Consider the following 111,026-nt stretch of genomic DNA (forward strand, 5'->3'; position numbering starts at 1 on the left):
TTCGTCGGTGGTGGTGTCCACGTAGACCGCTTCGAGCACGCCGATCTTGTGGCCCTTCGGGTCGAGGACGCTGCGGTTGCGCCACTCGCGGATATCGGCTGCATGGATCATGGCCTGCCTCCTGAGCCGTTGATCCGGGCCGCTAGGGGCCGCCCCTGCGGGCCGTCGCAGCCCGCTGAGCCCGGTAGCCCTGTGTCCTTCCAGGCTATCCGGGAACGCAGGCATCCCGATGAAGCCCTGATCACGGCGGTGATCACGGCGGTGATCACGACGGTGAACATGGCTGCCTTCTTTGGCTCTCGGTTCGCACGTTGGTCTGCTTCATTGCCGTCAATTCCCGTCGGCTCTTGAGCCTTGAGGCCGGCCGGGTGGTGTCCACGCGACGTTTGCACCACCCGGGGCGCTTGTGGTCAGTGCCTGAAAGCGTCCTTGGCCTTGTCTCCGGCCCGCTTCAGGCTTCCGGAGACCCGGTCGGTCCTGCCTTCGCGCCGCAGTCGCCGATTGCGGGTGGTCCGGCCGATGTGTTCGGTGATCCGGCCCTTGAATTCCTGTGTCTTGTGCTTGATCGTCTGTCCGACGCTCATGACTGTCCTTTGCATGTCGGCTGGAGGGGCTCCCGCGCGTGATCGCCGTACAGGCCGTCATTCCTGCGGGATGAGTTCGGGCGTGGAGTGGGTTACCTGCGACCACGGCTGTACCGGCGGCGGCCACCGCTGCGCCCGCGCTTGGCGAAGCCGACAATCCAGAGGACCAGCAGGACGGCCGCGACCCACCACAGGATCTGCATGGTGAAGCCGAACCCGAAGACCACCAGGATCAGCAGAAGGAGAAGAATCCAGAACATTGCCGGGCCTCCAGATCGCGGGGATTTCCTGATTCCGCGGGGTCCGGGCGAAGCGGGAAGGTGGAATGCTGCGGCCGAATGATCCGGAGTGGCATAGCCCTACGCCGTGCTGCCAGTCAACGCCCGGGAACCTCCCTTGTCAACGCAGTGTCGACACGGAGGGGTTCTGGGAGCTGGGCAGGGCCCGCCGTGGCGAACGGAGCCTCGGCGGGGGCTTCGGCCGGCTCGGTCGGCGGCGTCGGCAGGATGTGGTCCTCCCACCATGACAGGCCCAGCACGGTGGCGAGCAGGACGAAGGGGGCCGAAGCGGGAACGATCAGCGCGTACATGTGTACCGCCTGTTGTGGGATGCGTGCGACGCGACGGGCAGCAGATCGGTGCCCGCTTGGAGCGCATCGGGGCGCGCCGGGATCGTGTGACGATGGGCGCGTGCGGGAACCGCCTCGCTCGTGACGCGGCGGGTTCGGGCACCGATGCACAGGGTGCGCCCTCTGGGGAGCGCGTTGGCGGTGCGACGCTGCCGGGGGCAGGGGCGGCATGTCGCACGCTAGCCCTCGCCGCAGCTCCCCGACAGGTGTCAAGTAGCCATCCATGCCGGACGGGACGCGCTGACGTCGCACGGTATCCGCATCCGTTGGGCAGGACTACGCTGTGGGATGAGCCCCAGTCCCCGGTTCGATGCTGTGTCCCGCTCCCGGGGAGGCCCGCCGTGTTCGTCCTGCTCTTCATCCTCGTCATCGTCCTGTTCGGCTTCGGCTTCCTCAATTCCATCTGGTGGGTGGCCGCGGCGGTGTTGGTCTACGGCGCCACCCGCTACGGCCGCGATCGTGGCGGAGGCCGGAGCCGTAGCGGCAGTTCCGATCTCGGGGACTACCGGGACTACCAGGAGCGCCGGGATCGTCGGGAACGCTGGGACCGCCGCTACAGGCGTCAGAACCGGGCGCGCTGGCGGCGCGAGGACCGTCGGGACCACGAACACCGCAGGTGACCCGTGACGTGGCCCGGTAGCCACGGGTTCCGGGACGGCTTCAGCCAGCCCGGACGCGTCGAGATCGGCAAGACGTATACGCCATGCCACGCACAAGCCTGATCCAAGAGGAGCGGAGCGATCTGCGGGCCGAGGCCACGTGGGGGAACGCGTCGGCGGGACCGGACGTCGTCGCACTGCGCGCCGAGAACGATCAACTGCAGGAGGAAGCGATCTTCAAGCACTACGGACTGGCCTACAAGCCTGTTGCGGCGGCGAACGGCAACTGGCGCGCCGTTGACCACCTATGGACGGGATGACTGCCCTGTGAGGTACGGACCATGCACCAGGTGACCCCGCCCCGTGAAGAACAGCGGCTGTTGAGGACTGTGCCCTCAGCGGAGGACGCGGCTCTGCTGGCCGAGGTCGTGGAACTACGCGCCACGAACGAGCAGTTGAGCCGCGCGCTGGCGAGCCGTGCGGAGATCGACCAGGCGCGCGGCATGATGATGGCCCTGGCGCCGTGTTCCAGCGACCGGGCCTGGGACCTCCTGGTGGAGGTGTCGCAGCACTGCAACCTCAAGCTTCGTGACGTGGCTGCGGCTCTGGTCGCCACGACGAAGGACCGGACGCTCCCGGAACCGATTCAGCGGGAGCTGCGCCGGGCACTGCGGCGCCTCCATGCGGCGGACCGGAGATGACGGCGCACGCGCCCAGCGGACGGCACCGGAAGCTGTGAACTCAACTCTCCGGTGCCTTCGTCCAGGACGGCCGTCGGACGCGCCTGTTGTCTAGCCCGCCTCGTGGACCTCAAACACCGGTCGTGCGGTTCCTGGTCCGTTCTGCCTGATCCCTGCTTCGCTGTCGATACTTCGCTGGAAGGCATGACAGGCCCACCGGCCCTCCACGCTCTCCGCTTCACATCCCCTGTAGGCAGCCGCGGTTGCCCCTGTTTGAAAGCGGGCTGCCAGGGAACACGCCCGATGTGCTTCAGACCGGAGGCACGCCCGTGGGAGCAGCTGTCGCTGCTCCCCAGCGTGCTGCGGTCCGACGGCTCCCACGGTGAGCGACGCCACCGATCAGGGAGACACGTGCCCATGCCGTACGCACGAACTCAGAGCCCACGAAGCGCACACTCCTATGACGATGCCCCGGACACCGATGCCGCGTTCCGCCGTATCGCCGCCCTGCCGGACGGCCCGGAGAGGACCGCGCTGCGCCAGGAGGTGGTGTGCGCCTGGGCGCCGATGGCCGTACGTCTCGCCCGGCGCTTCCGTCACCGCGGCGAGTCCCTCGAAGACCTCAAGCAGGTCGCCCAACTCGGCCTGATCAAGGCGGTAACCCGCTTCGACCCGAGCCTTGGCAACGCCTTCCAGAGCTTTGCCATACCGACGATCCTGGGCGAAGTGAAACGGCACTTCCGTGACCACCTCTGGGGCGTGCACGTACCGCGACGCGTACAGGAGCTGCGCGGCAGGGTCCGCTCCGCCGGGAACGAGTGCGTTTCGCTCTACGGCCGCGAACCATCTGTCCACGAGATCGCCGCGTACGCCGGCCTCACCGAGGCGGAAGTGCGGCTGGGCGAGGGGGCGTTGGGAAGCTTCACCTCCCTGTCCCTGGATGCCGTACCCGGCCGCTCCGAGCACAGCCACCCACTGACCGACACTCTCGGTGGCACGGAGCCCGGCTTCGACCTGATCGTCAACCGTGAGGCGCTCCGCCCGCTGCTGCGGGCACTGCCCGAACGCGAACGGCAGATCCTCTACATGAGGTTCTTCTGTGAGATGACGCAGAACCGCATCGCCCTGCGGCTCGGTCTCTCGCAGATGCACGTCTCCCGTCTGATCACCCGCACCTGTGCGCGCCTGCGCGACCAGGTGATGGCCGAGGCCCACGATCGGAGGAGGGCAGTGTGACGCGACCGTGCGCAGCTTCGCGCAGGCCCAGTGGCCCGTGGCTGCGCCGATGGCTTCCGCTGCGCACGCCTGGGGAGGCTCCGGCAGGCGGCCTTCCAGCAGACGCCACCGCCGTCTGATCGAGGACGGCGCAGAGCAGTAGCGGGCCCCGGCAAGGGCGTGGGTCAGAACCCCAGACCGGCGAGGGGTTCCGAGTCGTCGATGAAGGCACGGGCCACGTCGGCCAGGCGCCGATTGTGAGAGCGGGCGTAACCACGCAGCGCGCTGAACGCCTGCTCCATGTCGACGCCCTGACGTTCGGCGAGCTTCCCCTTGGCCTGTTCGATCAGCACCCGGCTGTTCAACGCCGTCTGCAGCTGCTCGTTGAGCACCGTGCTGCGGTGGGCGGTGCGTTGTTGCAGCAGGCTGATGGTGGCGACGTCGGCCAGCGCCTGGGCGATGAGTGTGGCGGCCGGATCGAAGGGGCCGGGCGCGGCGCGGAAAAGGTTCAGGGCGCCCACGGTCTCGTCCCGCAGGCGCATGGGCAGGGCCTGGACGGCCCCGAATCCGCTGCGGTGGGCCATCGTGACGAAGCGCGGCCAGCGATCGACCTCCCGGGTCAGGTTGGGGATGATCACCGGTGCGCCGGTGCGGAAGCACTCGAGGCAAGGGCCTTCGTCGTTCTGGAGCTGGAAGAGCTCCAGCAGGCGCACCTGTTCGTCGGAGGCGGCCATGACGCGGAGTTTGCCGTCCCGGTCGGCGAGCAGCACCCCGGCGGCGCTCGCGTCGAGCATGCCGACGCAGCGGTCGGTCAGCAGGCGCAGGAAGTCGATGAGGTCGAAGTCGGCGACGAGGTTGTCGGCCAGCTCGACGAAGGTCTTGGCCAGAAGCTGTTGATCCATCGTGGGCACCCTCGATTAAGACTAGTCCCTGCCCGAAAAGGCGGGAAGTACGGCACGTTCCTCGGCCGGCACCGATACGTCAGGTTTCCTCCTCGGCCTGATCCGGCTTCGCGTCCGGGGAGAAACGAAGCCGGTGGGCCACCACGTCCGCCGCCACGTCGGCGAGCCGGCGTCCCTGCGCATAGGCGTGGGCGCGGAGCCGGACGAAGGCTTCTTCGATGCCGACTCCGAGTTGAACGGTCAGGATGCCGCTGGCCTGGTCGATCTCCGCCCGGTACGCGCCCAGGCCCTCGAAGCTGCGGTCCGGCATCGGCCCGCCGGTCGGCGCGCGCGTCTCGTCGATCCTCGCATCGAGCGGGAGCAGCGTCGCGAGATCGGCGAACGCCAGTGCGTCGGCCAGTCCTCCGTGTCCAGCACGGTCGGAACAGTGGCGTACAGCTCCAGAACTCCCGGGCTGATCGCCCCCATCCGCAGGGGGAGCGAGAACACCGCACGGGCTCCGGCTTCCGGAGCCGCGTCGGCGAACGCGGCCCAGTGATCCTGCGGTTCAGTGGTGAGCAGATCGGGTGTCAGGACGGCCGAGCCGTGTGCGAAGGCGTCCACGCAAGGCGCGGCCGCGGTGCGCACGTCCACCACACCCACCCGGGCACCTCGTCGGACCGCCTGCTCGGCCACCAGCATCCGAATGCGGGCCGACCGGCTGTCAGGCCCCACCCGAGCCACCGCCTCCCGGCATCGTGACGAGGCCCTTCAGCCTCGCCGTGGTCCGTTCCCCGAGGGGAAACACCAGCGCGCGGAACATGGTGGAGCCGGCCGGCCTCCGAAGCTGGCTTGGGCGATCGGCCTGGTCCACCAAGGTGGTACCGAGTGATGCCTGGTGGTCGGTCAGCAGCCGCTCCTGCGAACGACGGGCGAGCCCCCGGTCCCGCGGACCCGGCCGGACCATGATGTCGGCGAACGCGAGACGCCGCCGGACACCGTGAGTTGCTCGGTGCTGCGCGGCAACGGTCCTTGGAGGCCGAGCCACCAGGAGCCGTCGCCACGTGCCGGGAGTCCGAAAGCGCATCCCATCAGGCTGTCCATCCCGGCGATCACCATGGCGAACCCCGGTCGGCGCATGTCCGTGGTGAGACGGTCCAAGAAGTTCTGACGGCTGGGACGGCGGTATGGATCACCCGGCGCCGTCGCGCGGGACTCCACATACAGATCCGTCAGATCCGCACGCAGGCTGTCCACCAGCCAGCGGTTCACCCGACGCAACTGCACCGGAGCCGTAGCGGACGGCTCGCCGCCCCCCGGCTTCCGTGACTGCCCGCGCCCGAATTCGGCCTTCACCGCACATCGCCCGAGAGAACAGCCACGAGCGGGACAGACCCGTGCGGCGGGGCTGGAGCGGGCGTGGCCGGGTTGTCCCCGAGAGGAGGTGGCGGGTGGCCGAACGGAAGGCCGAGGAGCAGGAACCCGCAGTCGGCGAGGTCGAGAATCCGAGCCAGCGTCGTCGGCGGATGGTGCAGTCGTAGGGTCCCACCGACCACGGTGGTCTGTTGCGCGGCGCGGAGGAATGCGTTGAGTCCACTGCAGTCGCAGAAGGTGACGGGGGTGAGGTCGACGTCGATGGTGCGGATACCGTCTTGCAAGCACCGTTCCAGGGACACGCGCACCAACGGCGCGGATTCGAGGTCGATCTCACCGGCCAGGGTGATCAGCGCCCGTTTCCTTCGGTCATGGCGGTAGACGGTGAGCTGTGGCAAGGGCATGACGCCTCGGTTCGGAAGACCATCCGGCAGCGGGCGCGGTGGTGCCGGAGTCCCGGCTCTCTGGGCGCGCTCCCGGCAGGGTGTATTTTCGGCGGAGGCAGAGCAACGGCCGGTCCGACAGCCTGAGCAGCAGGACAGAGGACCCACCCAGTTCCCTCCAGGGATGCGCCGGGTGACAGACGAAGAGCCCGCACCCCGCAGCCATCTGTGTTCAGCAACAGCATGCCGCCGGGGTCTGGGACGTCTACAACAACAGCGTAGTCCTCGCGTCGTGTGACGGACGGTCCGAAGCGGCCCAATCCCAGGATATGGACGGTCAAAAAACGCGGTGGCACGTGCAAATCCGAGGCACCGCACGGTGGTCGAGATGGCGGGGCGCGGCATCAAAGCGGAGGTCGGTCAGAAACAGACCGTCATCGATCTCCAGGTCGTCGTGGAATACGGTGTGAGCGTCACCGACGTCGCCGCACAGGTCCGGGAGAACGTGATCGTGGCGGTGGACCGGATGAGGGGCCCTGGGCGAGGGGTGGTCCAGTTCGAGCACTGGGCCGTCGATGCTCCCGCCAGCGGCAGTCGTCGCCTGTGTGCCCAACGCTCCCCTCGCTGGCACCCTTCTCTCCAACGAACGTTGGTGATCACATGGTTGTGCGCCGGCCGGATCCGGTTCCACTTGGTGTCGTCCTCGACGCTCACCCCGAGCAGGCCGAGGAAGCAGTCCCCCTTCGCCCGTCCGCTGTACCCGACCAGCTTGCTGCACTTCCGCGATCAAACGCTGCTCCGAACGCTTGGGTCTCGGCGTGCCGCGACGCGTCGAGGAAGACGCGCAGGCCGCTGCTGTCGCAGAGGCCGACGGTGGTCAGGTCGACGTCGATGATGGTGATGCCGTCACCCAGGCACCGCTCCAGAGCGGTCCGCACCTGGGGCGCGGTGGCCGGGCCGACCTCACCGGCCAGGGTGATCAGTGCTCGCCTGCCCCGGTCGTGCCGGTCGATGTTCAGCTGCGGAAGAGTCATGACGCTCGGTTCATGGGTCCCGACCGCTCCTCGCGCGGTCCATGGCCCGGGTGTATGTTCCCGGGCGCACGCGTCGGGTACGAGCCGAGTCGACGATCGGTGTGCGAGGTCGGTGACGGAAACCGGCTGGTCACGTGTGGTGAGTGATACGGCGGCGGCGCGGCGGGAAGCGGCCACGGCCCCCGTCGCGGTGGTCCCGTCGTTCGCCGGCGGTCGGCGACTCGGACCGGTCCTGTTCCACCGGGGGCTGTGGCATGCCACGGCCGCGGCGGCCGGGCAGGGCGACGCTGTACCAGCGCACGGCGATTCTGTCGGCGTGCTGGATGTTGAGCCGGTGGATCACGTATGCCGCCGCTGCGATGAGAACCACGAAGGCGGCTGCTGTCAGGAAGGCGTTCATGGCAGCCACCTCACATGCCGACGATCAGGCGACTGGTCCCGACTGGTTCGGCGGGTCTGTTCCGGAACGGCCGCGGACACCGCGGAGGAGCCGCCTTCGTACTCCCATGCCTCGTCCGGGTCCAGTCGCTCGTCGGTCGCGGATACGCCGTGCCGGGCCTCGTCCGCGGCGATGAGCGCGCTCGCGGTCAACGGCGGGCCGTCGTAGTCGGACGCGGCGGCCATGAGCCGGGCCGCCGACTCCGCCTCGGTCTCGGGCGGGATGACCAGGAGATCCCAGCGGCCGGTGCCGTAGGAGAGCAACAGCAGTTTGTGCGGGTCGATTTCCGGGGTGAACCAGCCGACCTTGACGATGCGGCCGTCCACGGGAACCTTGCGGGGGATGACCGGCCAGTACTTCGGGTTGACGGCGATGCGGGTGATGCGGCCCCACAAAGGGTCCAGCACGTCGGTCAGTGCCGACAGTTCGCTCGACAGATCCCGGGAGCGGGGCCACCAGGCGCCGTCCAGGAGTCCGCGCGACGTGCCGTCGGTCTTCAGTGCGAGACGCGCGGCCGGGGCTGCGACGGGCTCGTGGTGCGGCAGGGTTGGATGCAAGGTCGCCGACATGATGCGGACCCGTCTCCGGGCCGTCTCTGCGGCGGCCCGGGTTTCATCGTTCGCCGAGAACGACCCGGCGTGGAAGCCGGTGTGCGAAATGCTCTCGGTAATGTCCACACTACTCCGCGCTCCGCCGCAGCGCGGACCTGCGGCGGCACTAGGACTCAAAGGCGTGTCGCCTGTCACCAACGTGCCGGGACAGCACACTTAGAGCTGGAGCAGCCGCTGGGTGATCTCCCGATACTGCCTCAGCGCGTGCCGGAGTTCGTCGGACTGTGTCTCGGGGGCCTGCTCCTGCCAGCCGGCGCGGAGGTGACGCCGCCGTTCCGCGAGGGCGTTCACGAGCTGGGCGGTGGCTTCGTCGTAGGCGCTCTCGGCTTCTTCCAGCGCCTCGCGCGGGGTGTCGGCGAAGGTGTTGAGGGCGTGCCGGAGGCGCAGGACGATCTTGTCCCGTTCGGCCGACGGGAGCAGCGGCTCCGGGCCCGGGGTGCGGCGTTCGGCGGGGCCCCGGGTTTGGCCCGCGGGCTGCTGGGCGCGTGACTGGTCGTACATCATCGAGTGCCGCTTCCGTTGCGCCTGAAGGCGTCCTTGGCCTTCCCGACGGCCTGTTTCAGGCTTCCGGAGACCCGGTCGATCCTGCCTCGGCGCTGCAGTCGCCTGTTGCGGGTGACCCGGCCGAACTCTTCCGTGATCCTGCCCTTCATCGTCTGCGCCTTGTTCCTGATCGTCCGTGCAACGGTCATGGCCGGCCTCGCTGGTGTCCGGTAGGTGGGTTCCCGCGGGGTCTGGGCGAGGCGGGAAGGAGGAATGCTTCGCCGTGTGTTCCGGAGTGGCATGGCCCTGCGCCGTGCCGCCAGTCAACGTCCGGCGACGGTCCGTGTCAACGCGTTGGCCAATCGATCCGGCCCGCCTCGTTTCGGAGCGTGCGGGAGTACGGTGGAGGAAACGAGGACTCTTCGTATGCCGGTGTCCGAGCCGGCCCCGTCCTCGCGACTCCCATCACAGGGGCAGCCCGTGACCCCGGCCGCGCCACCCGCACCGAGGCCGAGGAGCCCCGTATGTCGTTCAGTTCCACCACGTCCACGACGGCGATTCCGTCGGACACAGCCCCGCCGCCCCCGGGCTATGACGGGACGTCCCCCTTCCCGCCGGACGGCTCGGTGCCCGCGCGTGACGGCGGTGAGCGGCTGTATGTCGCCGTGACGGCGGTGATCGTCGTCCTGCCGTTCGTGGCGCTCGGCCTGGCCGGCTGGCTGCTGTGGGGGCGCCTCATCCATCCCGCCGACATCCTGCTGGCCGTCGTTCTCTACATGGTCACCGGTCTCGGCGTCACGGTCGGCTTCCACCGCGGTCTCACCCATGGCGGCTACCGGGCCGTCCGCCCCGTGCGCATCGCACTCGCGGTGGCCGGTTCGATGAGTTTCCAGGGCGACGTGATCGGCTGGGTCGCCACCCACCGCCGCCACCACGCCTTCACGGACCGGCCCGGCGACCCGCACTCCCCGTACCGCTACGGCACGCATCTGCGCGGCCAGTTGCGTGGGCTGCTGCACGCCCATGTCGGTTGGCTGTTCCGCAACGAGCGTACGTCGGCGGAGCGTTACGCCCCCGATCTGCTGGCCGACCGCGACATCCGTGCCGTCGCCCGTGCCTTCCCGATGCTGTGCGTCCTCACCCTCGCGCTGCCGTTCGCGGCGGGCTGGGCGATCGGCGGTACCTGGGTGTCCGGCGTGACCGCCCTGCTGTGGGCGGGACTCGTGCGGATCGCGCTGCTCCACCATGTCACCTGGAGCGTGAACTCGCTGTGCCACATGATCGGTGAGCGCCCGTTCCGTACCAGGCGCCATGACCGGGCCACGAACCTGTGGCCGCTGGCCCTGCTCTCCTTCGGGGAGAGCTGGCACAACCTCCACCACGCCGACCCCACCAGTGCCCGACACGGCGTCGACCGGGGCCAGATCGACCCGTCGGCCGCCGTCATCCGCCTCCTCGAACGCCTGGGCTGGGTGCACGAGGTGCGCTGGCCGACGTCGGCTCGCGTCGCCGCTCGTCGCGTCTGACGTCAACCGCTCATCCGCGTACGCCAGTTGGCAGGAGCCTTCATGACCACCGCACTGCAACCCGCGCTTCCCTACCACCCCGTCCTCCGCCTGCGCCTGGCACCCCACGGCGGTCTGCCCCGGCCCATCGACGGGGCGTGGTGGCCTCGTTCGCACGACCTGCTCGCGGAACTCCCGCGACTGCTCGCCGGGTTGCCGCGTGCGTGGGGCCACATCAGCAGCGTTACCGTCAACGGGGCGAAGTGGTCCGCGACGCCCGGCCGGATGCTCGTCTTCAACCAGGTCGTACGACTGCGCAGGACCCTGGTGGCATCCGCCCCGCACACCGTCGTCCTGCTCGCCCCCGGCCGGGGCCGCTGGGACCTGCTGGTCGTGCCGCCGGATACGACCGAGGAGGCCGCGGAACCGCTCATGGCGGCCGGCCGCACGGGTGGTCACGTCTGATCCGGCCCACCACGGACTGCCCGGCGAATCATCAGGGCACTGACGGCCAAGGCGGAGACGACAACCGTCACACCCCTACCACCAGTCGGCAGGGCCGGCCGGTGGTGGCCTCGTACGACGAGGAAGTGTCGTCGTCCTGTTCCGTCGCCATGAGGGCGGTCGCCGTCATCGGCGGGCCGGCACTCGCGCTCGCGGCGGCCATCAGCCGGGCGGCCGAGGGGGCGCTGGCCTCCGGGGGTATCACCAGGAGGTCCCAGCGGCCTGCGGTGTAGGACAGCAGCAGGATCTTGTGCGGATCCAGCTCCAAGGTGAACCAACCGACCTTCACCACATGGCCGTTGACGAAGATCTTGGGCGGGATGATCGGCCAGTAGCGAGGGTTGACGGCGATACGGGTGATCCGCCCCCACAGCGGATCCAGCACTTCGGCCAGAGTGGAGAGCTCGCTCGTCAGGTCACGTGAATGAGGCCACCAGGCGCCGTCCAGCTCGACAGGCTCTCCGGAAGGGCTCACGGATTTCAGCGCGAGGCGCGCGGTCGGGGCCCTGAAGGGCACGGCCCGTAGCGGGGGATGGTCGGTGGTCGCGGACATCGCGCGAACCTGTCTCCGGCCCCCTGCGCGTGGGCAGTGGTCCGGTGTTGTCGCTCACCGGGAACGACACCGGCATCGGGGCCGGTGTGCGAAGTGCTCCCGATGAGGTCACGCTACTCCCCAAAGAGGCCGAACGGACCGCTCGTGGACGTCGGCTCACTTCGGCCGGCGCTCGTCCTCCGAGGAGCGGCTGGTCTCCAGCCAGGACCGCGCCGGTCTTTCTGCCCGGTCATCGGCCGACCTCTTCGACCGGGTCATCCTGCAGAGCGCCCCGTGCACGGCAACCATGGGCCGACGGGACCCGGAGGACGCCTTGGCGGAGGGCGTGACGACCGCTGCCGAGATCGAGCACGAGCATGGCTTGGACGACTGGCGTACTGCGGCCTCCGGGCAGCTCGTGAATCCTTCGGCGCAGGCCCCGAGTACACGCCCCTCTATGGCGGCAAGCTGCTGCCCCGCGTCCCTCGGCAGGCGTTCGCCACCGGACAGCTCAACAAGGTCCCGGTGCTGCGGGGCATCAACCGCCATGAAGAACGGGCCAGGGTCAACGGCCTGGAGTTGGCCAAGAAGGCCGCCACCGGCGATCCGGACGCTCAGCTCGACGAGGCCGACTACCACGCCCATCCGGAGGAGGAGTTCGGCAAGGAACAGACCGCCGTCATCGCCGTCCGCTACCCCGTCAGCGCATACGACGGCTCCAGGCCCTTGCCCTTGCCCTTGCGGCGGTTCTGACCGATGCCGAGTGGGCCCGGCACACGGTCGACACCGGCCGGATGCTGTCCGGCCACGTGCTCACGTACACCTACGAATTCGCCGACAGTGAAACCCTCTGGTACTCGGATCCGGCCTACGAGAAGCCCTCCTTCAAGATGGGCGCCGCGCACACCTTCGAGCTTCCGTGCCTCTTCGAACTGGACGCCTACGAGTCCCTCACTCCGGCGCAGCAGACCTTGTCCACCAAGATGATCCGCATCTGGACGGACAACTAAGACCGATCACCGCGGAGCCTCGGATTCGCGAGCGTGTAGCAACGAGGGCCCGACTGTGAGGCCTGCCGTTCCCTTGTGATCGTCCTGGCCTGGGAGACGCTGACCAAGATCTTCTCCCGGATTCCCTCAAACGATCACCGGAGACGCAGGAGGGCCTGATCCTCGCTGAGGATCAGGCCCTTGACCTGGTACTCCTTGTTATGCGGCATGTTGGCCTCGCTCGGTCGTGTCCCGCGAAGTGTGTAGCCATCCAAACGAGCCCGGTGCGGATGGCGTGCGGTCGGTCGGCGCCTCGACCTGCGAAGCCACGGGGACTACCTGGCTACACCACGGTAGACGCGGCCCCTCCTCAGGGCGTGCTTGCTCGGAAATTGAACTTGCGTTTCATAAAGTGAGACGCAAGTACCGTGGACGGCGGTGCTGCTCAGCCAGAGCCGGAAGTGCCGCCGGACCAGGTCCGGACGGCGCAGCAACTCGGCGACGATCTCCTCCACGCCGTACAGGTCGCCGGTGTTGCGTACGTACGGGGCGAAGGCACCGCGGAGCTCCTCCTTGCCGTCGACGGTCAGACCGACCGTCGTGGCGACGATGTAACGGTCGGGTGCCAGCGCGCGGACTTTGGGCAGTTCATCCTTGATCAGGCGCCCGATCAGCGTCTTCTGGGTCGCGCGCGGCCAGTGCTTGCATTGCCCGACGGTCGTCCCGGAGGGACCGGTGTGCCGCAGATCGATGCCACGGTCCCGGCCGCGCGGGAAGATCTCCAGCGGGATACCGAGGACGTCACTGAACAGATCACGGCAGACCATCTCGAAGTCATGGTCCGTCAACCGCCCCAACTCGAAGGAGTCCATGCCGTGTTCACCCCGTGAGTACCGCCACCGGCCTCCAATCTCCCCGCAGTGGTCCAGGCGCCGGCCAGAGGATCAGGTTTTTTCTCCAGAACCTCTCAGGGGCCATGGTCGAAGGAAGCGGTCAGCCGTCGAGTAGACGCCGGAGTGCCTCCAGCGGCAGGCGGGCTTCCGGAACGGCGGCTTCGTCATCGAATCGGACGCCCTCGGCCGTCAGCCCCTCCACAGGTGTGTCCTTGCGTGTCGTCGCCGACTGCCGCAAAAACAACTGGATATGGCCACCCCCGTTTCTGACGCACCGTGATGCGCGCGGTCGTCTCCGTCTGCGGGCGTTGACCGCGTACGTCGTGTCCTGGGGTGCGGCCGTGATCGTTCAGCTTCTGATGTCTCACGCACTGTGGCCATGCCCTGGGCATGGGGGTCCGCAACCGGGATGATGAACGAGCTGGATGCGGCCATCACCCAAGGAGAGTGGCAGCTGATGAGAGCGTGCGTTGTCGGGGCCGGCCCCGGGGGAATCGTCAGCGCCAAGGTGCTGCTGGAGAACGGCTTCGACGTTACGGTCTTCGACAAGTACCAGCAGATCGGCGGGATCTGGTCAGCACAGGGCTGCTACGACGGGCTGGCCAACCAGTCCGCGCTCCGCATCTTCGAGTTCGCGGACCTGCCCAACCGCTTGAACTTCGCCAGCGCGGTGGACACGCAACGCTACCTGGAGAAGTACGCGGAGACTTTCGGTGTGCTGGACCGCGTCCGGCCCGGCACCGAGGTGATCTCCATCCGGCCAGTGGAGGGGCCTGGGCGGGTCGGCGCCTCCGGCTGGTTGGTCGACTCCCGGGCCGCAGGGGACAAGTCGGCGGAGATTCATAGCGAAACATTCGACTACGTCGTTGTCGCCAGTGGGGCTCATCATCATGCCCAGCTGCCGGAGCTGCCCGGTCGTGAGTTGTTCCGCGGGAGCGTGCTGCACTCCAACGAGGTGCGGGCCGGGACATTCGACGGCCGGCGCGTGGTCGTCGTGGGCGGCGGCAAGTCCGCATTGGACCTGATCACCCGCGCCGCTTGTGAGGCGACCTCGGCCACCCTCGTGCAGCGAAAGGTGAACTGGATGGTCCCCGAGCGGTTCCTGCTCGGTCTGGTCGGCTACAAGTGGATCCTGTTCACCCGGCTCGGTGAGGCGCTCCTGCCCCGCTACCACGATCCGGCCTGCATCCGTCCGATCGACCGCATCGACGAGCGGGTCAAGCGAGCTCTGTGGTGGCTCATCACCCGCGACATGCTGATTTCCACCGGGCTGTACCGGCTGCCAAGGCAGCTGCGGCCCGCTCACGCGCTCCCCTTCCACCTGGCCCACGCGGGAGTGATGCCACGCGGCTACGCGCGGGCCGTCCGCCGCGGCCTGATCACCCCCAAGGTCAGTGCTGTCGAGGCGTATACCGACAAGGGGCTGCGACTGGCGACAGGCGAGGAAGTGGCGGCGGATGTCATCGTGTTCGCCACGGGGCACCACAAAGTCTTCCCGTTCCTGGATTCGAGAGTGCAAGTGCACGATTCCGCCGGGCGGCTACGGCTCTACCGAGGCATCGTGCCACCCAGCGCCGACCGGCTGGGGTTCGTCGGTTTCCGGCAGGTCTTCAACAACATCATGGGCGTGGAACTCACCGCTCACTGGCTGACCTGCTATTTCCGAGCGACGCTGCGCACCACCCCGGGCGAGCAGGAGATGCGGAAGGCCATCGACGCTCGCCTGACCTGGCAAGAGCGGGTGCTGCCAGGTTCCGGCGGCTACGACTTCGGCCCCTACGACATCCACTGCGCGGACGAACTCCTGCACGACATGGGGTTGCCATCCCGCCGCGCCGGCAACCTGCTGGCCGAATACCTGCTTCCCGGCGGAGTCGCACACCGCTACGCGGGCCTGACCCGATCGAGTTCGGCGAAATGAATGCTGAGCATGAGCGGCCCGACGCTTGCGAGCCCCGCTGACCTGCCGTGGAATGCCCGCAGGTGTGAGTTGACGGCGTCTGCGCCGATTGAGTCGACTGGATTCGTTGTCAAACGCCTGGGTTGGATGTGTAGGGTCTCACCGCGTACGACATGTCGATCTTTTTCGACCTGCGGGTGTCTGGCTGTCCCACGGGTTGCCACCCAAGATCAGTCTCAAATTCATGGCATTTCTTCAGCGGCAACCGGGATACCGGTCCGCAGCCCGAGTAGTTGGCGGGCCTGCCGGCGCTCTGTTCACCCTGACCGGGCTCACCGCCCGGCTCGCTGTCCGCTGGGCCGAGGCTCATCGGCACCTCCAAGCGGCGGACGGCGGGCCCTAAACGCGGAAGGATGGCCGACATGACATTGCCTGCCCTCCCCGAGGAGTCCTTCCAGCGCGTGCTCTGCGTCGTCGCGCACCCTGACGACATGAGGTACTCCCTCAGACACCGACCTGGTCGGTCTGACGTGTCACCTGCCCGACCTGTTCGGTCTGACGGCCGGTCCCGCAAACGTTGGCTTCACGCTGGCTGAGCATCTGAGCCGAAGAGGCACGTTCGGAGAAGATGGTCACGCAGTTAGTCACTCAAACGACCAGGGGCCTGACTCGCTTTCGCGAATCAGGCCCCTGACCTGGTACTTCCCTGTCGGGGTGGCGGGATTTGAACCCACGACCTCTTCGTCCCGAACGAAGCGCGCTGCCAAGCTGCGCCACACCCCGATTGTCGCTGCTCGTCGCGGCGACGTCGTTTACTTTAGCCCACTGGTGGCTGCAGACGAAATCCGGTTTTCGCGCGGTGGCGGACGGGGTTCGGGCGGGTGTGGTCCAGGGCCACCAGGAGGATGGCCAGGGCGTAGCAGGAGAGGCCGAGGAGGAGGGCGTTGCCGAGGACCGTTTTGTAGCCGTGCAGGCCTACGTCCAGGAAGGGGTAGAGGTAGCGGCCCGGCGTGCCGGGGAGGAGTAGTTCGCCTCGGGTGAGGGTGAAGGCCAGGTAGGTGAGGGGGTAGAGCAGCCATGTGGCGGCTTGGCGCAGGTGGAGGCGGCCGGGGGTGGTCAGGAGCAGCCAGTCCAGGAGTGCCGCCGTGGGGATGGCGGTGTGGAGGACGTGGTTGGTCAGTGCGTGCCAGCCGGCCGGGGCGGTCGGCTCGGTCGGCACGGCGCCTGTCGTGGAGCCCGCTGTCGAGAACGGGGCCGTTCCGTTCGCCAGGAGCAGGTGGTAGACCAGGGCCGCGATCACGACGTAGAGGAGTGTCGCGCCTGTCAGTGCCGACGGCAGGGGGCGGCGCGCCGTCCAGGCTCGGCGGGCCGAGAAGGTGAAGACCAGCGCCAGCAGGATGGTGCTCTGGATCGTGAAGTGGCCCAGCACCTGGGTCGGGCTGCCCAGGAGCAGGTCGATCGTCACCGCCGCGGCCGCCGTCAGGGCGACCAGCAGGCGGTAGACGGCGGCCAGGGGGCGGCGTACAGGGGCCACCACCGCCGTGGCGGGGACGGGCGAGGGCAGCAGCGCGGGTGCGCGCGGGATGGCGGGCAGGTCCGGGATGTCCCTGGGTATCGGGGCGGTCATGCCCTCACGCTAAGCAGGGCGGACAAAAGGGGCGATACGGGTGGGCCGTGCGGGTTAATCGACCGTATCGTCCGGGGAGCCGGCTACTCCCGGCCCTGCTCCCGGCCCACCAACGTCAGCAGCGTTGCCTCCGGCGGGCACGCGAAGCGTACCGGCGTGTAGCGGTTCGTGCCGCAGCCCGCCGAGACGTGCAGGTATGACGTACGGCCCTCCGCCCGGTGCGTGGACAGGCCCTTCACGCGGTCCGTGTCCAGGTCGCAGTTGGTGACGAAGGCGCCGTAGAAGGGGAGGCACAGCTGGCCGCCGTGGGTGTGGCCGGCCAGGACCAGGGGGTAGCCGTCGGCCGTGAAGGCGTCCAGGACCCGGAGGTAGGGGGCGTGGACGAGAGCCATCGAGAAGTCGGCGCCCGTCGACGGGCCGCCCGCCACCTGCGCGTAGCGGTCCCGCTTGATGTGCGGGTCGTCCAGACCCGTCAGCTCGATCGAGGCGCCCTCGATCTTCAGCGTGCCCCGCGTGTTCGTCAGGTTCAGCCAGCCCGCCGCGTCGAAGCCGTCGCGCAGGTCTTCCCAGGGGTTGTGGATCGCGCCGACGACGGGCGCGTTGCCGTTCAGGCCGTGGCGGCCCTGGGCCTTCTCGAACAAGTACCGGGCGGGGTTGCGGAGTTTGGGGCCGTAGTAGTCGTTGGAGCCGAAGACGTACGCGCCCGGGAACTCCATCAGCGGGCCGAGGGCGTCCAGGACCTCCGGGATGCCCTCCGGGTCGGAGAGGTTGTCGCCCGTGTTGATCACGAGGTCGGGGCGCAGTCCGGCCAGCGAGCGCAGCCAGCGCTGTTTCTTGCGCTGGCCGCCGACCATGTGGATGTCGGAGACCTGGAGCACGCGCAGGGGCCGCATCCCGGTCGGGAGGACGGGGATCGTCACCCGGCGGAGGCGGAAGGAGCGGGCCTCGAAACCCGCCGCGTACACCAGACCGGCGGCGCCGGCCGCCGCAATGGACAGAGGTACTCCGTATCGCGCGCGCATACGTCCATCGTGTCAGACCCCGGACGTTTCCGTGCCGGGCGTCCCCTCAACACCGCCCGGACCGACGCCCCTTAAATGAGCGGGCGTCTTTGCTCCCACACCTGCGACAATCAAACCCATGACCACGCTCAAGTCGAAGCTGCAGGAAGACCTCAACGCTGCGATCAAGGAGCGCGACGAGCTCCGCTCCTCGACGCTCCGGCTGACGCTCACCGCGATCACCAAGGAGGAGGTCGCGGGGAAGGAGAAGCGCGAGCTCTCCGACGACGAGGTGCAGAAGGTGATCACCCGCGAGGCGAAGAAGCGCCGTGAGGCGGCCGAGGCCTTCGCGCAGGGCGGTCGCGCCGAGAGCGCCGAGCGGGAGAAGGCGGAGGGCGAGGTGCTCGCCGCGTACCTGCCGAAGCAGCTCAGCGACGACGAGCTGAACCGGATCGTCGCCCAGGCGGTCGAGGAGGCGAAGGCGGCCGGGGCGGAGGGGCCGCGGGCCATGGGCGCGGTCATGAAGATCGTGAACCCGAAGGTCGCGGGCCAGGCCGAGGGCGGCCGCGTCGCCGCCGCGGTCAAGAAGCTGCTCGCCGGCTGACCGACTCCGGGCACCGGGAACGCCGGGCACGGCAACTCCGGAAACCGGCCACCGGAAACTCCGGCCACTGGAAACTCCGGCCAACCGGAAACTCCGGCCACCGGAAACTCCGGCCACCGGAAACTCCGACCACCGGAGCACGGCCACCGCGAACGCCGGCCAGCGAGCACCAGCCACCGCGAACGTCGGCCATCGAGCACCGGTCACCGGAAACGCCGGTCACCGGTCACCGGAAACCCCGGCCACGGGAAACGCCGGCCACCGGCCACGGGAAACGTCGGCCACGGGAAACGCCGGCCGGCCACCGAGCACCGGCCACCGGAAACGCCGACTACCGCAAGCACCGGCCCCCGGCCACCAGAAGCACCCGCTACCAAAAGAGCAACGGCCCCTTCACCGCCGTACGAATGACATCCGTACGGCAGGAAGGGGCCGTCCCCGTTCTCAGGGCGCCGCGTCAGGTGCCTCAGCCGCGCCCGCCGTTGCCGTTGCCCCCGTTGCCCTGGCCCTGGATGAAGCCCTCCGGGATGGAGAACGTCGGGTCCGGCTCGCCGCCGCCGTTCGTGCCGCCGATGAAGCCGTCGTTGTCCTCGTCGTTCCCGTTCCCGTTCCCGTTCTCGTTGCCGTTTCCGTTCCCGTCGCCGCGGTCGCGGTCGCGGTCGGGGTCCGGGATGTTGACGAGGTTGAAGGACTCGACGTTCTTGCCCGACAGGGCGCCGGCCATGGCGTCCTTCCAGATCGGGCCCGGGACCTCACCGCCGTAGACGAGCGGGCGGTAGACGCCGCCGATGGTGATGTTCTTCATCTCGACCTGCTGGGTGGCGCTGCCGACCCAGACGGCGCCCGACATGTTCGGCGTGTAGCCGACGAACCAGGCGTTCTTGCGCTCGTCCGTCGTACCCGTCTTACCGGCGCTCTCGCGGTCGGTCAGGCCGGCCTGCCGGCCCGTACCGGAATCGACCACGCCGCGCAGGAGCGTGTTCACCGTGTCCGCGGTCTTCTCGCTCATCGCCCGCGAGCACGTCGACTTCGGCACCTCCAGCGACTTCCGCTCGTCGCCGACCTTCTGCGTGATCGACTCGATGGCGACCGGGGTGCAGTACATGCCGCGGGAGGCGAAGGCGGCGTACGCGCTCGCCATGGTCAGCGGGGAGAGGCCGATCGAGCCGAGGGCGATGGCGGGCGTCTCGGGGATCTTGTCGCCGTTGCCCTGCCGGACGTGCAGCTTGTCGGTCGTGTTGACCACGGGGCACAGGCCGATGTCGGAGATCATCTGCACGAAGTAGGTGTTGACCGACTTCGCCATGGCCTCCTTCAGCCGGTACGGGCCGACCTCCGACTCGGTCTCGTTCTCCAGCTTCTCGCCGCGCCTGTTGGTCCACGGACTGCTGTCGCACGTCTGGACCGGGCTCGGGTACTCCATGTCGTACGGCGACGAGTACTCCTGCGTCGCCGGCCGGCCCTCCTCCAGCGCGGCCGCCGCCACGAACGGCTTGAACGTCGAACCGGTCGGGAAGCCGAAGTTGGAGCCGCCCATGGCCGCGTCGACCGAGTAGTTGTACTCGGTCTCGTTCTTGCCGTAGCCGAACGGCTTCGACTGGCCCATCGCGACGATCTTGCCGGTGCCGGGCTCGACCAGGGTGGCCGCCGCGGCGACCTTGTCGTCCTGGTTGACGTGGTCCTTGAGTGACTCCTCGACCGAGTTCTGCGCCTGCGGGTCGAGTGTCGTACGGATCGTCAGGCCGCCCTGGTTCCAGATCTTCGCCCGCTCCTCGCGGGTCTTGCCGAAGACCGGGTCGCTGCGGAAGACCCGCTCGATGTACTTGCAGAAGAAGCTGGCGCCCTGGACCGCCGTGATGCAGCCGTTCTTGGGCCGGCTGATCTTCAGGCCCAGCGGCTGCTTCATCGCCTCGGCGGCCTCGGCCCGCGAGACGTCGCCGACCTCGGCCATGCGCTGCAGCACGATGTTGCGCCGCTTGGTGGCCTCCGCCTCGTCGTTGACCGGGTCGTACCGGCTGGGCGACTGGACGATGCCCGCGAGCAGCGCCGACTCCTGGAGGTTGAGGTCCTTGGCGTGCTTGGAGAAGTAGCGCTGGGCGGCGGCCTCGACGCCGTAGGCCTGCTGGCCGAAGAACGTGATGTTCAGGTAGTTCTCGAGGATCTTCTTCTTGCCGAGCTCCTCCTCGACCTGGATCGCGTACTTCAGCTCCTTGATCTTGCGGCCGATGGTCTGCTGAGTGGCCTGCGCGACCTTCGTCGGGTCGTCGCCGGCCTCCTCGACGAAGACGTTCTTCACGTACTGCTGCGTGAGCGTGGAGGCGCCCTGGGAGACGCCGCCGCTCTGCGCGTTCTTGTTGAGCGCGCGCAGGATGCCCTTCAGGTCGACCGCGCCGTGCTGGTAGAAGCGCGAGTCCTCGATCGCGACGATCGCCTTCTGCATGAACGGCGAGATGTTCTTGAGGCCGACCACCGTGCGGTCCCGTGAGTAGACCGTGGCGAGCTGGCCGCCGTCGGCGTCCAGGATCGTGGTGCGCTGGCTCAGCGGGGGTGTCTTGAGGGTGGCCGGGAGCTCGTCGAAGCTCTCCACCGATCCCTTGGCCGCGAGGCCGAGCGCACCGGCCGCGGGCAGCGCGATGCCGGCCATGACGGCTCCCGCGAGCACACTGACACCGAGGAACTTGGCGGCCTGCTGTGTTGAGGACAGGCCACCGCCCGAACGCTTCTTTGGCATAGGGGCAGCCTACGTTCTCATTCGCCGGACACGCGTACAGGCCTTGGCCTAAGCTGCTCTCAACTGTCACAGCTGTAGGGCTACGTATCAATACGTCCGGCGACCCCGAATCGTTCCGGTCGTTCCCCAACTTTTTTGATGGGCACGTGTCCGAATCCGCCTCGTGTGTCACCTGGCGCCCGTTGTGACGCTGCACAACTGTCCTGGTTTGCCGGGATAGTCATGTATGTCGCCAGCTCACTCCCCCGGGTGATCTGCCGCTTACCCATAGTCCGTTCGGGCCATTCAAGATTGGGCCCGAAGGGGGTGTTGCGCTGTGCCCACCTTCCGTAACGTCCTCAACTGGCGGCGGTGAATATGCCGCTGCCGCCGTGGGGGAGCCTCGATTCGGGAGAGGACGGCGCCGGTATGGGCTGGGTAGTCGACTGGAGTGCGCAGGCGGCCTGCCGCACTACCGATCCGGATGAACTGTTCGTTCAAGGAGCAGCGCAGAACAGGGCCAAGGCGGTGTGCACCGGATGCCCGGTGCGCACGGAGTGCCTCGCCGACGCGCTCGACAACCGCGTCGAGTTCGGCGTGTGGGGAGGGATGACGGAGCGGGAACGCCGCGCACTGCTGCGTCGGCGGCCGACCGTCACCTCGTGGCGCAGGCTGCTCGAGACCGCGCGTACGGAGTATGAGCGGGGGGCCGGCATTTTGCCTCTCGACGACGACGAGATGTACGAGAACTACGCGGCGGTGGGCTGAGGGGGTATCGCCCCTCGGCGTGGGCCGGTCCTGGCGTGCCGCCAGTCCTCGGCAAGGTCCGGGGGCGCGGTCGGCCGGCCCTCGGTGAGGTCGGGCGGCTGCGGTTCAGGCGTCCGTGTTGGACTCCGGCAGTTCCGGTTGGGCTGCCGCGAGTCGGTTTCCGATGTCCCGCAGGCCCGCGAGGTCGTGTACGTCGCCGGGCAGCGCGGCCACTTCGGCCACCGCCACTTCGGGGTGCAGCGCGGTGAAGCGGTCACGCGTGCGCTGCTCACGGGAGAGCAGCCGCATGCGCTCGGCATGCAGCCTCAGCAGGCCTGCCGTGAGTTGTTCTACGGTCCGCTCCTGTTCCGTGTCCTCCATGGCGGCGGGGGAGCCTTCGTCTTCCGCGGCGGCGGGGGAGCCTTCGTCGGGAGCGGGAGATTCAGGAGCGGGAGATCCGGAAGCGGGAGATTCTGAACTGCCGTACGGGTCGGGAGAGTTACGAAGTACTGCTTTCCCGTCCCTCTGATCCACAATGCGGGGCTCTTCAAGATTTTCCGCGGCGGCGAGCGCCCGCTCGGCCGACAGCCGGTCGGCGCCGCTGCCGTGTACCCGGTTGAGCACCAGACCGGCGAACGGCATGTCCTCGGCGGCCAGCCGCTCCACGAAGTACGCGGCCTCCCGCAGCGCGTCCCGCTCCGGCGCCGCGACCACCAGGAACGCCGTGCCGGGCGCCTGAAGCAGCTTGTACGTCGCATCCGCGCGGGTGCGGAATCCGCCGAACATCGAGTCCATCGCCGCCACGAACGTCTGTACGTCCTTCAGCAGCTGTCCGCCGAGCAGCTTGCCCAGGGCGCCGGTCATCATCGACATGCCGACGTTCAGGAACTTCATTCCCGCGCGGCCGCCGACCTTCGCCGGCGCCAGCAGGACGCGGATCAGTTTGCCGTCGAGGAACGAGCCGAGCCGCTTGGGGGCGTCCAGGAAGTCCAGCGCCGAGCGGGACGGGGGCGTGTCGACGACGATCAGGTCCCACTCGTCCCTGGCCCGCAGCTGGCCCAGCTTCTCCATCGCCATGTACTCCTGCGTGCCCGCGAAGCCCGCCGAGAGCGACTGGTAGAAGGGGTTGCCCAGGATCGCGGCCGCCCGCTCGGGGTCCGCGTGCGCCTCGACGATCTCGTCGAAGGTGCGCTTCATGTCGAGCATCATGGCGTGCAGTTCGCCGTCGCCCTCGACGCCCTTGACCCGGCGCGGGGTGTTGTCCAGTGAGTCGATGCCCATCGACTGGGCGAGCCTTCGGGCCGGGTCGATGGTGAGGACGACCACCTTGCGGCCCCGCTCGGCCGCGCGTAGGCCGAGGGCCGCGGCGGTGGTGGTTTTGCCGACTCCACCTGAGCCGCAGCAGACGATGATGCGGGTTTTCGGGTCGTCGATGAGGGGGTCGAGGTCGAGTAGGCGCGCGGGGGAGAGGTGGTGGGATTGATGGGATTGGTAGGGATGGCGGGCGTGGTCGGGTTGGGGTGCGGGGTCGTGTTTGGCCTGATTCATGACATCCCCTGTTCCCGCAACTCGGTGGCCAGTTCGTACAGACCCGCCAGGTCCATTCCCTCGGCGAGCAGCGGCAGTTCGTGCAGCGGCAGGCCGAGCTCGCTCAGGACGCCCCGCTGCTCGTGTTCCAGTGCGTACCGCTCGGCGTACTCGTCGGCCTGTGCGACGAGCGGATCCACCAGCCGCTCGGCGTGCCCGCCGCGGCGCGCTCCGCCGAGCCCGGCGGACGACAGTGCCCGGGCAACAGAGGAACGCGGCACGGTCCGTACGAGTTCCAGGTCGGCCGCGTCCAACACCTCCGGCCGCACCATGTTCACGATGATCCGTCCGACCGGCAGCCGCACCGCCCGCAACTCGGCGATCCCGTCCGCGGTCTCCTGGACGGGCATCTCCTCGAGGAGCGTCACCAGATGAACCGACGTCTCCGCCGACTTCAGCACCCGCATCACGGCCTGCGCCTGATTGTGTATCGGGCCGATCTTGGCGAGGCCCGCGACCTCGTCGTTGACGTTGAGGAAGCGGGTGATGCGGCCGGTGGGGGGTGCGTCCATGACGACGTAGTCGTAGGCGAACCGGCCCGACTTCTCCTTGCGGCGCACGGCCTCGCACGCCTTGCCGGTGAGGAGTACGTCCCTGAGGCCGGGCGCGATGGTGGTCGCGAAGTCGATCGCGCCGAGCTTCTTCAGGGCCCGGCCCGCGCCGCCCAGTTTGTAGAACATCTGGAGGTAGTCCAGAAGGGCCAGTTCGGGGTCGATGGCGAGGGCGTACACCTCCCCGCCCCCGGGAGCGACGGCGATCTTCCGCTCCTCATAAGGCAGCGCTTCCGTTTCGAAGAGCTGCGCGATGCCCTGCCTGCCCTCGACCTCGACGAGAAGCGTCCGCTTCCCCTCCGTTGCGAGGGCGAGCGCGAGGGCCGCGGCGACCGTCGTCTTGCCGGTCCCGCCCTTGCCGCTGACGACCTGGAGCCTGCTCACGTATTCGAGCGTAACCAGTCCGTGCGCGAGCTAAGCGGGAGGCTGTGGATAACGTGGCTGCGGTCGGCTGTCCGGCTGGTGCGAAGACCCGTGCGGGGCAGCGGCTAGAGTCGGCCGCATGACCAAGTGGGAATACGTCACTGTGCCGCTGCTCGTCCACGCCACGAAGCAGATTCTGGACAACTGGGGCGAGGACGGCTGGGAGCTCGTCCAGGTCGTGCCCGGGCCGAACAATCCCGAGCAGCTCGTGGCCTACCTGAAGCGGGAGAAGCAGGCGTGAGCGCGGTGGAGGCTCGGTTGGCCGAGCTGGGCCTGACGCTGCCGGAGGTCGTGCCGCCGCTTGCCGCGTACCAGCCGGCTGTGCGTTCGGGTGTCTACGTCTACACCTCCGGCCAGCTCCCCATGGTGGAGGGCAAGCTTCCGGTCACCGGCAAGGTGGGTGCGGAGGTTACGGCGGAGGAGGCCAAGGAGCTGGCGCGTACGTGTGCGCTGAACGCTCTGGCTGCCGTGAAGTCCGTCGCGGGTGACCTGGATCGCGTGGCGCGGGTGGTGAAGGTCGTCGGCTTCGTCGCCTCGGCCTCCGACTTCACCGGGCAGCCGGGTGTGGTGAACGGTGCGAGCGAGTTGCTGGGCGAGGTCCTCGGCGACAAGGGCGTGCACGCGCGGAGCGCGGTGGGCGTGGCGGTGCTGCCGCTGGATGCGCCGGTGGAGGTCGAGGTTCAGGTGGAGCTGGTGGGGGAGTAGTTCTGCGGGTGCCTCCGGCGGTTCGGCGGGGATGCCTGCGGCGGCCTGTGCGGGTTCGGTGGGGGTGCGGGTGGCGCCTTGTGTGGGGTGGTGGGTCGGGGCCGCGTCGGGGGGTGTCCGTCCTCGGAACGGCGCGGAATCGGTCAGCTGCCAGGGTGCCCGTGTTGACGCGCCAACCGCTGCGGGCGGGCATACCCGACACGTCCCCTTGCCGCCGTACGCGGCTGTCCCACCGCTTGGCTTCTTCGGTCACCTCTTGGCCGACCGAGTCGGGTGGTGGGGTGGGCACAGGCCCGGGGGTCTGGGGGTCTGGGGGCGGAGCCCCCAGTGACGCCCGCATCGATGCCGGGCACCTTGTAAGCGAACCCTTGCTGCCCCGAAACCGTCACTCTCGAACATCCGCGCACCAAGAGATAGCCTCCGCCCATGGCAAACGGGCAGTGGTACCCCCCGGAGTGGCCGGACCGCATCCGCGCCCTCGCGGACGGCACCCTCACGCCGGTGTCCCCCAAGAGAGCGGCCACCGTGATGCTCCTCAGGGACACCGACGCCGGCCCCGTCGTGCACATGCTGCGCAGACGCGCCTCCATGGCCTTCGCCGGAGGCGCGTACGCCTACCCGGGCGGCGGCGTGGACCCCCGCGACGACGACCTCCACGTCCGCTGGGCGGGCCCCACGCGTGCGTGGTGGGCGGACAGGCTCGGCGTGGACGAGACCGCGGCCCAGGCGATCGTCTGCGCGGCCGTACGTGAGACGTACGAGGAGGCAGGCGTCCTCCTCGCCGGTCCGACCCCCGACTCCGTGGTCGGCGACACCACGGGCGCGGACTGGGAGGTCGATCGTGCGGCCCTGGTCGACCGTGAGCTGTCCTTCGCGGAGTTCCTGGACCGACGCGGACTGGTGCTGCGATCGGATCTGCTGGGTGCTTGGACGCGCTGGATCACCCCCGAGTTCGAAGCCCGCCGCTACGACACGTGGTTCTTCGTGGCCGCGCTCCCCGAGGGGCAGCGCACGCGCAACGCCTCCACGGAGGCCGACCGTACGGTGTGGATCCGGCCGGAGGACGCGGCAGCCTCGTACGACAAGGGCGAGCTGCTGATGATGCCGCCCACCATCGCGACCCTGCGCCAGCTGACGTCGTACGGCACTGCCGTCGAGGCGCTCGCCGCGGCTCCCGGACGTGATCTGACGCCCGTCCTGGCGCGGGCGCGCCTGGAGGACGGCGAGATCGTGCTGTCCTGGCCGGGTCACGACGAGTTCACCAAGCACATCCCGACCGGTGGAGCCCCCGCATGACGGACGCCGCAGCCCTTCCCGGCCAGCCACGGGGCGAGGTCCTCTCGGGCCCTGCCACCCCCCGGGCCGTCAACGTCCTCGCGCCCAACGCCTCCGCGATGACCCTGGACGGGACGAACACCTGGATCCTGTCCGAGCCCGACTCCGAGGCGGCCGTGGTGGTGGACCCCGGGCCGCTGGACGAGGGCCATCTGCGCCGCGTCGTCGACACCGCCGAGCAGGCCGGCAAGCGTGTCGCCCTCACCCTGCTGACGCACGGCCACCCGGACCACGCCGAGGGCGCCGGCCGCTTCGCCGAGTTGACCGGCACGAAGGTGCGGGCCCTGGACCCGGCGCTGCGGCTGGGGGACGAAGGGCTGGGCGCCGGGAACGTGGTGCGCGTCGGGGGCCTGGAGCTGAGGGTCGTACCGACCCCGGGGCACACCGCGGACTCCCTGTGCTTCCATCTCCCGGCCGATCAGGCGGTCCTGACCGGTGACACGATCCTGGGACGCGGTACGACCGTCGTGGCGCACCCCGACGGCCGCCTCGGCGACTATCTGGACTCGCTGCGGCGGCTCAGGTCCCTCACGGTCGACGACGGAGTGCACACGGTGCTCCCGGGCCACGGGCCCGTCCTGGAGGACGCCCAGGGCGCCGTCGAGTTCTACCTCGCCCACCGCGCCCACCGGCTCGCCCAGGTCGAGACGGCCGTAGAGGACGGCTACCGGACGCCTGCCGAGGTCGTCGCACATGTGTACGCCGACGTGGACCGCTCCCTGTGGCCTGCGGCCGAGCTGTCGGTACGGGCGCAGTTGGAGTACCTGGAGGAGCACGGGCTGATCTAGGCGCGCGGTGTTTTGACGCCGTGCACGCGCGCGTACTCCTCGGCGAGCCACGGGCCGACGTCGTGGGTGGTACTCGGCGAAGGCCTCGGTCATCCCGTGCAGGTCGCCGCTCACAGGCCGGAGCGGGACTCTGGGGGCGGCAGCCCTCAGGGTGTACGGCGACACGAACGGGGCCCCGCCTCCAAGAGACGGGGCCCCGCGACGTACGGCCAAGATCAGCGTCAGCGCGACCTCTTCGCCAGCCGCTCGACGTCCAGCAGGATCACGGCCCGCGCCTCCAGGCGGAGCCACCCGCGCTGGGCGAAGTCGGCCAGGGCCTTGTTCACCGTCTCGCGGGACGCGCCGACCAGCTGGGCCAGTTCCTCCTGCGTGAGGTCGTGGACGACGTGGATGCCCTCCTCGGACTGCACGCCGAAGCGGCGGGAGAGGTCCAGGAGCGCGCGGGCCACGCGGCCGGGGACGTCGGAGAAGACCAGGTCGGACATCGCGTCGTTGGTGCGGCGCAGTCGGCGGGCGACGGCGCGCAGCAGCGCGGTGGCCACCTCGGGGCGGGCGTTCAGCCAGGGCTGGAGGTCGCCGTGGCCGAGGCCGAGCAGCTTCACCTCGGTCAGCGCGGTGGCGGTCGCGGTGCGCGGGCCCGGGTCGAAGAGCGACAGTTCGCCGATGAGTTCGCCGGGGCCGACGACGGCCAGCATGTTCTCGCGGCCGTCCGGGGACGTGCGGTGAAGCTTGACCTTGCCTTCGGTGACGACGTAGAGCCGGTCTCCGGGGTCGCCCTCGTGGAAGAGCGAGTCGCCGCGTGCGAGGGTCACCTCACTCATGGAGGCGCGGAGCTCCGCGGACTGCTCGTCGTCGAGAGCCGCGAAGAGCGGGTTGCGCCGCAGGACGTCGTCCACGAGTTCTCTCCTTGTCGACCTGCTCAGGGGATCTTGCTCCCCTACGTACCAGGGGACCGTGCTCCCCATTTTGCCGGACGGTCCAAACAGTGTGATCTGTCACAAGGATGCCGCACAGGTGTCCCGGGGTAAGCGGCAGGGGTCCAATTGGGGGCCGATCTCCAGGGTCCGGGGCGGATGTCGGTGCCGGGCTTTAGGCTGGCCGGGTGTCCAAATCGCCGGTAGAGCACAGGTCCAAGGGGGCTGGGCGGGTGGTTGTACGTCGAGATTCCGCTGTGGGCGAACAGGGCCCCGGCGGAGGCAGGAAAGCGACGAAAGGGGCGAGGAAGGCTCCCATGAAGAAGACCGCCTCGGTGAAGAAGGCGACCGTCGCGCCCAAGAAGGCCGCGGTCGGCGTCGAGAAGGCCGCCCCCGTGAAGGCCGTCGCGGTGAAGCCGCCGAAGAGCGAGTCGCGTACCGCCCTGGTTCGCCGCGCCCGCCGGATCAACCGCGAGCTCGCCGAGGTCTACCCGTACGCCCACCCGGAGCTGGACTTCGACAACCCCTTCCAGCTGATCGTCGCCACGGTCCTGTCCGCCCAGACCACCGACCTCAGGGTCAACCAGACGACGCCCGTCCTCTTCGCCAAGTACCCCACCCCCGAGGACCTGGCCGCCGCCAACCCCGAGGTGGTCGAGGAGATCCTCCGCCCCTGCGGCTTCTTCCGGGCCAAGACCCGGTCCGTCATAGGGCTCTCCAAGGCCCTGGTGGAAAACCACGGCGGCGAGGTCCCCGGCCGCCTCGAAGACCTCGTCAAGCTGCCCGGCGTCGGCCGCAAGACCGCCTTCGTCGTGCTGGGCAACGCCTTCGGGCGGCCCGGCATCACCGTGGACACGCACTTCCAGCGGCTGGTGCGGCGCTGGCAGTGGACCGAGGAGACCGACCCCGACAAGATCGAGGCCGCCGTCGGCGCGCTCTTCCCCAAGAGCGACTGGACGGACCTCTCGCACCACGTGATCTGGCACGGCCGCCGCATCTGCCACGCCCGCAAGCCCGCCTGCGGTGCCTGCCCCATCGCCCCGCTCTGCCCGGCGTACGGCGAGGGCGAGACGGATCCGGAGAAGGCGAAGAAGCTCCTCAAGTACGAGAAGGGCGGCTTCCCGGGCCAGCGCCTGAAGCCTCCGCCGGCCTATCTGGACGCGGGCGGGAAACCCGCGCCCCCGTTGGGGGCCGGATGAGCCGCTCTTGGGTCCGTCCCCAGGAACGATCTCGGGGCCGCCGGCCGTTGGATCCAGCAGAACGACGGGGGTGGCGATGACGCAGGCGAGCAACACACAGGGCGGTCCGGTGACGCTCAGCAAGGAGGGGCTGCCGGCGTGGCTGGACCCGGTGGTGCACGCCGTCGAGACGGTCGAGCCGCTGCAGCTGAGCCGTTTTCTGCCGCCGGAGGACGGGGCGGGGCGCCAGTCCGCCGTGCTCGTCCTCTTCGGTGAGGGCGAGCGCGGCCCGGAGCTGCTGCTGATGGAGCGGGCGAGCTCCCTGCGGTCGCATGCCGGGCAGCCTTCCTTCCCGGGCGGCGCGCTCGACCCGGAGGACGGCGATCCGAAGGCCGACGGACCGCTCAGGGCCGCCCTGCGCGAGGCCGAGGAGGAGACCGGGCTCGACCCGGCCGGCGTCCAGCTCTTCGGCGTGCTGCCCGCGCTGTACATCCCGGTCAGCGGGTTCGTCGTGACACCGGTGATGGGCTGGTGGCGCGCGCCGAGTCCGGTGGGGGTCGTGGATCCGAACGAGACCGCGCGGGTCTTCACCGTTCCCGTGGCGGATCTCACGAATCCCGACAATCGCGCCACGACTGTTCACCCCAGAGGTCACCGAGGTCCGGCATTTCTGGTCGAATCGGCCCTGGTGTGGGGTTTCACGGCCGGAATCATCGACCGTCTGCTCCATTTCGCAGGCTGGGAGCGGCCCTGGGACCGGGGCAAGGAGGTCCCGCTCGACTGGCACGCATGACAGGGTGATCTCCGTACTGTGTCTTCCCGGGGGCTGTGACATCAGCGGCTCCGCCGCGGGCCCCCGGACCCCACGGCCGACCTGTGGTGACCGCAAGTGATGAGGCGAGGCTTGAACCGGTGAACGTGCTGGACATCCTGTTGCTGGTCGCCGCCGTGTGGTTCGCGATCGTCGGCTATCGCCAGGGCTTCGTCGTCGGCATCCTGTCGGTGATCGGTTTCCTGGGCGGCGGTCTCGTCGCGGTATACGTGCTGCCCGTCATCTGGGACGCGCTGACCGACAACGCGGAGGTCGGCACGACCGCCGCCGTTGTCGCGGTCGTCGTCGTCATCGTCTGCGCCTCCGTCGGCCAGGCCCTGACCACCCACCTCGGCAGCAAGCTGCGCCGGTACATCACCTGGTCCCCGGCCCGCGCCCTGGACGCCACCGGCGGCGCGCTCGTCAACGTCGTGGCGATGCTGCTGGTCGCCTGGCTGATCGGCTCCGCCCTCGCGGGCACCACGCTGCCGACGCTCGGCAAGGAGGTCCGCAGCTCCAAGGTGCTGCTCGGCGTCTCCCGGGTGCTGCCCGAGCAGGCCGACACCTGGTTCGCGGACTTCTCCTCGGTCCTCGCGCAGAACGGCTTCCCGCAGGTCTTCAGCCCGTTCTCGAACGAGCCGATCACCGACGTACAGCCGCCCGACCCCGCTCTGGCGAACAGCCCCGTCGCCACGCGCGCGCAGCGTTCCATCGTCAAGGTGGTGGGGACCGCCCAGAGTTGCGGCAAGGTCCTGGAGGGCACCGGCTTCGTCTTCTCCGACCGCCGGGTCATGACCAACGCGCATGTGGTCGGCGGCGTCGACGAACCCACCGTGCAGATAGGCGGCGAGGGCAGGAAGTACGACGCGACGGTCGTCCTCTACGACTGGGAGCGCGACATCGCCGTACTCGACGTACCCGATCTGAACGCGCCCGCGCTGCAGTTCACCTCCGAGGACGCGACGGGCGGCGACGGCGCGATCGTCGCGGGCTTCCCGGAGAACGGGGCGTACGACGTGCGGGCCGCGCGCGTGCGCGGGCGCATCACGGCCAACGGCCCGGACATCTACCACCGTGGCACCGTCCGCCGCGACGTCTACTCGCTGTACGCGACCGTCCGCCAGGGCAACTCCGGCGGCCCGCTGCTGACGCCCGAAGGGAAGGTCTACGGCGTGGTCTTCGCGAAGTCCCTCGACGACGCCGAGACCGGGTACGCGCTCACCGCGGACGAGATCCAGGAGGACATCGCCCGGGGCCGCACCGCGAACCAGCAGGTGGACAGCGACAGCTGCGCGCTCTGACCGGGGGCGTCAGCCGCCTCCGTGACGCGGGGCCTCGGAAGGGGTCAGCCGCGAGGGTGACGCAGGCGTACCGAGACCCAGCGGGCCCGGCGGCGCAGAATGCGCGGAATGCCCACCCTCAGGTCCGTGCCGCCCGGCATCTGCGGGGCACCGCCTCGCTGGTGGGAGCTCAGGCCTCCGGCCGAGCGTCGATTGCGTGCTGCGTCACTGTAGTCGTGCGTCCAGCCCATACCCCGACGTCTGCCCCTGCCCCAAGGTCGATAACCGCCCCCGCGCCCCCCCAATTGGCCTATGCGCCAGGCAATTGGCCGTTCGTAGTACATGTGTTCAGGTTCGGATACCGGGCGCATCGGCGCGGTCACCGATCGGGTTCGGGGTCTTTCAGCCAGTTGACCAGTTCCGTGGAGAAGGCGACCGGATCCTCTTCGTGCGGGAAGTGGCCGAGCCCGTCGAACAGCCGCCAGCGGTACGGCGCTTCGACGTACTCGCCGGAGCCGGCCGCGCTGCGGGTGCGCATCACCGGGTCGAGCGAGCCGTGCAGGTGGAGGGTCGGCACGCGCACCGGCCGCTTCATGCGCCGGTTGAACTGGATGCCGTCCGGGCGTGCCATCGACCGGACCATCCATCGGTACGGCTCGATCGAGCAGTGCGCGGTCGACGGGATGCAGATCGCGCGGCGGTACGTCTGGACCGCCTCGTCGTCCGGCAGGCGCGGGCCGGACCAGTCCCGGATGAGGCGGGCGACGAGCGCGCCGTCGTCCGCGGTGAGCTGGCGCTCCGGGACCCAGGGGCGCTGGAACCCCCAGATGTAGGAACCCGCGCGCGTCTGCTTGACGTCCGAGAGCATCGCCGAGCGCCAGCGCCGGGGATGCGGCATCGACGCCACCGCGAGCCGCCGGACCAGCTTCGGGCGCATCGCGGCCGCCGTCCACGCCAGATAGCCGCCGAGGTCGTGGCCGACCAGCGCGGCGTCCGGCTCGCCGAGGGAGCGGATCACGCCGGTGATGTCGAGGGCGAGGTTGGCGGGGTCGTAACCGCGCGGGGTGCGGTCGCTGCCGCCGACGCCGCGCAGGTCCATGGCGACGGCCCGGAAGCCCGCGTCGGCGAGCGCGGTGAGCTGGTGCCGCCAGGTCCACCAGAACTGCGGGAAGCCGTGCAGCAGCAGCACCAGTGGCCCGTCGCCCACCTCGGCGATGTGGAAGCGCGCGCCGTTGGCGGCGACCTCCCGGTGCGTCCAGGGCCCGTCCGGTCGTACGACCGAGGCGGGTTGCGCCGAAGGGGTGGCGGGATCCGTCATGAAGATGAGCGTGCCACAGCCTCGATGGCCTTCGCGTCCGGGACCTGGTCCTCCGGTGCTGCCCGCGGGTGCGGCTTCGCCTTCTGCAGAACGCCCGCCGTCTGCTTCACCGAGGCGGCGACCTTCTGCGGACCCTTGCCCTTCTTCGCCTTCTTCGCGAAGATCACGCCGATCAGCGCGAGGACGACCGCGAGGAGGACGTTCGCCGCGAAGGACAGCAGGAAGCAGATCGCGAGGTTCCAGTCGGTCCACGTCCGGATGCCGTACGCCAGCGCGAAGTTGAGCATCGGCAGGGAGAACACCAGCACCGCGCCGGCCACCATGAACGCGCCGCCGCTCGTCGCGCCGCGCTTGACGTCCTGCCTGAGCTGCGCCTTCGCCAGCGCGATCTCGTCGTGCACCAGCGCCGACATCTCGGTCGTCGCGGAGGCGAACAGCTGGCCGATGCTGCGTTCGGCGCCGACCGGGCTGCCGTCGGGTGCGCTCATCGCGTTCTCCCTTTTCTGCTGTAGTGCCTGACTGGGGACGATCCATTTGTACCGTCCCGTCAGATCATGCCGGACGGTCGTTCTCCTCGCCTGCCCCGCCCGTCACTTCGGCAAGCGCGTGGCGTTCCGCCGCCTTCACCTCGGCGATCCGGCGGTGCTCGGCGGCCTTGCGGTCATAGATGGCCGCCATGCGCAGGTGGTACTCCGGTTCGTCCTCCTCGTAGATGTCCGGGATGCCGTCGAGGTCGTCGTCGCGCTCCTCGGCGTCGCACAGCCTGCGGTACTTGGCGTTCCGTACCTTCAGAAGGATGCTCGCGAGGACGGCTGCGATGAGGGAGCCGATGAGTACCGCGGCCTTGACCTCGTCCGACATCGTCGCGTCGCCCCCGAAGGCGAGCTCGCCGATGAGCAGCGACACGGTGAAGCCGATGCCGGCCAGTGTCGCCACCGCGAACACGTCCCCCCACTCGAGGTCGTCGCTGAGCGAGGCCCGGGTGAAACGGGCCGTGAGCCAGGTGCCGCCGAAGATGCCGAGGGCCTTGCCGACGACGAGCCCGAGTACCACGCCGAGGGTCTCCGGCCTGGTGAACACGTGGCCGAGTGCGCCGCCGGAGATCGAGACACCCGCGCTGAACAGCGCGAACAGCGGCACGGCCAGGCCCGCCGACAGCGGTCGTACAAGGTGCTCGATGTGCTCGCCGGGGGAGTGCGCCTCGCCCTCGTGGCGGTGGCAGCGCAGCATCAGGCCCATCGCGACGCCGGCGATGGTGGCGTGGACGCCGCTGTTGTACATCAGCGCCCAGATGACGAGCGCGAGCGGGAGGTACACGTACCAGCCGTGTACGCCCTTCCTCAGCAGCAGCCAGAAGACCGCCAGGCCGGCGACCGCGCCGCCGAGCGCGGCGAAGTCGATCGTGTCGGTGAAGAAGACCGCGATGATCAGGATCGCGAACAGGTCGTCCACGACGGCGAGCGTCAGCAGGAAGGCGCGCAGCGCGCTCGGCAGGGACGTGCCGATGACGGCGAGCACCGCCAGCGCGAAGGCGATGTCGGTGGCGGTGGGGACGGCCCAGCCGGCCAGGGAGCCGCCGCCGGTGACGTTGGTGAGGGTGTAGACGAGGGCCGGTACGGCCATGCCGCACACGGCCGCCACCACCGGCAGAACGGCGGCCTTGGGGTCCTTGAGGTCACCGGCGACCAGCTCGCGCTTGAGCTCGATGCCGGCGACGAAGAAGAAGATCGCCAGGAGCCCGTCGGCGGCCCAGTGCGCGACCGACAGGTCCAGGCCCAGGGCTTCGGGGCCGATGTGGAAGTGGCTGACGCTGTCGTAGCTGTCGCCCAGGGCGGGAGCGTTCGCCCAGATCAGCGCGGTGACCGCGGCGATGAGCAGCAGCACGCCGCCGACGGTCTCGGCGCGCAGCGCGTCCGCGACGAAGGTCCGCTCGGGGAGGGACAGATGTCCGAAAACCTTGCGGGGTGGGGTGGGGGTGGGCGTGGGAGTGGGGCTGGGCGCGGACACGGCGGGGACCTCCGGTCGGTGGGCAGGACTGAACGCATGCCGACCAGACTTCCCGGCGCACCTGTTTTGTTTAGCTTACCTAATATGCACGGGAGGAATCCGGTGACCCTCACGTTAGGCACGAAAGGGGCACCCGGCGCGCTGGTCACCGGGTGCCCTTCATGGCCGTACGTACTCTCAGTCCTCGCTCGGAGCCGCCGGCAGCTTCGCCTGGATGAGGTCCATGACGGTCGAGTCCGTCAGGGTCGTCACGTCACCGAGCTGGCGGTTCTCGGCGACGTCCCGCAGCAGGCGACGCATGATCTTGCCGGAGCGGGTCTTCGGCAGCTCGGCCACCGGCAGGATCCGCTTGGGCTTGGCGATCGGGCCGAGGGTGGCGCCGACGTGGTTGCGCAGGTCGGCGACGAGGCCCTCGTCCTCGGCGTTCGCCGTGCCGCGCAGGATGACGAAGGCGACGATGGCCTGGCCCGTCGTCTCGTCCGCGGCACCCACCACGGCCGCCTCGGCGACCGACGGGTGGGAGACGAGCGCCGACTCGACCTCGGTGGTGGAGATGTTGTGCCCGGACACGAGCATCACGTCGTCCACCCGGCCCAGCAGCCAGATGTCGCCGTCGTCGTCCTTCTTCGCGCCGTCGCCGGCGAAGTACTTGCCCTCGAAGCGCGACCAGTACGTGTCGAGGAACCGCTGGTCGTCGCCCCAGATGGTGCGCAGCATCGACGGCCACGGCTCGGTGAGGACCAGGTAGCCGCCACCGCCGTTGGGCACCTCGCCCGCCTCGTCGTCGACGACGGTCGCGGAGATGCCGGGCAGCGGCGTCTGCGCGGATCCCGGCTTGGTCTGCGTCACGCCCGGCAGCGGCGAGATCATCATCGCGCCGGTCTCGGTCTGCCACCAGGTGTCGACGATGGGGGTCCTGTCCGCGCCGATGTGCTTGCGGTACCAGATCCAGGCCTCGGGGTTGATGGGCTCACCCACCGACCCCAGCACGCGCAGGCTGCTGAGGTCGAACTTCGCGGGGATGTCGTCGCCCCACTTCATGAACGTACGGATGGCCGTGGGCGCGGTGTACAGGATGCTGACCTTGTACTTCTGCACGATCTCCCAGAACCGGCCCTGGTGCGGGGTGTCCGGCGTGCCCTCGTACATGACCTGGGTCGCGCCGTTCGCCAGCGGCCCGTAGACGATGTACGAGTGCCCGGTGACCCAGCCGACGTCCGCGGTGCACCAGTACACGTCGGTCTCCGGCTTGAGGTCGAAGACGGCGTGGTGGGTGTACGCGGCCTGCGTGAGGTAGCCGCCGGAGGTGTGCAGGATGCCCTTCGGCTTACCCGTCGTACCGGACGTGTACAGGATGAACAGCGGGTGCTCGGCCTCGAACGCCTCGGGCGTGTGCTCGACGGACTGCCGCTCGACGATCTCGTGCCACCACACGTCGCGGCTGTCGTTCCAGGCGACCTCCTGGCCGGTACGGCGGACCACGAGCACGTGCTCGACGTTGCCGGCGCGCTCGACCGCGTCGTCGACGGCCGGCTTGAGTGCGGACGGCTTGCCGCGCCGCCAGCCGCCGTCGGAGGTGATGACGACACGCGCGTCGGCGTCCTGGATGCGGGTCGCGAGCGCGTCCGCCGAGAAGCCGCCGAAGACGACGGAGTGCGCGGCGCCCACACGGGCGCACGCGAGCATCGCGATCGCCGTCTCGGGGATCATCGGCATGTAGACGGCGACTCGGTCGCCCTTCTGAACTCCCAGCTCCAGCAGGGCGTTCGCGGCCTTGGAGACCTCGTCCTTGAGCTCGGCGTAGGTGATGGCGCGGCCGTCGCCGGGCTCTCCCTCGAAGTGGATGGCGACCCGGTCGCCATGGCCGGCCTCGACATGCCGGTCCACGCAGTTGTACGCGACATTGAGCTCGCCGTCCTTGAACCACTTGGCGAACGGCGGGTTCGACCAGTCCAGCGTCTCGGTCGGTTCCTTGGCCCAGGTCAGTCGGCGGGCCTGCGCGGCCCAGAAGCCGAGCCTGTCAGCCTTGGCCTGTTCATACGCCTCCGCGGTGACGTTGGCGTTCGCGGCCAGGTCGGCGGGGGGCGCGAACCTGCGCTCTTCGCGCAAGAGGTTGGCCAGGCTTTCGTTGCTCACGACATCTGCCTTTCCCAGGGTGTCCGTTGTGTCCCAGGCCACAGCTCATCAGACCGGGGGTCCCGGTGACAAGGGCCGACCGAAAATTGGTTTAGACCTATTCGGGATCCTCGTCGTGCCGGTGTCTTCGGTCCCTTTCGGTCTCTTCGGTTTCTGCGGCCGGGGTCATTCGTACCCACGGACGCCGACCGGGCGGAGTTCAGTGGCTGTAACGCCTTTCACACTCCGCCGGCCCGCGGGACGCGGCCGCAGGGCTCACGCCGACAGATCCGCCGCCCGTACGTGGTCGAACACCGCGCCCCCGTCCTCCTCGGTGAGCAGGTACGCCTGTGCCTCGCCCACGTGGAAGTACATCCCGTGCAGCTCCAGCGCCCCGTCCTTGAGGGCCCGGGCGACCGACTCGTGGGCGCGCAGGTGCTCCAACTGCTGGACCACGTTGGTCAGGCAGAGCTGCTCGACCGCGTCGGCGGGTGCCCGCCGGGCCAGCCGGGCCCACGGCCGGCTCTCGTCGGCCATGCGCTCCAGGCTGGGCAGCCCGTGCCGCAGCCACCGCCTCAGCGGTGTCCTGGCGCTCCCGGGCTCGGAGCTGAGCAGTGCCTGCATGGCCCCGCACCCGGAGTGTCCGCACACCGTGATGGAGCGCACCTCCAGCACGTCCACCGCGTACTCGATCGCGGCCGCCACCGAGTCGTCCCCGCTCTCCTGGCCGGGCGGCGGGACGAGGTTGCCCACGTTGCGCACCACGAAGAGGTCACCGGGACCACTGGAGGTGATCATCGACGTGACGAGGCGGGAGTCGGCGCAGGTGAGGAAGAGCTGGGAGGGGCGCTGACCCTCGCGGGCCAGCCGGGCCAGCTCACCCCGCACGAGCGGTGCGGTGTGGCGCTGGAACGCGCTGATGCCACGCGCCAGTTGGTGTGAGCTCGGCTCACCGCCTCTCCTGGGCTCGCTCGGACGTTCCTCGTCGGCCGACCACGCCGACTGTGGGAGCTCGCACTGGTGGTTGCGCCAGGGCGTCCAGGGGCGGCAGCGGCAGCCGGCACGTCCTGGCGCGAGGTCCGCGGCCGGCTTGTTGGTCCCGCTGCCGGCGAGGCTCTCGGGCTCGGCGATCCGGATCCCGGCGCGGCGGCCGGTCACCTCGACGGAGCCGCCCTGCGCGGTGTGCGTGTTCTGCCAGTCCTGCAACGAGTCGTACGCCGCGTGGTCCATGAAGGAGCCGTCCAACTCCACGACGACGTGGGTGCCTTGGGGTACGAGGTGCAGGGCCCGGCTGAGCCGTGGCACCGCGAGGAACGTCAACTGTCCTCGGACGTGTACGTAATGGACTCCTTCCTTCTCGTCGTGCGTGATGCGGGTGCGGGCGAGGCGGTGCAGGGAGAGGGCGACGGCCACAGCGATCCCCAGCGTCACGCCTTCCAGGACGCCGAAGAAGACCACGCCGAGTGTCGTGGCGGCGTAGACCAGCACCTCTCGGTGGCGGGTCACCGTGCGGATGTGGTGCAGGGACACCATCTGGATGCCGACGGCCATCACCAGGGCGGCGAGCGAGGCGAGCGGGATGAGCTCCAGGATCGGGACCATCAGCAGCGCGGCGATCACTACGAGAACGCCGTGCAGCATCGTGGAGTTCCGGCTGATGGCACCGGCTTGCACATTCGCCGCACTGCGCACGGCCACGCCCGCGACGGGCAGTCCGCCGAGTGAGCCGGAGACGATGTTGGCGGCGCCCTGCCCGAGCAGTTCGCGGTCCAGATCGGAGCGTCGGACGCGGGCGGGCAGGCCGGGGCGGCCGGCCACGAGCTTGTCCACGGCGACCGCGCCGAGCAGCGACTGCACGCTGCACACCAGCGTGGTGGTGAGGACGGCGGCGACGAGGCCGAGCACCGGGCCCTCGGGAAGACCGGCCAGGGCGTGGCTGCTCCAGGTCGGCAGGTCGACCTTGGGCAGGGTCAGCCCGGCGAGCGAGGCGGCGGCGGTGGCCCCGGCGACGGCGACGAGCGCGGCCGGGAGCTTGCGCAGCAGGCGCCCGACCCGGCCGGGAATCCGCGGCCAGAGCAGCAGCAGGGCCAGGGTCAGCGCGCTCACCGAGACCGCCGCCGGGTGCAGGTCGGCCAATTGGGCGGGCAGTGCGCGGAGGTTGTCGGGGACGGAGCTCTGCGGGGTGCCGCCGAGGACGATGTGCAGCTGGGCGACGGCGATGGTGACGCCGATGCCCGCGAGCATGCCGTGCACGACGGCCGGGCTGACGGCGAGGGCGGAGCGGGCCACGCGCAGGCAGCCGAGGCCGAGCTGGGCGAGGCCGGCCAGGACGGTGATGGCGCAGGTCGTCCGCCAGCCGTAGCGCTGGATGAGGTCGGCGGTGACGACGGTGAGTCCGGCGGCGGGGCCGCTGACCTGGAGCGGTGAGCCGCCGAGCCGGCCGGCGACGAGGCCTCCGACGGCGGCGGCGACGAGTCCGGCCTGGAGCGGCGCGCCGGTGGCGAGGGCGATGCCGAGGGACAGCGGAAGGGCGATCAGGAAGACCGCGATCGAGGCCGACACGTCGGCGCCCGCGATGCGGAAGCGGCGGGGCCGGGTCGGCGGCGGGCTGGGGGGCTGGTGGATGCGGAGTGCTTCGGTGCGTGTGGGGACGCAGGCTGACATGTTCCCGTCTCCTCCGGGGCGCGGTCGCGGGTCGCGGCCGTGGGTCACGGCGTGCAGTGGCGGGATGGATCAACTCTAGGTAAACGAATCGTAATGCAGAGTAAAGGCTGAGCATGGATTTTCCCGGCAAATGGGTCAATTAATCACTCCGATGAGTGAACTGAACTTTTGATCGGCTTGTCGTACTAATTCCTTCTTTTGTCCTATGCGACCTTGGCGTCGCGTCACCAGAAGACGCCCTCACCGGCGTCGGGCCCGAGAGAAGGAAGAAGGTGAGCGGGATATGGCCGCCACCCAGAGGATCACCACGGGCGCCGTGGTCGCCGTGGCCTGTGCCGCGTCGCTCGCCGGTTGCGCGATCGGTGCCGACGGTTCCGGGGAAGGCGCGCCCGGCCCGCAGAAGGCCGAGCCGGCCCAGGCACCGCCCAAGAGCCCGATCCGCCTCATCGGCGACGGCTCCACCGCGTACACCGGAGCGCAGCCGCACCTGCCCACACCGGAACGCCTCGAGCCCGGCCGGCGGCCCCCGCAGTTCGTGGTGTTCTCCTGGGACGGCGCGGGCGAGGACGGCCGGAAGCTGTTCTCGCACTTCCGTAAGGTCGCCAAGGCGAACAACGCGACGATGACGTACTTCCTGAGCGGCGTGTACCTGCTGCCGGAGGACAAGCGCGACATCTACAAGCCGCCGCAGCACTCACCGGGCCGCTCGGACATCGGCTTCAACGACGAGCAGGGCATCGCCGACACCGTGAAGCAACTGCGCCTGGCCTGGCTGGAGGGCAACGAGATCGGCACCCACTTCAACGGCCACTTCTGCGGCAGCGGTGGCGGGGTCGGCGAGTGGTCGGTGAAGGAGTGGAAGAGCGAGATCGCCCAGGCCAAGCACTTCGTGAAGTTCTGGAAGACCCACACCGGCCTGCAGGAGGCCGCCCCTCTGCCCTTCGACTACGACAAGGAGCTCATCGGCGCCCGCACTCCCTGTCTGGAGGGCCGGAAGAACTTCATGAAGGCCGCCCGCCAGCTCGGCTTCCGCTACGACACCAGTGGGGTCAACAACCAGGTCTGGCCGAAGAAGAGAAACGGCCTGTGGGATCTTTCGATGCAACTCGTGCCCTTCCCCGGGCACTCCTTCGAGCAGCTCACCATGGACTACAACTTCATGATCAACCAGTCCGGCACCAAGACCCAGGGCGACCGCGCCAAGCACGACTTCTGGGGCGACCAGATGCGCGACGGCCTGCTCATGGGCTTCAACCGCGCCTACCACGGCAACCGCGCGCCCCTGATCATCGGCAACCACTTCGAGTCCTGGAACGGCGGCGCCTACATGCGGGCCGTCGAAGAGGTCATCGAGACGGTGTGCACCAAACCCGAGGTGCGCTGCGTGTCCTTCCGGCAACTCGCCGACTGGCTGGACGCCCAGGACCCGAAGACCCTGCACAAGCTGCGTGCCCTGCACGTCGGCGAGGCCCCGCAGGAGGGCTGGGCGTCCTTCCTGTCGGGCCGCCCCGCCCCGGCCCCGAAGGGTGTGCCCGGGGCGCCGGCGGCCCAGCCGTAGTCGCGCTCACACGGGGGTGGTGACCCCTTCGCCGAGCACGAAGGACGGGTCGATCTGCGCCGTCAGGTCGGCCCCGGTGCGCTCGTTGCCCCAGGTCTGGGCGTTCTTCAGGTGGAAGTGCACCATCTGGCGCGTGTAGCGCGCCCAGTCGCGTAGTTCGTACGTCGCGTCGGCGGCCGTCCGCAACCGGCGCAGGGCCCGGTGGTTGGCGTCCTCCAGGAACTCGAACCGGGGCGGCCGGCCCTTCTCCAGCGCGCGCACCCAGTCCGAGTGCCCCGCCGTCACGAGCAGGTCGTCCCCGACTTCGGCGCGGAGGAAGTCGAGGTCGTCCTGACCGTGCACCTTGTTGCCGACGACCTTGAGGGTGACGCCGTAGTCACTGGCGTACTCCTTGTACTGGCGATAGACGGAGACCCCCCTCCGGGTCGGCTCGGCGACGAGGAACGTGATGTCGAAGCGGGTGAACATGCCGGAGGCGAAGGAGTCCGAGCCCGCCGTCATGTCGACCACGACGTACTCCTCGGGGCCGTCCACCAGGTGGTTCAGGCACAGCTCCACCGCTCCCGTCTTGGAGTGGTAGCAGGCGACCCCCAGGTCGGCGTCGGTGAAGGGGCCGGTGACCATCAAACGGACGGTGCCGCCGTCGAGTTCCACCGGCCGGGCGCACGCGTCGTACACCGGATTGTCCTCGCACACCCGCAGCAGCCGGGAGCCCTCACCGGGTGGCGTCGTCTTGATCATCGTCTCGGCGGAGGCGATGCGCGGGTTGGAGCCGCGCAGGTAGTCCTTGATCAGCGGCAGCCGCTCGCCCATCGCGGGCTGTGCGGCCGCCTCCGCCTCGTCCAGGCCGAGGGCCGGGCCCAGGTGCTGGTTGATGTCGGCGTCGATGGCGACGACCGGTGCGCCGGCGGCCGCGAGGTGGCGGATGAACAGGGAGGACAGGGTGGTCTTGCCGCTGCCGCCCTTCCCGACGAAAGCAATTTTCATGTTCACCAAGCGTAGCGGTGAGGTAGCTGCAGGTGGCGAGCGTGGGTGAAGAAGACCACTCCTTCGTGGGGTGCGCGCCCCGGCTGCGTAGGGTCGTACTTATGAGTACGACAGGCGCGACCGCCGATCCGCTAGCCGCCCTGGGCTCGCTGCCCGGTGTGCCCGAGTCCGTGGAGTCCGTGCGCAAGGCCGTGGACCGGGTCTATGGGCACCGGGTCATGCGGCGCCGCAGCAACGAGATCACCTCCGAGGCGGCCCTGCGCGGTGCCCGTGGCTCGGCGGCGCTGTCCGGCGCGGACTGGGCCCTGGAGGAGGTGCGGCGGCGCAGCGACTTCAGCGGTGACGGCGAGGCACGGGTCATGGGCGCGTCCCTGCGGCTGACGGCCGAGGCGGGCCAACTGCTGTCCATCTGGCGGCAGTCGCCGCTGCGGGTGCTGGCCCGGCTGCACCTGGTGGCGGCCGCGACCAAGGGCGACGAAGTCGGGCGTCCACGCCAGGCGGGCGAGCGGGTCGACGAGCCGCTCGTCGAGCTGCCGCTGCCGAGCGCGGAGGAGGTCTCCGGCCGGCTGGAAGGGCTCGCCGAGCTGATCATCGCGGGCAGTTCGGCGCCCGCGCTGGTCACGGCCGCCGTCGTGCACGGCGAGCTCCTCGCGCTGCGCCCCTTCGCCTCCCACAACGGCCTGGTCGCGCGCGCGGCCGAGCGCGTCGTCCTGGTCGGCAGCGGTCTGGACCCGAAGTCCGTCTGCCCGGCGGAGGTCGGCCACGCCGAACTGGGTCGCGCGGCCTACCTGGCGGCACTCGAAGGCTACGTCTCCGGCAAGCCGGAGGGCATGGGGGCCTGGATCGCCCACTGCGGCCGGGCGGTCGAGCTGGGGGCGCGCGAGTCGACGGCGGTGTGCGAGGCACTGCAGCGCGGGGCGGCGTAGAGAGTCCCTGAAAAGGGTTGCGGCGGTACGAGAATTCGTACCGCCGCTGGCATGTCCACCGGGGTACCAAGCGTCCTCGATGTGTGCCCATCAGGTCGGGAACTTCGCCCGTCCCTGGTGTGGCTGGCCCGTAATCGACGGGTCGACGTCGCGTGGGTGCTCGGTGTTCATGCTCGGTCCGTGGGGCCATTCTGCGTTTTAAAGGTGATCCTTTCGGACGTCCTTGGTCTCGCGGGCCGTTAACTTCTTTGTACTCCGGAACGGGAGCAAGCGGAAGCCCTGGCTGCACTTCTTTACTATTAGGTTCAAATCGGTGTTAAACGGGTCCCAATATGTCGAACATGCCCCAGGATCAGGTGAACCGCCCGATCAGACCGCCGTCGCCCGGCGCCGACTCGTGTACCAGACCACGCCCGCGGTGGCCGCCGCGGCGCCTATCGCCGCCATCGCGACGAGCGCCGGACGGGGCGGCACGGAGAACCTGGGGAACCGCTGCTTGAGCCGGACCGGCCGGTGGAAATCGAGAATCGGCCACCCGCGCGCGAGTGCCTCGCGGCGCAGCGTGCGGTCCGGATTCACCGCGTGGGGATGGCCGACGGACTGGAGCATCGGCAGGTCGGTCGCCGAGTCGCTGTAGGCGTAGCAGCGCTCGAGGTCGTATCCCTCGGACTCGGCCAGCTCCTTGATCGCCTCGGCCTTCGTCGGGCCGTACGCGTAGTACTCCACCTCTCCGGTGAAGCAGCCGTCCTCGCCCACGACCATGCGGGTGGCCACCACGCGGTCCGCGCCGAGCAGCTCGCCGATCGGCTCGACCACCTCGGCGCCCGACGTGGACACGATCACGACGTCCCGTCCGGCCGTGTGGTGCTCCTCGATGAGGGAGGCGGCCTCGTCGTAGATGATCGGGTCGATGAGGTCGTGGAGCGTCTCGGCGACGATCTCCTTGACCTGCTGGACGTTCCAGCCGCGCACGAGCGCGGACAGGTACTCGCGCGTGCGCTCCATCTGGTCGTGGTCCATGCCGCCGACGAGGAAGACGAACTGGGCATATGCGGTACGCAAGGCGGCCCGGCGGTTGATCAGACCGCCTTGGTAGAAGGACTTGCCGAAGGTGAGCGTGCTCGACTTCGCAATGACCGTCTTGTCCAGGTCAAAGAAGGCGGCTGTGCGGGGCATCGAGTGGTTTTCCACGCCCTTGAGCATAGGTGCAGCCCATTCGGCGTAAGGTGGGCGCGTGGGTTTGCCTGAGAGGCCTCTCGGGTACACCATGGAAGTCACGGATCGTTCGCGACCGTGCTAACCCGGTCCGACTCCTCCCCCCCCGAGTCGGCCGTGGAGACGACCCCCGCTCTCCCCCCCGGCGGGGGTCGTCGCATGTCCGGGTGGGTTTTTCCCCTTCTGCGCACGGCCCCCGGGCCGTGTCGAGGCGGCTGTGGCCGCCTCTTCCGCGTGTCCATGATCCGTCACTGCGCGTAGCCGGTGCGCTGCTCTGCGGAAGTCGTACACGGGGTGGTACAGGGGTCACCGGTATGGGTGACGGCGATATTCACAACCGCTGAGTTGTCCACAGTTATCGACCAAGATCCACACGATTTCCGGGATCGCTGCACCGTGATTCCAACGCGTCCCGCTCGGGCCGAGTTCTTGGCTGGTTCCGGTTAGTCGGGCGCGTTTGGCCGGTTCGTATCGGCCGTTCATATGGAGGCCGGTTGCCGGTTCTTCACATGTTCGGGAATCGCGGGGCCGCGAGGGCTCCACGGGAGAGACGCGTCGCGGGGGCCTCGGGGGCCGCGCGAGGCGCAGCGAAGGGGGATGGAGACCGTGACCGGAGCCGTCACACACGAGCCACCGCCCACCGCCGGAGGGCGGCAGGGCAGGCCGTTGATCGTCACGGAGGACGCCGAACTGCTCGACGACCTGCTGCGCCTGTGCGCGGCGGCCGGCGCCACACCCGAGGTCCACCACGGAGTGCCGGAGCGCAGGGGCAGTTGGGAGACCGCACCGCTCGTTCTGGTCGGCGACGACGCCGCCCGACGGGTGCGCGGGGCCGCGCGCAGACGCGGAGTGGTGCTGATCGGCCGCGACCAGGACGACTCCGGGGTCTGGCAGCGGGCCGTCGAGATCGGCGCCGACCACGTCCTGATGCTGCCCGACGGCGAGCAGTGGCTGGTCGACCGCATCGCCGACGTCGCCGAGGGCGTCGGTCGCCCCGCCCTCACCGTCGGCGTCATCGGCGGTCGCGGCGGCGCCGGGGCGTCCACGCTCGCGTGCGCCCTCGCCGTCACCTCCGCGCGCGAGGGACTGCGCACCCTGCTCGTGGACGCCGATCCGCTGGGCGGCGGACTCGACGTACTCCTCGGAGGGGAGAGTGCCGAGGGACTGCGCTGGCCCGCGTTCGCGGCCTCACGCGGGCGGGTCGGCGGCGGCGCCCTGGAGGAGTCCCTGCCGCATCTGCACTCGCTGCGGGTGCTCAGCTGGGACCGCGGCGACTGCGTCGCCGTCCCGCCCCAGGCCGTACGGGCGGTGCTCGCCGCCGCCCGACGCCGTGGCGGCACGGTCGTCGTCGACCTGCCCCGCCGCATCGACGACGGCGTCGCCGAGGTCCTCGCCCAGCTCGACCTGGCGCTGCTCGTGGTCCCCGCCGAACTGCGCGCCGTCGCCGCGGCAGGCCGGGTGGCCTCCGCCGTCGGCATGGTCCTGCGCGACCTGCGGGCGGCGGTACGAGGCCCGTACGCACCCGGACTCGACGACCGCGAGGTGGCCCGGCTGCTCGGGCTTCCCCTGGCCGGTGAGATCCCGGTGGAGTCCGCGTTGCTGCGCCCGCACGGGAGCAAGGCGCCTCCCGGAGCGGCCGGACGCGGACCGCTCGCGCGTTTCTGCAAGGAGTTCTGGGAGCGGGCGTTGCTGGAGGCGGGTGCGGCGTGAGCGCGTTTTCCGGACTTGAGCTGGGGAGCCCTGGCCCGGCGGCCGCCCTGACGGGCGGTGCGGAGATGTCGCCGGGGCTGCTGGACGGCGTACGGCGGTGGCTGGCCGAGAGCGGGGGCGAGCCCACTCCCGCGCGCGTGGCGCAGGCCCTGCGGGAGCAGGGGCGGGTGCTCGGGGACGCGGAAGTCCTCGGTGCCGCCGAGCAGTTGCGGTCCGAACTGGTCGGCAGCGGTCCGCTGGAGCCGCTGCTCGCCGATCCGTCGGTGAGCGACGTGCTGGTGTCGGCGCCGGACCGGGTCTGGGTGGACCGGGGCGGCGGCCTGGAGCTGACCGCCGTCGCCTTCCCGGACGCGGCAGCCGTACGACGCCTCGCGCAGCGCCTGGCGGCGGTGGCCGGACGCCGACTGGACGATGCGCGGCCCTGGGTCGACGCCCGGCTGCCCGACGGGACCCGGCTGCACGCGGTGCTGCCCCCGGTCGCCGTCGGCTGCACCTGCCTGTCGCTGCGAGTGGTACGGCCGCGCGCCTTCACCCTCGGCGAACTGATGGCGGCGGGCACGGTGCCGCCGGGCGGGGACCGGGTGCTGCGGGCGCTGCTCAGGGCGCGGCTGTCCTTCCTCATCAGCGGGGGTACGGGCAGTGGCAAGACGACGTTGCTGAGCGCCCTGCTGGGGCTGGTCGGACCGGACGAGCGGATCGTGCTCGCCGAGGACTCCGCCGAACTCCGGCCGGAGCATCCGCACGTCGTACGGCTGGAGAGCAGACCCGCCAACCAGGAGGGCGCCGGACTCGTCACGCTCCAGGACCTGGTGCGCCAAGCGCTGCGGATGCGGCCGGACCGGCTGGTGGTGGGCGAGGTGCGCGGGCCCGAAGTGGTCCATCTGCTGGCCGCGTTGAACACCGGCCACGAAGGCGGCTGCGGCACCGTGCACGCGAACGCGGCGGGCGATGTGCCGGCCCGGCTGGAGGCGCTGGGTACGGCGGCGGGGCTGGACCGGGCCGCCCTGCACAGCCAGTTGGCGGCCGCGCTGTCGGTCGTACTGCATCTCGTGCGCGACCGGGCAGGGCAGCGGCGGATCGCCGAGGTGCATGTGCTGGAACGGGATCCCACGGGGCTGGTGCGGACGGTGCCGGCGCTGCGGTGGGGCGAGGAGGCGTTCGCGTACGAGCGGGGCTGGGAGCGGCTGCGGGGGCTGCTTCAGGGGCCGGTGCGAGAGGGCGGCCGCGGTGAGCGGGATGGGCGAGAACGGGGGAGTCGTGGCGGGGATGGGTGAGATGTCTATGGGCGCGGCCGCGGTGTGCGTGGGGGCGGCCGTGTGGTTGCTGGGCGGGCGGCACTCCGGGGCGCGGCGGGCGCAATTGCTGCTCGCCGGGGGCGGAGTGGTGGGTGCCGGGCCGCCCGCGTGGCGGCAACTGGCCGGCGAACTGCGGCGGATGTGCGGGCGGCTGCGCGCCGAGTGGTGGTCGGTGGCCGCCGGACTGGTGCTGGCGGTGCTGGGCGCCTCCGTACTGCCGGTCGTCGCGGGGGCGGCCGGGGTGCCGCTGCTGCGGCGGGTGCGGCTGGCCGGGGAGGCGCGGCGTGCGCGGGAGGCCCGCGGGGACGCGGTGATCGCGCTGTGCGGGGTTCTCGCCGGGGAGGTGCGGGCCGGGCGGCAGCCGGGCGAGGCGTTGCTGCCGGCCGCGCGGGACTCCGGCGGGCTGGGCGAGGCACAGGCGGCCGTGCTGGCGGCGGCGCGGTTCGGCGGTGATGTTCCGGGCGCGCTCGCCATCGCGGCGCGGCAGCCGGGTGCAGAGGGGCTGCTGGGCCTTGCCGCGTGCTGGCGGGTTGCCGTGGACCAGGGCGCGGGGCTCGCGGCCGGACTCGACCGGCTGGAAGGGGCGTTGCGCGCAGAGCGGGATCAACGGGAGGACCTGCGCGCCCAGTTGGCGGGAGCCCGCTCCACGGTGGTGATGCTCGCCGCGCTGCCCGTCCTCGGGCTCCTCCTCGGCATCGCCCTCGGAGCCGACCCGCTGCACGTCCTGCTGCACACCGGGGCGGGACTGGGCTGTCTGCTGGCCGGCGCTCTGCTGGAGGGGCTCGGGATGTGGTGGGCGATGCGGATCGTGCGGGGAGCGGAGGCGGCGTGAGCACGGAAGTTGTCCACAGGCTGGAGGTTGTCGTGGGGGCGGCGCTGCTCGTCGGGTGGCTGCTGCTGCGGTGGGCGGGGGCGGTGCGGCGCGAGCGCGGGGTCCGGCGGCGGCTGGGCGATCTGGTGGGCGCCGCGCGGGAGACGTCCGCCGGACCGCGCTTGCGGGTGGGGGAGACGGCTCAGCGGTGGCTGCCGCTGGTGAGCGTGGCGTGTGCCGCGTGGGCGGTGGTCGGCGGGGCCATCGGCGCCGTGGTCGGGCTGGGCGTCGCGGCGGGGCTGTGGCGATGGCGTCTTCGGCAGGCGGCTGTCGAGGACGGGGCCGTATGCGACGCCCGTGAGGCGGCCCGGCAACTGCCTCTCGCTGCCGATCTGTTGGCGGCCTGCATCGCCGCGGGAGCCGCTCCGGTGGCGGCGGCTCAGGCCGTGGGCGAGGCCTTGGACGGCCCGGTCGGCGAGGGGCTGGCGCGGGGCGCGGCGGAGGCACGGCTCGGCGGCGCACCGGGAGAGGCCTGGCGAAGACTCGCCGCGACACCGGGCGCCGGCGCCTTGGCGCGGCTGCTGGAACGGGCCGACGTCTCCGGGCTCCCGGCAGCCGGACCGGTCGCGCGGCTCGCCGCGGACGCCCGCGCCGACTGGGCGCGCGCCGCGACGGCACGGGCACGGCGGGCGGCCGTGCTGGTCACCGCGCCGGTGGGGCTGTGCTTTCTGCCCGCGTTCATCGCGGTCGGCGTCCTGCCCGTGGTGATCGGGCTGGCGGGCGGGGTGCTGTGAGGAGGAGGTGGTGGGCGAAGGGGCGCGGGTCGACATCAAGCAGCGGTAGGTAATCGAGCAGGCAACGGTCAGTGATCAACAGGACTGAACCTTACGGGGGTTGAGATGTACAAGGCGGTGCGGGCGCGACTGCGTGCCCTGGTGTGCGGGGCGGCGCGTGCGGTGCGGAGGGATGCGGGGATGGTCACCTCCGAGTACGCGATGGGGATCGTCGCCGCGGTGGCGTTCGCGGTGGTTCTCTACAAGGTGGTGACGAGCGGCCAGGTCACCGCGGAGCTGCAGGCCGTCGTGGAGCGGGCGCTCAATGAGGAGGCGTGAGCGGGAGACGGTCAGGCGCCGCGCGCGGGAGACGGACAGGAGGTGTACGCGGGAGCCGGACAGGGGCTTCGTCACGGCGGAGTCGGCCGTGGTGCTGCCCGTGCTGGTGATGTTCGCGATGGCACTGGTGTGGGGGCTGCTCGTGGTGGCCGCGCAGATCCAGTGCGTGGACGCGGCGCGGACCGGCGCCCGCGCGGCGGCCCGCCAGGACCCGGCCGACGCCGTCGTCGAGGTGACCCGTCGGACGGCGCCGCGCGACGCGCGGGTCACGGTCAGCCGGGAGGGCGACCAGGTACGGGTGACGGTCGTGGCCAAGCCCCCGATGCTGCGCGGTCTGCCCTTCGAGGTGCGGGAGGAGGCCGTGGCGTCGGTGGAGGAGACCGTGGGGGCGGAGGGATGAGGCTCCGCTTGATGAGAGACGGCTCCTCGGATCGCGGCTCCGCCACCGTGTCGAGCGTGTGTGCGATCGCCGTGCTGTGTGTGGTGTTCGGCGTGGTGCTCTCCCTGGGACAGGCCGTCGTGACCCGGCATCGCGCGGCCGGCGGCGCGGATCTCGCGGCCCTCGCGGCGGCGGACCACTGGGCGGCCGGCGCCACGGCGGCCTGCGCCCGGGCGGACGACGTGGCGCGAGCCCAGGGCACGCGGCTCGTGCGGTGCGCCATCGTGGGCGAGACCTCGGACGTGACGGCGGCGTCGGGACGGGTGCCGTTCACGGCGGAGGTCAGGGCACGGGCGGGGCCTGCGGGGCCTGTGGCGCCTGTGAGGTCGGGTCCATCGGTGGCCCCATCGGACCGGGTGCCGTCGGTGGACCGTGCGGGCCGGGCTCCGGCGGCGCCGCCCCCGCTGCCTGCTCTGCCTCCTCCGCCCCCGGCTTCTTCTCCGGCGCCCCCCGCAAGAGCTCCGTGAGCAGCCGTACGGCGCCCCTCTTGTGCAGCGGATCGTTCCCGTTGCCGCACTTGGGGGACTGGATGCAGGACGGGCAGCCGGCCTCGCACTCGCAGGAGGCGATGGCCTGGCGGGTGGCGGTGAGCCACTCGCGGGCGGTGTGGAAGGCGCGTTCCGCGAAGCCCGCGCCGCCGGGATGGCCGTCGTAGACGAAGACCGTCGGCAGGAGGGTGTCGGGGTGCAGCGGGATGGACACGCCGCCGATGTCCCAGCGGTCGCAGGTCGCGAAGAGGGGGAGCATGCCGATCGACGCGTGCTCGGCGGCGTGCAGGGCGCCGCCGAGGATCTCCGGGTTGATCCGGGCCGCGTCCAGCTGGTCCTCGGTGACCGTCCACCACACGGCACGCGTGCGCAGCGTACGAGGAGGGAGGTCGAGCTTCGTCTCGCCCAGTACTTCACCGGTGATGACACGCCGACGCAGGAAGGAGACCACTTGGTTGGTGACCTCGACGGAGCCGTAGCACAGGCGTCCGTCGCCCCAGGGGATCTCGATGTCCGTCTCCAGGACGGAGATCGACGTGGTGTCGCGGGCGACCGTCGCATACGACGGGCTGGCCTGCTCGACCAGGGCGACCGAGTCCTCCAGGTCGAGGGAGCGCACGAGATACGTGCGGCCCTGGTGCAGGTGCACCGCGCCCTCGTGCACGGTGCTGTGCGCGGCACCCTCGTCGACCGTGCCCAGCAGGCGGCCCGTCCCGGCCTCGACGACCTGGACCGGCCGGCCGCCCTCTCCGCGGATGTCTGTCAGGTCGGCGGCGCGCTCCCGGCGCGTCCAGTGCCAGGCCTTGGTGCGGCGACGCAGCAGCTTCGCGGCCTCCAGCTGCGGAAGCAGTTCCTCGCAGGCCGGGCCGAACAGGGGCAGGTCCTCGTCGGTCAGCGGGAGTTCCGCGGCCGCCGCGCACAGGTGCGGGGCGAGCACGTACGGGTTGTCGGGGTCGAGGACCGTCGACTCCACGGGCTGGTCGAAGAGGGCCTCGGGGTGATGGACGAGGAAGGTGTCCAGAGGGTCGTCGCGGGCGATCAGGATGGCGAGGGCGCCCTGCCCCGAGCGACCGGCGCGGCCCGCCTGCTGCCACAGGGACGCGCGCGTGCCCGGGTACCCGGCGATCAGCACGGCGTCGAGGCCCGAGACGTCGATGCCGAGTTCGAGCGCGGTCGTGGCGGCGAGGCCGAGGAGTTCGCCGGAGTGGAGCGCCTGCTCGAGGGCGCGGCGCTCCTCGGGCAGATAGCCGCCCCGGTACGCCGCGACACGCCGGGCCAATGACCGGTCGACCTCGGCGAGACGCTCCTGAGCGATCACCGAGATCAGCTCGGCGCCGCGCCGAGAGCGGACGAAGGCCACCGACCGCACGCCCTGCACGGTGAGGTCGGTCAGCAGGTCGGCCGTCTCGGCGGTGGCGGTACGGCGGACAGGTGCGCCCTTCTCGCCCTGGAGTTCGGTGAGCGGAGGCTCCCAGAGGGCGAACACCAGTTCACCGCGCGGAGAGGCGTCGTCGGCGACCTCGACCACCGGGAGGCCGGTCAGGCGGCGGGCGGCCACCGAGGGCTCCGCGGCGGTCGCGGAGGCCAGCAGGAACACGGGCGAGGCGCCGTACCGGGCGCACAGGCGGCGCAGGCGACGCAGTACCTGGGCGACATGAGAGCCGAAGACACCCCGGTAGGTGTGGCACTCGTCGATGACGACGTACTTCAAGGACCGCAGGAAGGAGGACCAGCGGGGGTGTGACGGGAGTATGCCGCGGTGCAGCATGTCCGGGTTGGTGAGGACGTAGTTGGCGTACTGGCGGACCCACTCGCGTTCCTCGACCGGCGTGTCGCCGTCGTAGACCGCGGGACGTACGGAATTGCCCAGAGGTTGTGAAAGTTCCTTCACGGAGCGGCACTGATCCGCCGCGAGTGCCTTCGTGGGGGCCAGGTAGAGGGCGGTGGCGCCGCGGCCGTTCGGGGCCTCGGAGCCGTCCAGGAGCGTCGACAGGACGGGCACGAGGTACGCCAGGGACTTGCCGGACGCGGTGCCGGTGGCGACGACCACCGAGTCGCCGTCCAGGGCGTGCTCGGCCGCGCGTGCCTGGTGGGCCCAGGGGTGTTCGATTCCGCAGGCCTGCACCGCGGCGATGACCTCCGAGCGGATCCGGTCCGGCCAGACGGCATGGCGGCCCTCGCGCGGGGGCAAGTGCTCCGTATGAGTGATGCGCGAAGCCCGGCTCGGCCCCGCGGCGAGCCGGTCCAGGACCGTGCCTGGCGAGAGGCGGGAGGCGGGTTCCGTCCGGGGTCGATCGGATCGGTGATTCTTGGCCATCGGCACCGAGTGTGTCACTGGCGTGACGGACAATGGGACCAAGGCGTCGTGGACGCCTGCCGTAAGTGATTGAATGCCATCGCGGCTGGCGAACCGTCCTGGGGGCTTCAAGCCGAGGTGTCCCGAGGGGCGACCGCTCGATAGCAAGGTGCTGGAGGATCCGTGGACCTGTCCCTGTCGACCGAAACCGTCGGCGATCGCACGATCGTCAGGGTCGGTGGCGAAATCGACGTATATACCGCGCCCAAGCTGCGCGAGCAGCTGGTCGAGCTGGTGAATGACGGCAGTTTCCACCTTGTCGTCGACATGGAGGGCGTGGACTTCCTCGACTCCACCGGGCTCGGCGTACTGGTGGGCGGACTGAAGCGGGTGCGGGCCCATGAGGGCTCGCTGCGCCTGGTCTGCAACCAGGAGCGCATTTTGAAGATCTTCCGCATCACCGGCCTCACCAAGGTGTTCCCGATCCACACCTCGGTCGAGGAAGCGGTGGCGGCAACCGACTGACAACCGGTCCGGGCGCGGTGGAAAGGAACCGCGCCCGGGACGGCCGAAGTTGAACCTGGGGGTTCGGGGCGTTCCGCGGCCCGGTCCCCCGACAGCACGCCCGTAGTTCCGAGGGGGATGCATGGCCACCGTTGAACTCCGCTTCAGCGCGCTGCCCGAGCACGTCAGGACCGCCCGACTGGTGGCGGCAGCAGTGGCGCGCAGGGCCGGAGTGGACGAGGCCGTCCTCGACGAGCTCCGACTCGCTGTCGGCGAGGCCTGCACCCGCGCCGTCGGGCTGCATCAGAGCGTGGGCATCACGGCGCCGGTGAAGGTCGTGCTGATCGAGGAGGAGAAACAGTTCTCCATCGAGGTCGGCGACGAGGCGCCCCATCATGCCCCCGGAGACCGGGCGCCCGGGGCCGCGGACGAGGACTCCGACGTGGAGACCGAGGAGGACGAGATGGGCCTCGCGGTCATCAGCGGCCTCGTCGACGACGTGGAGGTCACCGCGGGGGAACACGGCGGTTCGATCCGCATGACCTGGCCGACCACGCCGCCGATCGCGGTGCTTCCCTGACCCGACCGGCGACCCGACCGACGTAACGCATCACCCGAAGGGCCCTGCTGAGCAGGGCCCTTCGGGTTTTTCAAGAGCATTATGAATTCGTGAAGAAATTCACGATCAATTTCCGATCATTCGATCGGCTGAAAATGCTTTCGAAGCGTTACGCGGGGTGTAGCAGATTCCGGTTTACCGCGTACTGTTTTGATCAGGAACAGATCTCTAGACTCCGTCCACATCTTGAGCTCAGCCCAAGCGTCAAGGAGGACGAATGGCGGGGCTTTCTTCCCCAGACCAGCTGGACCACTCCACAGCCCTCGCGGCCGCGGTACTGACCGACGGCAACCGTGTCATGGTGTCGGTCATCGGCGTCGTGGCCCTGGCCGCCCTCGTGGTGGCAGGCGTCCTGGTGCGCCAGGTGCTCGCGGCAGGCGAGGGCACCGACAGCATGAAGAAGATCGCGACGGCGATCCAGGAAGGTGCGAACGCCTATCTGGCCCGGCAGTTGCGCACGCTCGGTGTATTCGCCGTGGTCGTGTTCTTCCTGCTCATGCTGCTGCCGGCGGACGACTGGAATCAGCGCGCCGGACGATCGGTGTTCTTCTTGATCGGCGCGGCGTTCTCGGCGGCCACCGGCTATATCGGTATGTGGCTCGCCGTACGGAGCAATGTGCGCGTCGCCGCCGCCGCGCGCGAGGCGACCCCGGCGGCGGGCGAACCGGAAAAGGATCTCACCGCCGTCTCGCACAAAGCCATGAAGATCGCTTTTCGCACGGGCGGCGTCGTCGGCATGTTCACGGTGGGCCTCGGCCTGCTGGGCGCCTCCTGCGTGGTGCTGGTGTACGCGGCCGACGCGCCGAAGGTCCTCGAGGGCTTCGGTCTCGGCGCGGCGCTCATCGCGATGTTCATGCGTGTCGGCGGCGGCATCTTCACCAAGGCCGCCGACGTCGGCGCCGACCTGGTCGGCAAGGTCGAGCAGGGCATCCCGGAGGACGATCCGCGCAACGCCGCGACCATCGCCGACAACGTGGGCGACAACGTCGGCGACTGCGCGGGTATGGCGGCCGACCTCTTCGAGTCGTACGCCGTGACCTTGGTCGCCGCGCTCATCCTCGGCACGGCGGCCTTCGGCGACGCCGGGCTCGCCTTCCCGCTGCTCGTCCCCGCGATCGGTGTGCTCACCGCGATGATCGGCATCTTCGTGGTGGCCCCGCGCCGCACCGACCGCAGCGGGATGACAGCGATCAACCGCGGCTTCTTCATCTCCGCGGCGATCTCGCTCGTGCTGGTGGCGGTGGCCGTCTTCGTCTACCTCCCCGGAAGCTACGCCGACCTCGACGGCGTCACCGACGCGGCGATCCAGGGCAAGGGCGGCGACCCACGGATCCTCGCCCTCGTCGCGGTGGCGATCGGCATCCTGCTCGCGGCCGTGATCCAGCAGCTGACGGGCTACTTCACCGAGACCAACCGCCGTCCGGTCAAGGACATCGGCAAGTCCTCGCTCACGGGACCCGCCACCGTCGTCCTGGCCGGCATCTCCGTCGGCCTCGAATCGGCCGTCTACACCGCCCTGCTGATCGGCCTCAGCGTGTACGGGGCCTTCCTGCTCGGCGGCACGTCGATCATGCTGGCGCTGTTCGCGGTGGCGCTGGCCGGCACCGGCCTGCTCACCACGGTCGGTGTGATCGTCGCCATGGACACCTTCGGGCCGGTCTCCGACAACGCGCAGGGCATCGCCGAGATGTCCGGCGACGTCGAGGGGGCGGGCGCGCAGGTGCTCACCAACCTGGACGCGGTCGGCAACACCACCAAGGCCATCACCAAGGGCATCGCCATCGCCACCGCCGTCCTGGCGGCGGCGGCGCTCTTCGGGTCGTACCGCGACGCGATCTTCACCGGCGCGCGGGACGTGGGCGAGACGGTGTCCGGCGAGGGCGCGCCGCTGAACCTGATGATGGACATCTCACAGCCCAACAACCTCGTCGGTCTCATCGCGGGCGCGGCGGTCGTCTTCCTCTTCTCGGGGCTGGCGATCAACGCCGTGTCACGGTCGGCGGGTTCCGTGGTGTACGAGGTGCGGCGGCAGTTCCGCGAGCGGCCCGGGATCATGGACTACAGCGAGAAGCCGGAGTACGGCAAGGTCGTCGACATCTGTACCAGGGATGCGCTGCGCGAGCTCGCCACGCCCGGACTGCTCGCCGTGTTGGCGCCCATCTTCATCGGGTTCACGCTCGGTGTCGGTGCCCTCGGCGCGTTCCTCGCGGGCGCGATCGGGGCGGGCACGCTGATGGCGGTGTTCCTCGCCAACTCCGGTGGCGCGTGGGACAACGCCAAGAAACTCGTCGAGGACGGCCACCACGGCGGCAAGGGCAGCGAGGCCCATGCCGCGACGGTGATCGGCGACACGGTCGGCGATCCCTTCAAGGACACCGCCGGTCCCGCGATCAACCCCCTGCTGAAGGTGATGAACCTGGTGGCGCTGCTGATCGCGCCGGCGGTCATCAAGTTCAGTTACGGCGACGACGAGAACCTCGGCGTACGGATCACGATCGCGGCCCTGGCCTTCGTCGTGATCGCGGGCGCCGTCTACGTCTCCAAGCGGCGCGGGATCGCCATGGGTGACGAAGGCAACGCCGAGCAGGCGTCCAAGTCTGCTGATACGGCGGTCGTTTCGTAGGGCGGTTCTCACGAGCCCAGCTCAAGGGGCGGGCGGGCGGCGCGTGTTGACGTGCCGCCCGCCCGCTTCGTGCGTGTTCGCGCCCTGGCCGTGAGCCTTATCTCTCTTGGTGCAAATGGCTTCATAATGGTCTTAACGGACCTTAGGCATGCGAGTGTCGCCCGCTTGGCGTGTATGTTCCGGGGCCGAGAGCCATGGAAGGGACCAATCCGGTGAACAAGAAGCTCGCGGCCGCACTGTCCGGCGGTGCGGTACTGGTACTGGCGCTGTCGGGATGCGGCGGCGATGACAGCAGCGAAAAGCTGAACTCCTGGGCCAAGGAGGTCTGCGACGCCGTACAGCCGCAGGCCAAGAAGATCGAGGCCGCCAACGCCGCGATCCAGAAGGAGACCTCGGACAACAGCACGCCGGAAGCGGTCCAGAAGACCGACGCGCAGGCCTTCCAGGACATGTCGGACGCCTACAAGGCGATCGGGGCCGCCGTGACCAAGGCCGGGGCGCCGGACGTCGAGAACGGCGAGAAGAAGCAGCAGGACGCGGTCAAGGAGCTCAACAGCATCTCCTCGTCGTACGCCTCCCTGAAGACGCAGGTCGACAAGCTCGACACCAAGGACCAGGCGAAGTTCGCCAACGGCCTCAAGGACATCGCGACCGAGCTGGACAAGCTGAGCAAGAGCGGGAGCGACGCGCTGAAGACCCTCGAAGAGGGCGACGTCGGCAAGGCGATGGCCAAGCAGCAGAGCTGCAAGGGCGCGTCCGCCCCGGCATCGGCGACGACGAGCTGAGGTCGGCGGCGCCGGCTGGTCACCCTCGCGCGCGGGTTCGGGGGTCACAATGGGGGCGTGAGCGACTCCAGCCTGTCCGCCCTGCCCGCTTCCGACCGTCCCGACGTCACCGCCCGGCTGCGGGACGCCCTCCTGGGGGCCTCCTTCACCGCCGACGGGCTGCTCGATCTGCTCGGTGCGTCCGCGTACGCGGCCCTCGCGCGCAGCGAGATCGTGCCCGCGCTCCGGGCGACACGCGGCGACACGCCGCTGGAGATGCTCGTGCGGCTGTTCCTGTTGCAGCAGCCCGTGCCGCACGCGCGCGTGGAGGGTGTGCTGCCCGTCGACGCGTGCCTGGACAGCGGGTGGCTGGTTCGGGCGGGCACGGATGAGGTCGCGGCGACCGTGGACGTACGGCCGTACGGCGGGCCCGGTGGCGAGGACTGGTTCATCGTGTCCGACCTCGGGTGCGCGGTCGGCGGGGCGGGCGGCATCGGGAGCCGGGAGGAGGGCGTGGTCCTCGGCGTCGGCGGTGCCTCCACGACCCTGGCCGGCATCACCGTCCGTACGCCCGTCTCCGCGGCCCTCGATCTCGGTACCGGCTCCGGGATCCAGGCGCTGCACGCCGCCCAGCACGCCACGCGCGTGACGGCGACCGACGTGAACCCGCGCGCGCTCCACATCACGGCACTCACGCTGGCGCTGTCCGGTGCCCCGGCCGCCGACCTGTGCGAGGGCTCGCTGTTCGAGCCGCTCCGGGACGACGAGACGTACGACCTGATCGTGTCGAACCCGCCCTTCGTGATCTCGCCGGGCGCGCGGCTGACGTACCGCGACGGCGGCATGGGCGGGGACGATCTGTGCCGCACGCTCGTTCAGCAGGCGGGGGAACGTCTGAACGAGGGCGGGTTCGCGCACTTCCTCGCCAACTGGCAGCACGTGGAGGGGGAGGACTGGCAGGACAGGCTGAGGGCGTGGGTGCCGCGCGGGTGCGACGCCTGGATCGTGCAGCGCGAGGTGCAGGACGTCACGCAGTACGCCGAGCTCTGGCTCAGGGACGCCGGTGACCACCGGGGCGACCCGGCCGAGTACCAGGCGCGGTACGACGCGTGGCTGGACGAGTTCGAGGCGCGCAAGGTGAAGGCCGTGGGCTTCGGGTGGATCACCCTGCGCAAGACAGGGGCCTCGGTTCCCTCCGTCACCGCGGAGGAGTGGCCGCATCCGGTCGAACAGCCGCTCGGTGAGACGGTCCGGGAGCACTTCGAGCGCCTCGACTATCTGCGGACGCATGACGACGCGGCCCTGCTCGCGGGGCACTTCAAGCTCGCCGCCGAGATCATCCAGGAGCAGGTCGGACTGCCCGGCGCCGAGGACCCCGAGCACGTGGTGCTGCGCCAGAACCGCGGGATGCGGCGGGCCACCAAGGTGGACACGGTCGGCGCGGGGTTCGCGGGCGTGTGCGACGGTTCGCTGAGCGCGGGGCGCATTCTGGACGCGATCGCCCAACTGGTGGGCGAGGATCCGGTGTTGCTGCGCGACCGCACGCCCGCGCAGATCCGGTTGCTGGTGGAACAGGGGTTCCTCGAGCCGGCCTGACCCGGCGGGACCGTCACGTCTGAGGCGTGCGCGCGCCTCTGGGGCCACTGTGTCCGATCTGGCGGGATTGCTCCGGAAAAGGTCTCCTGTCAGTGGTTCGTGCGAAGCTACCTTCCAGGGACGAACTCCGCGCGTCCTCGGGGGAGGCGCGCTGTCTCGGGGGAGGCGTGATGGCGGGGGAGACGCCGGATCAGGGCGAAGGCGGGGTCATCAACGGGCGGTACCGGCTGCTGCGGACGCTCGGCACGGGCGGTGGCCGCACGACCCAAGCCTCCCCTGGCGTACGACGAGGACTCGGGGCCGCGATGAAGGAGATCGCGCTTGTGGGCTGCCGATGGGCGCGACCGAGCCCGTGATCGGTGTTTCTCCTGCGCGAGCGAAGTCGGGAGTTCAGGGAAAGCATGGTGCGGGCCGCGGCGGACCTACCCTCCACAGGGATTCGACTGCTCCCCTGCCTGTAGTTGAAGGCCGGGGATTCCTGGCTCACGCCGCCTGATGGCCCGACGGGCCCCGTCAGGTCTTGCGCGATCGACACCAACCGGGTTCGGACCTGCCCGGACGAGCATCACGTGTGCGGAGTTCTTGTCGCGAGGTGATGAGGCTCCGCATGAGGTGCAGTTGTAAGTACGCTCACCCAGCGGCCATCTCGATCAGGGCTTGTTCGGTGGCGCCGATAGCGGCGTCCGCGGCCTTGCGGGCCATCGTGGTCTTCGCGAGAAATTTTGGCTTGAAGTCCTCCACGGCCATCACATCATGGTGTCGGACGGCGGACTTGGCCCACTTCCGGCCGACGTCCTGGTGCTGCCTGGAGACCTTCTTGCGGCGGGTCATCATCCGTTGGTAGCGGCTGAGTCCGGCTGCGGACTTCTTGCCGTGCTCGGGGTGCGGAAGATCGTGGAGGTCGCTGGTGGTGGTCGCGATCTCCCGTACGCCCCAGTCCACGCCGATGGCGCGGCCGGTGACAGGAAGCGGCTGGAATTCGGCGGGGACGACGAAACTGACGTACCCATGGCCGAGGCTGTCCCGGAATACCCGCGCAGACGAAGGCTCGGCGGGGAGGGCGCGGGACCACACAACCGTCAACGTGATCCCGCCCGCCAGGTGCAGGCTGCCGTTTTTCAGTCGGAATCCGTGCCGGGTGTAGGCCGGACTCGGGAGCGTCTCGTCCTTTTTCCCAGGTTTCGGCATCCCCGCGCGTTGGTGCGTGGGTAGCCGGTCTTTGATGTCCTTCAGAGCCTTGGCGCGGGACTTGCGAAGTCGCGGATTGTCTGTTGCTGCGGAACGCTGGCGCCCTCCCGAAGCCACGCCATGGCTGCTCGTGCCTGGGTGAGCATCTTGTCCAGTTCGGGTTGGTCCGCAGCTCCCGCCTTCGACGTACGCCTTCTTGGATCGGCCGCCGCCGCGCCGGGCCACGGCCGCCGTCCGGCGCGGCTCGTACCGGCTGCGCTGTATCGGGCTTGTCCCGTACGGCCGGACAGTCGCCCGGTCCGCTGCTCCGCCTGCTGTTCCACCGACCTGACATCGCACGTTAGGCGTGTCTCCGTACCCGTGGGCGATATTCGATCATATGTCCCTCGATCGAGGGTTGACGCGAACGCGTGCTTAGTCGCGTCGGGTTCCGTCGGCTGCGTGGCCGGACGGGCAGGTCGTGGCGGTCGACACGGCCACCGATCACGCCGACGCCCGTGCCCAGGGGGCGAAGCGGTGCGCGAACCTCGGCCGGCCGGTCGTCGACGCGCTGCCGGATGCCGCCGGATACGCCGTCGTGCCGACGAAGGAGGGCTTCACCGCGGCGAACAGCGGTACGGCATGTCTCGTACTCGGCCGCCATGTGGGACTACAAGGAACTGGACGACGGCTACCAGGCCCCGCTCACCGATTGCGCCGAACCCCACACCGACCAGGTCATAGGCACCGTCCAGGCCCCCGCCGAAATGAACTACAAGAAGGGCACCGACAACGCGACCAAGCTGTGCGGGAACAAATTCGAGTCGACCTGGGCGCCTGGTCAGGAGCGGATCGTGTACGGCTGGGCCGCCGACGAGGACGACTGGAAGGAGGGGTTCACCAAGATCGTGTGCACCGTGAGCCGCTCCGACGACAAGAAGACGACCGGAAAGATACCCGCGCCCGGGTCGGTCTGAGGCCCGGACAGGGAGGAGGTTCCCCGGGCGAGGGCCGGGGCGCCGGGGGAGTCCGCAGCCGTGTCGGCCCCGCGTTCACCCAGGGTTCGCCTGTCCGCCGCCCGTGCGTGTCAGCCTCCACGGGCTGGGCACTCGCAACGGGAGAAAAGGGGCGCATACGGCCATGGAAAGCGGACCGGCGGTCTTCGCGGGAATGGTGTTCGGCCTGTTCGGGGGCGGGCTGCTGGTGTGGACCGCGGCCCGTGTCCGGCATCGTGAACCGGTCGCCGACGGTGTGAGCCCCGTCGCATCGGCGACCCTCGCGACCACCGTCGCGGTGATCGCGCTGGCCGTCGGAACGTGGTGCTTCTCCCGCGTCTGAGGGCGGCCTTGGAGTTGCGGCCCAGGTAATTGGGAGGTCACCCTCCGGATAGGCTCGAAAAGGCTGGTGGGCACTCCGGGCGGCAGGAATGGCGGTAGTCGGGTTACCGTTCGAGTGGCCGTTGCGGGCTTTTCCCGTTTGACACGGGGGCGGGATGTACCGTCACACTCCGCAGCGTCAGCATGACCCGACCCCGGGACCAAGCCCTGGGGAGAGACCCCAGTGTCGACCGGAGAGAAGAGCGAAGTTGTCCCCGACCAGCGAGACCGCACAGGGCGGCCGCCGACTCGTCATCGTCGAGTCGCCTGCCAAGGCGAAGACGATCAAGGGCTATCTCGGCCCCGGGTACGTCGTCGAGGCGAGCGTCGGGCACATCCGCGACCTCCCCAACGGCGCCGCGGAGGTGCCGGAGCAGTACACCGGCGAGGTCCGTCGTCTCGGCGTGGACGTCGATCACGACTTCCAGCCCATCTATGTGGTCAACGCCGACAAGAGGGCCCAGGTCAAGAAGCTCAAGGACCTGCTGAAGGACTCCGACGAGCTCTTCCTCGCCACCGATGAGGACCGGGAGGGCGAGGCCATCGCCTGGCATCTCCAGGAGGTGCTGAAGCCCAAGGTCCCGGTCAAGCGGATGGTCTTCCACGAGATCACCAAGGCCGCGATCCAGGCCGCCGTCGCCAACCCGCGCGAGCTGAACCAGAAGCTGGTCGACGCCCAGGAGACCCGCCGCATCCTCGACCGTCTCTACGGCTACGAGGTCTCGCCGGTCCTGTGGAAGAAGGTCATGCCGCGGCTGTCGGCCGGCCGTGTCCAGTCGGTCGCCACGCGACTCGTCGTGGAGCGGGAACGCGAGCGCATCGCTTTCCGTTCTGCTGAGTACTGGGACCTGACGGGCACCTTCGCGACCGGCCGCGCGGGGGACGCGTCGGACCCGTCGTCGCTGGTCGCCCGCCTCCAGACCGTCGACGGCAGGCGGGTCGCGCAGGGCCGCGACTTCGACTCCCTGGGACAACTCAAGAGCGCGAACACCCTCCACCTCGACGAGGCGAACGCCCGCGCCCTGGCCACCGCCCTGGAGAACACGCGGTTCGCCGTCCGGTCCGTCGAGTCGAAGCCGTACCGCCGCTCGCCGTACGCCCCGTTCCGTACGACGACGCTCCAGCAGGAAGCCTCGAGGAAGCTCGGCTTCGGCGCGAAGGCCACGATGCAGATCGCGCAGAAGCTGTACGAGAACGGCTTCATCACGTACATGCGTACGGACTCCACGACCCTGTCGGACACGGCGATCGCCGCCGCCCGCGCCCAGGTCACGCAGCTGTACGGCGCCGACTACCTGCCGGCACAGCCGCGGACGTACGCCGGAAAGGTCAAGAACGCGCAGGAGGCGCACGAGGCGATCCGCCCCTCGGGCGACCGCTTCCGCACGCCTGCCGAGACCGGCCTGACCGGCGACCAGTTCAGGCTCTACGAGCTGATCTGGAAGCGGACGGTCGCCTCCCAGATGAAGGACGCGACCGGCAACAGCGTGACGGTGAAGATCGGTGGCGCCGCCGCCGACGGCCGGGACGTCGAGTTCAGCGCCTCCGGCAAGACGATCACCTTCCACGGCTTCCTGAAGGCGTACGTCGAGGGCGCCGACGACCCGAACGCCGAGCTGGACGACCGCGAGCGCCGTCTGCCCCAGGTGAGCGAGGGCGACGCGCTGAGCGCCGAGGAGATCACGGTCGACGGGCACGCCACCAAGCCCCCGGCCCGCTACACCGAGGCCAGCCTGGTCAAGGAGCTCGAAGAGCGCGAGATCGGCCGCCCGTCGACGTACGCGTCGATCATCGGCACGATCCTCGACCGCGGCTACGTGTTCAAGAAGGGCACGGCCCTCGTGCCGTCCTTCCTGTCCTTCGCCGTGGTCAACCTCCTGGAGAAGCACTTCGGGCGGCTCGTCGACTACGACTTCACCGCCAAGATGGAGGACGACCTCGACCGCATCGCACGCGGCGAGGCGCAGGCCGTGCCGTGGCTGAAGCGGTTCTACTTCGGCGAGGGCACCGGCAACGGTGGCGCGGCCGAGGCCGGCAACGGCGACGGGGACCACCTCGGCGGCCTCAAGGAGCTGGTGACCGACCTGGGCGCGATCGACGCGCGCGAGGTGTCGTCGTTCCCGGTGGGCAGCGGCATCGTGCTGCGGGTCGGCCGCTACGGCCCGTACATCGAGCGCGGCGAGAAGGACTCCGAGAACCATCAGCGCGCGGACGTCCCCGAGGACCTGGCCCCGGACGAGCTGAGCGTCGAGTACGCGGAGGAGCTGCTCGCCAAGCCGAGCGGCGACTTCGAGCTGGGCACCGACCCGTCCACAGGGCACCAGATCATCGCCAGGGACGGCCGCTACGGCCCGTACGTCACCGAGGTGCTCCCCGAGGGCACCCCGAAGACCGGCAAGAACGCCGTCAAGCCGCGTACGGCCTCGCTGTTCAAGTCGATGTCGCTCGACACGGTGACCATCGAGGACGCCCTGAAGCTGATGTCGCTGCCGCGTGTCGTCGGCACGGACGCGGACGGTGTGGAGATCACCGCGCAGAACGGCCGCTACGGCCCGTACCTGAAGAAGGGCACGGACTCGCGGTCCCTGCAGTCCGAGGAGCAGCTGTTCACGATCACGCTGGAGGAGGCGCAGGCGATCTACGCCCAGCCCAAGCAGCGTGGCCGCGCCGCCGCCAAGCCGCCGCTGAAGGAGCTGGGCGAGGACCCGGTGAGCAAGAAGCCGGTCGTGGTCAAGGACGGCCGCTTCGGGCCGTACGTCACCGACGGGGAGACCAACGCGACCCTGCGCTCCGGCGACAGCGTCGAGACGATCACCTCGGAGCGCGGCTTCGAACTCCTCGCCGAGAAGCGGGCGAAGGCGCCTGCCAAGAAGACGGCGAAGAAGGCCGCCGCGAAGAAGGCCGCCCCGGCCAAGAAGACGGCCGCCAAGAAGACAGCGGCGAAGAAGACGACGACGGCCGCGAAGAAGACGACCGCCAAGAAGACCGCCGCGAAGAAGGCGACGGCTTCCAAGACGGCTTCGGAGGACTGAGCGCGAAGGATCGAGCCGCGGAGGACTGAGACGCGCCGCGTTTCTCCGCATTCCTCCACGGAGCCTTCGCAAAACGAACGCCCCGGCATCACTTTGGTGTCGGGGCGTGCGCACGTTCGGACGGGCGCTCCGGGCTGTCGGCGGCTGCCGATAGGCTGAAAGCATGACGCGAGCCGAACAGCCAACGGCCTCTCACCCGGCCCCCGACGACGCCCTGGTCGCGGACTCCCGTGAGCGCGCCGTCCGCGCCCTGCTGCGCCGACCGCAGCTGAAACGGCTGTGGAGCGCACAACTCGTGGGCGGTGTCGGCGACACCCTCGCGCTCCTTGTGCTGGTGGTCCTCGCCCTCCAAGCAGCGGTCGCCGAGGGCTCGTTCGGCGGCGGCTACCGGGGCGTGGCGTTCGCAGTGGCGACCGTTTTCGCGGTGCGCATCCTGGCGACGCTGCTCTTCGGGGCGGTCCTCCTCGGCCCGCTCACCTCGCTCACCTCCCAGGAGGGCCCCCTCGACCGCCGCTGGACCATGGTCGGCGCGGACGGACTGCGGGCGGCGTTGCTCATCGTGGCGCCCCTGTGGATCGACTGGACGCCCGACGACGCGGTGGCCGTCATCCTGGTCACCGCCTTCGTGACCGGAGTCGCCGAGCGCTTCTGGACGGTGTGCCGGGAGAGCGCGGCGCCCGCGCTGCTGCCCCCACCGCCCCCGGAGGGCGCGACGGTACGACCGCTGCCGGACCACATGGACGCCCTGCGCCGCCTATCGATGCGTACGAGCTTCGTGGCGATCCCGCTCGCGGCCGCCGCGCTCGTCGTCGCGGCGCTGCTCAACAATCTTCTGGGCGCGGGAATCGCCTGGTTCTCCCAGCACCAGGCGGCCCTCGCGTCGTATGTCGCGGCCGGGCTGTTCGCCGCGTCCCTGTCCTTGCTGACCTTCCTGGAGCTGCCCGACACGCGTACCCCGCGCGCGCGTTCGCCGCTGGAGGGGCTGCGCCGACCCAAGACGGGCTCGGGCGTCGACAAGGGCCGCACCGGCGCGATCCCGATGCTCGTCCTCGCCTGCGCGGCCGTCGCCGCGGCGGTGGCGGCCGCGGTGGGTGTCGCCGTGCTGCACGCCAAGGAGCTGGGCGGCGGCCCGGTGATGTACGGGCTGCTGGTGTGCGCGCTGACCGGCGGAGTGGTCGTCGGCATCCGTACGGCGCCGTCCTTGCTGCCGTCGTTGTCGCGCCGTCGGCTGCTGTCGCTGACGATCGCCTTCACCGGCGTGGCGCTGCTGGCCGCCGGTCTCGTCCCGGACGTCACCAGCGTGGTGCTGATCCTCGTGCTGGCCGGCGTCGGCGCGGGCATGGCCGCCAACACCGGCCACACGCTGCTCGACCAGGAGGCCGAGGACAACCGGCGGGCGCGTACGACGGAGCATCTGCACGCGGTCGTACGGGTCCTGGTGGCGCTCGGCGCGGTGATCGCGCCCCTGGTGGCGGCGGCGATCGGCCCGCACCGCCTGGAGAACGGCAAGTTCGTGTTCGCCCACGGCGGCGCGGCCTTCACCCTGATGCTGGTCGGCGCGCTGCTGCTGCCGGTGGCCGCGCTGGTGCTGGCCAAGGTCGACGACCGTTCGGGCGTGCCGCTGCGGCACGACCTGCGGGACGCGCTGCTCGGCGGTGACGACCCGGTGACGGCGTCCGCCTCGAACGGCTTCTTCATCGCCCTGGAGGGCGGCGACGGCGCCGGGAAGTCCACCCAGGCCGAGGCACTCGCCGAGTGGATCCGGGCCAAGGGGCACGAGGTCGTGGTGACGCGGGAGCCGGGGGCGACGCCGGTGGGCAAGCGGCTGCGGTCGATCCTGCTGGACGTGTCGAGCGCCGGTCTCTCACACCGGGCGGAGGCACTGCTGTACGCGGCGGACCGCGCGGAACACGTGGACACGGTCGTACGGCCCGCGCTGGAGCGCGGCGCGGTGGTCATCTCGGACCGGTACATCGACTCCTCGGTGGCCTATCAGGGGGCGGGCCGTGATCTGTCCCCGACCGAGGTCGCCCGGATCAACCGCTGGGCGACGAACGGCCTGGTCCCGCATCTGACCGTGCTGCTGGACGTCTCGCCGGAGACCGCCCGCGAGCGGTTCACCGAGGCGCCGGACCGGCTGGAGTCGGAGCCGGCCGAGTTCCACGCGCGCGTGCGGTCCGGTTTCCTGACGCTGGCCGCGGCCGACCCCGGGCGCTACCTGGTGGTGGACGCCGGTCAGGAGCCCGAGGCCGTCACGACCGTCATCCGGCACCGGCTGGACCAGGTACTGCCGCTGTCCGAGGCCGAGATCCAGGCCCGGGAGGAGGCGCGCCGCAAGGCCGAGGAGGAGGCCCGGCGCAAGGCCGAGGAAGAGGCCGCCCGCAAGGCCGAGGAAGAGCGCCTGGAGCGGGAGCGCCAGGAGCAGCTCGCGCGGCTGAAGGCCGAGGAAGAGGAGCGCAAGCGGCGCGAACTGGAGGAGGCGCAGCGGCGCGAGGCCGAACGGCAGGCGGAGGAGGCCCGGCTGCGGGCCGAGGAAGCGCGTAAGCGGGCCGAGGAGGAGCGACAGCGGCTCCTCGCGGAGGAGAAGGCGCGGGCCGAGGAAGAGGCCCGGCGCAAGGCCGAGGAGGACCGGCGCCGCAAGCAGGCCGAGGAGGAGGCCCGGCTGCGCGCCGAGGCCGAGGCGCGGCGCCTGGAGAAGCAGCGCAAGGCCGAGGAGGCGCTGCTGCGGGCCGAGGAGGCCCGGCGGCTGGCCGAGCAGGCGGCGGCCGCGGCGGAGGCCGGGCCCAAGGCGACCGGGCCGCAGCCGACGGCTCCTGGCGTCACGCCGGACGCGGCGACCGTACCGACACCGGTCGTGACGCCGACGAACGCGTCGGGCGGGCCGGTGGACGAGACGGCGGTGCTGCCGCGGGTCCGGGACCAGAAGGACCAGGGCGGCGAGAGGGACGCGCAGGGGGCGGGTGAGCGGGGCTCCGGCTCCGGTGGGCCCGACTCCGAGGTGACGGCCGAGCTGCCGCAGCCGCCGGTTCCTCCGGGGGCGGCGGACGAGACGGCCGTGTTGCCGTCGGTTCCTCCGGGGGCCGCCGACGAGACCGCCGTACTGCCCGCCGTGGCGCCGGACGGTGCCGCCGATGAGACCGCGGTGCTGCCGCCCGTGCGGGACAAGGGCACTGAGGACCGGGTTCCGCCCGGGTTCTTCCGGGACGAGCAGCCGGGGGCCCGGCCGGACGGTACCGAGGACCGCACGCGTGAGCTGCCCCAGGTCGACGAGGACGGGGCTCCTCGACGGCGGACGCGGTCCGACTGGGCCGAGGAGACACCACTGGACGACCTGCCGACGCTGGCGGACGAGTTGCTCGGCCCGCGTGAGGACGAGGAGTTCGACGACGGGCGGGGGCGGCGTGGCCGGGGGCGGCGCGGCTGAGCAGCGGACGAGACCGCCCGCGGCTGAGCCCACCTCATCGCCGGTGCCGCGTTGTCAGTGCCGCCCTCCACAATGGATCCCGTACCGCGTGACATGAGGAAAGAGCGGGGTGAGGGATGACCGTCTGGGACGACCTGGTCGGCCAGGAGAGGGTGAGCGAGCAGCTCGACGCCGCCGCTCGGGATGCCGACGCCCTGGTCACCGCGGCCACCGCCGACACGCCGCCGCCGGAGGCGTCGAAGATGACACACGCCTGGCTGTTCACGGGACCGCCCGGCGCGGGGCACATTCAGGCGGCGCGGGCCTTCGCCGCCGCGCTGCAGTGCGTCAGCCCGGACCGTGCCCTCGGCGGATCCCCTGGCTGCGGCTTCTGCGACGGATGTCATACGGCGCTCATCGGCACCCATGCCGACGTCACCATCGTCGCGGCCGTCGGCACGCAGATCCTCGCCGACGACATGCGGGACACCGTCCGCAAGTCCTTCACCTCGCCGGCGACCGGCCGCTGGCAGGTCATCCTCGTCGAGGACGCCGAGCGGCTGAACGAGAAATCGGCCAACGCCGTCCTCAAGGCAGTCGAGGAGCCCGCCCCCCGGACGGTCTGGCTGCTGTGCGCCCCCTCCATCGAGGACGTTCTGCCCACCATCCGCTCCCGCTGCCGCCACCTGAACCTCTCGACGCCCTCGGTCGACGCCGTCGCCGACATGCTCGTACGCCGTGAGGGCGTCGAGCCCGCCGCCGCCATGGCCGCCGCCCGCGCCACCCAGGGCCATGTCGACCGGGCCCGCCGTCTCGCCACCGACCCGGCCGCGCGCGAGCGCCGCGCCGCCGTGCTGAAGCTGCCCCTGCGGGTCGAGGACATCGGCGGCTGTCTCAAGGCCGCCCAGGAACTGGTCGACGCGGCCGCCGAGGACGCCAAGCAGCTCGCCGAGGAGAGGGACGGCAAGGAGACGGAAGAGCTCAAGGCGGCGATGGGCGCGTCCCAGAGCGGCCGGATGCCGCGCGGCACGGCGGGTGTGATGAAGGACCTGGAGGACAAGCAGAAGCGCCGCAGAACCCGTACGCAGCGCGACAGCCTCGACCTCGCCCTGACCGACCTCACCGCCTTCTACCGCGACGTCCTCGCCCTTCAGCTCGGCTCCCGGGTCGCGATCGCCAACGTCGACGCCGAGGACGCCCTGGAGCGGCTCGCCCGCGGCAGCTCCCCGGAGTCCACGCTCCGCCGCATCGAGGCGATCGCCGCCTGCCGAGAGGCCCTCGACCGCAACGTGGCCCCGCTGCTCGCGGTGGAGGCGATGACCATGGCACTCAGAGCGGGCTGACCCACGAGGACAGACCCGGCCGTAGGAACCGGCACAGGAGGTTGACCGCGTCACTCGTACGAGCCATGGCGTACGCGGAGAGCGTTCAAGCCACCGCACAGAGTTACGCTCGGTTGATGTTCATCAGGCGCAGCTCCCGCCCCAGCATGGCGGCAGACCAGACCGACTCGCCCGGCCCGAACTCCAGGACGCGCAGCTCCCGCACACGGAGAGCCCGCACCCGCCGAGCCCGTACCGCCGGCGGCGCCCTCCTCACCGTCGCGGCGGTGCTCGTCTCCGCGTGTTCCTCGGGAAGCGCGACGACTTCGGCCGGCTCGGCCGCGGTGGCCGCGCTCGCCGCGCTGCCGAAGGGCATGCCGGCCGCCCTCGCGCCGTACTACGCGCAGAAACCGAGGTGGCGCGGCTGCGGAGTCCCCGGCTTCGAGTGCGCCACGCTGAAGGCGCCGCTCGACTACGCGCATCCGGCCGACGGCGACGTCCGGCTCGCCGTCGCGCGCAAGAAGGCCACCGGGCCGGGCAAGCGGCTGGGCTCGCTGCTGGTGAACCCGGGCGGGCCCGGCAGCTCGGCGATCGGCTACCTCCAGGCTTACGCCGGGATCGGCTACCCGGCCCAGGTCCGCGCCCGCTACGACATGGTGGCGGTCGACCCACGCGGCGTCGCCCGCAGCGAGCCCGTCGAATGCCTCGACGGGCCGGACATGGACACGTACACGCAGACGGACATCACGCCGGACGACAAGCGGGAGACCACCGAACTCGTCGACGCGTACAAGAAGTTCGCGGAGGGCTGCGGCGCGGACTCGCCGAAGCTGCTGCGGCACGTGTCCACCGTCGAGACGGCCCGGGACATGGACATCGTGCGGGCGGCGCTGGGCGACGCGAGGCTGAACTACGTGGGGGCGTCGTACGGGACGTTCCTCGGGGCGACGTATGCGGGACTCTTCCCGCACCGGGCGGGCCGACTGGTCCTGGACGGCGCGATGGATCCCTCGCAGCCGGCGCGCCGAATGAACCTCGACCAGACGGCGGGCTTCGAGACGGCGTTCCAGTCGTTCGCGAAGGACTGCGTCCAGCAGCCGGACTGTCCGCTGGGCACGAAGGGCACGAAGACCGCGGAGGCCGGCAGGAACCTCAGGGCCTTCTTCGAGAAGCTGGACGCCCGGCCGATCCCCACGGGCGACGCGGACGGCCGTAAGCTCGGCGAGTCCCTCGCCACCACCGGAGTGATCGCGGCGATGTACGACGAGGGGGCCTGGGCGCAGTTGCGCGAGGCACTGACCTCGGCGATGGACGACAACGACGGCGCGGGCCTGCTGGTCCTCTCCGACGGCTACTACGAACGCGACGCGGAGGGCCGCTACGCGAACCTGATGTTCGCCAACGCCGCCGTGAACTGCCTCGACCTCCCGGCCGCCTTCGACACCCCCGACGAGGTCCAGCAGTCTCTCCCCGCCTTCGAGAAGGCGTCCCCCGTCTTCGGCAAGGGCCTCGCCTGGGCCTCCCTGAACTGCGCCTACTGGCCGGTGGGGGCCACGGGCGAGCCGCACCGCATCGAGGCGAAGGGCGCGGCCCCGATCGTCGTGGTCGGCACCACCCGCGACCCGGCGACGCCGTACCGCTGGGCCCGCGCCCTGTCCGGCCAGCTCTCCTCCGCCCGCCTCCTCACCTACGAGGGAGACGGCCACACCGCCTACGGCCGCGGCAGCACCTGCATCGACTCCACGATCAACGCCTACCTGCTCCGCGGCACCCCTCCCACGGACGGAAAACGCTGCTCCTAGACCCGCTACGGCCCCGGGTACCTGGTGCCCGGGGCTGGTGCAGAGCACCCTCGGAAACTGTGTAGACTTACCGACGTTGCTGATCGCACCATGGTGCGGACGGCTCGCCGCCTTAGCTCAGATGGCCAGAGCAACGCACTCGTAATGCGTAGGTCTCGGGTTCGAATCCCGAAGGCGGCTCCGGCAAAGGCCAGGTCACATAGCCCGTGACCTGGCCTTTTGTGTTGCTCGGGGCATGGCGCGTCACACGGCCGTATGGCCGCGAGATGGCTTGCGTGAGCGATGCGTGAGCGGAGTGGTCCGGCGCCCTACCTCTTGGGCTCCTTCCGCTTGCCCTTCCTCTTGGCCCTGGCCTCGGCGTTCGCCTTGGCCGCCGCCTTCTTCGCGGCCTTACGAGCCTCCTCCGCCTCCGTCTTCCGCTGAAGCGGGACCAGCTTCGCGGTGGCCTCGGCGGCGTTCTTGCCGACCTGCGGCAGCACGCTCTGGTAAATGTCCCGCGTGTTCCGGGTGTCGCTGTGCCCGAGGGTGTCCGACACGATCTTGACGTCGATGCCTGCGGCGAGCATGAGCGTGGCCGCGCCGTGTCGGAGGTCGTGCAGCCGGATCGGCGGGAGCCCGGAGGCGGCGACAAGACGCTCGAAGAGGTCGGTCACCTTGCCGGGATGGAGCCAGGAGCCGTCTTCCTGGGTGAAGACCATGCCGGTGTCCACCCAGGCTGATTCCCACTCCCCGCGGTCCGCGTCCTGCTGTTCGAGGTGTCGCTTCAGGACACTGACGGTGTCGTCGTCGAGCGCGACCACGCGGAAGCCGCTGTCCGTCTTGGGCTCGGAGGTCTCGACCTCCCACCCGTCCTGGACGAGCTGGGCGGAGACGGTCAGGGAGTGGTCATCGAGGTTGGTCTCCGACCAGGGTTGCCCGCATGTCTCGCCCCGCCGCAGGCCGCGGAAGGCGATCAGGTGCCACATCGCGTACAGCCGGTCCTCCGCGACGAAGTCGAGGAACTCGCCGGTTTGTTCGGGTGTCCAGACCATCACGGGCGAGGGCTTCTCGCCCGTCTGCTCCCACTTGGCGACCCGCGCGTCCGTCCACACCAGAGCCTTCGGCTTGCGCAGGGGGTCGAGTTGACGTGGGCCGCCGGGTTGAAGGTGAGGATCTGCTGGCCGATCGCGTCGTTCAGTGCGGCCTGCAGCGTGGCCTTGATGGCAGCCGGGTAGTCGGGCCGGTCACGCGCCGGAACGGGGGCATGGCGTCGATCGCCGTCTTCATCACTTTGCGGCGGGCGCGGTTGTCCGTGCCCTTCCACGGCACGGTTGCCAACTCCTCAACGGCGGACCGGCGCTGGGCGTTCTGCTCCAGGATCTCGGCGTTGGCGTCGGCGATGGCGGTGAACATCTCGCTGAGGTGGCTCACGCGCAGGCGGTCGAGGCGGTGGTGGCCGATCCGGGGCTTCAAGTGGACCCGGATATCGGTCTCGTAGCGAGTGAGCCCCGACTTGCGGATGCGCTTGCCGTCGAGCCATCGGTCGAGCCACTCGCTGACGGTCAGGCGGCCGATCAGATCCTGACCGGACTTCAGGCGCCGCCGGGTTTCCTCGACATCGGCCAGCGGCGACTTCTGGTCGCCGACCTCGTCCAGCATGGCGGCGATCAGCGCCATGCCCTCGGGGTCGTCGGTGTCGGCGAGGCCGAGCAGAGCGCGGACGTGGTCGAGGTCGGCCTGGGCCGCCTTGAGGGAGTCGTAGCCGGCGCGGCTGAAGGAGCGGCGGGTGCCGTCTTCGCGGGGCTGGAGCTCCTGGCGTATGGAGTACGAGCCGTGCTTGCGGCCGGAAGCACGCTCAGTGCCACGAATCCGAGCACGAGCAGGACCACCCCGATGACGCCGCCCACTCCCACTCCCGGGCTTGCCAGCTCGTAGATCACGGCTTCCACGCGCTTAGGCGACGACCGGCGTCCGAATTATTGCCGTCCGTTCCGCTCCATGCTGGACCGTGCTCCGTGGGGCCGTGCATGCCTTGCGCAGGGCAGCCGTGGATTCAGCGCGTTTTGGCCTACTGCTCCGCATGGCGACGTCCTGGTCCAGCCCGGCATCAGCGGTGGGGCTGTCCGAATGGCCGAGGCGTCCGCGGCATCGGCCGAATGGCTGAGGAGCCCGGCCCGGAAGCGTGACCGTTCGACCGAGGCGGGCGGCGGTGTCCGCGGGCGAGGGTGGAGCCACTTCCTCTCCCCTGGACATCAGGAGTTCGTGATGCGGCGCAAGTTCCTCATCGGCCTCGTCGGCGGTGCGACAGCCGTCGTCGCCGTGGGGGGAGTCGGCACTCATCTGCTGGCCGACGCCGAGTCGACCACCCCGTTGGACAAGTACAGCACGATGGCGGTGGACGGCCACAAGGCCCTGAAGCCCGGCATCGTCGAGGGCCGCGTCGGAAGCAGGTACCACCCGCTGCCCTGGGTCGGAAGAAAGGTCTCCGACGTGCGCTGTCCGACCGGCCTCAAGATCGTCAAAGGCGCCACCCTCACCTGCACCGGCAAGCAGGACGACGGCAAGACCGTCGACATCCCCGTGACCGTGGTCAAGGCGACGGACTCCTCCGTCACCTGGACATTCCAGCGCTGACACTCACCCCGGAGTAGCCCCGTCATGAGCATCGTTCTGGCCGGTCACGGCCTGACCAAGAAGTACGGCTCCACCATCGCGCTGGCCGGTGTGGACGTGGAGGTCGGCGAGCGCGACTCGCTGGCCATCATGGGCCCGTCCGGGTCCGGCAAGTCCACCCTGCTGCACACGCTCGCCGGGATCATCCGCCCGAACGACGGCCAAGTGCTGCTGCGCGGCGAGCGCATCGACAACCTCGGTGAGAACAAGCTCAGCGCGCTGCGCCGCAAGCGGTTCGGGTTCGTGTTCCAGTTCGGCCAGCTGCTGCCCGAACTGCCCGCCGAGGAGAACGTCGCGCTGCCGCTGATGCTGGAGGGCGTGCCGCGCAAGGCAGCCGTCGAACGGGCCCGCCGCTGGTTCGCGCCGCTCGGCCTCGCCGGCCTGGAGCAGCGCCGCCCCGGCCAGCTGTCCGGCGGCCAGGCACAGCGCGTCGCCATCGCCCGCGCCCTGGTCGTCGACCCCGACGTGGTCTTCGCCGACGAGCCCACCGGCGCCCTCGACCAGACCACCAGCGAGGAGGTCGTACGGCTGCTGACGTCCGTCACCCGCGAGCAGGGCACCGCCCTGGTCATGGTCACCCACGACGCCGACGTCGCCGCCCACTGCGACCGGATCCTCCAGGTCCGCGACGGCCGGATCAGCAACCACACCCAATACACCGTCGCCTGACCAAGAGCCCCGGAGACATCCATGCCTTCCCCTGTCCTATCCCTGACCTGGCATCTGACCCGGTCCTCCGGCCGCCGCGGCCTGCAGAGCCACCTGCTCGCGGCCGGCGCCGCGGCCGTCGGCGCCTTCGTGATGCTGGTGATGATCGCCGTCGGCCTGGGCTCCGGCGTCCGCGCCGACCACACGACCTGGCGCACCCCGGCCGCCGTGTCCGCCGAGCGGGCGACCGCAGTCCAGGCCCTGGCCACGACGTACGTCCGCCACGATCCCGTCTCCGTGGTGTCGCTGGCCCAGCTGCCCGGCCGCGAGGCGACCTCCCCGCCGCCCGGTCTGAGCGCCTTCCCGAAGAAGGGCGAGGTCTACCTCTCCCCCGCGCTGGCCGAGTTGATTCACAAGCTGCCGGCGAGCCAGTTGGCCGACCGCTTCCCGAAGCCGGCGTCGTACGGCACGATCGGCGCGGCCGGACTCGCCTCCCCTGATGAGCTGGTGGCCGTAGTGGGGCGGGCGCCGTCCGACCCGGCGGTGTCCAAGGCGGCCGACGGAGGCAACTGGTACGACGAGGGGCAGACCGAGCGGGCCGGCATCGCCGGGTTCTCCGCGGCCAAGCCCAAGCCGAGCATATTCACCGGCAGCGACCAGTGGACGGCGGTGATGGGCTCGGTGCTGCTGGTGGCGCCCGTGATCGTGCTGGCCGCGGCGGCCGGGCGACTGGGCGCCGCACGGCGTGAGCAGCGGCTCGCCGCGCTGCGGCTGGCCGGGGCCACCCCGGGGCAGATCGTCGCGATGACCGCCGCGGAGTCGGCGGCCGTGGGCGCGGCCGGAGCACTGACGGGCGCGCTCGCCTACGCGGCCCTGCTGCCCGCCCTCGCGCAGATTCCCTACGGCATCGGCAACTGGTACACCGGCCAGCTGTGGGTGGGCCTGCCCTGGCTCGCGGCGGTGGTGGCGGCGGTCACCGCGCTCATCACTGTCAGCGCCGTGTCGATGCTGCGCCAGGTGGCCACCTCCCCCCTGGGCGTCGCCCAGCAGGCTGATCCGCGCCGCACCCGCATGATCCGCCTCGTGCTGTTCGCCGTGGTGCTGGGTTACGTCTTCATCTCCACGCAGGGCGGCCAGCTCAAGATCCAGCAGCTGATCGCCCTGCTGGGGCTGTTCTACGGCGCGTTCTGGCTGTTCGGCCCGTGGGTCGTGGACCGGCTGGGCCGGATCGCGGGCCGCTTCGCCCGCCGCCCGGCGACTCTGCTGGCGGCCCGTCGGCTCAGCGACGACCCGCGCGGCGCCTGGCGCACCGTCAGCGGCCTGGTCCTGGCCGGATTCGTGGCCGGCTTCTTCTCCGTCATCGGGCTGGACATCGACGCTTCCGACAACCACGGCCAGGTCGCCGTGGTGACCGCGGACAGCGCCGCCGCCCGGGACACGGCCACCAAGGCCCGTACCCTGCTGCGGGAAGCGGGCGTCACCGCCACCGTCAGCGTCCCCTCCGAGGACGACTTCGACAATGTGCTGGGCGGCAGCGCGGGCCTGATCGCCCATGTCTCCGGGGGCCAGGACCAGGTGGACACCGCCGTCACCGCGCTGATACCCCTCGGGGCGGGCCTGCTGCCGTTCAGCCAGGACTACGTGAGCGCCCCGGACAACGTGGGCGCGGACCGTGTCGGTGTGGTCGGCATCGCCACCCTGGTCATGAGTTTCCTCGTCGCGGCCGCCTCCGCCGGGCTGACCGCCGCCGCGAACGTCCTCGACCGACGCCGTGTCTACGGCCTGCTGCGGCTGGCCGGCACTCCGCTGAAGATGCTGGACCGGGCGCGGATCCGCGAGACGGTCCTTCCCCTGGCCGTCCTGGCCGGCGGCACCACCGCGATGGGCGTCTACGGCGCATATCAGTTCAACAAGCTGGCCGGGATCTCGATGAACACCTCCGGTGCCGTCCAACTCGCCGTCTGCGTGGTCGTCGGCGCGCTCGCCATGCTCGCCGCGATCGGCTGCAGCAAGCCGCTCCTGCGGAAGGTGACGACCGACGCGATACAGACGGCGGACTGACGACCACCGCTCGGGCGGTCTGACCCCGGGCGGTCCGATACGGAAGACCACGATGGGCTCCGCAGGTGATCGGCGGAGCCCATCGTGGGTGGTGCGGCTCCGCGGTCAGCTCTGCGGCTGGATGATGTCGACCATCCAGGGATGCCGAACCGGTCCGTGCACATGCCGAACACGTAGCCCCACATCTGCTTCTCCGGCGGCACGGACACCGAGCCGCCGGCGGACAGCTTCTCCCGGTAGCCGCGCGAGTCGGTGTCGTCGTCGCTCAGGCGCACCGAGAAGGTGGCGCCCGGGGTGTGCTCTGGCCAGGGCCACGTCCGCCGCCCGTCCGCGCGGCGGACGCGGACGCGCCCGGGGACGGGGACTCCATCGCCTGCCAGGCGTCACCGCCGAAGCTCAGGTAGGTGTTGACGCGCCCATGGAGACCTCCCGGAATCGGGCAATCGGTCAGATGCGCGCAGCTTGACACGAGGCACTGACAACGGCCCGCTGGACGGGTCCGGCCTCGCCCCGGTGAGTTTTCCGCCGGGCGACGGTCAGTACCGCTACGGAGCCGGAACCGGGGCCGCATCAGGAGACGGAGCGGAGCCGGGCATGACCGTACGACCGGATCCATCGCCGATACGAACACTGCTGACGGACACGGTCAGTGCCGCCGTGCTGTCTTCCGCTTCGCACCCCTGGCGGTCTCCGCCGCTGTCGCACCCCGCGCGGGGGAGAGATCGTGGCCATGGACTGGTCCGGTTCGACCGGATCAGCGGACACCCGCTACGCGGTTGCGTGCGTCATCCGCCGACCCCCGCCGGCCCCCTCCCGGCCACAGCCGGACCGTGATCAATCTCAGCGCCGACCACGGTTCGACTGATCCCCGGGGCCGGAGGTGACTCCGGCTCGCGTCACAGCCTCAGCGGCACATGGGCGAACACCACTGGGCCGCGCCGTTCGGCGCTAGGCACGGCAGGTGATGTCGTCGCCAGGCAGCCGGCCCGTGACCGTGCTCACCTCGTGGAAGAGCCCGCTCCGGCGCAGTAGTCCGCTAGGAAGCCAGGAGGCATCCTCGACAGCCCGGGACATCTCCGGGTGGTCGTGGTGAAGCGCCCTCTCCGGCTCAGTCATCACCGCTTCATTCCAGCACGGCCGGTACCCGGCAACCTCCAGTTGTGCTCGGCGATCAGCAACCAGGGACGACCAGTTGCTGGTTCCGTCGCACGTGAGGAACACGCTTGCCCTGGTCCCGGCGAGCGACAGATGCAGCCCCTTCCTGCTGGCCTGAGTGATCCGGATGCCGGGTACGCCGATAACCCGAACGTCGGCCTAGGTCTGCTCCGCCTTGGGAAGTTCGGCCGGCAGCAACCCGTCCAGCGCGTGGGCCACCAGCGGGTAACCGTGCCGGGTTGAGGACGCGTCCAACGAGATGACGAGGCTGTCATGGCGCGGGATGACGGAACTCATTCCGATGGGATGCGCGAAGTAGTCGACGTCGCCACGCAGGTGCTCGAAGACCAGGGCTTCGAGTAGGCGTTGGGGCCCGGTGGCCTCTGCGATCCGAGGTCTTCTGCCCCCTCGATCCTTCAGCAATTGCTGTGCCTGCGCGTGCGTGAGTCCTGTGTAGCGGCGTAGGCGCTTGGCGTTGCGGTCGCTGTATCCGTGCGGCACGTCTGTCCCTCTCGCGCGCTGCCGACCCAGCACGGCAGGTACGAGAGCGGACTGCTTCGACTTGGTGCTGTGGGTACTGCGGCGGGTGGAGCAGACCTCGACTTCTTTCTCCCGGGACGACACCGCGGTCGGGCGGTGTCAGGAGGGGCCTCCCGTAAGGCCGTCTTCCATGGTGCCGTCACGGTCAGCCGGTGTCATGCGATACGCCGATGCGCTCACCCGTGTGCAGCAGTGTCTGCCGACTTCGATCAGGGAAGGAGTGCCCTGTTCCCGGAACGGGAGGCGACCATGGGGTACGCGACGGGCTGGGCTGTCCAAGCGTCTAAGACCTCTCTACGGTTGGTGTTCGACTGCCTTGAGGGACTGGATTAGGGCGAAGGGGGCTGTGTGGAAGCCGAGTTGGCGGGGCTCTTGCCGCGTCGGGGGCAACGGCGTTGGCCGGGTTGATGGTTTCGGATGCGTACGAGCGAGCGAAGAGCGGGCTGACCCGACTCTTCGGGCGACGCGCTTCGGATGAGGCGGCCGAGGAGGAACTGCAATCCACGTACGAGGAGTTGGACAGGGCTCGCACGGTGGGTGACGCCGAGGCCCAGGCAGTTGTCCAAGCCCGCCTGCGGCAGCGGCTGGAAGGTCTGTTCCAGGAGGATCCGGGCGCAGCCGAGGAACTGGCGCGGCTGTTGTCCGAGCTGGCGCCGGACGCGTCACGTACTTTCGTCAACTTGGTCAGCGGCGGAGTGAACCACGGCCCGGTCTTCCAGGGCTCACCCATCCACGGTGACGTCCACTTCCACGTCCCCCCGGCGCCCTCGTCTGCGGCGGGCCAGCCCGCCAGGCCAGATCAAGTGCCCGTTGTGACCGAGCCGTTCAGTAATCGGACGGCTGAACTCGGGACCCTGCAGACGAGGCTCGGCGCGCTGGCGGGCGGCTCCGGATCTGTGGGCGTCGATGTGCTGTTCGGGCCTCCGGGGGTCGGCAAGTCGGCCATGGCCTGGCGGTGCGCGGAGAAGGTCAAGGGGCATTTTCCGGACGGGCAGTTGTACGTGGATTTCGCGGCCCTGCGCGACCAGGCCACGCCGCTGACCGGTCCTGGCGGAGACGTCTCCGAGGCCCTGGCCATGTGCCTGAGGTCGTTGCCGGGAGGTGAGCTCGGTATTCCGGACTCGCTCCTCGACCGGACCAATCTGTTCCGGTCGCGCACGGCCGATCTGCGCATCCTTCTCGTCCTCGACGACGTCAACCAGCCTGCACAGGTACGCGCCCTGATTCCCAAGGGGGCAGGCAGCGCCGTACTGGCCACGAGTCAGGGCAGGATCGGTGAACTGGCCGTCCAGGGCGGTGCCCGGTTGGTCCGCGTCAAGCCGCTGGACACACATGGTGGGCTGGAACTGCTGAAAGACCGGTGCGGACCGGAGGCAGTCGAGGCCGAACCGGAGGCCGCACGGCGGCTGGTGGAGCTGTGTGACGGGCTGCCCGTGGCCTTGCTGGTGGTGGCGGCGCGACTGGACGACGAGAGTCTCAGCATGGCGGAACTGGCCGCCGAACTCGACGACGAGGCAGGCCGGCTGGCCGGACTCGCACTGGACGGGGAGGAGTCCTCGGTGTCCGCAGTTCTGGGCCCCTCCTACCGGCTGCTGCCGCCCGACGCGGCCCGGCTCTACCGGCTGCTCGGATGGCTGCCGTTCGGACTCTTCGACGCCGGCGTAGCCGCGGTCGCTGCTGGCGTGGACCCGGGGAGCGCGAAGCGCCTGCTGGGCGTGCTGGCGAAGGCCAGCCTGGTGGAGAAGATGCGCGACGACCGGTACCGCATGCACGACCTGGTCCGTCTGCACGCCCGCGAGTGTGCGGCCGACGAGGAGCCGCAGACCGAGCAGACGGCACTGACACAGCGCGTCGGAACCCACTACCTCGTGCTGAGCGCTTTCGCCGACCGGGCGCTCAGGAGAGAGCGGCTGCGGATCGCCGACCTCGACGACCTGCTGCGGGACGCCCACGACCCATTCGCTAGAGCGAGCGGTCCATCGCCGCTGGAGTGGCTGAACGCTGAGCGTTCCGCCATTCTCGCGGTACTGCGCGAGATCGTCCGGCACGAGCTGTACACCCTGGCCTGGCGACTGGCCGAGGCGTTCTCGGTGCTGTTCCTCTACCACCGCTACCTCAGGGCGTGGACGGAAACACTGGAGCTGGGTATCAAGGCGGCCGAGGCGGCGATCGCCGTAGCGGAAACGGCAGGGGAGACCGACGAGGAGGCCACGGCGGTCGGTGCCCGGCTGCGCAGCCTGCTGTCACGTCCACTGCTGGACCTCGGGGAGAACGACCGCGCGGGAGAGCAACTGGAGGGGGCCGTCGCCCTGGCCGAGGCGACCGATCGCCTCGCCTTGCAGGCCTCCGTTCAGGAATTCCTCGGCCGTTACCTGGATGTCGTTGCCCCGACCGAAGCGGCCGGGGCGTACCGGCGCTCCCTCGAACTCAACGAGCGGGCCGGGGAAACCCGCGGTGCCGCCCTCGCCACCTTCTTCCTCGGATGCGCCCTGGATGCAGGGGGCGATCACGCGGAGGCCATGGACCTGCTGCGCCGGGCACAGCGGGACTTGGAGGACCGTGCGGAGCCCGACCGGCGGATGGCGGCGCGGGTGAAGGCCGCCATCGGCGTCGTGCACGGGAATCTCGGCGATACCGGGCAGGCGATCCACGACCTGCGGGAGGCGATCCGGGAACTGTCCGAGGTAGCGGACGGAATGCAGTACGAGGCGCAGGCCCGAGTGCGACTCGCCGATGTTGCCCAGAGGGAGGGCGGTCACGAGGAGTTGGTGCGCGACTGCCTGGGCCGGGCCGCCGACATCTACGAGGCGCTCGGCAACCAGCGCCTGGTGGAGGAACTGCGCCAGCGGTTGAGCGATCTCGACCGCTGAACCTGGTTCCCGATGTGCCCAGGCAGCGCTATCCGGTCGGCAACGCGGGACGAAGCCGCAGAACAACGTCCTCGTCCCGCAAGTCACCGATCCGCAGCGTCACTTGGGTGTCGTCAAGCGGAAGTCCCGCGCGCAGGCAGGCATAGACGACTGCGGCCGGCAGGCCCGGATCCAGTACCGGGCCCGTGGCCGCCGCCTCCACGACCCGGCCGTCCCGCAGCCCGACCAGACAGCCGCCCCCGCGCACCGCCGATGCCGCGAGAAGGCTTCCGGGCAACCGAGCGAGGGCGTCCTCTATCCAGCGCAGCGCCGTCACCGCGGCGGATGTGGGCCGGCGTCGGACGAGAACCGAGGCGCTCTCGGTCAGCCGACGGTCGCGTTCGTCGTCCGCGCAGGCGAGGTGCGTGAAGAGGGCGGCGGACTCCGGGCAGGTCTTGCCGTACGAGGCGACGGTTGCCGGAAAGCGGTGCACGGTAACGGTCGGTGCCACGCTGTCCCCGGTGACGTTCGTGGTCACCTGCCAGGAGGTGACTGGCGTGGCGGGCGGATCCGGATCCGGCAGTACCAGCGGAGCGGGTGGGGGAGAGGACGGCTCCGGAAGCTTCAGCAGGCGGTAGAGGGCGGTGCGGAGCCGGGCCAGGGCGTGCCCCGGTTCGGCGAAGGCCTGCGCGGCGACGGCGGCGTACTGCTGGGGCGTGTGCCCGCGTATGACGTCCTCCACCTGCCAGCGCAGGTTCCCGCGAGTGTCGAGCCGGGGCGCGACGGCCGCCAGCTCGTGGACGGCGGTCCCGGGCACCGCGTCGCTGCCGAATGCCGCGAGCAGCAGTGGGGTGCCGGCCGCCGCGCCGTACAGCGTCACCGAGCCGTGATCGCCCACGACGACGTCGGCGGCGACGAGCGCGGGTCGCCAGGCGTGGACGGCCGGCATCAGCAGCAGAACCCGCGTCCAGGGCCGCGGCCAGCAGGGTGCGGATCTGCCAGGCCCCGTGAGCCGACCACACATTGGGGTGGACGATCGCGCCGACCTGGTACTGGTCACAGGGCAGTTGGGCGATCAGACGCGGGAGAAGATCCGGGAGACTCCCCAGGAGCGAAGTGCGGCCCCAGGCGGAACTGACCATGACCAGACACTGATGCTCCGCGACGCCCAACGCCTCTCGGTACGCCCTCCTGCGCGACCGGCTGCCCACCAGCTCGTCGAAGCACGGGTCACCCACCATCAGCGTGCGCCCGGCCGACTTCGGATGGGTGGCGATCAACTGTTCCTCCTGCGCCGGATGCGAGACCGCAAGCCAGGCACGTCCCGACTCCAGGAGGGAATCCGGTACGACTCCGGAGAGCCTCTCGTGTGGACTGCGGGAATCCGGCACGAACTTCTGGAAGCCGACGCCGTGCGGCAGCACCAGCACCGGGCAATCGCCCTCCGGCACGTCGATATTCTCGCTGGCGGACAGGATGAGGTCGGGGGCGATGTGCCCCAGCTGCTCCCAGGGAGCGACCCGGCAGCCGGCGGCGTGGAGGAGGTCGAGGACGCCGTCGTTGAAAGCGGAAGTGGGGTCGTAGGCGAAGACGACGGTCACGCGGGCGTCGTCGCGCAGGAGCGACGGCAGTGTTTCGAGGGCGCGTACGGTCGAAGTGACGGTACGGGCGGCGACGACAAGGGTGCGCTCGCCGTGCAAGGTGCTCCAGCGGTGGGCATCAGAGCCCACGGGCACGCGAAGCGGCTGGCTACCGAACAAGCCGACCGCCTCTAACAAACCCACGCCTCCAGTCGGTCAGCGGCTCGCGGCTCGCGGCTCGCGGCTCGCGGCTCGCGGCTCGCGGCTCGCGGCTCGCGGCTCGCGGCTCGCGGCTCGCGGCTCGCGGCTCGCGGCTATGGTTGCTTTATCGCATTTCAAGCCGGTTAGCAATCCTTTGGGTGGCCCTGTGGTCAGTGGGGCAGTGTCTGAACTCGTACACGGTAACGAACCATGCCGACTGCAATGTAAGCCTCGGTCGCATGATTGACAGTTGGCGCTGAGGCACGAAACGCGGGTTCGTAGACGGGGCACGGACGACAGGTCCGTTGGAACGTCGACCACCTCGGCAGCACGGCGGAGGTGGAAGCGAAAGACCCCGGGCACAGGAACCGACGGTCCTGTGCCCGGGGCCAACGACAGGCGAACTGGCTATGTCGTGAGTGCTTCACTTTGAGCAGCACCGCACGTGCACTTGCACGTACAGCGGGGCGACGCACTGACGGAAAGAGTAGGTCGAGTCGCTCGCTGTTCGATCACCGAGCGGATCGCTTTCGGCGCGCGTGGTACGAGCTTTACGACGGCCTCCGCCGCCGCTCGTGCGAGGTCGTCGAGTACCGACTGATAGATGTCGCGTGTGATGCGGCTGTCGCTGTGACCCAGTGTGTCCGAGACGACCTTGATGTCGACGCCGGCGGCGAGCATGAGGGTCGCGGCGTCGTGACGCAGGTCGTGCAGTCGGATGGGCGGCAGTCCCGCTTCGGCGACGAGACGCTCGAAGAGGTCGGAGATCTTGCCCGGGTGGAGGAGGGAGCCGTCCTCCTCGGTGAAGACGCGGCCCGTGTCCTTCCACGCGTCGCCCCACTTACGCTTCTCCTCCTGCTGGAGGAGCTTGCGTCGCTCCAGTGCGTCCACCGTCTCCTCCTCGAGGGCGACGGACCGGATGCCGCTGTTGGTCTTCGGAAGATCTTCCTGGCCGGCGTTCACCGAGGAGCTGGAGCCCGAGCCCCCGGCCGAGGAGCGCGCCATGCTGCCCGTCTCGCTGTTCAAGGACGGGCAGTTCACCATCGTCAACACCGCCTCCCTCATCCTGGGATTCGGCGCGCGTACGGCACCTTCTACCGGCTGTGCCTCTACCTGCAGCAGGTCCAGGGGACGTCGGCGGTTGTGACCGGCGTGAAATTTCTGCCCGACTCCATCGCCATCGGTCTGGCGTCCACTCAGGCCGGCCAGCTGACGGCGCGCTTCGGCCCGTGCGGCTCCTGCTCGCCGGGTACGGCTTCATCAGTATCGGCCTGCTCGCGCTGCTCGGCCTGTCACCCGACACCGGATACGGCCGGACCGCCGTCGTCTTCGCGGTCCTGGGAGCGGGCATCGGCCTTGCCATCACGCTCACGAACGCCGCAGCGCGCTCGACAGCGCCGCGCCAGCCGTCCGGGGCGGCCGCCGCCATGGTCAACGCGACGCGACAAGCCGGAACAGCCATCGGTAGCGCCGTCCTCGGATCCCTGCTGACCACCCACGCCACGAACTCGCTCGCCGACGACCTGGCGGGCACAGCACAAGGCGGCGCGCACGACGCGGCGGCCACCGTGATGGCCCAGCACTGCACGGCCCGAGGGGCTCTCCGTCTCAGCCAATCGCGTGCACGGACTGTTCGCCGACGCATTCGCGGACGGACTGCATCTCAGCCTCCTGGTCGCGAGCATCGCGACCCTGCTGGCCACTGCCGCTGTGGCGCTCTTCCTGCCACGACAGCAACCACGGCCCACGCCCGCTGCGCCGTAGCACCCGCCCGGGCAGCGCTCCACCACGTGAGCCGGAGCCCCCAAGCTGCCCCGGTCAGGATTCCCCCGCTTGGCCGGGGTCTGTTCTTGCCCGCAGGGTCATCCCGCCTCGCACCGTGTCAGATCTTGATCACGTGGACCCCCGGGCCGCACAACATGTGGAGATCCTCGGGGTCGGACGTCAGGACGGTCACGGGGGCGGGTGAGGCGAGTGCGGTGGCGGCGACGATCGCGTCGATGGCGTATTTGTGGCCGTGTAGGCCGGCTGCGGCGAGGAGTTTGCTGGCGTGGCGGGCGAAGGCTTCGGTGGGCGGGATGATGTTGACGCGGGAGACGGCGTAGTCGAAGCGGGCCTGGTTGGTTTTGGGGTCGCGGGCTTCGACGAGGGTGACGGAGCTGGTGATGACGCGGATGTCCTCCGCCTCGGCTGCCGCCAGCCACTCGGTGAGTTCGGGGGTGCGTCGTACGAGTTTGGCCAGGCCTTCGCAGTCCAGGACGAGGGTGCCGCTCATGCCGCGTCAGCCGAGCCGGCTGCGTCGCTGCGCAGGAGCGCCCGCTTGGCCTCGACCGCTGCCTGATCCGCCGGCCCGTGCTCGGTCTCCGCGTCTTCGATGAGTTCGCGCAGCCGGTCGCGTTCGAGTTGGCGCTGGATGAGGGCCTCGACGTAGGCGGACATGCCGCGTTTGCCGGTGCGTGCCTTGAGTGCCGCGATGGTGCCTTCGTGGAGGGAGACAGAGACCGGGCGGACGGGGCCTTCGCCGGGAGCGGGGTCGGGGGTGGTGGCCATGGAGCCACATTAACAAAACCCTTGTTATTAGGTGGGGCGTTTCTGCGGCGTTGCGGCTTGACCGGAGGCAGGTGGCGGATTGCCTCGCGGGATACAGATCCTCTGTGATCACCAAGCGCGACGATGCGACCCGTGGGCTGACGCGCGAGGAGCTGCTCGCGCTGCCCGCGGCTGTGGACCTGGAGACGGCGAACCACGCGCTGTCCCTCAGCCGCACCACGGGGTACGACCTTGCCAAGTGCGCCGGCGCGGGCACGCCTTCCGTATGGCGATGCTCACAGGATCTGATGCGACCACGAGGCACACTCCATCACGATCTCTGTCGCCTCGTAATGCGTAGGTCTCGGGTTCGAATCCCGAAGGCGGCTCCACCGAAACCCCAGGCCGGAACATCTCCGGGCTGGGGTTTTCTCGTGCACTGCAGCGGCATCGGGTGGGCTCAGGGATGCGGTCGGTGGCCGGAGGGCCGCAGGGTCGACAAGCGTACTGATAGGCATACTTAAGAGGTCCTTACCGTGAACGAGGTGCCGAGGGTCGCTGTCGCCGTCGTGACCATGGGGAACCGGCCCGGCGAAGTCGACGCGCTCTTGGAGTCCGTGGCCAAGCAGGACCTCGCCCCGGCACGGATCGTGATCGTCGGCAACGGCTGCCGGCTGCCCGAGTTCGCCGAGCGGCTCTCGCTGCCCGGTGAGGTCACCGCCATTGACGTCGAGGAGAACCTCGGCTGTCCCGGCGGGCGGAACGTGGCGCTCGCCCGGCTCCGGGAGTTCGGGGACGTCGACGTCGTCGTCGAGCTGGACGACGACGGGCTGTTGGTCGACGGCGATGTGCTGCGCCGCGCGGCGGACCTTTTCGCCGCCGACCCGCGTCTCGGCATCGTCGGCTTCCGCATCGCCGACGAGTCCGGGGAGACACAGCAGCGGCACGTACCGCGCGTCGGCTCCTCCGACCCGCTGCGGGGCGGGTATGTCACCGGGTTCCTCGGCGGCGGGCACGCCTTCCGTATGGCGATGCTCGACGAGATCGGGGACTGGCCCGCCGAGTTCTTCTTCGCCCACGAGGAGGCCGACCTGGCCTGGCGGGTCGCCGACCGGGGCTGGCGGATCCTGTACGCGCCCGAGTTGCTGCTCCAGCACCCGAAGACCTCGCCCGCCCGGCACGCCATCTACTACCGGGTGAACGCCCGGAACAGGGTCTGGCTGGTGCGCCGTCGGCTCCCGTTGGCGCTCATCCCCGCGCATCTGGGCGTGTGGACGCTGCTCACGCTCCTGCGGGTTCGGTCGGTAGCCGGGCTGCGCGCCTGGTTCGGTGGGTTCGTGGAGGGGCTGCGGGAACCGGCCGGTGAGCGGCGGCCGATGCGCTGGCGGACGGTGTGGTGGCTGACCCGGTTGGGGCGGCCACCCGTCATCTGAGGCCGATGCCGATGCCGGCGCGTAGGGCTGCGGCGGCATGGGCGAGGTGATGTGCGGCGGCTGCGGTTCGGGCTGCTGGGGCCGTCGCCGTCGTACGGCAGGTCACCGGTCCTGTACGGGGCCCGGGAAGCCGCCGGGCAGGATGGCGCCGGCGAGGGGGACGGCGCCGAGGTGCGGGATGGCATGGCGCCCGCCACCGTCCGTGCGGCCCGCTGCACCATCATGTGGCCCGGCCATGGCGGCTGCTCGACGTCCCCCCACCGGCTGCGGGCGGTGCCGCCCGGCTATCCGCTGCGGGCCGAGCAGGGCGAGCTGCACCGGACCGACGAGACGGCGGCCCCGAGCTCACAAATGCTGCCGGCCGAGGCCGACCGCTCACCCGCACGATCACTTCGCGTCCGCATAACACTCCACCACCGCCGTCGTGAACGGAAACCGCACCGGCGTCTGACCGAACGTCAGCCGTCCCGCGAGGTCCGCCGCCTCCCGGATCGCCGCCACGACCTCCTCCGCCTCCTCTTCGGGACAGTGCACGATCACCTCGTCGTGCTGGAAGAAGACCAGCTCGGCCGCCATGTCCGCGCAGGTCCGCCGCAGCGCGGCGAGCAGCAGCAGGGTCCAGTCGGCGGCGCTGCCCTGGACGACGAAGTTGCGGGCGAAGCGGCCGCGCGCGCGGGCGTTGGTGGAGGCGTACCCGGGTATCCACTCCGACCGGGCCGGTTGCCGGTCGTCGGAGTCCTCCTCGGCGGCGGGGATGCCGGCCTCCTCCGCCGTGTCCTCCGTGGCCCCGGCCGCCGGCGGGCAGGTCCGCCCGAGCCAGGTCCGTACGAGCCGCCCCTCCTCGCCCGCGCGGGCCGCCTCGTCGACGTAGGCCACCGCCTTGGGGAAGCGGCGTCTGAGCGCGGCGAGGTTCTTCAGGCCGTCGCCGGAGGTCTGGCCGTAGACCGCGCCGAGCACGGCGAGCTTGGCCTGGGCGCGGTCGCCGGAGAAGGCTCGGTCGGAGACCGACTGGTACAGGTCGGTCTCGCGGCCGGCGACCTCCATCAGACCGGGGTCGCGGGAGATCGCCGCCAGCACGCGCGGCTCCATCTGGTCGGCGTCGGCGACCACCAGCCGCCAGCCGGGGTCGGCGACCACCGCCCGCCGGATGACCTTGGGGATCTGGAGGCCACCGCCACCATTGGTGACCCATCGGCCCGTGACCGTCCCGCCTGCCAGGAACTCCGGTCGGAAGCGGCCGTCGCGCACCCAGTCCTGCAGCCAGGACCAGCCGTGGGCGACCCAGATCCGGTACAGCTTCTTGTACTCGACCAGAGGTTTCACGGCCGGATGGTCGACCGACTCGATCTCCCAGCGCCGGGTCGACTTGACCTTGATCCCGGCCTGCGCGAACGCCTTGATGACATCGGCCGGCAGATCGGGGCGCACGCGCCGGCCGAAGGCGTCGGACACCTCGTCGGCGAGTTCGGCCAGGCGCCGGGGCTCGCCCCCGCCCGCGTACCGCTCGCCGAGCAGGTCGTGCAGCACCCGGCGGTGCACCTCGGCGCTCCACGGCAGTCCGGCCCGGTTCATCTCGGCGGCCACCAGCATCCCCGCCGACTCGGCGGCGGTCAGCAGCCGCATGCGGTCCGGGTGCGCGGTGGCGTCATGGCGGCGCTGCTGCTCGGCGTACACCTCGACCAGGTCGGCCAGTGGCAGGTGCGCGGCCTGCGGCTCGAAGAGGGGTGACTGTGAGCCGGGTTCGGCGGACCGCTGGGGCGGGTCGGGCGGTACGGGGCCGCCGCGCAGCCGGGCGAGGGCGGCGGCCGCCGAGCGGGGCTCGCCGTACCGCCCCTCGTGGCCGAGGAGGAGCGTCTCCGCGTCCTCGACGTCGTAGCACCGCTCCACTCGCACCCCCGTGGCGAGCAGGCGCGGATACGTCTCGGCCGTCGACCGCCACACCCAGCGCGTGACGTCCGGCAGGCCGCGCACGGCCTCGGCGGGGTCCGCGACCCGCCGCACCGGCCCGGCGAGCAGCCCGCCCGGGCCGAGGGGGGCGATCTCCACGCCACCGTCCTCGGCCGGAGCGAGAGCCCACCGGTCGGTCATGACTGCGAGTGTGGCAGGTGGGTCTGACAACGGTTCTGACGTGCTGTTTTCGAGATCCGTGCCCGTACGCGCCCGTAGTGCCGTAGCGCCCGTTGCGTACCCGCTACGGCTGCTGCCCTTCCTGCTTCTCCTCCTGCTCCCGCGCCTTGACGATCTCCGCGAGCGCTTTGGCGACGTACTCCTCTGTCTTCGCCTTGTCGATGCCGAGGCCGCTCAGGACGCCGGAGCCGTTCTCGAACTCCAGCAGGGCCAGCAGGATGTGCTCGGTGCCGATGTAGTTGTGGCCGAGGCGGAGGGCCTCGCGGAAGGTGAGTTCCAGGACCTTCTTGGCGTCGGAGCCGTAGGGGATGAGTTCCGGTACCTCTTCGGCCGCGGGTGGGAGCGCCTCGGCGGCGGCCGGGCGCACGGAGCGGAGGGAGACGCCCTGCGTGGTGATCGCCGCGGCCGCCAGGGACTCCGGCTCCGCCAGCAGGCCGAGGATCAGGTGCTCGGGGCGGCCCTCGGAGTTCCGGGCGGCCTTGGCCTCGTTGTGGGCGGCCATCACCGCGTTGCGGGCGCGCTCGGTGTAGCGGCTGAAGCCCTGGTTCGGATCGAGGTCGGTGGACTCCTTCGGCACGAACCGCTTCTGCGCGGCCTGCCGGGTGACCCCCATGCTCTTGCCGATGTCCGACCAGGAGGCGCCCGAACGCCGGGCCTGGTCCACGAAGTGACCTATCAGGTGGTCGGCCACCTCCCCGAGGTGCTCACCCGCGAGGACCGCGTCCTGGAGTTGTTCGAGGGGCTCGGCATGGACCTTCTTGATGGCCGCGATGATGTCGTCGAGACGTACGGATGACGTGATGCTCGGGTTCGTCGTCATGCGTCAACCGTAGGTTGACACCCCTAGGTGCGTCAACCGCCGGTTGACGCCAACCGTCCTCCACGCGCGCGTGCCGCCTACTTCGGCGAAGCCGCCAACCGCACCGCCAGCCCCGTGAACACCGTCCCGGAGACGATGTTCAGCGCCCGGTTCACCCGCGCGCTGCGCCTCAACACGCCGGCCAGCCGCCCCGAGAGCAGGCCCACGAAGCCGTCCCACAGGAAGCCCATGACCACCAGCGTGACGCCGAGCAGCAGGAACTGACCCTGTACATGGCCGAGCGAGGGATCCACGAACTGCGGCAGGAACGCCACGTTGAAGAGGATCACCTTGGGGTTGAGCAGGTTGGTGACGGCGCCCTGCCAGAAGGCCCGCCGCATCCCCGAACGGGTCGGCGCGCCCTCCTCGCCCGGCACCGAGCGGTCCCGGAACGCCTTCACCGCCAGGTAGAGCAGATAGGCCGCGCCCGCCCAGCGCAGCACGTGGTACAGGGTCGGCAGGGTCAGGAACAGCGCCGACAGCCCGAGCGCCGCGGCGATCGCGTGCACGAGCATGGCGCAGGCCACGCCGAACGCGGCCATCACCCCGGCCGTGGGCCCGCCCCGTCCGCCCATCGCCACGATGAACATCATGTCGGGGCCGGGAGTGATGCAGAGCGCGAAGGCGGCGACGAGGAACGCCGCGTACAGATGCATGTCCACCATGCGGGCCATGCTCGAAGCCGCCCCCAGGGGAGACGACCGAATTTCGGGGAGTGAGACGATCGCCGGGTGAGCAGTACGAATGACTCAGGCAGTACGACAGGTGGTGACTCGGGCCGTACGGCCGGCACCGTCGAACGCGCCTTCCAGGCCGCCCTCTACGCCGACACCGACACCGCCCTCGACACCGGCGCCTCGCTCCTCGCGGCCGACCCGCCGGCGGACGCCGAACTGAACCGTCGGGGTGCGGAGTTCGTCGCGGCGGCCTGGCGGCGCGGCTGGCAGCCCGCGGATGTCGTACGGATCGTGCGGCGCGAGCTGGACGATGTACACGTACGCCTCGTCTCGGCACTGATCCACGCCCAGGCGCCGAACGACCGCCCGCGCGGCCCCCGTTGGGCAGCGCAGCTCGCGCACCTCGCACGGCTGGCCCAGCCGGACGACCCCACCGCCACCCCGCCCCGCACCGACCGCTTCTCGCACGCCACCGCCGTACTGGAGCTGTACCGCCTGCTGCTGCGGCTGCCCGCCCTGGAGCCCCTGGAGGAGCCCCGACAGGAACGCGGCACCGACTCCCGCATGCTCACCCGCATCCGCGCCCTGCTCGCCAAGGCGGAGGCGACCGGCTTCCCGGAGGAGGCAGAGGCGCTCAGCGCCAAGGCGCAGGAGCTGATGGCCCGGCACAGCATCGACGAGGCACTGCTGTCGGACCGGGCGCGGGGCCAGGGCTCCGGCGTTGCCGACGCGCCCGGCGCCTGCCGGATCGGTGTCGAGCCGCCGTACGAGCAGGCCAAGGCGGTGCTGCTGGACGCGGTCGCCACCGCCAACCACTGCCGGGCCGTGTGGAACGAACCCTTCGGCTTCTCCACCGTCGTCGGCTTCGAACCCGACCTGGAAGTGGTCGAACTCCTTTACACCTCGCTCCTCGTGCAGGCCACGACGGCGATGACGAAGGCGGAGGCCGCGCAGCGGGCCGGCGGCCGAAAGCGCACCAAGACCTTCCGGCAGTCCTTCCTCGCGGCTTATGCCCACCGCGTCGGCACGCGCCTGCGCGCCGCCGCCGAGGCCACCGTGAGCGAGGACCTGCTGCCCGTCCTCGCCTCCCGCGAGGTCGCGGTCACCGACCGCCTGGACCGCATGTTCCCGGAGACGACCACGTCCCGGTTGCGCGGCGTCGGTGACGCGGCGGGCTGGACGGAGGGGTCCGAGGCGGCCGACCGTGCGCAGGTCAGCGGCCGACGACCGCTGGCGTGACCGCCGAGTGCTCAGTCACCCGCGTGGGTGAACGGCCCCACGGACGCGTCCGGTTCGCCGCCCTTCAGCGCCACCGGGCCGTACGTCCAGGGAAAGCTCTTCTTGTCGTCACCGGCTTTCGGCATGCTGATCCGCAGCGTCTTCGCGGCGAGGCTCTCCGCGCCGCTCGTCCCACCCCGTACGTAGGTGAGGGTGAAGGTCACGCTGTCGCCCTTGGCGAGGGTCAGCTTCTCGGGCTTGGCGCCGTCAGCCGCGGGGACGGTCGCGGACTTGTCACCGGTGTTCAGCTCGATGCCCGGGAAGCCGTCCAGGGCGCACGGGGAACTCTGGTTGGTGACGGAGACGGGGACGTTGCCCGTGTCTCCGGCGGCCGGGGCGACGTTGGCCGGGCCGACCTCGACACCCAGCTGGTCGATCCCGCAGGCGTCGCCGCCCTTGCCGGTGCCGCTGCTGTCGTCGCTCCCGCCGCTGCCGCAGGCGGTGAGGAGAAGGGCCGCGGCGAGGGCGGTGACGGCGAGGGGCGTGACGCGCATGTGAGGTCCTCTGGGGCGTGACATCGGCGATCGACTGCAAGGATCATCACGCATAGGGGGCGACACGGTTGCCGCCCCCCAGGCGTACGACCCTGAGTGCACATTTTGAGCCTTGCGGCCCTAAGTGCGCACATTGGGCCTTGCGACCCTGGGTACACGCATAAGGCCTTGCGAACCCAGGCGCACACTCAAGGCCTCAGGCGCACACTCAAGGCCTTACGACCCCAAGCTCGCCGTAGGCAGCCCGCTCGGCAACTGCCCGCCCTCCGCCCTGGTGTACGTCTCCGTGCCGAGACCGTCCTCCCAGGTCACCTTGAGCGTCGTACCGTCGACGGAGTCGACCGTCCCGGTGGCCCGGTCCTTGCTGCCGTCCGTGCACTTGAGGCGGATCATCTCCGTGCCGGACTCCCCACGCGCGGTCCCGCTGCACACGGTCCCGCCGGTCGCGAAGAGCCCGGCCTGCGAGCCGTTGACCACCAGCGCCACGGCCTTGCCGTCGGTGGTGGCGAGCCAGTTGCCCTCCAGCCCGTCGGAGGAGGCCGTGGAACCGCCGGAGCCGCCGGACCCGCCGCCCGTCTCCGCGCTCGCGGAAGCGGACGTATCAGGGCTGCTGGGTCCGGTGGAGGCCTCGTCCTCGGAGCTGCTGTCGCCGCTGCACGCGGTCAGTAGGAGCGCGCCCGCGAGGCCCGTGGCCGCGGCAGCGACCCGCACCCGCCGGCGCGCACCCGAAGTCGCCCAAGTCATGGAAGCTCCCAAGCTGTAGCGGTCGGCCCGGTTGGCCGGGAGGTCCGCAGCAAGCTACCAGGACGACTTGCGCACCCCCGGCAGATACCCGGCGTGCGCCTGCTGGCGCAGACTCACCCGGGACAGTCCGAAGGTACGGAAGTAGCCGCGCGGCCGCCCGTCGGTCTGGTCGCGGTTGCGCACCCGGGTGGCGCTGGCGTCCCGCGGCTGCCTGCTCAACTCCCGCTGGGCGGCGAGCCGTTCCTGCTCCGTGGAGGACGGGCGCCGGATGATCTCCTTCAGCTCGGCCCGGCGCTCGGCGTGCCGCGCGACGATCTCCTGCCGCTTCTCGTTCTTCGCGATCTTGCTCTTCTTCGCCATCAGACCCGCACCCCCCGGGCACGGATGCGGACCACGGCCGCCTCGATGCCGATCGTGTCGACGGTCTTGATCCCCTTCGTGCTCAGCCGCAGCCGTACGTACCGGCCCTCGCTCGGCAGCCAGTAGCGCTTGGACTGGATGTTGGGGTCGAAACGGCGCGAGGTGCGCCGGTGGGAGTGCGAGATGCGGTTGCCGAAGCCGGGCTGGGCTCCGGTCAGCATGCAGTGGGCGGACACGGGTGATGCACCTCTCTCGACGTGGGTGTGTAAATGGAATTCATTTTCAGTAAGATAGCAGCATGGCACGCAACGAACTCCGCCCGGTCATCAAGCTCCGGTCCACCGCCGGGACCGGCTACACCTATGTGACCCGCAAGAACCGCCGCAACGACCCGGACCGGCTCACCCTGCGCAAGTTCGACCCGGTCGTCGGCCGCCACGTCGACTTCCGAGAGGAGCGCTGACCGTCATGCGCAAGGGAATCCACCCGGAGTACGGTCCCGTCGTCTTCCGCGACCGTGCCGCGAACTACGCCTTCCTCACCCGCTCCACGCTGTCCGCGACGACGAGCGAGAAGACGGTCGAGTGGGAGGACGGCAACACATACCCCGTCGTGGACGTCGAGATCTCGGACGTCAGCCACCCGTTCTACACGGGCACCGCCCGCGTCCTGGACACCGCCGGACGTGTGGAGCGCTTCGAACGCCGGTACGGAAAGCGGAGCTAGTCACATGCCCGAGCTCTCCGTCGTGATCGTCGGCGGGCTGCACGCCGACGCCCGCAAGGCGGCCGTGGAGCGGCTGCTCGCCGACGTGCCCGACAGTGTCGTACTCCACCACGACCTGGCGACGGCCGCCGCCGGTACGGTCGTCCGGACGATCCGCGACGCCACCGGCGTCATCGACGCCGGCGAGGCGCCCCTGGTCAACGACTGCGCCTGCTGTGCCCTGCGCGAGGACCTGGTGCCGGAGCTGATCCGTATCCGGGACGCGGGCGGCATCCGGCTCGCGGTCGTCGAGCTGTGGGACTCCGTCGAGCCCAAGGCCATGGCCGAGGTGGTCACGTCCGGCGGGCTCACCGTCACCGGCGTGATCACCGCCGTGGACCCGGCGCTGGTCCTGCCGTATCTCGGCAACGGCGACGACCTGGCCGAGCGTGGCCTCGCCGCCGCGGCCACCGACCAGCGCACGGTCGCCGACACCTTCGCCCGGCAGCTGGAGTACGCGCCCGTCCTGGCCGTCACCGACTCCCCGGAGGCCGACGAAGAGGACCGCGAACTGCTCGCCCAGTTGCACCCGACGGCCCGCCAGGTCCTGATCGGCCACGGTGACCTGGCGGGCGCACGCCCACCCGGTACGGCCTCCCCGTTGGTGCGGGCCGCCCTCGCCGGCTTCGACGTCGACGCGGCCGCCGCCGCCCAGCACCCCGCGTGCGCCCTGCTGCCCGCCGAGGCCGACGCCCACGGCGTCTCCACCCTCGTCTGGCACCGCCGCCGCCCCTTCCATCCGGAGCGGCTGTACGCGGCGCTGGAGGACATCACCTGCGCCGCCGCCCGCAGCCGGGGCCGGTTCTGGCTCGCCGACAAGCCGGACACGCTGCTGCACTGGGACGCGGCCGGCGGGGCGCTGTGCGTGGAGAGCGCGGGCCCCTGGCTCGCCGCACTCCCGGACGCGGCCTGGGAGATGGTCCCGCCGGTGCGCCGCGCCGCCGCCTCGCTCGACTGGCACCCCGAGCACGGCGACTGCTGCCAGCACCTCGTCTTCACCTCGCCCGGCCTCGACCGCGACGGACTCGAACGGCTCCTGGAGTCCTGCCTGCTGACCGACGCCGAGTACGCCGCCGGGCGCACCGCCTGGAAGCGGCTGCCGCCCGCCTTCGACACCCTCCTGGAGGTCTGACCCCGCCATGCCCCGCAAGCCCGAACGCAAGCCCGCCAAGCACCGTCCCAACCCGCTGGACCAGGCCAAGATCACGTACATCGACTACAAGGACACCGACCTGCTGCGGAAGTTCATCTCCGACCGCGGCAAGATCCGCAGCCGCCGCGTCACCCGCGTCACGGCCCAGCAGCAGCGGCTCCTGGCGCGCGCGATCAAGAACGCGCGGGAGATGGCGTTGCTGCCGTACTCCAGTCGCTGACGGGCACCGCTGACAGGTAGGGGATTCCCCAGGTTTGATGCGTAGGGAATCTCCTACCTGTTGTCGTTCTCCATGAACGCAACCCACATCACCCACCCAAGGGCGCGCAGACCGTCTTCACGCTCTCCGGGCCCGGCGGTGGTCCGGGGGTGTCCCCCAGAAGGGAGATGTCGAACCCGGCTCCACCCGGGGGATCATGTCGCGCACGACCGATGTCGACGCCGACTGTGCCCGGCTCGCGGAAGCGGGAGCCTCCGGTGCAGGCCCCGGACGAGCACCCGTGGGGCCGGATGGCCTCCTTCACGGCCCCCGACGGCAACGGTCTGATGCTGCTGGCGGAGGACCAGCACCAGGAAGGCAGGCATGACCACGACTGGGGCCCGCGAGCCGCCGAGGACCGTGTCCTCGCCGCGCTCTCCAGCGGCGTACGCCGCGAGGTGCTGCGCCTGCTGCGCGTCCACCGCCTCGAAGCGGCCCCGCTCGCCGAGGTGCGGGACTGGCTCCATCCGTACGAGCGGTTCTGGCGCGAGCGGTTGAAGGTCCTCGGCGAACTGCTCGACCGCCTGCCCGACGATGGCACGACATGAGCACCGCACCCGATGACGACCTCACGGTCATCCGCGTGGACCAGTTCTTCCCGCACCCGCCCGCCAAGGTCTGGCGCGCCCTGACGGAGCCCGATCTGCTCGTGCGGTGGCAGACGCGGGGCGCCGAGGACTTCCGCCCGGAGGCCGGCCACCGTTATCGCATGACCTCCGTACCGCGCCCCAACTCCCACTTCTCCGGCGTCGTCGAGGTGCGGGTCCTCGCCGAACTGGACGATCATCTGGACGTTGGAACACGAAGGGCGCGGCACGCGTCTCTTCCTAGTGCACGAGGGGTTCAATCCGGACGACCCCGCGCAGCTGATGGCGCGGAAGATCATGGACGGGGGCTGGCGGTCGCATGTCCTGCGAGCTCTGGGGCAGACGCTGGAACGAATCCGGTAACAGGGACAACTTCCGTAACAGGAACGACTCCGGTCACCGGAACGACTTCGGTAAAGCGGACGTCCAAGGCGCAGCCAAAGCCGCGAGTACAGCGGTCGCCGCAGCTGTAACCGCAGGATGACCCCGCGTGCACGTGCATCTGCCCATGCATCTGCACTTGAAACAGGGCTATGATCCGGGTCAAGTTGACCACTGCATCAATGGCCTCACCAGCCAATGCACCACCGGGGAGCGACCTGTGGACCACGACGTGTACGACGTTGCCGACGCGTCCGGCGTGTACAACGGCATGGCCGCCACCCAGCTTCACGGGGTGGCCTGGCAGAAGAGTCGGCACAGCAACTCGCAGGGTTCCTGCGTGGAGTTCGCCCGCCTGCCCGGCGGGGACGTGGCCGTCCGCAACTCGCGCTTCCCCGACGGCCCGGCGCTCGTCTACACCCGGGCCGAGATCGAGGCGATGCTGCTCGGCATCAAGGACGGCGAGTTCGATCACCTGATAGCAGGCTGACGTCCGGCGGGAAAACGTTGCCACTGAGGGCGATCGGTGCCTGACGGGCCGTAACGCGCGTAGAACTTCGGCGTCAGAAGACGCCGAAGTCCGTCATTCGCCCGGCTGTGCCTGCGGCAACCGGAACAGCGCCCAGACCACCTTGCCGCCCAGTGTGCCCGCGAGCGGATGCCAGCCCCAGCTGTCGCTGAAGGAGTCGACGAGGAACAGGCCGCGGCCCGACTCGGCCGAGAAGTCGTCCGCCTCGCGCGCCACAGGGCTGTCGTGGCTGGGGTCACGCACCGCGCACACCAGCCGCTCGGTCCAGCGCATCAGGTGCAGCCGTACGAGCGGGTTCTGCTCCGGGGCGCGCGGGACACCGGCCGGCAGCGCGTGCCGCAGCGCGTTGGTGACCAGCTCGGAGACGACCAGGCAGACGTCGTCGAAACGGTCGCCCAGGTCCCACTGGTCCAGTGTTCCCCGGGTGAACCGCCTGGCCTCGCGCACGGCTTCGTAGCGGGCGGGCAGAGCACAGGAGGCGGCGCTGGACACGGCCGCGGGATCCAGCGGCGGAAGGCCCTGCCGTAACGGCTCGAGCATGGTCGATCCATTCGTCCCCATGCGAGGCACTCCCGGGAATTCGCGGTCGTTGCGATGCAGCGGTTGCGCGGGACCATGGTTTCCGATGCGTACAGCAGATGCAAGGGCAGATGCACGTGCAGGTGACCGAATTGGACCCTCCCGTACCGCTTGTTGGCCATTTTTTCCGCCATCTTCTCTCCCTCTTCTTGCCCCGTCCTTCCCACGACACGTCCCACTCCTGCGCGGAAACTCTGGCTTCTTTCCATCTCTGTAATCGGACGAGTACTGCTCGGAGTGTTTTAGTGGCAGACTTCGGGCCCTGGAGACGGTTGGGGAGGCGGCGAACGTGAGCGCGGGAGAGCCCGGATCGGTGGTGCGGCGGATGCTGCTCGGCTCGCAACTCAGGCGGCTGCGGGAGGCGCGTGGCATCACGCGCGAGGCGGCGGGTTACTCGATCCGCGCCTCCGAGTCGAAGATCAGCCGGATGGAATTGGGCCGGGTGAGCTTCAAGACGAGGGACGTGGAGGACCTGCTGACGTTGTACGGCATCAGCAACGAGGCCGAGCGCACCTCGTTGCTCTCGCTCGCCAAGGAGGCCAATGTCGCGGGCTGGTGGCACAGTTACTCGGACGTTCTGCCGAGCTGGTTCCCCACCTATGTGGGCCTGGAGGGCGCGGCTTCCCTGATCCGCGCGTACGAAGTGCAGTTCGTGCACGGCCTGTTGCAGACGGAGGCGTACGCCCGGGCGGTCGTGCGGCGTGGCATGAAGGGCGCGAGCGAGGCCGACGTGGAGCGGCGTGTGGCGCTGCGCCTGGAGCGGCAGAAGTACCTCGTCGTCGAGAACGCGCCCGAGTTCCACATCATCCTGGACGAGGCGGCCCTGCGCCGCCCGTACGGCGACCGGGAGGTGATGCACGGTCAGCTCCAGCACCTGATCGAGGTCTCCGAGCGTCCCAACGTACGGCTGCAGATCATGCCGTTCAGCTTCGGCGGCCACTCCGGGGAGTCCGGTGCCTTCACGATCCTGTCCTTCCCGGAGTCCGACCTGTCCGACGTCGTCTACCTGGAGCAGCTCACCAGCGCGCTGTACCTGGACAAGCACGAGGACGTGGCCCAGTACGAGAAGGCGCTCAAGGAGTTGCAGCAGGACAGTCCGGGGCTGGACGAGAGCCGGGATCTTCTTCGGGGACTCCTTCAACTCTCTTGAAACACAAGTACGATGACGTGTGATCAGACCGTGATGTTGATCGTGTCTGCTAGCGATTGAGGGATCACATGTCGTCCTACTTCACCGACCTGGCTCAGCAGTACATCGACGGTGAGTGGCGCCCGGGCACCGGCTCCTGGGACATCATCGACTTCAACCCGTACGACAACGAAAAGCTGGCGTCGATCACCATAGCCACGGTCGACGAGGTCGACGAGGCATATCGGGCGGCCGCCCGCGTCCAGAAGGAATGGGCGGCGACGAACCCCTACGCCCGCCGCGCGGTGTTCGAGAAGGCCCTCAGAGTGATCGAGGAGCGCGAGCAGGAGATCGCCGAGGTGATCATCGCCGAGCTCGGCGGCACCCGGCTGAAGGCCGCCTTCGAGCTCCACCTCGCCAAGGAGTTCCTGCGCGAGGCGGTCCACCTGGCGCTGCGCCCCGAGGGCCGGATCATCCCCTCGCCGACCGACGGCAAGGAGAACCGCGTCTACCGCGTGCCGGTCGGCGTCGTGGGCGTGATCAGCCCCTTCAACTTCCCCTTCCTGCTCTCGATCAAGTCGGTCGCCCCGGCGCTCGCGCTCGGCAACGCCGTCGTGCTCAAGCCGCACCAGAACACGCCGATCACCGGCGGCTCCCTGGTGGCGAAGATCTTTGAGGACGCGGGTCTGCCGGGCGGTCTGCTGAACGTTGTCATCACCGACATCGCCGAGATCGGCGACGCCTTCATCGAGCACCCGATCCCGAAGGTCATCTCCTTCACCGGTTCCGACAAGGTCGGCCGTCACGTCGCCACCGTCTGCGCCTCGAACTTCAAGCGCTCGGTCCTCGAACTGGGCGGCAACAGCGCGCTGGTGGTCCTCGACGACGCCGACATCGACTACGCGGTCGACGCGGCCGTCTTCAGCCGGTTCGTCCACCAGGGCCAGGTCTGCATGGCCGCCAACCGTGTCCTGGTCGACCGCTCGATCGCCGACGAGTTCACCGAGAAGTTCGTCGCCAAGGTCAAGACCCTGAAGACCGGCGACCCGCGCGACCCCGAGACCGTCATCGGCCCGGTCATCAACTCCTCCCAGGCGGACGCCGTTTCGGGCACCGTCGAGCAGGCGATCGGCGAGGGCGCGACGGCCCTGGTGCACGGCACGACGACCGACAACCTGGTCGAGCCCTCGGTCCTCACGGGCGTCCCCGACGACTCCGCCCTGCTCCGGCAGGAGGTCTTCGGCCCGGTGGTCTTCCTCGTCCCCTTCGACGGCGAGGAGGAGGCCGTACGCCTCGTCAACGACACGCCCTACGGCCTGAGCGGCGCCGTCCACACCGGGGACATCGAGCGAGGGGTCGCCTTCGCCAAGCAGATCGACACCGGCATGTTCCACGTGAACGACGGCACGGTCCACGACGAGCCGATCGTCCCGTTCGGCGGCGAGAAGCACTCGGGGCTCGGCCGGCTGAACGGCGACACGATGCTGGACTCGTTCACGACGCTGAAGTGGATCTCGGTGCAGCACGGGCGGAGCGGGTTCCCGTTCTGATCGCTCTCGGATCTCTTGCTGATCCCTTGATGACGTTTTCTTGAGGACGTCGCTGTGGCGGGCCCTTGCGGACAGAACCTGACCGCAAGGGCCCGTAGTTTCGTCGGTGTCAGAAGGGCTCTCGAGGCCCCGATTCCGATGAAAGGCGGCCGGTCATGGTCACTCACGTGCGAGCCGAGGCGCAGGGCGACGAGCGCGGGGCGCTGCTCTCCTTCCTGGCCGAGGAGCGCGGCGGCATCCGCCGGGCAGTGCTCGGGCTGACCGAGGAGCAGGCGACGTCACGGCCCAGCGCCAGCGAGCTGTCCCTGGCCGGTCTGCTCAAGCACGTCGCCGAGGTCGAACAGGGCTGGGTCGCCCGTGCCAAGGGCGAGCCGCCGGCCGTCCACCGGGACGAGACGAACTGGAACGAGTGTTTCCAACTGGTGGGTGACGAGACGGTCGGGTCGCAGCTCGCGTACTGGGAGAAGGTCACCGCCGAGACGGAGGCGTTCATCCGCACGGTCCCCAGCCTCGACGACACCTTCCCGCTGCCGGACCAGCCCTGGTTTCCGCCGGAGGGGCGCGTCTCCATGCGCTGGCTGGTCCTCCACCTGATCCGCGAGACGGCCCGGCACGCCGGCCACGCCGACATCATCCGGGAGTCACTGGACGGCGCCACCGCATTCGAACTGGTGGCGAAGGAGCAGGGCACCTCCTGGGGGTGACCCGCGGCGGCATAATCTGGACGGCATGTCAGCGATCCGTCTCCTCGTGCTGGGCGCGGTGCGCCAGCACGGGCGGGCCCACGGCTACCAGGTGCGCAACGACCTGGAGTACTGGGGCGCGCACGAGTGGTCCAACGCCAAGCCCGGCTCGATCTACCACGCCCTGAAACAGATGGCCAAGCAAGGGCTGCTGCACGCGCACGAGATCGCGCCGTCCACCGCCGGCGGCCCGCCGCGCACCGAGTACGAGCTCACCGAGAAGGGCACCGAGGAGTACCTCTCGCTGGTGCGCGAGTACCTCACCGCCTACGACCAGCGGCCGGACATGCTCACCGCCGCGCTCGGCTGCATGGTCGACCTGGACCGCGAGGAAGTCCTCGGCCTCCTCGAGGAACGGGTGCGCAGCATCGAGGAGTGGCGCAAGGCGGTCACCGAGTACTACACGCCCGAGGAGGGCCCCGGCCAGCTCGGTCACATCGGCGAGATCATGAACTTCTGGGTCCACTCGGCCGACACCGGCGCCGAATGGACCCGGGGGCTCATCGAGCGCATCCGCGGCGGGGCGTACACCTTCGCGGGGGAGGGTGAGCCGTTCGTCGGCGTGCTGGCGGAGGGTGAGGAGAACCCGTACGCGCCGGGGGATCGGCATCGTGGGGCCGCGCGCTAATCAAGTTTGACCAATCGTCCGGATGGGCATACGCTCCACCGTCTGCCCGTAGTCAAGTTTGATTACCTTGCTCGCATGTGACCTGGAAGGAGCCCGATGACCGACACGATCGTCGCCGAAGGCCTGCGGAAGCGGTACGGGGACAAGGCGGCCTTGGACGGGCTCGACCTGAGGGTGGCGCGCGGCACCGTCCACGGTGTGCTGGGCCCGAACGGCGCCGGCAAGACCACCGCCGTGCGGATCCTGACCACCCTCCTGCGCCCGGACGAAGGCCGCGCCGAGGTGGCCGGCCACGACGTGGCGAGCCAGGCGTACGACGTGCGTCTGCGCATCGGCCTGCTCGGCCAGCACGCGGCCCTCGACGAGGAACTCTCCGGCCGCCAGAACCTGGTGATGTTCGCCCGCCTCTACCACCTGGGTGCCCGCCACGCGCGCGTGCGCGCCGACGAGCTCCTGGAGCGCTTCGGCCTGACCGACAGCGGCCGCAAACCCGTCCGCGCCTACAGCGGCGGTATGCGGCGCCGCCTGGACCTCGCGGCCTCCCTGATCACCGAACCGGAGGTGCTCTTCCTGGACGAACCGACGACCGGCCTCGACCCGCGGGGCCGCGCCGAGGTGTGGGCCGCGGTCCGCTCCCTCGTCGGCGGCGGTACGACGGTCCTGCTGACCACCCAGTACCTGGAGGAGGCCGATCAGCTCGCCGACCGCATCTCGGTCGTCGACCGGGGCCGGGTCATCGCCGACGGCACGGCGGACCAGCTGAAGGCGATGACCGGTGGCGACCGCATCGACGTGGTGCTGCGGGACGCCGGCCAACTGGGCGCGGCCGTGGCCCTGTTGCCGGTCGCCGCGTCGGGGATATCCGTCGACACCGACCGCCGGCTGCTCAGTGCCCCGGTCGCCGACCGCATGGCGGCGCTCTCCGGTGTCGTACGGGCTCTGGAGGAGGCCGGCATCGAGGCGGAGGACGTGGCTCTTCGCCGCCCGACGCTGGACGAGGTGTTCCTGCACCTCACCGGCGACCACCGAGCGGGCGACGCCCGAGTGAAGGAGGCCGTATGAGCGCGAGTGTGAGCACGAGGCCGCCCACGAGCACGCGCACGTACGCACTGACCGACTCCTGGACCATGACCCGCCGCGAACTCACCCACTGGGCGCGGCAGCCGGTGCAGGTCGTGGTCGGCCTGGTCTTCCCCGTGATGCTGCTGCTGATGTTCGGCTACCTCGTCGGCGGCGGCCGGGACGTGTCGGGGAGGTACGTCGACTACCTGGTCCCCGGCATGCTCGCGCTGACCATGGCGTTCGGGCTCGAAGGGACCATGTTGGCCGTCACGCAGGACCTCAACAAGGGGGTGATCGACCGCTTCCGGTCCATGCCGATGGCCAACGGCGCGGTGCTGGTGGGCCGTTCGGTCGCCGACATGCTTCAGTCGGTGCTGAGCCTGACCGTGATGATCGGCGTCGGTTACGCGATCGGCTGGCGCGCGCACGGCGGAGTCGCCGGGTTCCTCGGAGCTGTCGGCCTCCTCCTGCTGTTCCGTTTCGCCATGCTGTGGATCGGCATCCACCTGGCGATGGTGGCCGGGAAGCCCGAGTTGGTGCAGGCCGTGCAGATCCTGGTCTGGCCGGTCGGCTTCCTCTCCAACGCCTTCGCGACCGCCGACTCCATGCCGGACTGGCTGGGCACGGTGGTCGAGTGGAACCCGATGTCCCACACGGCGACGGCGGTGCGGGACCTGTTCGGCGGGCCGGGCGGGGAGCCGGGGCATGTGTGGGCGGCGGTGGCCTGGCCGTTGGCGCTGCTCGCGGTGTTCTTTCCGCTGGCGGTACGGAGGTTCGGGGCGCTGAGCAAGTAGGACGGGAAGTTGAGCGAGCAGGGCGAGAAATCGTCATGCGCCGGTGGGAACCCGGGCGCGGTGAGCGGTGTACCAGAAATGACAGTGCATCGCGGCCGGGCGGACCGGGGGGTTCTCATGAGGTGGGTCAGGGGCAGGGTGGCGGTGGCCGTCGCGGTGGGAGTGCTGGCGTTGCTGGCGGGCTGCTCCGGTGACTCCGACCGCTCCCGTGGCTCCGACGGCAAGGGGGATACGGGCGCGCGTGTCCCCACTTCGGTGGGGGCCATGTCCCCCCGCATCCCGTCGGCGACGGACCTGCCCGGGTTCGTGGCCGGTGTCGGCTTCGCCTCGGACGGCAGCGGCTTCGCTCTGCTCGCGGAATGCGGAGAGGCACGCTGTCGGCAAAGAGTCGCCGTGCTGGACGCGGGCGCCGGGAGCTGGCGGCTCGGGCGTTCCCCGCTGCCGGACGTGACGGGTGACCTCGGGATCACGGCGGGGCTCGTGGTGCTGGGGCCGGGCCGCGCGCTGATCACCGAGGGCAGGTGGCCGCCGCCGGACGGGACTTGGTTCACGGGCGACGGGGGCCGCAGCTGGCGGCGGGGCTCCACCAAGCCCTCGGGGACGACTCCGGTCGTGCCGAAGGGCGGGGCCTTGGTCGAGGACTGCGTACGGATGGACCGGGAGGGCAACGGCTGCGAGCGGTCCCGCCTGGCGGCGGTCCTGCCGACCACGGGGGAGTACCGGCTTCTGTCCGTCCAGCCGCCGCTGAAGGTGATCCGCCCGGCAGGCGAGGTCGCGGGGGACACCGAGCAGGGGCTGCTCTTCGCCTCGGGCCGCGACCCGCGCTCGGGTCGGCTCGCCCTCGCCGTCAGCGAGGACCGGGGGCGCACCTGGCGGCCGACGCGACTGACGGCATCCGGGACGTACGGAGAGCCGTACGGCTGGAGCACGCACGTGGTCGCCGCCGCGCCGGCGGAACCGGAGCTGAGACTGCAACCGCAGACGCTGTACGCGGCTCAGCCGGGTCAGCTGCCCGACGAGGACGACGTGAAGAACGGCCTGCTCGCCCTGCACCGCAGCACCGACGCCGGCCACACCTGGGAGCGGGTCTGGCAGCACCGCACGGGCGTGGAACCCCGCTCGCTGCTCGGCGCCCCGGTGGCCGCCGCCGACGGCAGCCTGACGGTCCACGGCGAGGCCGGAGTCTGGCGCAGCACCGACGGCGGCCGTTCCTTCGCCCGTGTCTCGGCGGGCCGGGGAATGTCCGGCTCGGTGACCACGACCCCGCTGGGCTATCTGTGGGGTGACAGCCTGGGCGCCGGGAGCTGGCGCATATCCGCCGACGGTGTCCACTGGAGGTCGTTCGAGCTGGGCGACCGGAACTGACGCCCGGGGACCGGACGCCCGGGGGCCGGACGCCCATGGACCGGACGCCCATGGACCGGACGGCCGCCTCAGTGGTGGAACCCGGTCGCCATGTCCTTGTCCCGGGTCAGGGGATGCGGCTGCCTGCGCAGGTCCGGCAGCAGCCGCCCCAGGTCCTCCACGAACAGCTCGGCGAGGTCGGCCGAGAAGCCGTTGCGGCACACCACCCGCAGCACGGACAGGTCCTCGCGGTGGGGCGGGAAGGTGTACGCCGGCACGAGCCAGCCGCGCTCGCGCAGCCGCCGGGAGACGTCGAAGACGTCGTACGCCTCGACGTCGGGCGCGGTCGTGAAGGCGAAGACCGGCAGCTGGTCGCCCCGGGTCAGCAGCCGGAAGTCGCCGAGCGCCGCCACGCGTTCGGCGAGGGTCCGGGCCACGTCCCGCGTGGACTGCTGGACGGCCCGGTAGCCCTCGCGCCCCAACCGGAGGAACGTGTAGTACTGCGCGACGACCTGGGCCCCCGGCCGGGAGAAGTTGAGCGCGAAGGTCGGCATGTCGCCGCCCAGGTAGTTGACGCGGAAGACGAGTTCCTCGGGCAGGGTCTCCGTGTCGCGCCACAGCGCCCAGCCGACGCCCGGGTAGACGAGCCCGTACTTGTGCCCGGAGGTGTTGATGGAGGCGACCCTCGGCAGCCGGAAGTCCCACACCAGGTCCTCGTCGAGGAAGGGCGCGACCATGGCGCCGGACGCTCCGTCGACGTGTACGGGGATGTCGAGGCCGGTGCGCTCCTGGAGGGAGTCGAGGGCGGCGCACAGTTCGGCGATCGGCTCGTAGGAGCCGTCGAAGGTGGAGCCGAGGATGCCCACGACGCCGATGGTGTTCTCGTCGCACAGCTCGGCGGCGGCCTGCGGATCGAGGTGGAACCGCTCGCCCTCCATGGGGACCTGACGGGCCTCCACCTCCCAGAAGGTGCAGAACTTCTCCCAGCAGACCTGGACGTTGACGCCCATGACGAGGTTCGGGCGGGCGTCCCGGCCCGGGTACCGGTCGGCGTTCCGCCGTGCCCAGCGCCGCTTGAGGGCGAGACCGGCGAGCATGCATGCCTCGCTCGACCCGGTCGTCGAACAGCCGACGGCCGCCGCCGGGTCGGGCGCGTTCCACAGATCGGCGAGCATGGCCACACACCGCCGCTCCAGCTCGGCGGTGCGCGGGTACTCGTCCTTGTCGATCATGTTCTTGTCCCGGCACTCGCCCATCAGGATCCCGGCCTGAGGTTCCATCCAGGTGGTGACGAAGGTGGCGAGATTCAGCCGGGAGTTGCCGTCGAGCATCAGCTCGTCGTGCACGAGCTGATAAGCGGTCGTGGGCGGCAGGGGAGCGTCCGGGAGCCGGTGCTTGGGCGGGGCCTCGGTCATACCGCCGACCGGGTTCGCCTCGCCGTGGAAAGGGTTGACGGCGAGCCTGCGTCCGTCGCCCTTTTCGTCGGGTGCTCCGCTGTCCCCTGGGTGCAGTGGCATGCCTACGACGGTAGGTCCGGGCCGTCGGACTTGCACCTCACGCCACGTAAGGATTCATCGTGAAGGGCGTACCGAGAAGGGAGCGGAAGAAGTGAGCTACTCCGTGGGACGGGTCGCCGGCTTCGCCGGAGTCACGGTGCGCACGCTGCACCACTACGACGACATCGGCCTGCTCGTCCCGAGCGAGCGCAGCCACGCGGGCCACCGGCGTTACAGCGACGCCGACCTCGACCGGCTGCAGCAGATCCTGTTCTACCGAGAGCTCGGCTTCCCGCTCGACGAGGTCGCCGCCCTGCTCGACGATCCGGCCGCGGACCCGCGCGCGCACCTGCGCCGCCAGCACGAACTGCTGACCGCCCGGATCGAGAAGCTGCAGAAGGTGGCGGAGGCCGTGGAGCACGCCTTGGAGGCACGCAAGATGGGAATCAACCTCACGCCGGAGGAGCGGTTCGAGGTCTTCGGCGACCAGGATCCGGAGCAGTACGCCGAGGAGGTGGAACAGCGCTGGGGCGGCACGGAGGCGTACGCCGAGTCGCAGCGGCGCGCGGCCCAGTACACCAAGGAGGACTGGAAGCGGCTGCAGGCCGAGGCGGACGACTGGAGCGAGCGTTATACGGCCCTCGTGGCCGAGGGCGAGCCGTCGACCGGCGAGCGGGCCATGGACATGGCCGAGGAGCATCGACGGCACATCGGCACGTGGTACTACGAGTGCCCGTACGAGATGCACCAGTGCCTCGGCGACATGTACGTGTCCGACGAGCGCTTCAAGGCGTTCTACGACTCCATGCGCCCGGGACTCGCCGAACACCTCAGGGACGCGATCAAGGCGAACGCGACCCGGCACACCTCCTAGAATCCTGGCCCGGGAGACTCACTCCCGGGCCAGGACCACCGCCGCCATGGCTGACAGCTTTGTCCCAGGCGGACCACAGTGCATCCTGGGATCTCGCATGGAACCTGGGCCACGACGGCTGCGTTGATACTTTTGGGCAGCCAGTCCCAGCCCGTCCCCCACCAGCAGGAGCCACAATCCCGTGACCACGCTCGCGCTCGGCCCCGAGTGGCTCAGCCCCGACTATCTGATCGAGACCTTCAGCCTGCCCGGCATCCTGCTGATCGTCTTCGCCGAGTCCGGGCTCTTCGCGTTCCTGCCGGGCGACTCGCTGCTGTTCACCGCGGGACTCTTCGTGGCGGAGGGGAACTACATCAGCCAGCCCCTGTGGCTGGTCTGCACGCTGATCGTGCTTGCCGCTGTCATCGGCGACCAAGTGGGCTACATGATCGGCAAGTTCTTCGGCCCCAGGCTCTTCAACCGGCCCAACTCCAAACTCTTCAAGCAGGAGAACCTGGAGAAGGCCCACGAGTTCATGGAGAAGTACGGCCCCAAGGCGATCGTCCTCGCCCGCTTCGTACCGATCGTGCGCACCTTCGCCCCCATCGTGGCGGGCGCCGGTCGTATGAAGTACCGCACGTTCATCACGTACAACATCATCGGCGGCATCGCGTGGGGCACGGGCGTCACGGTCGCCGGCTACTGGCTGGGCCAGATCGAGTTCATCAAGACGAACGTCGAGGCGATCCTCATCCTGATCGTCCTCCTCTCCGTGGTCCCGATCCTCGTCGAATACCTGCGCGAACGGTCGAAGAAGAAGCGCGCGGCCGCGGCGGCTCCCGCCGTCCAGCCGCAGATGCCCCCGATGATGGACGACGCGACGACGCAGCTCCGCCGCATCCCGTCGGCCGACGAGCCGCAGTCCCAGCCGCCGTACGGCGGCCAGGGCACCCAGGGCCAGCATCAGTACGGCTACGACCAGTACTACGACCAGAGCCCCCAGCAGCCGTACGCCCAGCAGTACCCCCAGGGCTACGGCCAGCAGAACGAGCAGCGCCCGTACAACCAGGGGCAGGGTTACTGACGCCCCCGTAGGCACCGGGCGCTAGAACCCCCGCGTCCGCTTGGCAGCCCGCCGCTTCTCGGGTGACCCGATCCGCAGGGTCAACCGAGAGATCTCCGACCCCAGGTTCACCCCGATGGCGATGGCCATCGCCAGCGCCGCGGCCTTCGACAACGACACCAGCCCCGCGTCGACCTCGTTCTGCGCGATCGACAACAACCCGAAGTACGACGCGGAACCGGGCAGCAGGGGCCCGATCGCCGCCGTCGTGTACGGCAGCGCCGACGCGAACTGGTACCGGGACAGCAGCTGCCCGAACAACCCCACCAGCCCCGCCGCAACCGCCGTGGAGGCAACCGGCGAGAGCTCGCCCGCGTAGTGCATCGCGCCGTACACCGACCATGCGACACCGCCGTTCAGGGTCACCGCGAGCACGGTGGCCCGCTCCTGCTGAAGCAGCACCGCGAAGGCCAGGGACAGCAGCATCGACGCGCCGATCTGCAACAGCGGCCGTGGTTCGGCGCTCAGGGCCCCGGCGGGGGTGAGGCGGGCGCCCAACTGGACGCCGACGTAGAGCATCACCAGCACCCCGACGACGATGCCCACGAAGAGGTACATGACTTCCAACAGGCGCGCGGACGCGGTGATGTAGTAGCCGGTCAGGCCGTCCTGCACGCCCGCCACCAGCGCCCGTCCAGGCAGCAGCGCGAACAGCCCACCGGTGATGACCGCGGACGCCTTGACGTCCACATGCGCCAGCGTCAGCGCGATCGCGATCGCGGCGGGCGGCGTCGCGGCGATCGTGAACTGGTAGAACTCCGGCAGCCCGCGCCCCGCGCACAGCCACGCCAGCCGGTCGCCGAGCATCGCGCCCAGCGCGGCCGCGACGAAGACGATCAGGTCACCGCCGACGAGGACGGAGGCCGAACCGGCCAGCAGCCCGCTCGCGGCGGTCAGCGTCCAGCCGGGGTAGGGGTGCCGGTTGCGGCGGATCTCGGCGAGCCGGCCGTAGGCCTCCTCCAGGGAGATGTGGGTCTCCGGGTCGCTGAGGTCGTCCACCAGCTGGTAGACGGCCGCCAGACGCGTGTAGTCGGTGCCCCGGCGGCGCACCGTCCGGGACGCCGTCACCGGGTCGTCGACCAGGGACGGCTGGTAGGAGATCGACAGCAGGGTGAAGGTGACGTTCGGCTCACAGCGGTCCAGGCCGTAGGACCGGCAGACGGCGAACATCGCCGCCTCGACGTCCTCGGCGCCCTCGCCGCCCGCGAGCAGCAGCTCGCCGATACGCAGCGTCAGGTCGAGGACGCGCGGAACGGCCGGGCCTTCGTCCTCCTCCGCCTTGTGCACGAGTTCCGGCGCGGGCCGCTCGGCCACCGGCATCCGCAGCATCGTGCGCATCCGGTCCTGCCAGGGCACGTCCTTGGTCAGACTGACCACGGGAATCCCGGTCGGCGGCGTGAACGCGGGCGGCGCGTGCCGGACGCTGTAGGTCATCGGCGGGCTGAACGCCGACCCCTCGGGCTCCGCCACGGGCGTCTGCGGGACGCCGAGCCCCTTGGGTAGGGCGAACTCGGACGTGGTCTCCGACTCCGTCCCGACGACTCTGGGGACCGCGAGCCCCTCGGGAATCGCGAACTCGGATGTCGTGGAGGATTCGGCAGAATCCCCGACGACCACACCAGGGGCCGCGAAGGCACTCCTGGCCTCGTCCGACCGCGGCTTTCGGTCTTCCGCCTCCGTCACTGCGTAGCGCTCCCTGTACGACACGTTCGGCAAGCCTCAGTATGCGCACAGATGCGCGAAGGGGCCGCACGCGTGTGCGCGCGGCCCCTTCGCGACAGCGGGATCAGTGACCGCCCTGCTCCTTGAAGCGCTTGTAGGACCGCTCGATCTCGGCCTCGGCGTCCGTACGGCCCACCCAGTTGGCGCCCTCGACAGACTTGCCGGGCTCCAGGTCCTTGTAGACCTCGAAGAAGTGCTGGATCTCCAGACGGTCGAACTCCGACACGTGGTGGATGTCACGCAGGTGCTCCACGCGCGGGTCGTGCGCCGGCACGCACAGCAGCTTGTCGTCGCCACCGGCCTCGTCCGTCATCCGGAACATGCCGATCGCGCGGCACTGGATGAGGCAGCCGGGGAAGGTCGGCTCGTCAAGGATGACCAGCGCGTCCAGCGGGTCGCCGTCCTCGCCGAGGGTGTTCTCGACGAAGCCGTAGTCGGCCGGGTAGCTGGTCGACGTGAAGAGGCGACGGTCCAGGCGGATCCGACCGGTCTCGTGGTCCACCTCGTACTTGTTCCGCGAACCCTTCGGAATCTCGATCGTGACGTCGAACTCCACCGGTGGCTCCTCCATGATCAGCACATAGTTCTGGTGGTTAAGTGTCCCTCACGCAGGTGTGTGATCGCGAAAGGGGCTGGTGGTCGTGCCAGAGCTGAGGCCTTGGCGAACCGCGAGACCGCATGTGACGCGGGTCGCGAACGCCGTACGACCGCGTCTGGCACGGGCCGCGGACGCCGTGGGCCCACGTCTCGCACGCGCTGCGACGGCCGCGAGACCACGGGTCGCGCGGCTCGCAAGCGCCACGAAACCGCAGGTAACGCGGATCACGAGGGCGAAGACCTGGCAGTACACCGCGGGCGCCACCACCGCCGGCCTGGCGCTGGCCGCCGGAGTGGTGACCGCCGCAGGCCCTTGGGACTCCACCGGTCAGCGTACGGCCGAGCGGGACCGGGCCGCTGCCCAGGAGCGCGCGGGTGGCGCAGATCACGATGGTTCTTCCGGTACGTCCTCCGGTACGGCGCACAGGGCGCCCCGCCCCGCGCCCAGCGCCGCCTCCGTCCTCGCCGGCCTCGGCGGTGGCGCCGGCAGCCTGAAGTCGGCCCCGACCGGACAGGCCCTCGCCGGCGTCCTCGACCCACTGCTGAAGGACGCGGCGCTCGGCACCCGCGTCACGGCGGCGGTCGTGGACGTCGCCACCGGCAGGCGGCTGTACGGCGTCGGGGCCGACGAGGCGCTCACGCCCGCCTCCACCACGAAGATCGCCACCGCGGCGGCCGCCCTGACCGCCATGGGCGCCGACCACCGCCTCACCACCCGCGCCGCCCTCGAGCCCGACACCAGGGAACTCGTCCTCGTAGGCGGCGGCGACCCCACTCTCACGGCTCACGAGGACGCCGAGGGCTGGGCGAGCCTGCGCACCCTCGCCGACGAGACGGCCGCCGCCCTGCAGAAGCGCGACATGCGCGAGGTGACGCTCTCGTACGACACCACCCTGTACGC

Annotated in this window: 105 protein-coding genes, 2 tRNA genes and 8 pseudogenes (1 of these 115 running past the window's edge); 64 read left to right on the forward strand and 51 right to left on the reverse strand. The window is 70.2% G+C overall.

Annotated elements, in window-relative coordinates:
- The 4 genes and pseudogenes from ABT063_RS21945 to ABT063_RS21960 all read right to left on the reverse strand — a co-directional run.
- Window positions 1-111 (reverse strand): annotated as a pseudogene (locus tag ABT063_RS21945) (PRC-barrel domain containing protein); the annotation flags it as partial.
- A 299-nt stretch (window positions 112-410) separates the two neighbouring features.
- On the reverse strand, window positions 411-584 hold the full coding sequence (locus ABT063_RS21950) for a CsbD family protein (protein ID WP_351059060.1): 174 nt from the start codon (window positions 582-584) through the stop codon (window positions 411-413).
- A gap of 92 nt (window positions 585-676) precedes the next feature.
- Window positions 677-844, reverse strand: a complete 168-nt coding sequence (locus ABT063_RS21955) for a DUF5670 family protein (protein WP_351059061.1) — start codon at window positions 842-844, stop codon at window positions 677-679.
- A 116-nt stretch (window positions 845-960) separates the two neighbouring features.
- Window positions 961-1,173: a hypothetical protein gene (locus tag ABT063_RS21960; RefSeq protein ID WP_351059062.1), complete on the reverse strand. Its 213-nt coding sequence runs from the start codon at window positions 1,171-1,173 to the stop codon at window positions 961-963.
- A 380-nt stretch (window positions 1,174-1,553) separates the two neighbouring features.
- Here ABT063_RS21960 and ABT063_RS21965 point away from each other — a divergent pair, with 380 nt between their 5' ends.
- From ABT063_RS21965 to ABT063_RS21980, 4 genes are all read left to right on the forward strand, one after another.
- A complete protein-coding gene (locus tag ABT063_RS21965; RefSeq protein WP_351059063.1) occupies window positions 1,554-1,832 on the forward strand; it encodes a hypothetical protein in 279 nt (92 codons plus the stop codon).
- An 83-nt stretch (window positions 1,833-1,915) separates the two neighbouring features.
- Window positions 1,916-2,131, forward strand: coding sequence for a hypothetical protein (locus tag ABT063_RS21970; protein ID WP_351059064.1), 216 nt, complete (start codon window positions 1,916-1,918; stop codon window positions 2,129-2,131).
- 21 nt (window positions 2,132-2,152) lie between these two features.
- A complete protein-coding gene (locus ABT063_RS21975; RefSeq protein ID WP_351059065.1) occupies window positions 2,153-2,512 on the forward strand; it encodes an ANTAR domain-containing protein in 360 nt (119 codons plus the stop codon).
- Between the two features lie 396 nt (window positions 2,513-2,908).
- On the forward strand, window positions 2,909-3,727 hold the full coding sequence (locus tag ABT063_RS21980; protein WP_351059066.1) for a SigB/SigF/SigG family RNA polymerase sigma factor: 819 nt from the start codon (window positions 2,909-2,911) through the stop codon (window positions 3,725-3,727).
- Window positions 3,728-3,891: 164 nt separating this feature from the next.
- Here ABT063_RS21980 and ABT063_RS21985 read toward each other — a convergent pair whose 3' ends face one another.
- From ABT063_RS21985 to ABT063_RS21995, 3 genes are all read right to left on the reverse strand, one after another.
- On the reverse strand, window positions 3,892-4,608 hold the full coding sequence (locus ABT063_RS21985) for a GAF and ANTAR domain-containing protein (RefSeq protein WP_351059067.1): 717 nt from the start codon (window positions 4,606-4,608) through the stop codon (window positions 3,892-3,894).
- Between the two features lie 79 nt (window positions 4,609-4,687).
- Window positions 4,688-4,918 carry an ANTAR domain-containing protein gene (locus tag ABT063_RS21990; RefSeq protein ID WP_351059068.1) on the reverse strand — a complete coding sequence of 77 codons (231 nt, stop codon included), beginning with the start codon at window positions 4,916-4,918 and terminating at the stop codon, window positions 4,688-4,690.
- 1,021 nt (window positions 4,919-5,939) lie between these two features.
- Complete coding sequence (locus tag ABT063_RS21995) at window positions 5,940-6,365, reverse strand: STAS domain-containing protein (protein ID WP_351059069.1); 426 nt, start codon at window positions 6,363-6,365, stop codon at window positions 5,940-5,942.
- A gap of 373 nt (window positions 6,366-6,738) precedes the next feature.
- Between ABT063_RS21995 and ABT063_RS22000 the strand changes: the two are divergent.
- Window positions 6,739-6,879 (forward strand): annotated as a pseudogene (locus tag ABT063_RS22000) (Asp23/Gls24 family envelope stress response protein); the annotation flags it as partial.
- Between the two features lie 175 nt (window positions 6,880-7,054).
- On the opposite strand, the gene ABT063_RS22005 reads toward ABT063_RS22000, so the two are convergent.
- From ABT063_RS22005 to ABT063_RS22025, 5 genes are all read right to left on the reverse strand, one after another.
- On the reverse strand, window positions 7,055-7,378 hold the full coding sequence (locus ABT063_RS22005; protein WP_351059070.1) for an STAS domain-containing protein: 324 nt from the start codon (window positions 7,376-7,378) through the stop codon (window positions 7,055-7,057).
- A gap of 130 nt (window positions 7,379-7,508) precedes the next feature.
- Window positions 7,509-7,778: a hypothetical protein gene (locus ABT063_RS22010; protein WP_351059071.1), complete on the reverse strand. Its 270-nt coding sequence runs from the start codon at window positions 7,776-7,778 to the stop codon at window positions 7,509-7,511.
- On the reverse strand, window positions 7,775-8,374 hold the full coding sequence (locus ABT063_RS22015; protein WP_502990860.1) for a DUF5994 family protein: 600 nt from the start codon (window positions 8,372-8,374) through the stop codon (window positions 7,775-7,777). The genes ABT063_RS22010 and ABT063_RS22015 overlap by 4 nt, the downstream gene beginning before the upstream one ends.
- Before the next feature lie 210 nt (window positions 8,375-8,584).
- Window positions 8,585-8,932 (reverse strand): hypothetical protein, encoded by a 348-nt coding sequence (locus ABT063_RS22020; RefSeq protein WP_351059074.1) that lies wholly within the window; start codon window positions 8,930-8,932, stop codon window positions 8,585-8,587.
- Window positions 8,929-9,120 (reverse strand): CsbD family protein, encoded by a 192-nt coding sequence (locus ABT063_RS22025; RefSeq protein ID WP_351059075.1) that lies wholly within the window; start codon window positions 9,118-9,120, stop codon window positions 8,929-8,931. Before ABT063_RS22025 ends, ABT063_RS22020 begins: the two co-directional genes overlap by 4 nt.
- 315 nt (window positions 9,121-9,435) lie before the next feature.
- On the opposite strand from ABT063_RS22025, the gene ABT063_RS22030 reads away from it, so the two are divergent.
- Together ABT063_RS22030 and ABT063_RS22035 are read left to right on the forward strand one after the other, a co-directional pair.
- Window positions 9,436-10,437 carry an acyl-CoA desaturase gene (locus ABT063_RS22030; RefSeq protein ID WP_351059076.1) on the forward strand — a complete coding sequence of 334 codons (1,002 nt, stop codon included), beginning with the start codon at window positions 9,436-9,438 and terminating at the stop codon, window positions 10,435-10,437.
- Between the two features lie 42 nt (window positions 10,438-10,479).
- Window positions 10,480-10,881, forward strand: coding sequence for a DUF5994 family protein (locus ABT063_RS22035; protein ID WP_351059077.1), 402 nt, complete (start codon window positions 10,480-10,482; stop codon window positions 10,879-10,881).
- Between the two features lie 67 nt (window positions 10,882-10,948).
- Here ABT063_RS22035 and ABT063_RS22040 read toward each other — a convergent pair whose 3' ends face one another.
- Window positions 10,949-11,473 carry a DUF5994 family protein gene (locus ABT063_RS22040; RefSeq protein ID WP_351059079.1) on the reverse strand — a complete coding sequence of 175 codons (525 nt, stop codon included), beginning with the start codon at window positions 11,471-11,473 and terminating at the stop codon, window positions 10,949-10,951.
- A gap of 504 nt (window positions 11,474-11,977) precedes the next feature.
- Here ABT063_RS22040 and ABT063_RS22045 point away from each other — a divergent pair.
- Together ABT063_RS22045 and ABT063_RS22050 are read left to right on the forward strand one after the other, a co-directional pair.
- Window positions 11,978-12,205 carry a hypothetical protein gene (locus ABT063_RS22045; protein ID WP_351059080.1) on the forward strand — a complete coding sequence of 76 codons (228 nt, stop codon included), beginning with the start codon at window positions 11,978-11,980 and terminating at the stop codon, window positions 12,203-12,205.
- Window positions 12,202-12,462 (forward strand): hypothetical protein, encoded by a 261-nt coding sequence (locus ABT063_RS22050; RefSeq protein WP_351059221.1) that lies wholly within the window; start codon window positions 12,202-12,204, stop codon window positions 12,460-12,462. The genes ABT063_RS22045 and ABT063_RS22050 overlap by 4 nt, the downstream gene beginning before the upstream one ends.
- A 314-nt stretch (window positions 12,463-12,776) precedes the next feature.
- Here ABT063_RS22050 and ABT063_RS22055 read toward each other — a convergent pair whose 3' ends face one another.
- Window positions 12,777-13,313 (reverse strand): restriction endonuclease, encoded by a 537-nt coding sequence (locus tag ABT063_RS22055; protein ID WP_351059081.1) that lies wholly within the window; start codon window positions 13,311-13,313, stop codon window positions 12,777-12,779.
- A gap of 478 nt (window positions 13,314-13,791) precedes the next feature.
- On the opposite strand from ABT063_RS22055, the gene ABT063_RS22060 reads away from it, so the two are divergent.
- Complete coding sequence (locus ABT063_RS22060; RefSeq protein ID WP_351059223.1) at window positions 13,792-15,255, forward strand: flavin-containing monooxygenase; 1,464 nt, start codon at window positions 13,792-13,794, stop codon at window positions 15,253-15,255.
- Window positions 15,256-15,738: 483 nt separating this feature from the next.
- Here the strand turns inward: ABT063_RS22060 and ABT063_RS22065 are convergent, their stop codons facing one another.
- From ABT063_RS22065 to ABT063_RS22080, 4 genes are all read right to left on the reverse strand, one after another.
- Window positions 15,739-15,870 carry a hypothetical protein gene (locus tag ABT063_RS22065; RefSeq protein ID WP_351059083.1) on the reverse strand — a complete coding sequence of 44 codons (132 nt, stop codon included), beginning with the start codon at window positions 15,868-15,870 and terminating at the stop codon, window positions 15,739-15,741.
- 73 nt (window positions 15,871-15,943) lie between these two features.
- Window positions 15,944-16,017: transfer RNA gene (locus ABT063_RS22070), tRNA-Pro, on the reverse strand.
- Between the two features lie 34 nt (window positions 16,018-16,051).
- Window positions 16,052-16,861, reverse strand: a complete 810-nt coding sequence (locus tag ABT063_RS22075; protein ID WP_351059084.1) for a Pr6Pr family membrane protein — start codon at window positions 16,859-16,861, stop codon at window positions 16,052-16,054.
- A gap of 83 nt (window positions 16,862-16,944) precedes the next feature.
- Entirely contained in the window at window positions 16,945-17,883 is a 939-nt protein-coding gene (locus ABT063_RS22080) for a metallophosphoesterase (protein ID WP_351059085.1), read from the reverse strand.
- A 118-nt stretch (window positions 17,884-18,001) separates the two neighbouring features.
- Here ABT063_RS22080 and ABT063_RS22085 point away from each other — a divergent pair, with 118 nt between their 5' ends.
- On the forward strand, window positions 18,002-18,466 hold the full coding sequence (locus tag ABT063_RS22085; protein ID WP_124440305.1) for a GatB/YqeY domain-containing protein: 465 nt from the start codon (window positions 18,002-18,004) through the stop codon (window positions 18,464-18,466).
- 466 nt (window positions 18,467-18,932) lie between these two features.
- On the opposite strand, the gene ABT063_RS22090 is transcribed toward ABT063_RS22085, so the two are convergent.
- Window positions 18,933-21,197 carry a transglycosylase domain-containing protein gene (locus ABT063_RS22090; RefSeq protein WP_351059086.1) on the reverse strand — a complete coding sequence of 755 codons (2,265 nt, stop codon included), beginning with the start codon at window positions 21,195-21,197 and terminating at the stop codon, window positions 18,933-18,935.
- Window positions 21,198-21,605: 408 nt separating this feature from the next.
- Here ABT063_RS22090 and wblA point away from each other — a divergent pair, with 408 nt between their 5' ends.
- Window positions 21,606-21,944 (forward strand): transcriptional regulator WblA, encoded by a 339-nt coding sequence (wblA, locus tag ABT063_RS22095; protein ID WP_351059087.1) that lies wholly within the window; start codon window positions 21,606-21,608, stop codon window positions 21,942-21,944.
- A gap of 105 nt (window positions 21,945-22,049) precedes the next feature.
- On the opposite strand, the gene bagB is transcribed toward wblA, so the two are convergent.
- Both bagB and bagA read right to left on the reverse strand, forming a co-directional pair.
- Entirely contained in the window at window positions 22,050-23,471 is a 1,422-nt protein-coding gene (gene bagB, locus ABT063_RS22100; protein ID WP_351059088.1) for an ATPase BagB, read from the reverse strand.
- Entirely contained in the window at window positions 23,468-24,445 is a 978-nt protein-coding gene (gene bagA, locus ABT063_RS22105) for an ATPase BagA (RefSeq protein ID WP_351059089.1), read from the reverse strand. Before bagA ends, bagB begins: the two co-directional genes overlap by 4 nt.
- A 118-nt stretch (window positions 24,446-24,563) precedes the next feature.
- Between bagA and sp36 the strand changes: the two genes are divergently transcribed.
- The 4 genes from sp36 to ABT063_RS22125 all read left to right on the forward strand — a co-directional run bounded on the left by sp36 (window position 24,564) and on the right by ABT063_RS22125 (window position 27,312).
- Complete coding sequence (gene sp36 / locus ABT063_RS22110) at window positions 24,564-24,725, forward strand: Sp36 family protein (RefSeq protein ID WP_351059090.1); 162 nt, start codon at window positions 24,564-24,566, stop codon at window positions 24,723-24,725.
- Window positions 24,722-25,189, forward strand: coding sequence for a RidA family protein (locus ABT063_RS22115; RefSeq protein WP_124440298.1), 468 nt, complete (start codon window positions 24,722-24,724; stop codon window positions 25,187-25,189). The genes sp36 and ABT063_RS22115 overlap by 4 nt, the downstream gene beginning before the upstream one ends.
- Before the next feature lie 426 nt (window positions 25,190-25,615).
- Window positions 25,616-26,485, forward strand: a complete 870-nt coding sequence (locus tag ABT063_RS22120; RefSeq protein WP_351059091.1) for an NUDIX hydrolase — start codon at window positions 25,616-25,618, stop codon at window positions 26,483-26,485.
- Entirely contained in the window at window positions 26,482-27,312 is an 831-nt protein-coding gene (locus ABT063_RS22125) for an MBL fold metallo-hydrolase (RefSeq protein ID WP_351059092.1), read from the forward strand. Before ABT063_RS22120 ends, ABT063_RS22125 begins: the two co-directional genes overlap by 4 nt.
- A gap of 221 nt (window positions 27,313-27,533) precedes the next feature.
- Here ABT063_RS22125 and ABT063_RS22130 read toward each other — a convergent pair whose 3' ends face one another.
- On the reverse strand, window positions 27,534-28,208 hold the full coding sequence (locus tag ABT063_RS22130; RefSeq protein ID WP_015658871.1) for a Crp/Fnr family transcriptional regulator: 675 nt from the start codon (window positions 28,206-28,208) through the stop codon (window positions 27,534-27,536).
- Window positions 28,209-28,543: 335 nt separating this feature from the next.
- On the opposite strand from ABT063_RS22130, the gene nth reads away from it, so the two are divergent.
- The 3 genes from nth to ABT063_RS22145 all read left to right on the forward strand — a co-directional run bounded on the left by nth (window position 28,544) and on the right by ABT063_RS22145 (window position 31,516).
- Window positions 28,544-29,425, forward strand: a complete 882-nt coding sequence (nth, locus tag ABT063_RS22135; protein WP_351059093.1) for an endonuclease III — start codon at window positions 28,544-28,546, stop codon at window positions 29,423-29,425.
- Between the two features lie 76 nt (window positions 29,426-29,501).
- Complete coding sequence (locus tag ABT063_RS22140; protein ID WP_351059094.1) at window positions 29,502-30,197, forward strand: NUDIX hydrolase; 696 nt, start codon at window positions 29,502-29,504, stop codon at window positions 30,195-30,197.
- 119 nt (window positions 30,198-30,316) lie between these two features.
- Window positions 30,317-31,516 carry a MarP family serine protease gene (locus ABT063_RS22145; RefSeq protein ID WP_351059095.1) on the forward strand — a complete coding sequence of 400 codons (1,200 nt, stop codon included), beginning with the start codon at window positions 30,317-30,319 and terminating at the stop codon, window positions 31,514-31,516.
- A 44-nt stretch (window positions 31,517-31,560) separates the two neighbouring features.
- On the opposite strand, the gene ABT063_RS22150 is transcribed toward ABT063_RS22145, so the two are convergent.
- The 6 genes from ABT063_RS22150 to ABT063_RS22175 form a co-directional block, all read right to left on the reverse strand.
- Window positions 31,561-31,746, reverse strand: a complete 186-nt coding sequence (locus tag ABT063_RS22150) for a hypothetical protein (RefSeq protein ID WP_095751291.1) — start codon at window positions 31,744-31,746, stop codon at window positions 31,561-31,563.
- Between the two features lie 128 nt (window positions 31,747-31,874).
- Window positions 31,875-32,813 carry an alpha/beta fold hydrolase gene (locus tag ABT063_RS22155; protein WP_351059096.1) on the reverse strand — a complete coding sequence of 313 codons (939 nt, stop codon included), beginning with the start codon at window positions 32,811-32,813 and terminating at the stop codon, window positions 31,875-31,877.
- Complete coding sequence (locus tag ABT063_RS22160) at window positions 32,810-33,301, reverse strand: phage holin family protein (protein WP_351059097.1); 492 nt, start codon at window positions 33,299-33,301, stop codon at window positions 32,810-32,812. Before ABT063_RS22160 ends, ABT063_RS22155 begins: the two co-directional genes overlap by 4 nt.
- Window positions 33,302-33,365: 64 nt before the next feature.
- Window positions 33,366-34,820 carry a Na+/H+ antiporter NhaA gene (nhaA, locus tag ABT063_RS22165; protein ID WP_351059098.1) on the reverse strand — a complete coding sequence of 485 codons (1,455 nt, stop codon included), beginning with the start codon at window positions 34,818-34,820 and terminating at the stop codon, window positions 33,366-33,368.
- Window positions 34,821-34,997: 177 nt separating this feature from the next.
- Window positions 34,998-36,956 (reverse strand): acetate--CoA ligase, encoded by a 1,959-nt coding sequence (gene acs, locus ABT063_RS22170; RefSeq protein WP_351059099.1) that lies wholly within the window; start codon window positions 36,954-36,956, stop codon window positions 34,998-35,000.
- Window positions 36,957-37,211: 255 nt separating this feature from the next.
- Window positions 37,212-39,599 (reverse strand): bifunctional SulP family inorganic anion transporter/carbonic anhydrase, encoded by a 2,388-nt coding sequence (locus ABT063_RS22175; RefSeq protein WP_351059101.1) that lies wholly within the window; start codon window positions 39,597-39,599, stop codon window positions 37,212-37,214.
- A 283-nt stretch (window positions 39,600-39,882) separates the two neighbouring features.
- Between ABT063_RS22175 and ABT063_RS22180 the strand changes: the two genes are divergently transcribed.
- Complete coding sequence (locus tag ABT063_RS22180; protein ID WP_351059102.1) at window positions 39,883-41,157, forward strand: polysaccharide deacetylase family protein; 1,275 nt, start codon at window positions 39,883-39,885, stop codon at window positions 41,155-41,157.
- Window positions 41,158-41,163: 6 nt separating this feature from the next.
- Here ABT063_RS22180 and ABT063_RS22185 read toward each other — a convergent pair whose 3' ends face one another.
- The gene (locus ABT063_RS22185) at window positions 41,164-42,144 is read right to left on the reverse strand and encodes an ATP-binding protein (RefSeq protein ID WP_351059103.1); all 981 of its coding nucleotides are present in this window, start codon (window positions 42,142-42,144) and stop codon (window positions 41,164-41,166) included.
- 101 nt (window positions 42,145-42,245) lie between these two features.
- On the opposite strand from ABT063_RS22185, the gene ABT063_RS22190 reads away from it, so the two are divergent.
- A complete protein-coding gene (locus ABT063_RS22190) occupies window positions 42,246-43,070 on the forward strand; it encodes a Fic family protein (RefSeq protein ID WP_351059104.1) in 825 nt (274 codons plus the stop codon).
- Window positions 43,071-43,439: 369 nt separating this feature from the next.
- Here the strand turns inward: ABT063_RS22190 and ABT063_RS22195 are convergent, their stop codons facing one another.
- Complete coding sequence (locus tag ABT063_RS22195; protein ID WP_351059105.1) at window positions 43,440-44,273, reverse strand: HAD family hydrolase; 834 nt, start codon at window positions 44,271-44,273, stop codon at window positions 43,440-43,442.
- 609 nt (window positions 44,274-44,882) lie between these two features.
- Here ABT063_RS22195 and ssd point away from each other — a divergent pair.
- The 7 genes and pseudogenes from ssd to ABT063_RS22230 form a co-directional block, all read left to right on the forward strand.
- A complete protein-coding gene (gene ssd, locus ABT063_RS22200; RefSeq protein ID WP_351059107.1) occupies window positions 44,883-45,995 on the forward strand; it encodes a septum site-determining protein Ssd in 1,113 nt (370 codons plus the stop codon).
- A gap of 65 nt (window positions 45,996-46,060) precedes the next feature.
- Entirely contained in the window at window positions 46,061-47,269 is a 1,209-nt protein-coding gene (locus ABT063_RS22205) for a TadA family conjugal transfer-associated ATPase (protein WP_351059224.1), read from the forward strand.
- A complete protein-coding gene (locus ABT063_RS22210) occupies window positions 47,262-48,122 on the forward strand; it encodes a type II secretion system F family protein (protein ID WP_351059108.1) in 861 nt (286 codons plus the stop codon). The genes ABT063_RS22205 and ABT063_RS22210 overlap by 8 nt, the downstream gene beginning before the upstream one ends.
- On the forward strand, window positions 48,119-48,895 hold the full coding sequence (locus ABT063_RS22215; RefSeq protein ID WP_351059109.1) for a type II secretion system F family protein: 777 nt from the start codon (window positions 48,119-48,121) through the stop codon (window positions 48,893-48,895). Before ABT063_RS22210 ends, ABT063_RS22215 begins: the two co-directional genes overlap by 4 nt.
- A gap of 105 nt (window positions 48,896-49,000) precedes the next feature.
- Window positions 49,001-49,213 (forward strand): DUF4244 domain-containing protein, encoded by a 213-nt coding sequence (locus tag ABT063_RS22220; RefSeq protein ID WP_351059110.1) that lies wholly within the window; start codon window positions 49,001-49,003, stop codon window positions 49,211-49,213.
- On the forward strand, window positions 49,200-49,613 hold the full coding sequence (locus ABT063_RS22225; protein ID WP_351059111.1) for a TadE family type IV pilus minor pilin: 414 nt from the start codon (window positions 49,200-49,202) through the stop codon (window positions 49,611-49,613). The genes ABT063_RS22220 and ABT063_RS22225 overlap by 14 nt, the downstream gene beginning before the upstream one ends.
- An 11-nt stretch (window positions 49,614-49,624) precedes the next feature.
- Window positions 49,625-49,894 (forward strand): annotated as a pseudogene (locus tag ABT063_RS22230) (Rv3654c family TadE-like protein); the annotation flags it as partial.
- 40 nt (window positions 49,895-49,934) lie between these two features.
- On the opposite strand, the gene ABT063_RS22235 reads toward ABT063_RS22230, so the two are convergent.
- Window positions 49,935-52,457: a DEAD/DEAH box helicase gene (locus tag ABT063_RS22235; protein ID WP_351059112.1), complete on the reverse strand. Its 2,523-nt coding sequence runs from the start codon at window positions 52,455-52,457 to the stop codon at window positions 49,935-49,937.
- A gap of 162 nt (window positions 52,458-52,619) precedes the next feature.
- Here ABT063_RS22235 and bldG point away from each other — a divergent pair, with 162 nt between their 5' ends.
- The 5 genes from bldG to ABT063_RS22260 all read left to right on the forward strand — a co-directional run bounded on the left by bldG (window position 52,620) and on the right by ABT063_RS22260 (window position 58,542).
- Window positions 52,620-52,961 carry an anti-sigma factor antagonist BldG gene (bldG, locus tag ABT063_RS22240; RefSeq protein WP_006132569.1) on the forward strand — a complete coding sequence of 114 codons (342 nt, stop codon included), beginning with the start codon at window positions 52,620-52,622 and terminating at the stop codon, window positions 52,959-52,961.
- Between the two features lie 121 nt (window positions 52,962-53,082).
- On the forward strand, window positions 53,083-53,520 hold the full coding sequence (locus tag ABT063_RS22245; RefSeq protein ID WP_351059113.1) for an ATP-binding protein: 438 nt from the start codon (window positions 53,083-53,085) through the stop codon (window positions 53,518-53,520).
- Window positions 53,521-53,776: 256 nt separating this feature from the next.
- Window positions 53,777-56,182: a sodium-translocating pyrophosphatase gene (locus ABT063_RS22250; protein WP_351059114.1), complete on the forward strand. Its 2,406-nt coding sequence runs from the start codon at window positions 53,777-53,779 to the stop codon at window positions 56,180-56,182.
- Window positions 56,183-56,376: 194 nt separating this feature from the next.
- Window positions 56,377-56,967, forward strand: a complete 591-nt coding sequence (locus ABT063_RS22255) for a small secreted protein (RefSeq protein WP_351059115.1) — start codon at window positions 56,377-56,379, stop codon at window positions 56,965-56,967.
- Between the two features lie 57 nt (window positions 56,968-57,024).
- Window positions 57,025-58,542, forward strand: a complete 1,518-nt coding sequence (locus tag ABT063_RS22260) for a DUF7059 domain-containing protein (protein ID WP_351059116.1) — start codon at window positions 57,025-57,027, stop codon at window positions 58,540-58,542.
- A gap of 422 nt (window positions 58,543-58,964) precedes the next feature.
- Here the strand turns inward: ABT063_RS22260 and ABT063_RS22265 are convergent.
- Window positions 58,965-59,994 (reverse strand): annotated as a pseudogene (locus ABT063_RS22265) (RNA-guided endonuclease InsQ/TnpB family protein).
- Between the two features lie 377 nt (window positions 59,995-60,371).
- On the opposite strand from ABT063_RS22265, the gene ABT063_RS22270 reads away from it, so the two are divergent.
- From ABT063_RS22270 to ABT063_RS22300, 7 genes are all read left to right on the forward strand, one after another.
- Window positions 60,372-60,686, forward strand: coding sequence for a hypothetical protein (locus ABT063_RS22270; RefSeq protein WP_351059117.1), 315 nt, complete (start codon window positions 60,372-60,374; stop codon window positions 60,684-60,686).
- 163 nt (window positions 60,687-60,849) lie between these two features.
- Complete coding sequence (locus ABT063_RS22275) at window positions 60,850-61,047, forward strand: hypothetical protein (RefSeq protein ID WP_351059118.1); 198 nt, start codon at window positions 60,850-60,852, stop codon at window positions 61,045-61,047.
- A 247-nt stretch (window positions 61,048-61,294) separates the two neighbouring features.
- Window positions 61,295-64,117 (forward strand): type I DNA topoisomerase, encoded by a 2,823-nt coding sequence (gene topA / locus ABT063_RS22280; RefSeq protein WP_351059119.1) that lies wholly within the window; start codon window positions 61,295-61,297, stop codon window positions 64,115-64,117.
- Between the two features lie 163 nt (window positions 64,118-64,280).
- Window positions 64,281-67,541 carry a dTMP kinase gene (gene tmk, locus ABT063_RS22285; RefSeq protein WP_351059120.1) on the forward strand — a complete coding sequence of 1,087 codons (3,261 nt, stop codon included), beginning with the start codon at window positions 64,281-64,283 and terminating at the stop codon, window positions 67,539-67,541.
- A gap of 116 nt (window positions 67,542-67,657) precedes the next feature.
- Complete coding sequence (locus ABT063_RS22290) at window positions 67,658-68,863, forward strand: DNA polymerase III subunit delta' (protein WP_351059121.1); 1,206 nt, start codon at window positions 67,658-67,660, stop codon at window positions 68,861-68,863.
- 146 nt (window positions 68,864-69,009) lie between these two features.
- A complete protein-coding gene (locus ABT063_RS22295; protein ID WP_351059225.1) occupies window positions 69,010-70,644 on the forward strand; it encodes an alpha/beta hydrolase in 1,635 nt (544 codons plus the stop codon).
- A 106-nt stretch (window positions 70,645-70,750) separates the two neighbouring features.
- Window positions 70,751-70,824 (forward strand) — tRNA-Thr (locus ABT063_RS22300).
- A 128-nt stretch (window positions 70,825-70,952) separates the two neighbouring features.
- On the opposite strand, the pseudogene ABT063_RS22305 reads toward ABT063_RS22300, so the two are convergent.
- Together ABT063_RS22305 and ABT063_RS52240 are read right to left on the reverse strand one after the other, a co-directional pair.
- Window positions 70,953-72,492: pseudogene (locus tag ABT063_RS22305) on the reverse strand (site-specific integrase).
- A gap of 14 nt (window positions 72,493-72,506) precedes the next feature.
- Window positions 72,507-72,572, reverse strand: a pseudogene (locus ABT063_RS52240) (hypothetical protein); the annotation flags it as partial.
- Window positions 72,573-72,888: 316 nt separating this feature from the next.
- On the opposite strand from ABT063_RS52240, the gene ABT063_RS22310 reads away from it, so the two are divergent.
- Genes ABT063_RS22310 through ABT063_RS22320 form a run of 3 tightly spaced genes read left to right on the forward strand, consistent with a single transcriptional unit; the run spans window position 72,889 to window position 76,005 of the window.
- The gene (locus ABT063_RS22310) at window positions 72,889-73,257 is read left to right on the forward strand and encodes a DUF4333 domain-containing protein (protein ID WP_351059122.1); all 369 of its coding nucleotides are present in this window, start codon (window positions 72,889-72,891) and stop codon (window positions 73,255-73,257) included.
- Between the two features lie 24 nt (window positions 73,258-73,281).
- On the forward strand, window positions 73,282-73,965 hold the full coding sequence (locus ABT063_RS22315) for an ABC transporter ATP-binding protein (RefSeq protein ID WP_351059123.1): 684 nt from the start codon (window positions 73,282-73,284) through the stop codon (window positions 73,963-73,965).
- A 21-nt stretch (window positions 73,966-73,986) separates the two neighbouring features.
- A complete protein-coding gene (locus ABT063_RS22320; protein ID WP_351059124.1) occupies window positions 73,987-76,005 on the forward strand; it encodes an FtsX-like permease family protein in 2,019 nt (672 codons plus the stop codon).
- A gap of 948 nt (window positions 76,006-76,953) precedes the next feature.
- Here the strand turns inward: ABT063_RS22320 and ABT063_RS22325 are convergent.
- Entirely contained in the window at window positions 76,954-77,121 is a 168-nt protein-coding gene (locus ABT063_RS22325) for a hypothetical protein (RefSeq protein ID WP_351059125.1), read from the reverse strand.
- Window positions 77,122-77,319: 198 nt separating this feature from the next.
- The gene (locus ABT063_RS22330) at window positions 77,320-77,661 is read right to left on the reverse strand and encodes a hypothetical protein (protein WP_351059126.1); all 342 of its coding nucleotides are present in this window, start codon (window positions 77,659-77,661) and stop codon (window positions 77,320-77,322) included.
- A 446-nt stretch (window positions 77,662-78,107) separates the two neighbouring features.
- Here ABT063_RS22330 and ABT063_RS22335 point away from each other — a divergent pair, with 446 nt between their 5' ends.
- Window positions 78,108-80,570 carry an NB-ARC domain-containing protein gene (locus ABT063_RS22335; RefSeq protein WP_351059127.1) on the forward strand — a complete coding sequence of 821 codons (2,463 nt, stop codon included), beginning with the start codon at window positions 78,108-78,110 and terminating at the stop codon, window positions 80,568-80,570.
- A 28-nt stretch (window positions 80,571-80,598) separates the two neighbouring features.
- On the opposite strand, the gene ABT063_RS52245 is transcribed toward ABT063_RS22335, so the two are convergent.
- Window positions 80,599-81,498 (reverse strand): hypothetical protein, encoded by a 900-nt coding sequence (locus ABT063_RS52245; RefSeq protein ID WP_502990862.1) that lies wholly within the window; start codon window positions 81,496-81,498, stop codon window positions 80,599-80,601.
- Window positions 81,499-81,847: 349 nt separating this feature from the next.
- Here ABT063_RS52245 and ABT063_RS52250 point away from each other — a divergent pair, with 349 nt between their 5' ends.
- On the forward strand, window positions 81,848-82,324 hold the full coding sequence (locus tag ABT063_RS52250; protein ID WP_502990863.1) for a hypothetical protein: 477 nt from the start codon (window positions 81,848-81,850) through the stop codon (window positions 82,322-82,324).
- Between the two features lie 414 nt (window positions 82,325-82,738).
- Here ABT063_RS52250 and ABT063_RS22345 read toward each other — a convergent pair.
- The 3 genes and pseudogenes from ABT063_RS22345 to ABT063_RS22355 form a co-directional block, all read right to left on the reverse strand.
- A pseudogene (locus ABT063_RS22345) lies at window positions 82,739-83,278 on the reverse strand (site-specific integrase); the annotation flags it as partial.
- A gap of 934 nt (window positions 83,279-84,212) precedes the next feature.
- Complete coding sequence (locus ABT063_RS22350; protein ID WP_351059128.1) at window positions 84,213-84,605, reverse strand: type II toxin-antitoxin system VapC family toxin; 393 nt, start codon at window positions 84,603-84,605, stop codon at window positions 84,213-84,215.
- A complete protein-coding gene (locus ABT063_RS22355) occupies window positions 84,602-84,880 on the reverse strand; it encodes a hypothetical protein (protein ID WP_351059129.1) in 279 nt (92 codons plus the stop codon). Before ABT063_RS22355 ends, ABT063_RS22350 begins: the two co-directional genes overlap by 4 nt.
- 524 nt (window positions 84,881-85,404) lie before the next feature.
- Here ABT063_RS22355 and ABT063_RS22360 point away from each other — a divergent pair.
- Window positions 85,405-86,292 (forward strand): glycosyltransferase family 2 protein, encoded by an 888-nt coding sequence (locus ABT063_RS22360; RefSeq protein ID WP_351059130.1) that lies wholly within the window; start codon window positions 85,405-85,407, stop codon window positions 86,290-86,292.
- Window positions 86,293-86,679: 387 nt separating this feature from the next.
- Here ABT063_RS22360 and ABT063_RS22365 read toward each other — a convergent pair whose 3' ends face one another.
- From ABT063_RS22365 to ABT063_RS22375, 3 genes are all read right to left on the reverse strand, one after another.
- A complete protein-coding gene (locus tag ABT063_RS22365; protein ID WP_351059131.1) occupies window positions 86,680-88,380 on the reverse strand; it encodes a bifunctional 3'-5' exonuclease/DNA polymerase in 1,701 nt (566 codons plus the stop codon).
- A gap of 103 nt (window positions 88,381-88,483) precedes the next feature.
- A complete protein-coding gene (locus ABT063_RS22370; protein WP_351059132.1) occupies window positions 88,484-89,239 on the reverse strand; it encodes a Clp protease N-terminal domain-containing protein in 756 nt (251 codons plus the stop codon).
- A 77-nt stretch (window positions 89,240-89,316) separates the two neighbouring features.
- Window positions 89,317-89,943 (reverse strand): LysE family translocator, encoded by a 627-nt coding sequence (locus tag ABT063_RS22375; protein ID WP_351059133.1) that lies wholly within the window; start codon window positions 89,941-89,943, stop codon window positions 89,317-89,319.
- Window positions 89,944-90,009: 66 nt separating this feature from the next.
- Between ABT063_RS22375 and ABT063_RS22380 the strand changes: the two genes are divergently transcribed.
- Window positions 90,010-91,194 carry a DUF2786 domain-containing protein gene (locus ABT063_RS22380; protein ID WP_351059134.1) on the forward strand — a complete coding sequence of 395 codons (1,185 nt, stop codon included), beginning with the start codon at window positions 90,010-90,012 and terminating at the stop codon, window positions 91,192-91,194.
- 11 nt (window positions 91,195-91,205) lie between these two features.
- Here ABT063_RS22380 and ABT063_RS22385 read toward each other — a convergent pair whose 3' ends face one another.
- From ABT063_RS22385 to rpmB, 4 genes are all read right to left on the reverse strand, one after another.
- Window positions 91,206-91,727, reverse strand: a complete 522-nt coding sequence (locus ABT063_RS22385) for a DUF4232 domain-containing protein (protein WP_351059135.1) — start codon at window positions 91,725-91,727, stop codon at window positions 91,206-91,208.
- A gap of 216 nt (window positions 91,728-91,943) precedes the next feature.
- Complete coding sequence (locus ABT063_RS22390; RefSeq protein WP_351059136.1) at window positions 91,944-92,471, reverse strand: hypothetical protein; 528 nt, start codon at window positions 92,469-92,471, stop codon at window positions 91,944-91,946.
- A 54-nt stretch (window positions 92,472-92,525) separates the two neighbouring features.
- Window positions 92,526-92,831, reverse strand: coding sequence for a 30S ribosomal protein S14 (gene rpsN, locus ABT063_RS22395; protein WP_351059137.1), 306 nt, complete (start codon window positions 92,829-92,831; stop codon window positions 92,526-92,528).
- Entirely contained in the window at window positions 92,831-93,067 is a 237-nt protein-coding gene (rpmB, locus tag ABT063_RS22400) for a 50S ribosomal protein L28 (RefSeq protein WP_095751084.1), read from the reverse strand. The genes rpsN and rpmB overlap by 1 nt, the downstream gene beginning before the upstream one ends.
- A gap of 62 nt (window positions 93,068-93,129) precedes the next feature.
- On the opposite strand from rpmB, the gene rpmG reads away from it, so the two are divergent.
- The 7 genes and pseudogenes from rpmG to ABT063_RS22435 all read left to right on the forward strand — a co-directional run bounded on the left by rpmG (window position 93,130) and on the right by ABT063_RS22435 (window position 96,466).
- Complete coding sequence (rpmG, locus tag ABT063_RS22405; RefSeq protein WP_010044249.1) at window positions 93,130-93,294, forward strand: 50S ribosomal protein L33; 165 nt, start codon at window positions 93,130-93,132, stop codon at window positions 93,292-93,294.
- 5 nt (window positions 93,295-93,299) lie between these two features.
- Window positions 93,300-93,557: a type B 50S ribosomal protein L31 gene (locus ABT063_RS22410; protein WP_351059138.1), complete on the forward strand. Its 258-nt coding sequence runs from the start codon at window positions 93,300-93,302 to the stop codon at window positions 93,555-93,557.
- Window positions 93,558-93,561: 4 nt separating this feature from the next.
- Window positions 93,562-94,728 (forward strand): CobW family GTP-binding protein, encoded by a 1,167-nt coding sequence (locus tag ABT063_RS22415; protein WP_351059139.1) that lies wholly within the window; start codon window positions 93,562-93,564, stop codon window positions 94,726-94,728.
- A gap of 7 nt (window positions 94,729-94,735) precedes the next feature.
- Window positions 94,736-94,969 carry a 30S ribosomal protein S18 gene (gene rpsR / locus ABT063_RS22420; protein ID WP_351059140.1) on the forward strand — a complete coding sequence of 78 codons (234 nt, stop codon included), beginning with the start codon at window positions 94,736-94,738 and terminating at the stop codon, window positions 94,967-94,969.
- A 212-nt stretch (window positions 94,970-95,181) separates the two neighbouring features.
- On the forward strand, window positions 95,182-95,556 hold the full coding sequence (locus tag ABT063_RS22425; protein WP_351059141.1) for a hypothetical protein: 375 nt from the start codon (window positions 95,182-95,184) through the stop codon (window positions 95,554-95,556).
- Window positions 95,553-95,958: pseudogene (locus tag ABT063_RS22430) on the forward strand (SRPBCC family protein). The gene ABT063_RS22425 and the pseudogene ABT063_RS22430 overlap by 4 nt, the downstream one beginning before the upstream one ends.
- A gap of 238 nt (window positions 95,959-96,196) precedes the next feature.
- Window positions 96,197-96,466, forward strand: a complete 270-nt coding sequence (locus ABT063_RS22435; RefSeq protein ID WP_351059142.1) for a DUF397 domain-containing protein — start codon at window positions 96,197-96,199, stop codon at window positions 96,464-96,466.
- 93 nt (window positions 96,467-96,559) lie between these two features.
- On the opposite strand, the gene ABT063_RS22440 is transcribed toward ABT063_RS22435, so the two are convergent.
- The gene (locus ABT063_RS22440) at window positions 96,560-97,066 is read right to left on the reverse strand and encodes an ATP-binding protein (RefSeq protein ID WP_502990864.1); all 507 of its coding nucleotides are present in this window, start codon (window positions 97,064-97,066) and stop codon (window positions 96,560-96,562) included.
- 331 nt (window positions 97,067-97,397) lie between these two features.
- On the opposite strand from ABT063_RS22440, the gene ABT063_RS22445 reads away from it, so the two are divergent.
- The 7 genes from ABT063_RS22445 (at window position 97,398) to ABT063_RS22475 (ending at window position 104,355) form a co-directional block, all read left to right on the forward strand.
- Window positions 97,398-98,234, forward strand: a complete 837-nt coding sequence (locus tag ABT063_RS22445) for a Sco1979 family transcriptional regulator (RefSeq protein WP_502990867.1) — start codon at window positions 97,398-97,400, stop codon at window positions 98,232-98,234.
- Between the two features lie 68 nt (window positions 98,235-98,302).
- Complete coding sequence (locus ABT063_RS22450) at window positions 98,303-99,763, forward strand: aldehyde dehydrogenase family protein (RefSeq protein ID WP_351059144.1); 1,461 nt, start codon at window positions 98,303-98,305, stop codon at window positions 99,761-99,763.
- A gap of 155 nt (window positions 99,764-99,918) precedes the next feature.
- Window positions 99,919-100,467 carry a DinB family protein gene (locus ABT063_RS22455; RefSeq protein ID WP_351059145.1) on the forward strand — a complete coding sequence of 183 codons (549 nt, stop codon included), beginning with the start codon at window positions 99,919-99,921 and terminating at the stop codon, window positions 100,465-100,467.
- Window positions 100,468-100,492: 25 nt separating this feature from the next.
- Window positions 100,493-101,134 (forward strand): PadR family transcriptional regulator, encoded by a 642-nt coding sequence (locus tag ABT063_RS22460; protein WP_351059146.1) that lies wholly within the window; start codon window positions 100,493-100,495, stop codon window positions 101,132-101,134.
- A 96-nt stretch (window positions 101,135-101,230) separates the two neighbouring features.
- Window positions 101,231-102,196 (forward strand): ATP-binding cassette domain-containing protein, encoded by a 966-nt coding sequence (locus ABT063_RS22465; protein ID WP_351059147.1) that lies wholly within the window; start codon window positions 101,231-101,233, stop codon window positions 102,194-102,196.
- Window positions 102,193-102,990 carry an ABC transporter permease gene (locus ABT063_RS22470; RefSeq protein ID WP_351059148.1) on the forward strand — a complete coding sequence of 266 codons (798 nt, stop codon included), beginning with the start codon at window positions 102,193-102,195 and terminating at the stop codon, window positions 102,988-102,990. Before ABT063_RS22465 ends, ABT063_RS22470 begins: the two co-directional genes overlap by 4 nt.
- A gap of 117 nt (window positions 102,991-103,107) precedes the next feature.
- On the forward strand, window positions 103,108-104,355 hold the full coding sequence (locus ABT063_RS22475; RefSeq protein WP_351059149.1) for a beta propeller repeat protein: 1,248 nt from the start codon (window positions 103,108-103,110) through the stop codon (window positions 104,353-104,355).
- Between the two features lie 68 nt (window positions 104,356-104,423).
- Here ABT063_RS22475 and gad read toward each other — a convergent pair whose 3' ends face one another.
- Window positions 104,424-105,851, reverse strand: coding sequence for a glutamate decarboxylase (gene gad, locus ABT063_RS22480; RefSeq protein ID WP_351059150.1), 1,428 nt, complete (start codon window positions 105,849-105,851; stop codon window positions 104,424-104,426).
- 91 nt (window positions 105,852-105,942) lie between these two features.
- Here gad and ABT063_RS22485 point away from each other — a divergent pair, with 91 nt between their 5' ends.
- Together ABT063_RS22485 and ABT063_RS22490 are read left to right on the forward strand one after the other, a co-directional pair.
- Window positions 105,943-106,704 carry a MerR family transcriptional regulator gene (locus tag ABT063_RS22485; protein WP_351059151.1) on the forward strand — a complete coding sequence of 254 codons (762 nt, stop codon included), beginning with the start codon at window positions 105,943-105,945 and terminating at the stop codon, window positions 106,702-106,704.
- Window positions 106,705-106,885: 181 nt separating this feature from the next.
- A complete protein-coding gene (locus tag ABT063_RS22490; protein ID WP_351059152.1) occupies window positions 106,886-107,767 on the forward strand; it encodes a DedA family protein in 882 nt (293 codons plus the stop codon).
- A 21-nt stretch (window positions 107,768-107,788) separates the two neighbouring features.
- Here the strand turns inward: ABT063_RS22490 and ABT063_RS22495 are convergent, their stop codons facing one another.
- The gene (locus ABT063_RS22495) at window positions 107,789-109,489 is read right to left on the reverse strand and encodes a threonine/serine exporter family protein (RefSeq protein ID WP_351059153.1); all 1,701 of its coding nucleotides are present in this window, start codon (window positions 109,487-109,489) and stop codon (window positions 107,789-107,791) included.
- Window positions 109,490-109,592: 103 nt separating this feature from the next.
- Window positions 109,593-110,084, reverse strand: a complete 492-nt coding sequence (locus tag ABT063_RS22500) for an inorganic diphosphatase (protein WP_003991985.1) — start codon at window positions 110,082-110,084, stop codon at window positions 109,593-109,595.
- Window positions 110,085-110,208: 124 nt separating this feature from the next.
- On the opposite strand from ABT063_RS22500, the gene dacB reads away from it, so the two are divergent.
- A protein-coding gene (gene dacB / locus ABT063_RS22505; RefSeq protein WP_351059154.1) for a D-alanyl-D-alanine carboxypeptidase/D-alanyl-D-alanine endopeptidase crosses the window boundary here: on the forward strand, window positions 110,209-111,026 show its 5' portion. 769 nt of this gene lie beyond the right edge of the window; only the first 818 of its 1,587 coding nucleotides appear in the window; the start codon lies at window positions 110,209-110,211; the stop codon falls past the right edge of the window.

It is taken from the genome of Streptomyces sp. NPDC002838 (genome assembly GCF_040295365.1).
Taxonomy (GTDB): Bacteria; Actinomycetota; Actinomycetes; order Streptomycetales; family Streptomycetaceae; genus Streptomyces.

Excerpts from the sequence above, each read along its gene's own strand:
- ABT063_RS22325 (WP_351059125.1), bottom strand. The coding sequence starts at position 77,121 with ATGACTGAGCCGGAGAGGGCGCTTCACCACGACCACCCGGAGATGTCC.
- ABT063_RS22195 (WP_351059105.1), bottom strand. The coding sequence starts at position 44,273 with ATGCTCAAGGGCGTGGAAAACCACTCGATGCCCCGCACAGCCGCCTTC.
- ABT063_RS22125 (WP_351059092.1), top strand. The coding sequence starts at position 26,482 with ATGACGGACGCCGCAGCCCTTCCCGGCCAGCCACGGGGCGAGGTCCTC.
- ABT063_RS22010 (WP_351059071.1), bottom strand. The coding sequence starts at position 7,778 with ATGAACGCCTTCCTGACAGCAGCCGCCTTCGTGGTTCTCATCGCAGCG.
- ABT063_RS22120 (WP_351059091.1), top strand. The coding sequence starts at position 25,616 with ATGGCAAACGGGCAGTGGTACCCCCCGGAGTGGCCGGACCGCATCCGC.
- ABT063_RS22310 (WP_351059122.1), top strand. The coding sequence starts at position 72,889 with ATGCGGCGCAAGTTCCTCATCGGCCTCGTCGGCGGTGCGACAGCCGTC.
- ABT063_RS22465 (WP_351059147.1), top strand. The coding sequence starts at position 101,231 with ATGACCGACACGATCGTCGCCGAAGGCCTGCGGAAGCGGTACGGGGAC.
- rpmG (WP_010044249.1), top strand. The coding sequence starts at position 93,130 with ATGGCACGCAACGAACTCCGCCCGGTCATCAAGCTCCGGTCCACCGCC.
- ABT063_RS22475 (WP_351059149.1), top strand. The coding sequence starts at position 103,108 with ATGAGGTGGGTCAGGGGCAGGGTGGCGGTGGCCGTCGCGGTGGGAGTG.
- ABT063_RS22085 (WP_124440305.1), top strand. The coding sequence starts at position 18,002 with ATGACCACGCTCAAGTCGAAGCTGCAGGAAGACCTCAACGCTGCGATC.
- ABT063_RS22190 (WP_351059104.1), top strand. The coding sequence starts at position 42,246 with ATGAGTACGACAGGCGCGACCGCCGATCCGCTAGCCGCCCTGGGCTCG.
- ABT063_RS22030 (WP_351059076.1), top strand. The coding sequence starts at position 9,436 with ATGTCGTTCAGTTCCACCACGTCCACGACGGCGATTCCGTCGGACACA.
- nth (WP_351059093.1), top strand. The coding sequence starts at position 28,544 with ATGAAGAAGACCGCCTCGGTGAAGAAGGCGACCGTCGCGCCCAAGAAG.
- ABT063_RS22315 (WP_351059123.1), top strand. The coding sequence starts at position 73,282 with ATGAGCATCGTTCTGGCCGGTCACGGCCTGACCAAGAAGTACGGCTCC.
- ABT063_RS52245 (WP_502990862.1), bottom strand. The coding sequence starts at position 81,498 with ATGCCGGCCGTCCACGCCTGGCGACCCGCGCTCGTCGCCGCCGACGTC.
- ABT063_RS22185 (WP_351059103.1), bottom strand. The coding sequence starts at position 42,144 with ATGAAAATTGCTTTCGTCGGGAAGGGCGGCAGCGGCAAGACCACCCTG.
- ABT063_RS21960 (WP_351059062.1), bottom strand. The coding sequence starts at position 1,173 with ATGTACGCGCTGATCGTTCCCGCTTCGGCCCCCTTCGTCCTGCTCGCC.
- ABT063_RS22335 (WP_351059127.1), top strand. The coding sequence starts at position 78,108 with ATGGTTTCGGATGCGTACGAGCGAGCGAAGAGCGGGCTGACCCGACTC.
- ABT063_RS22080 (WP_351059085.1), bottom strand. The coding sequence starts at position 17,883 with ATGCGCGCGCGATACGGAGTACCTCTGTCCATTGCGGCGGCCGGCGCC.
- ABT063_RS22155 (WP_351059096.1), bottom strand. The coding sequence starts at position 32,813 with ATGACGGATCCCGCCACCCCTTCGGCGCAACCCGCCTCGGTCGTACGA.
- ABT063_RS22295 (WP_351059225.1), top strand. The coding sequence starts at position 69,010 with ATGGCGGCAGACCAGACCGACTCGCCCGGCCCGAACTCCAGGACGCGC.
- ABT063_RS22415 (WP_351059139.1), top strand. The coding sequence starts at position 93,562 with ATGCCCGAGCTCTCCGTCGTGATCGTCGGCGGGCTGCACGCCGACGCC.
- ssd (WP_351059107.1), top strand. The coding sequence starts at position 44,883 with ATGGAGACCGTGACCGGAGCCGTCACACACGAGCCACCGCCCACCGCC.
- rpsR (WP_351059140.1), top strand. The coding sequence starts at position 94,736 with ATGCCCCGCAAGCCCGAACGCAAGCCCGCCAAGCACCGTCCCAACCCG.
- ABT063_RS22160 (WP_351059097.1), bottom strand. The coding sequence starts at position 33,301 with ATGAGCGCACCCGACGGCAGCCCGGTCGGCGCCGAACGCAGCATCGGC.
- ABT063_RS22245 (WP_351059113.1), top strand. The coding sequence starts at position 53,083 with ATGGCCACCGTTGAACTCCGCTTCAGCGCGCTGCCCGAGCACGTCAGG.
- ABT063_RS22035 (WP_351059077.1), top strand. The coding sequence starts at position 10,480 with ATGACCACCGCACTGCAACCCGCGCTTCCCTACCACCCCGTCCTCCGC.
- ABT063_RS22055 (WP_351059081.1), bottom strand. The coding sequence starts at position 13,313 with ATGGACTCCTTCGAGTTGGGGCGGTTGACGGACCATGACTTCGAGATG.
- ABT063_RS22460 (WP_351059146.1), top strand. The coding sequence starts at position 100,493 with ATGTCAGCGATCCGTCTCCTCGTGCTGGGCGCGGTGCGCCAGCACGGG.
- ABT063_RS22090 (WP_351059086.1), bottom strand. The coding sequence starts at position 21,197 with ATGCCAAAGAAGCGTTCGGGCGGTGGCCTGTCCTCAACACAGCAGGCC.
- ABT063_RS22025 (WP_351059075.1), bottom strand. The coding sequence starts at position 9,120 with ATGACCGTTGCACGGACGATCAGGAACAAGGCGCAGACGATGAAGGGC.
- ABT063_RS22470 (WP_351059148.1), top strand. The coding sequence starts at position 102,193 with ATGAGCGCGAGTGTGAGCACGAGGCCGCCCACGAGCACGCGCACGTAC.
- ABT063_RS22250 (WP_351059114.1), top strand. The coding sequence starts at position 53,777 with ATGGCGGGGCTTTCTTCCCCAGACCAGCTGGACCACTCCACAGCCCTC.
- ABT063_RS22355 (WP_351059129.1), bottom strand. The coding sequence starts at position 84,880 with ATGGCCACCACCCCCGACCCCGCTCCCGGCGAAGGCCCCGTCCGCCCG.
- ABT063_RS21970 (WP_351059064.1), top strand. The coding sequence starts at position 1,916 with ATGCCACGCACAAGCCTGATCCAAGAGGAGCGGAGCGATCTGCGGGCC.
- ABT063_RS21980 (WP_351059066.1), top strand. The coding sequence starts at position 2,909 with ATGCCGTACGCACGAACTCAGAGCCCACGAAGCGCACACTCCTATGAC.
- ABT063_RS22390 (WP_351059136.1), bottom strand. The coding sequence starts at position 92,471 with ATGACTTGGGCGACTTCGGGTGCGCGCCGGCGGGTGCGGGTCGCTGCC.
- ABT063_RS21955 (WP_351059061.1), bottom strand. The coding sequence starts at position 844 with ATGTTCTGGATTCTTCTCCTTCTGCTGATCCTGGTGGTCTTCGGGTTC.
- ABT063_RS22410 (WP_351059138.1), top strand. The coding sequence starts at position 93,300 with ATGCGCAAGGGAATCCACCCGGAGTACGGTCCCGTCGTCTTCCGCGAC.
- ABT063_RS22425 (WP_351059141.1), top strand. The coding sequence starts at position 95,182 with ATGTCGACGCCGACTGTGCCCGGCTCGCGGAAGCGGGAGCCTCCGGTG.
- ABT063_RS52250 (WP_502990863.1), top strand. The coding sequence starts at position 81,848 with ATGCGAGACCGCAAGCCAGGCACGTCCCGACTCCAGGAGGGAATCCGG.
- ABT063_RS22385 (WP_351059135.1), bottom strand. The coding sequence starts at position 91,727 with ATGCGCGTCACGCCCCTCGCCGTCACCGCCCTCGCCGCGGCCCTTCTC.
- gad (WP_351059150.1), bottom strand. The coding sequence starts at position 105,851 with ATGCCACTGCACCCAGGGGACAGCGGAGCACCCGACGAAAAGGGCGAC.
- wblA (WP_351059087.1), top strand. The coding sequence starts at position 21,606 with ATGGGCTGGGTAGTCGACTGGAGTGCGCAGGCGGCCTGCCGCACTACC.
- ABT063_RS22150 (WP_095751291.1), bottom strand. The coding sequence starts at position 31,746 with ATGGGCTGGACGCACGACTACAGTGACGCAGCACGCAATCGACGCTCG.
- ABT063_RS22060 (WP_351059223.1), top strand. The coding sequence starts at position 13,792 with ATGAGAGCGTGCGTTGTCGGGGCCGGCCCCGGGGGAATCGTCAGCGCC.
- ABT063_RS22440 (WP_502990864.1), bottom strand. The coding sequence starts at position 97,066 with ATGGGGACGAATGGATCGACCATGCTCGAGCCGTTACGGCAGGGCCTT.
- ABT063_RS22020 (WP_351059074.1), bottom strand. The coding sequence starts at position 8,932 with ATGATGTACGACCAGTCACGCGCCCAGCAGCCCGCGGGCCAAACCCGG.
- tmk (WP_351059120.1), top strand. The coding sequence starts at position 64,281 with ATGACGCGAGCCGAACAGCCAACGGCCTCTCACCCGGCCCCCGACGAC.
- ABT063_RS22180 (WP_351059102.1), top strand. The coding sequence starts at position 39,883 with ATGGCCGCCACCCAGAGGATCACCACGGGCGCCGTGGTCGCCGTGGCC.
- ABT063_RS22350 (WP_351059128.1), bottom strand. The coding sequence starts at position 84,605 with ATGAGCGGCACCCTCGTCCTGGACTGCGAAGGCCTGGCCAAACTCGTA.
- ABT063_RS22455 (WP_351059145.1), top strand. The coding sequence starts at position 99,919 with ATGGTCACTCACGTGCGAGCCGAGGCGCAGGGCGACGAGCGCGGGGCG.
- ABT063_RS22320 (WP_351059124.1), top strand. The coding sequence starts at position 73,987 with ATGCCTTCCCCTGTCCTATCCCTGACCTGGCATCTGACCCGGTCCTCC.
- ABT063_RS22040 (WP_351059079.1), bottom strand. The coding sequence starts at position 11,473 with ATGTCCGCGACCACCGACCATCCCCCGCTACGGGCCGTGCCCTTCAGG.
- ABT063_RS21990 (WP_351059068.1), bottom strand. The coding sequence starts at position 4,918 with ATGCCGGACCGCAGCTTCGAGGGCCTGGGCGCGTACCGGGCGGAGATC.
- ABT063_RS21950 (WP_351059060.1), bottom strand. The coding sequence starts at position 584 with ATGAGCGTCGGACAGACGATCAAGCACAAGACACAGGAATTCAAGGGC.
- ABT063_RS22075 (WP_351059084.1), bottom strand. The coding sequence starts at position 16,861 with ATGACCGCCCCGATACCCAGGGACATCCCGGACCTGCCCGCCATCCCG.
- ABT063_RS22225 (WP_351059111.1), top strand. The coding sequence starts at position 49,200 with ATGAGGAGGCGTGAGCGGGAGACGGTCAGGCGCCGCGCGCGGGAGACG.
- ABT063_RS22235 (WP_351059112.1), bottom strand. The coding sequence starts at position 52,457 with ATGGCCAAGAATCACCGATCCGATCGACCCCGGACGGAACCCGCCTCC.
- ABT063_RS22275 (WP_351059118.1), top strand. The coding sequence starts at position 60,850 with ATGGAAAGCGGACCGGCGGTCTTCGCGGGAATGGTGTTCGGCCTGTTC.
- ABT063_RS22175 (WP_351059101.1), bottom strand. The coding sequence starts at position 39,599 with ATGTCAGCCTGCGTCCCCACACGCACCGAAGCACTCCGCATCCACCAG.
- bagB (WP_351059088.1), bottom strand. The coding sequence starts at position 23,471 with ATGAATCAGGCCAAACACGACCCCGCACCCCAACCCGACCACGCCCGC.
- ABT063_RS22255 (WP_351059115.1), top strand. The coding sequence starts at position 56,377 with ATGGAAGGGACCAATCCGGTGAACAAGAAGCTCGCGGCCGCACTGTCC.
- ABT063_RS22205 (WP_351059224.1), top strand. The coding sequence starts at position 46,061 with ATGTCGCCGGGGCTGCTGGACGGCGTACGGCGGTGGCTGGCCGAGAGC.
- ABT063_RS22375 (WP_351059133.1), bottom strand. The coding sequence starts at position 89,943 with ATGGTGGACATGCATCTGTACGCGGCGTTCCTCGTCGCCGCCTTCGCG.
- ABT063_RS21995 (WP_351059069.1), bottom strand. The coding sequence starts at position 6,365 with ATGCCCTTGCCACAGCTCACCGTCTACCGCCATGACCGAAGGAAACGG.
- ABT063_RS22220 (WP_351059110.1), top strand. The coding sequence starts at position 49,001 with ATGTACAAGGCGGTGCGGGCGCGACTGCGTGCCCTGGTGTGCGGGGCG.
- ABT063_RS22140 (WP_351059094.1), top strand. The coding sequence starts at position 29,502 with ATGACGCAGGCGAGCAACACACAGGGCGGTCCGGTGACGCTCAGCAAG.
- ABT063_RS22005 (WP_351059070.1), bottom strand. The coding sequence starts at position 7,378 with ATGACTCTTCCGCAGCTGAACATCGACCGGCACGACCGGGGCAGGCGA.
- ABT063_RS21985 (WP_351059067.1), bottom strand. The coding sequence starts at position 4,608 with ATGGATCAACAGCTTCTGGCCAAGACCTTCGTCGAGCTGGCCGACAAC.
- sp36 (WP_351059090.1), top strand. The coding sequence starts at position 24,564 with ATGACCAAGTGGGAATACGTCACTGTGCCGCTGCTCGTCCACGCCACG.
- ABT063_RS22210 (WP_351059108.1), top strand. The coding sequence starts at position 47,262 with ATGGGTGAGATGTCTATGGGCGCGGCCGCGGTGTGCGTGGGGGCGGCC.
- ABT063_RS22270 (WP_351059117.1), top strand. The coding sequence starts at position 60,372 with ATGTGGGACTACAAGGAACTGGACGACGGCTACCAGGCCCCGCTCACC.
- ABT063_RS21975 (WP_351059065.1), top strand. The coding sequence starts at position 2,153 with ATGCACCAGGTGACCCCGCCCCGTGAAGAACAGCGGCTGTTGAGGACT.
- rpsN (WP_351059137.1), bottom strand. The coding sequence starts at position 92,831 with ATGGCGAAGAAGAGCAAGATCGCGAAGAACGAGAAGCGGCAGGAGATC.
- ABT063_RS22450 (WP_351059144.1), top strand. The coding sequence starts at position 98,303 with ATGTCGTCCTACTTCACCGACCTGGCTCAGCAGTACATCGACGGTGAG.
- ABT063_RS22290 (WP_351059121.1), top strand. The coding sequence starts at position 67,658 with ATGACCGTCTGGGACGACCTGGTCGGCCAGGAGAGGGTGAGCGAGCAG.
- ABT063_RS22370 (WP_351059132.1), bottom strand. The coding sequence starts at position 89,239 with ATGACGACGAACCCGAGCATCACGTCATCCGTACGTCTCGACGACATC.
- ABT063_RS22365 (WP_351059131.1), bottom strand. The coding sequence starts at position 88,380 with ATGACCGACCGGTGGGCTCTCGCTCCGGCCGAGGACGGTGGCGTGGAG.